The sequence below is a fragment of the Streptomyces yongxingensis genome (assembly GCF_055597465.1).
In genome coordinates this window covers 8,557,647-8,672,989 of the sequence record NZ_CM145717.1, presented here as the reverse complement: position 1 = coordinate 8,672,989, position 115,343 = coordinate 8,557,647, and the positions used below count along the sequence as shown (strand labels likewise).

Annotated in this window: 82 protein-coding genes, 1 tRNA gene and 5 pseudogenes (2 of these 88 cut by a window edge); 35 read left to right on the top strand and 53 right to left on the bottom strand. The window is 68.9% G+C overall.

Going from position 1 to position 115,343, the window contains the following annotated elements; genetic code table 11:
- Positions 1-433 (bottom strand): IS5 family transposase gene (locus ACZ6TD_RS37185; protein ID WP_471345141.1). Its coding sequence is split into 2 segments (ribosomal slippage): positions 1-94 and positions 94-433, totalling 810 coding nucleotides (it extends 376 nt beyond the left edge of the window); the frame shifts between segments, so codons are not numbered across the junction.
- Positions 434-600: 167 nt separating this feature from the next.
- Complete coding sequence (locus ACZ6TD_RS37180) at positions 601-1,452, bottom strand: enoyl-CoA hydratase/isomerase family protein (RefSeq protein ID WP_471345139.1); 852 nt, start codon at positions 1,450-1,452, stop codon at positions 601-603.
- 42 nt (positions 1,453-1,494) lie between these two features.
- Here ACZ6TD_RS37180 and ACZ6TD_RS37175 point away from each other — a divergent pair, with 42 nt between their 5' ends.
- The 4 genes and pseudogenes from ACZ6TD_RS37175 (at position 1,495) to ACZ6TD_RS37160 (ending at position 9,372) form a co-directional block, all read left to right on the top strand.
- The gene (locus tag ACZ6TD_RS37175; RefSeq protein ID WP_471345137.1) at positions 1,495-1,899 is read left to right on the top strand and encodes a winged helix-turn-helix transcriptional regulator; all 405 of its coding nucleotides are present in this window, start codon (positions 1,495-1,497) and stop codon (positions 1,897-1,899) included.
- A gap of 198 nt (positions 1,900-2,097) precedes the next feature.
- On the top strand, positions 2,098-3,186 hold the full coding sequence (locus tag ACZ6TD_RS37170; RefSeq protein ID WP_471345135.1) for an integrase core domain-containing protein: 1,089 nt from the start codon (positions 2,098-2,100) through the stop codon (positions 3,184-3,186).
- Between the two features lie 1,116 nt (positions 3,187-4,302).
- Positions 4,303-8,603 (top strand): annotated as a pseudogene (locus tag ACZ6TD_RS37165) (DUF6531 domain-containing protein); the annotation flags it as partial.
- Between the two features lie 10 nt (positions 8,604-8,613).
- Positions 8,614-9,372: a hypothetical protein gene (locus ACZ6TD_RS37160; RefSeq protein ID WP_471345133.1), complete on the top strand. Its 759-nt coding sequence runs from the start codon at positions 8,614-8,616 to the stop codon at positions 9,370-9,372.
- Positions 9,373-9,693: 321 nt separating this feature from the next.
- On the opposite strand, the gene ACZ6TD_RS37155 is transcribed toward ACZ6TD_RS37160, so the two are convergent.
- Positions 9,694-10,806, bottom strand: coding sequence for an integrase core domain-containing protein (locus ACZ6TD_RS37155; RefSeq protein WP_471345131.1), 1,113 nt, complete (start codon positions 10,804-10,806; stop codon positions 9,694-9,696).
- Positions 10,807-10,883: 77 nt separating this feature from the next.
- Here ACZ6TD_RS37155 and ACZ6TD_RS37150 point away from each other — a divergent pair.
- Positions 10,884-11,309, top strand: a pseudogene (locus ACZ6TD_RS37150) (tyrosine-type recombinase/integrase); the annotation flags it as partial.
- 141 nt (positions 11,310-11,450) lie between these two features.
- Here the strand turns inward: ACZ6TD_RS37150 and ACZ6TD_RS37145 are convergent.
- The 3 genes from ACZ6TD_RS37145 to ACZ6TD_RS37135 all read right to left on the bottom strand — a co-directional run bounded on the left by ACZ6TD_RS37145 (position 11,451) and on the right by ACZ6TD_RS37135 (position 22,469).
- Positions 11,451-11,774 carry a hypothetical protein gene (locus ACZ6TD_RS37145; protein WP_471345129.1) on the bottom strand — a complete coding sequence of 108 codons (324 nt, stop codon included), beginning with the start codon at positions 11,772-11,774 and terminating at the stop codon, positions 11,451-11,453.
- Between the two features lie 16 nt (positions 11,775-11,790).
- The gene (locus ACZ6TD_RS37140) at positions 11,791-18,246 is read right to left on the bottom strand and encodes a polymorphic toxin-type HINT domain-containing protein (protein WP_471358391.1); all 6,456 of its coding nucleotides are present in this window, start codon (positions 18,244-18,246) and stop codon (positions 11,791-11,793) included.
- A gap of 533 nt (positions 18,247-18,779) precedes the next feature.
- Entirely contained in the window at positions 18,780-22,469 is a 3,690-nt protein-coding gene (locus ACZ6TD_RS37135) for a laminin G domain-containing protein (protein ID WP_471345127.1), read from the bottom strand.
- Between the two features lie 426 nt (positions 22,470-22,895).
- On the opposite strand from ACZ6TD_RS37135, the gene ACZ6TD_RS37130 reads away from it, so the two are divergent.
- Positions 22,896-24,095, top strand: a complete 1,200-nt coding sequence (locus tag ACZ6TD_RS37130) for a tyrosine-type recombinase/integrase (RefSeq protein WP_471345125.1) — start codon at positions 22,896-22,898, stop codon at positions 24,093-24,095.
- A 102-nt stretch (positions 24,096-24,197) separates the two neighbouring features.
- Here ACZ6TD_RS37130 and ACZ6TD_RS37125 read toward each other — a convergent pair whose 3' ends face one another.
- Positions 24,198-24,662, bottom strand: coding sequence for a hypothetical protein (locus ACZ6TD_RS37125; RefSeq protein ID WP_471345124.1), 465 nt, complete (start codon positions 24,660-24,662; stop codon positions 24,198-24,200).
- 408 nt (positions 24,663-25,070) lie between these two features.
- On the opposite strand from ACZ6TD_RS37125, the gene ACZ6TD_RS37120 reads away from it, so the two are divergent.
- Complete coding sequence (locus ACZ6TD_RS37120; RefSeq protein WP_471345122.1) at positions 25,071-26,321, top strand: site-specific integrase; 1,251 nt, start codon at positions 25,071-25,073, stop codon at positions 26,319-26,321.
- 681 nt (positions 26,322-27,002) lie between these two features.
- On the opposite strand, the gene ACZ6TD_RS37115 is transcribed toward ACZ6TD_RS37120, so the two are convergent.
- On the bottom strand, positions 27,003-27,629 hold the full coding sequence (locus ACZ6TD_RS37115; RefSeq protein WP_471345120.1) for an SMI1/KNR4 family protein: 627 nt from the start codon (positions 27,627-27,629) through the stop codon (positions 27,003-27,005).
- Between the two features lie 129 nt (positions 27,630-27,758).
- Positions 27,759-31,466 carry a DNRLRE domain-containing protein gene (locus tag ACZ6TD_RS37110; RefSeq protein ID WP_471345118.1) on the bottom strand — a complete coding sequence of 1,236 codons (3,708 nt, stop codon included), beginning with the start codon at positions 31,464-31,466 and terminating at the stop codon, positions 27,759-27,761.
- Positions 31,467-32,320: 854 nt separating this feature from the next.
- Between ACZ6TD_RS37110 and ACZ6TD_RS37105 the strand changes: the two genes are divergently transcribed.
- From ACZ6TD_RS37105 to ACZ6TD_RS37085, 5 genes are all read left to right on the top strand, one after another.
- The gene (locus ACZ6TD_RS37105; RefSeq protein ID WP_471358389.1) at positions 32,321-33,604 is read left to right on the top strand and encodes a helix-turn-helix domain-containing protein; all 1,284 of its coding nucleotides are present in this window, start codon (positions 32,321-32,323) and stop codon (positions 33,602-33,604) included.
- A gap of 13 nt (positions 33,605-33,617) precedes the next feature.
- Positions 33,618-34,367: a toll/interleukin-1 receptor domain-containing protein gene (locus ACZ6TD_RS37100; protein WP_471345116.1), complete on the top strand. Its 750-nt coding sequence runs from the start codon at positions 33,618-33,620 to the stop codon at positions 34,365-34,367.
- Entirely contained in the window at positions 34,364-36,352 is a 1,989-nt protein-coding gene (locus ACZ6TD_RS37095) for a hypothetical protein (protein WP_471345114.1), read from the top strand. Before ACZ6TD_RS37100 ends, ACZ6TD_RS37095 begins: the two co-directional genes overlap by 4 nt.
- Positions 36,349-37,428 carry a hypothetical protein gene (locus tag ACZ6TD_RS37090; RefSeq protein WP_471345112.1) on the top strand — a complete coding sequence of 360 codons (1,080 nt, stop codon included), beginning with the start codon at positions 36,349-36,351 and terminating at the stop codon, positions 37,426-37,428. The genes ACZ6TD_RS37095 and ACZ6TD_RS37090 overlap by 4 nt, the downstream gene beginning before the upstream one ends.
- A gap of 66 nt (positions 37,429-37,494) precedes the next feature.
- On the top strand, positions 37,495-37,953 hold the full coding sequence (locus tag ACZ6TD_RS37085) for a hypothetical protein (RefSeq protein ID WP_471345110.1): 459 nt from the start codon (positions 37,495-37,497) through the stop codon (positions 37,951-37,953).
- A 57-nt stretch (positions 37,954-38,010) separates the two neighbouring features.
- On the opposite strand, the pseudogene ACZ6TD_RS37080 reads toward ACZ6TD_RS37085, so the two are convergent.
- Both ACZ6TD_RS37080 and ACZ6TD_RS37075 read right to left on the bottom strand, forming a co-directional pair.
- Positions 38,011-39,183 (bottom strand): annotated as a pseudogene (locus ACZ6TD_RS37080) (IS30 family transposase).
- A gap of 125 nt (positions 39,184-39,308) precedes the next feature.
- Positions 39,309-39,490, bottom strand: a pseudogene (locus tag ACZ6TD_RS37075) (ISL3 family transposase); the annotation flags it as partial.
- Between the two features lie 154 nt (positions 39,491-39,644).
- On the opposite strand from ACZ6TD_RS37075, the gene ACZ6TD_RS37070 reads away from it, so the two are divergent.
- From ACZ6TD_RS37070 to ACZ6TD_RS37060, 3 genes are all read left to right on the top strand, one after another.
- A complete protein-coding gene (locus ACZ6TD_RS37070) occupies positions 39,645-39,950 on the top strand; it encodes a dihydrofolate reductase family protein (RefSeq protein ID WP_471345107.1) in 306 nt (101 codons plus the stop codon).
- 148 nt (positions 39,951-40,098) lie between these two features.
- Complete coding sequence (locus ACZ6TD_RS37065) at positions 40,099-41,259, top strand: hypothetical protein (protein ID WP_471345105.1); 1,161 nt, start codon at positions 40,099-40,101, stop codon at positions 41,257-41,259.
- Between the two features lie 352 nt (positions 41,260-41,611).
- A complete protein-coding gene (locus ACZ6TD_RS37060) occupies positions 41,612-43,024 on the top strand; it encodes a tyrosine-type recombinase/integrase (RefSeq protein ID WP_471345103.1) in 1,413 nt (470 codons plus the stop codon).
- Between the two features lie 28 nt (positions 43,025-43,052).
- On the opposite strand, the gene ACZ6TD_RS37055 is transcribed toward ACZ6TD_RS37060, so the two are convergent.
- Positions 43,053-43,129: transfer RNA gene (locus ACZ6TD_RS37055), tRNA-Pro, on the bottom strand.
- Positions 43,130-43,356: 227 nt separating this feature from the next.
- On the opposite strand from ACZ6TD_RS37055, the gene ACZ6TD_RS37050 reads away from it, so the two are divergent.
- Positions 43,357-44,058, top strand: a complete 702-nt coding sequence (locus ACZ6TD_RS37050; RefSeq protein ID WP_471345101.1) for a transketolase — start codon at positions 43,357-43,359, stop codon at positions 44,056-44,058.
- Between the two features lie 30 nt (positions 44,059-44,088).
- Positions 44,089-44,982: a transketolase family protein gene (locus tag ACZ6TD_RS37045; RefSeq protein ID WP_471345099.1), complete on the top strand. Its 894-nt coding sequence runs from the start codon at positions 44,089-44,091 to the stop codon at positions 44,980-44,982.
- A 21-nt stretch (positions 44,983-45,003) separates the two neighbouring features.
- On the opposite strand, the gene ACZ6TD_RS37040 is transcribed toward ACZ6TD_RS37045, so the two are convergent.
- Positions 45,004-45,954, bottom strand: coding sequence for an alpha/beta fold hydrolase (locus tag ACZ6TD_RS37040; protein ID WP_471345097.1), 951 nt, complete (start codon positions 45,952-45,954; stop codon positions 45,004-45,006).
- Between the two features lie 384 nt (positions 45,955-46,338).
- On the opposite strand from ACZ6TD_RS37040, the gene ACZ6TD_RS37035 reads away from it, so the two are divergent.
- The gene (locus ACZ6TD_RS37035) at positions 46,339-49,590 is read left to right on the top strand and encodes an amidohydrolase family protein (RefSeq protein WP_471358387.1); all 3,252 of its coding nucleotides are present in this window, start codon (positions 46,339-46,341) and stop codon (positions 49,588-49,590) included.
- Positions 49,591-49,792: 202 nt separating this feature from the next.
- On the opposite strand, the gene ACZ6TD_RS37030 is transcribed toward ACZ6TD_RS37035, so the two are convergent.
- Positions 49,793-50,689: a Vgb family protein gene (locus ACZ6TD_RS37030; RefSeq protein ID WP_471358384.1), complete on the bottom strand. Its 897-nt coding sequence runs from the start codon at positions 50,687-50,689 to the stop codon at positions 49,793-49,795.
- 81 nt (positions 50,690-50,770) lie between these two features.
- A pseudogene (locus ACZ6TD_RS37025) lies at positions 50,771-51,256 on the bottom strand (alpha/beta hydrolase fold domain-containing protein); the annotation flags it as partial.
- Positions 51,257-51,650: 394 nt separating this feature from the next.
- Between ACZ6TD_RS37025 and ACZ6TD_RS37020 the strand changes: the two are divergent.
- Entirely contained in the window at positions 51,651-52,325 is a 675-nt protein-coding gene (locus ACZ6TD_RS37020) for a TetR/AcrR family transcriptional regulator (RefSeq protein WP_471345096.1), read from the top strand.
- 25 nt (positions 52,326-52,350) lie between these two features.
- Here the strand turns inward: ACZ6TD_RS37020 and ACZ6TD_RS37015 are convergent, their stop codons facing one another.
- From ACZ6TD_RS37015 to ACZ6TD_RS37005, 3 genes are all read right to left on the bottom strand, one after another.
- Positions 52,351-53,088, bottom strand: a complete 738-nt coding sequence (locus ACZ6TD_RS37015; protein ID WP_471345094.1) for a helical backbone metal receptor — start codon at positions 53,086-53,088, stop codon at positions 52,351-52,353.
- A gap of 273 nt (positions 53,089-53,361) precedes the next feature.
- Complete coding sequence (locus ACZ6TD_RS37010; protein ID WP_471345092.1) at positions 53,362-55,983, bottom strand: ABC transporter permease/substrate binding protein; 2,622 nt, start codon at positions 55,981-55,983, stop codon at positions 53,362-53,364.
- Positions 55,976-57,124 carry a quaternary amine ABC transporter ATP-binding protein gene (locus ACZ6TD_RS37005; protein ID WP_471345090.1) on the bottom strand — a complete coding sequence of 383 codons (1,149 nt, stop codon included), beginning with the start codon at positions 57,122-57,124 and terminating at the stop codon, positions 55,976-55,978. The genes ACZ6TD_RS37010 and ACZ6TD_RS37005 overlap by 8 nt, the downstream gene beginning before the upstream one ends.
- Positions 57,125-57,358: 234 nt before the next feature.
- Here ACZ6TD_RS37005 and ACZ6TD_RS37000 point away from each other — a divergent pair, with 234 nt between their 5' ends.
- The 4 genes from ACZ6TD_RS37000 to ACZ6TD_RS36985 all read left to right on the top strand — a co-directional run bounded on the left by ACZ6TD_RS37000 (position 57,359) and on the right by ACZ6TD_RS36985 (position 61,820).
- Complete coding sequence (locus ACZ6TD_RS37000) at positions 57,359-58,270, top strand: 5'-3' exonuclease (RefSeq protein WP_471358382.1); 912 nt, start codon at positions 57,359-57,361, stop codon at positions 58,268-58,270.
- 47 nt (positions 58,271-58,317) lie between these two features.
- Positions 58,318-59,199, top strand: a complete 882-nt coding sequence (locus ACZ6TD_RS36995) for a siderophore-interacting protein (protein ID WP_471345088.1) — start codon at positions 58,318-58,320, stop codon at positions 59,197-59,199.
- A gap of 408 nt (positions 59,200-59,607) precedes the next feature.
- The gene (locus tag ACZ6TD_RS36990) at positions 59,608-60,399 is read left to right on the top strand and encodes an IPT/TIG domain-containing protein (RefSeq protein ID WP_471345085.1); all 792 of its coding nucleotides are present in this window, start codon (positions 59,608-59,610) and stop codon (positions 60,397-60,399) included.
- 158 nt (positions 60,400-60,557) lie between these two features.
- Positions 60,558-61,820: an IPT/TIG domain-containing protein gene (locus tag ACZ6TD_RS36985; protein ID WP_471345083.1), complete on the top strand. Its 1,263-nt coding sequence runs from the start codon at positions 60,558-60,560 to the stop codon at positions 61,818-61,820.
- A gap of 34 nt (positions 61,821-61,854) precedes the next feature.
- Here ACZ6TD_RS36985 and ACZ6TD_RS36980 read toward each other — a convergent pair whose 3' ends face one another.
- The 11 genes from ACZ6TD_RS36980 to ACZ6TD_RS36930 all read right to left on the bottom strand — a co-directional run bounded on the left by ACZ6TD_RS36980 (position 61,855) and on the right by ACZ6TD_RS36930 (position 73,140).
- The gene (locus ACZ6TD_RS36980) at positions 61,855-64,677 is read right to left on the bottom strand and encodes a DEAD/DEAH box helicase (RefSeq protein WP_471345082.1); all 2,823 of its coding nucleotides are present in this window, start codon (positions 64,675-64,677) and stop codon (positions 61,855-61,857) included.
- Positions 64,678-64,862: 185 nt separating this feature from the next.
- A complete protein-coding gene (gene tatC / locus ACZ6TD_RS36975) occupies positions 64,863-65,834 on the bottom strand; it encodes a twin-arginine translocase subunit TatC (protein WP_470006668.1) in 972 nt (323 codons plus the stop codon).
- A gap of 62 nt (positions 65,835-65,896) precedes the next feature.
- A complete protein-coding gene (tatA, locus tag ACZ6TD_RS36970; protein ID WP_037956547.1) occupies positions 65,897-66,184 on the bottom strand; it encodes a Sec-independent protein translocase subunit TatA in 288 nt (95 codons plus the stop codon).
- A gap of 249 nt (positions 66,185-66,433) precedes the next feature.
- On the bottom strand, positions 66,434-66,637 hold the full coding sequence (locus ACZ6TD_RS36965) for a hypothetical protein (protein ID WP_471345080.1): 204 nt from the start codon (positions 66,635-66,637) through the stop codon (positions 66,434-66,436).
- Between the two features lie 10 nt (positions 66,638-66,647).
- Positions 66,648-66,911: a hypothetical protein gene (locus ACZ6TD_RS36960; RefSeq protein WP_471345079.1), complete on the bottom strand. Its 264-nt coding sequence runs from the start codon at positions 66,909-66,911 to the stop codon at positions 66,648-66,650.
- Positions 66,904-67,863, bottom strand: a complete 960-nt coding sequence (locus tag ACZ6TD_RS36955; protein ID WP_471345077.1) for a helix-turn-helix transcriptional regulator — start codon at positions 67,861-67,863, stop codon at positions 66,904-66,906. Before ACZ6TD_RS36955 ends, ACZ6TD_RS36960 begins: the two co-directional genes overlap by 8 nt.
- A 20-nt stretch (positions 67,864-67,883) precedes the next feature.
- Positions 67,884-68,849, bottom strand: a complete 966-nt coding sequence (locus ACZ6TD_RS36950; protein ID WP_470006660.1) for a helix-turn-helix transcriptional regulator — start codon at positions 68,847-68,849, stop codon at positions 67,884-67,886.
- Positions 68,850-68,963: 114 nt separating this feature from the next.
- Positions 68,964-69,338 carry an FKBP-type peptidyl-prolyl cis-trans isomerase gene (locus tag ACZ6TD_RS36945; protein ID WP_198271711.1) on the bottom strand — a complete coding sequence of 125 codons (375 nt, stop codon included), beginning with the start codon at positions 69,336-69,338 and terminating at the stop codon, positions 68,964-68,966.
- Positions 69,339-69,377: 39 nt separating this feature from the next.
- Positions 69,378-70,373, bottom strand: coding sequence for an FKBP-type peptidyl-prolyl cis-trans isomerase (locus ACZ6TD_RS36940; RefSeq protein WP_471345075.1), 996 nt, complete (start codon positions 70,371-70,373; stop codon positions 69,378-69,380).
- Positions 70,374-70,485: 112 nt separating this feature from the next.
- Positions 70,486-71,847, bottom strand: coding sequence for a Pup--protein ligase (gene pafA / locus ACZ6TD_RS36935; protein ID WP_037956452.1), 1,362 nt, complete (start codon positions 71,845-71,847; stop codon positions 70,486-70,488).
- A gap of 9 nt (positions 71,848-71,856) precedes the next feature.
- Positions 71,857-73,140: an MFS transporter gene (locus ACZ6TD_RS36930; protein WP_471345073.1), complete on the bottom strand. Its 1,284-nt coding sequence runs from the start codon at positions 73,138-73,140 to the stop codon at positions 71,857-71,859.
- A 419-nt stretch (positions 73,141-73,559) separates the two neighbouring features.
- Between ACZ6TD_RS36930 and ACZ6TD_RS36925 the strand changes: the two genes are divergently transcribed.
- Positions 73,560-74,540 carry a LacI family DNA-binding transcriptional regulator gene (locus ACZ6TD_RS36925; RefSeq protein ID WP_471358380.1) on the top strand — a complete coding sequence of 327 codons (981 nt, stop codon included), beginning with the start codon at positions 73,560-73,562 and terminating at the stop codon, positions 74,538-74,540.
- 181 nt (positions 74,541-74,721) lie between these two features.
- On the opposite strand, the gene prcA is transcribed toward ACZ6TD_RS36925, so the two are convergent.
- The 5 genes from prcA to arc all read right to left on the bottom strand — a co-directional run bounded on the left by prcA (position 74,722) and on the right by arc (position 80,390).
- Entirely contained in the window at positions 74,722-75,489 is a 768-nt protein-coding gene (gene prcA / locus ACZ6TD_RS36920; protein ID WP_471345071.1) for a proteasome subunit alpha, read from the bottom strand.
- A 54-nt stretch (positions 75,490-75,543) separates the two neighbouring features.
- On the bottom strand, positions 75,544-76,389 hold the full coding sequence (gene prcB / locus ACZ6TD_RS36915; RefSeq protein WP_471345069.1) for a proteasome subunit beta: 846 nt from the start codon (positions 76,387-76,389) through the stop codon (positions 75,544-75,546).
- A gap of 109 nt (positions 76,390-76,498) precedes the next feature.
- A complete protein-coding gene (locus tag ACZ6TD_RS36910; protein ID WP_020872584.1) occupies positions 76,499-76,717 on the bottom strand; it encodes a ubiquitin-like protein Pup in 219 nt (72 codons plus the stop codon).
- A 135-nt stretch (positions 76,718-76,852) separates the two neighbouring features.
- Positions 76,853-78,364 (bottom strand): depupylase/deamidase Dop, encoded by a 1,512-nt coding sequence (gene dop / locus ACZ6TD_RS36905; RefSeq protein ID WP_471345067.1) that lies wholly within the window; start codon positions 78,362-78,364, stop codon positions 76,853-76,855.
- A 259-nt stretch (positions 78,365-78,623) separates the two neighbouring features.
- Positions 78,624-80,390, bottom strand: coding sequence for a proteasome ATPase (gene arc, locus ACZ6TD_RS36900; RefSeq protein WP_137977258.1), 1,767 nt, complete (start codon positions 80,388-80,390; stop codon positions 78,624-78,626).
- Positions 80,391-80,647: 257 nt separating this feature from the next.
- On the opposite strand from arc, the gene ACZ6TD_RS36895 reads away from it, so the two are divergent.
- On the top strand, positions 80,648-80,938 hold the full coding sequence (locus tag ACZ6TD_RS36895) for a ferredoxin (protein WP_471345065.1): 291 nt from the start codon (positions 80,648-80,650) through the stop codon (positions 80,936-80,938).
- An 18-nt stretch (positions 80,939-80,956) separates the two neighbouring features.
- Here ACZ6TD_RS36895 and ACZ6TD_RS36890 read toward each other — a convergent pair whose 3' ends face one another.
- From ACZ6TD_RS36890 to ACZ6TD_RS36880, 3 genes are all read right to left on the bottom strand, one after another.
- Positions 80,957-81,544 carry a hypothetical protein gene (locus ACZ6TD_RS36890; RefSeq protein WP_471345063.1) on the bottom strand — a complete coding sequence of 196 codons (588 nt, stop codon included), beginning with the start codon at positions 81,542-81,544 and terminating at the stop codon, positions 80,957-80,959.
- Between the two features lie 175 nt (positions 81,545-81,719).
- Positions 81,720-82,739 (bottom strand): tRNA (adenine-N1)-methyltransferase, encoded by a 1,020-nt coding sequence (locus ACZ6TD_RS36885; protein ID WP_471345062.1) that lies wholly within the window; start codon positions 82,737-82,739, stop codon positions 81,720-81,722.
- A gap of 49 nt (positions 82,740-82,788) precedes the next feature.
- Positions 82,789-84,039, bottom strand: coding sequence for a site-2 protease family protein (locus ACZ6TD_RS36880; protein WP_471345060.1), 1,251 nt, complete (start codon positions 84,037-84,039; stop codon positions 82,789-82,791).
- Positions 84,040-84,168: 129 nt separating this feature from the next.
- On the opposite strand from ACZ6TD_RS36880, the gene ACZ6TD_RS36875 reads away from it, so the two are divergent.
- Together ACZ6TD_RS36875 and ACZ6TD_RS36870 are read left to right on the top strand one after the other, a co-directional pair.
- Positions 84,169-85,044: a RecB family exonuclease gene (locus tag ACZ6TD_RS36875; RefSeq protein ID WP_471345058.1), complete on the top strand. Its 876-nt coding sequence runs from the start codon at positions 84,169-84,171 to the stop codon at positions 85,042-85,044.
- 80 nt (positions 85,045-85,124) lie between these two features.
- A complete protein-coding gene (locus ACZ6TD_RS36870) occupies positions 85,125-85,796 on the top strand; it encodes a response regulator (RefSeq protein ID WP_009719179.1) in 672 nt (223 codons plus the stop codon).
- Between the two features lie 65 nt (positions 85,797-85,861).
- Here the strand turns inward: ACZ6TD_RS36870 and ACZ6TD_RS36865 are convergent, their stop codons facing one another.
- The 4 genes from ACZ6TD_RS36865 to metH form a co-directional block, all read right to left on the bottom strand.
- The gene (locus ACZ6TD_RS36865) at positions 85,862-87,457 is read right to left on the bottom strand and encodes an ABC transporter substrate-binding protein (RefSeq protein WP_471345057.1); all 1,596 of its coding nucleotides are present in this window, start codon (positions 87,455-87,457) and stop codon (positions 85,862-85,864) included.
- A gap of 52 nt (positions 87,458-87,509) precedes the next feature.
- Entirely contained in the window at positions 87,510-89,108 is a 1,599-nt protein-coding gene (locus tag ACZ6TD_RS36860; protein ID WP_471345056.1) for an ABC transporter substrate-binding protein, read from the bottom strand.
- Between the two features lie 338 nt (positions 89,109-89,446).
- On the bottom strand, positions 89,447-90,148 hold the full coding sequence (locus ACZ6TD_RS36855) for an HAD family hydrolase (protein ID WP_471345054.1): 702 nt from the start codon (positions 90,146-90,148) through the stop codon (positions 89,447-89,449).
- A gap of 159 nt (positions 90,149-90,307) precedes the next feature.
- Entirely contained in the window at positions 90,308-93,814 is a 3,507-nt protein-coding gene (metH, locus tag ACZ6TD_RS36850; RefSeq protein ID WP_471345053.1) for a methionine synthase, read from the bottom strand.
- Between the two features lie 238 nt (positions 93,815-94,052).
- On the opposite strand from metH, the gene ACZ6TD_RS36845 reads away from it, so the two are divergent.
- From ACZ6TD_RS36845 to ACZ6TD_RS36820, 6 genes are all read left to right on the top strand, one after another.
- Entirely contained in the window at positions 94,053-94,817 is a 765-nt protein-coding gene (locus ACZ6TD_RS36845) for an IclR family transcriptional regulator (RefSeq protein ID WP_471345051.1), read from the top strand.
- Positions 94,818-95,092: 275 nt separating this feature from the next.
- Positions 95,093-95,887, top strand: coding sequence for an MIP/aquaporin family protein (locus ACZ6TD_RS36840; protein ID WP_471345049.1), 795 nt, complete (start codon positions 95,093-95,095; stop codon positions 95,885-95,887).
- A gap of 33 nt (positions 95,888-95,920) precedes the next feature.
- The gene (gene glpK, locus ACZ6TD_RS36835) at positions 95,921-97,468 is read left to right on the top strand and encodes a glycerol kinase GlpK (protein WP_471345047.1); all 1,548 of its coding nucleotides are present in this window, start codon (positions 95,921-95,923) and stop codon (positions 97,466-97,468) included.
- Positions 97,469-97,471: 3 nt separating this feature from the next.
- The gene (locus tag ACZ6TD_RS36830; RefSeq protein ID WP_471345045.1) at positions 97,472-99,085 is read left to right on the top strand and encodes a glycerol-3-phosphate dehydrogenase/oxidase; all 1,614 of its coding nucleotides are present in this window, start codon (positions 97,472-97,474) and stop codon (positions 99,083-99,085) included.
- Positions 99,086-99,406: 321 nt separating this feature from the next.
- The gene (locus ACZ6TD_RS36825; RefSeq protein ID WP_471345044.1) at positions 99,407-99,877 is read left to right on the top strand and encodes a hypothetical protein; all 471 of its coding nucleotides are present in this window, start codon (positions 99,407-99,409) and stop codon (positions 99,875-99,877) included.
- Between the two features lie 147 nt (positions 99,878-100,024).
- Positions 100,025-100,696 (top strand): FadR/GntR family transcriptional regulator, encoded by a 672-nt coding sequence (locus ACZ6TD_RS36820; protein ID WP_471345041.1) that lies wholly within the window; start codon positions 100,025-100,027, stop codon positions 100,694-100,696.
- 78 nt (positions 100,697-100,774) lie between these two features.
- On the opposite strand, the gene ACZ6TD_RS36815 is transcribed toward ACZ6TD_RS36820, so the two are convergent.
- The 7 genes from ACZ6TD_RS36815 to ACZ6TD_RS36785 form a co-directional block, all read right to left on the bottom strand.
- Positions 100,775-101,626, bottom strand: a complete 852-nt coding sequence (locus ACZ6TD_RS36815; RefSeq protein WP_471358377.1) for an amidohydrolase family protein — start codon at positions 101,624-101,626, stop codon at positions 100,775-100,777.
- Between the two features lie 25 nt (positions 101,627-101,651).
- Entirely contained in the window at positions 101,652-102,659 is a 1,008-nt protein-coding gene (locus tag ACZ6TD_RS36810; RefSeq protein ID WP_471345039.1) for an aldo/keto reductase, read from the bottom strand.
- A 16-nt stretch (positions 102,660-102,675) separates the two neighbouring features.
- Entirely contained in the window at positions 102,676-103,710 is a 1,035-nt protein-coding gene (locus tag ACZ6TD_RS36805; RefSeq protein WP_470006621.1) for an ABC transporter permease, read from the bottom strand.
- Positions 103,707-105,293 (bottom strand): sugar ABC transporter ATP-binding protein, encoded by a 1,587-nt coding sequence (locus tag ACZ6TD_RS36800; RefSeq protein WP_471345037.1) that lies wholly within the window; start codon positions 105,291-105,293, stop codon positions 103,707-103,709. Before ACZ6TD_RS36800 ends, ACZ6TD_RS36805 begins: the two co-directional genes overlap by 4 nt.
- 2 nt (positions 105,294-105,295) lie before the next feature.
- The gene (locus ACZ6TD_RS36795) at positions 105,296-106,330 is read right to left on the bottom strand and encodes a sugar ABC transporter substrate-binding protein (protein WP_471345036.1); all 1,035 of its coding nucleotides are present in this window, start codon (positions 106,328-106,330) and stop codon (positions 105,296-105,298) included.
- Between the two features lie 79 nt (positions 106,331-106,409).
- Positions 106,410-107,186 (bottom strand): SDR family NAD(P)-dependent oxidoreductase, encoded by a 777-nt coding sequence (locus tag ACZ6TD_RS36790; protein WP_471345034.1) that lies wholly within the window; start codon positions 107,184-107,186, stop codon positions 106,410-106,412.
- On the bottom strand, positions 107,183-108,607 hold the full coding sequence (locus tag ACZ6TD_RS36785) for an enolase C-terminal domain-like protein (protein WP_471345033.1): 1,425 nt from the start codon (positions 108,605-108,607) through the stop codon (positions 107,183-107,185). The genes ACZ6TD_RS36790 and ACZ6TD_RS36785 overlap by 4 nt, the downstream gene beginning before the upstream one ends.
- Before the next feature lie 218 nt (positions 108,608-108,825).
- Between ACZ6TD_RS36785 and ACZ6TD_RS36780 the strand changes: the two genes are divergently transcribed.
- Entirely contained in the window at positions 108,826-109,995 is a 1,170-nt protein-coding gene (locus ACZ6TD_RS36780) for a PAC2 family protein (protein WP_471345031.1), read from the top strand.
- A gap of 155 nt (positions 109,996-110,150) precedes the next feature.
- On the opposite strand, the gene mshC is transcribed toward ACZ6TD_RS36780, so the two are convergent.
- From mshC to ACZ6TD_RS36760, 4 genes are all read right to left on the bottom strand, one after another.
- Positions 110,151-111,380: a cysteine--1-D-myo-inosityl 2-amino-2-deoxy-alpha-D-glucopyranoside ligase gene (mshC, locus tag ACZ6TD_RS36775; protein ID WP_471345029.1), complete on the bottom strand. Its 1,230-nt coding sequence runs from the start codon at positions 111,378-111,380 to the stop codon at positions 110,151-110,153.
- A 222-nt stretch (positions 111,381-111,602) separates the two neighbouring features.
- Complete coding sequence (locus ACZ6TD_RS36770) at positions 111,603-112,535, bottom strand: SCO1664 family protein (RefSeq protein ID WP_471345027.1); 933 nt, start codon at positions 112,533-112,535, stop codon at positions 111,603-111,605.
- Positions 112,499-113,089 (bottom strand): DUF3090 domain-containing protein, encoded by a 591-nt coding sequence (locus tag ACZ6TD_RS36765; RefSeq protein WP_470006608.1) that lies wholly within the window; start codon positions 113,087-113,089, stop codon positions 112,499-112,501. The genes ACZ6TD_RS36770 and ACZ6TD_RS36765 overlap by 37 nt, the downstream gene beginning before the upstream one ends.
- A 123-nt stretch (positions 113,090-113,212) precedes the next feature.
- Positions 113,213-113,908 carry a histidine phosphatase family protein gene (locus ACZ6TD_RS36760; RefSeq protein ID WP_471345025.1) on the bottom strand — a complete coding sequence of 232 codons (696 nt, stop codon included), beginning with the start codon at positions 113,906-113,908 and terminating at the stop codon, positions 113,213-113,215.
- A 98-nt stretch (positions 113,909-114,006) separates the two neighbouring features.
- On the opposite strand from ACZ6TD_RS36760, the gene corA reads away from it, so the two are divergent.
- A complete protein-coding gene (corA, locus tag ACZ6TD_RS36755; RefSeq protein ID WP_471358374.1) occupies positions 114,007-114,999 on the top strand; it encodes a magnesium/cobalt transporter CorA in 993 nt (330 codons plus the stop codon).
- A 54-nt stretch (positions 115,000-115,053) separates the two neighbouring features.
- On the opposite strand, the gene ACZ6TD_RS36750 is transcribed toward corA, so the two are convergent.
- Positions 115,054-115,343 carry the final stretch of a ferritin-like domain-containing protein gene (locus ACZ6TD_RS36750; protein ID WP_471345024.1) on the bottom strand. The gene runs 526 nt beyond the window's last position, so 290 of the gene's 816 nt are visible here — the last part of the coding sequence; its start codon lies off the right edge, out of view; the stop codon is at positions 115,054-115,056.

Sequence of the window (115,343 nt, the reverse complement as noted above, 5' to 3'; positions counted from 1 at the left end):
GCGAGAGGGGTGCCGTGTCGGTCGACGATCAGGTGGTGTTTGCTGCCCGGCCGTGCGCGGTCGACCGGCGAAGGACCGGTGTGAGACCCCCTTTGAGGGCTCGAACGTGTGAGCCGTCGATCGCAGCGTCGTCCATGTCCAACAGTCCTGCCTTGCGCAGCTCGGCCAGGAGCACTTCGTGCAGGCGGGACCACACCCCGGCCTCGGTCCAGTCCCGCAACCGCCGCCACGCTGTCACGCCGCTGCACCCGGTCTGCTCGGCGGGTACATCTCTCCAGCTCACGTTCTTACGCAGCACGTAAACGATGCCTCGCAGGGCCGCGCGGTCGTCCGTCGGCAGGCGTCCGGGATACCGATGACGACGCGGCGGCCGGGGCGGCAGCAGCGGAGCGATACGTTCCCACAGATCACCAGGCACAAGATCATCCGGCACCTGGACCACTCTGCCGCCACCAGACCCGATCGCCAAGCCCTCACACCGAACTCATCCTGAAACGATCAGCTCCACAGAGTTGGAAGCGGCCCATACGGTCATTCGACCCGAATTACCAAACGGACCGAATGGACAACTTCTGCACTCCACCCGTGCAGGGCGACTCGTTACGAATGTCGGACGAGGTTCGCGCGCAGTACCTCTTCGATGTCCAACTCCACCTCGCGCGTGTGAACCCCGGCCGAGAGTGCTGCCCGGGCAAGCTCTCCAGACGCGGGGGTGAACGTTTCGCCGAGCAGGCGGTTTTCCGCGCGCAGTGCGTCCTCAAGCGTGCCGTCGGCCGCGTCGATTGCTTCGGTAGCCGCGGCGCGGACACCGTCGGGCAGAGCCGCGATGGTCAGTGCGACCCACTCAACATATTCGTCCAGTTCTGCGGCGGGCAGAGCTCGGTTCACCCATCCCCACCGCTCGGCAGTCGCCGCGTCGACAAGCCCGCCTGTCAGCACGATCTCGAGAGCGCGAGCGCGACCCACGAGGCGGGGTAGGTGGGCAGTTGCACCGGCTCCAGGGACGATGCCGATCAGTGTCTCGAACTGGCCGAACGCCGCAGTCTCGAGGGCCGCGAATCGCAGATCCAGGCTGGAGACCAGCTCGGATCCACCGCCACGGGCGAGTCCCGCGACTTTGGCGATGGTGGTCTGAGGCAGACGCCGCCAGCGTTCATGAAGCCGCATCATCGGGCCCGTCCCGACAAGCGTCTCCTCCGCGATCGGGAGGGCGGCGTAGGTCGCGGGGTCCTCCACGAATGACAGGTCGCCGTGTGCCAAGAAGAACTCCGGATTGGCGCTCTGGACCACGATGACGTGCAGATCGGGATCATTCTCGGCCGATGCAGCGACGGCGTCCAGGTCGAGCATGAGCTGAGCCGTCATCAGGTTGACGGGCGGAACATCAATTGAGACCCATAGCACTCCGTCCTGGCGCTTGAGATTGAGGCTGGGCAGGGACTGTTCGGCCATGAGATTCCTTTGGGTTGGCGGTATCTCTGGTATACCTGGCACATGAAAGGCACTTCAACGCAACCTGGTATCCGCGAAGATCGGGCCGGTCACGAGACCATCGTCGGCCCGCAGCGCGAGCTCCTGGATCAGCTGCTGGACAAGTGGGGTCACCTGCTGCTGGCCGCGTTGTGCCAGCAGCCGCGACGCTTCAACGAGCTCAAGAGAGAGCTCGATGGGATCACTCAAAAATCGCTGACGCAGGCACTGCGACGGTTGGAACGCAACGGCCTCGTCGAGCGCCGGGTACTGACGCAACGCCCCGTTGCTGTGGAGTACCGGATCACGCCGCTGGGTCGCACGCTTGAGGAGCCCTTCTCGATCCTGCGCGCCTGGACCGCCGACCACCTCCCCGAAGTCGAACGACACAGGGATGCATTTGACAAAGGCGCGGACACCCTTCACTGATCGTTTCAGGATGAGTTCGGTGTGAGGGCTTGGCGATCGGGTCTGGTGGCGGCAGAGTGGTCCAGGTGCCGGATGATCTTGTGCCTGATGATCTGTGGGAACGTATCGTTCCGCTGCTGTCTGTGCCGTTCAGGAATGCGTCGCTGCAGGTCGTAGGCGGTCTGGCGGAGTCTGCGGGCGCGCTGGGACCATGTCCTGGTGATCGTCTCACTGGTGTATCAGGTCACACGGAAGCTGCTCTCGGTTCCAGCGGTGTTGCTGCGTCGGCAGACGGCCAGAGAGGCTGAACTGCTCGTGCTCCGGCACGAGAACACGGTGCTGCGCAGGCAACTTGCGAGTCCGGTGCGGTACCAGTGGGCGGACCGGTTGTGGTTCGCGGCACTATCCTCGCTGATACCCCGGCGTCGCTGGGCGCAGGTGTTCCCTGTTACGCCAGGAACGTTGCTCCACTGGCATCGGCGTCTCGTTGCACGCAGGTGGGACTACAGCGCGTGCCGGACCAGGCCGGGCCGGCCGGCGACAGCGGAAGCCATGAAGGAGTTGGTGCTGCGGCTGGCGCGGGAGAACCCGCGCTGGGGCTGCCGCAGGATCCAAGGGGAACTCGCCCGGCTGGGCCACAAGATCGGCGCCTCCACAGTCTGGAAGATCTTGACGGCAGCCGGCGTCGACCCAGCTCCCCGCCGCGGCGGGCCGACATGGCGCGAGTTCCTGACATCCCAGGCCGAGGCCATCGTCGCATGCGACTTCCTGCACATCGACCTGGCAAGCCTTCGCCGGGTCTACGCGCTGGTCTTCCTCGAGCATGGCACGCGCCGCCTCCACGTCGCCGGCGTCACCGCTCATCCGACTGCGCAGTGGACCGCCCAGCAGGCCCGCAACCTTGCTCTTGAGGTGGACGCGCGCCTCGAGTCGTTGCGCTTTGTGATCCGCGACCGGGATAGCAAGTACACCGAATCCTTCGACGCGGTCTTCGAAGCTGAGGGCATCGAAACCGTCAGGACCGCCCCGCGAGCCCCGCGGATGAACGCGCACTGCGAGAGAGCCATCGGGACACTGCGGGGTGAACTCATCGATCACGTGCTGATCTGGAACGAGACCCACGCTCGCCACGTCCTCGACGTCTACGCCCGGCACTACAACGGCCATCGCCCCCATCAGGCCCGAGGGCAACGTCCGCCCCTTACCGACAGCCGGACCGCACCATTGACCGACTCGAGTACTCCGCGACGACTGCTCCAGACTCGCGTCCTCGGCGGCCTGATCAATGAGTACAGACACGCGGCCTGACCTGCCGCGACAGATTTCTGAACGGCACAACGTAGGTAAGCAGTGCTCGTCGACCACCATGTCAAGCGCACACACCGGTGTCACATCCTCGCCCGCTTGGCACACTTTTTCTTCTGACAAGTCCCCGCAAACAGGCTCACTACAGCGCTCCAGAACCGGCTACGGCGCTCACGCCCTGGGAGTGCCCTATCTACCGGCAGACACCAAGGGGCTTTACTCCCCCTTGACGCTGGCCGTCCGCTGCGACCAGGACGCCCGCACACGGCCTGCCTGCGGAGACCGACCCGGAAAGATCACCCGCAGTCCCCCGTTCCCCTGTCGCATGGGGAGCGCGACTCCGCGCTCCCACCCCGGGAAGGGGGCCGGGAGCCGACAAGGGTCCTTATGCCTCTTGATGCAGAGAGCATCCGAATCGATGGGGTGATCGCAGGAGCCTACGGTTGACGACGGCGCACGAGTTCTCCGTACGGCGTTGTAGGTCTACCAGATCGGGTGACGGACGAATCGGGCGGCGTTGACACGTCTGCGAGTTGGGAGCACGAGGGCTCCCAGAGGGCTCCCATTTGCTCCCAGCCCAGACACGACAAAGGCCGCCTCCGCTACCCGCAGAAACGGCCTCCGACCTGCGAAAACGCTGGTCGGGACGACAGGATTTGAACCTGCGACCCCTTGACCCCCAGCGGCGCGCCAATCCGCCCTTTATGCTCTACTTTAAGACTCTCGCAGACCTGTAGCGCCGTCAAGCTCCGTACCAGGTCATACGCTGCAGTCGTCAAGGGGCAACCCCGTGCACCCGCCGCAGGCGTGGACTCACGGGCAACGTGGGAGGTGTATGCGAGGATTCACGGCGGGTGTTCATTCAATGACGACCCGAGTGGGACCGGGGAGGGAAGAGTTGTCGTTGCGTGATCTGATCCGTGACGAAATGGCCGCGCCGAGGGTTCGTTCGGAGCGGCTGGCGGCGCTGCGTTCGGCGCGGCTGTATTTTCAGCGGCCGGATGAGCCGGGCTTCCTGGCCTCGGAAACAGAACACGGGCCGGTGGTACCGGTTTTCACCTCCTTGGAACGGCTCGCGCTGTTCGCCGGGCCGTGCGGATGGGCGTCGACGACCGTGGCTGGACCGGGGCCGGCGCGGAGGGTTTTCAGGACGCGACCCGGAAGCTCCCCAGGGAACTGGAATCCGCCCAGACCTACTTCAAAGCGGCCGCGAACGCCCTGGACGACTACGCCGAAAAGCTGCGCTCGGTCCACAACCGCGTCAAGCCGATCATCGAGGACGCGGACGAGGCGCGGGCCGCAACCAAGCGCTACTGGAACAAGGGCACGGACTACAACGCCGCCGTCGACCGGAAGGACGATCCGCTGCCGGAACGTCCACCGGAGGACGACCCGGGCCTGGCAGCGCTGGAGGACTGCTACAGCCGGCTGGACAAGCTGGAGAGCGAGCTCCAACTCGTCATCCACGCGGCCAAACGCAAACTCGACAAGGCCGCCGAGAAGGCCCCGGACAAACCCCCGGCCCCCAAGGGCTGGGACAAGTTCAAACAGACCCTCGGGGACTACGCCGGCGGTACCGCCGACACCTTGGGCAGCTGGTACGAAGATTTCGATGACCTCGTCCACGACGGGCCCGATGGTGCCGGCCTGCGGCTGGCAAGCACCGTGGACGGCGTCGCCTACGCCGCCGAGCACCCCAAGGAGTTCGCCAAGGCCGTCACCAACTGGGACGAATCGCAGCGCAACCCCGCCCGCGCGGCCGGTCAGCTCACCCCTGGCCTGCTCCTCGCCCTGGCCACCGGCCCGAGCGCGGCTCGGCTCGGTGGCTCGGTCGCGAAAAACGCCGCCCAGCGCCTGCTGAGCCGCGAACGGGGGCTACGCCGCGACGGCAGCGCCCGCAAGCGTACTGACGCCGATCCGAACAAGAACAACACGCCCAACCATGAACGGCCCAAAACCGGTGAGCCGATCGACGTGGCCACCGGCGAGATGGTCATGTCCGCCACCGACGTCACCCTCCCCGGTGCCCTACCGCTGGTCCTGGAACGGCACTACGTCTCCGGCCACCCCTGCGGGGGCTGGTTCGGCCGCACCTGGGCCGGCACGCTCGATCAACGCCTGGAGATCGATGACCCCGGCGTCGTCTACATCACCGACGACGGCATGCTCCTCACCTACCCGATACCGGAACCCGACGTACCGACCCTGCCAAACTCTGGGCCTCGCTGGCCACTGTGCTGGGACGGCAAACCCGACGGCACCTTCACCATCACCGTGCCCGAACACAACCGCACCCTCCACTTCGCCCCGCTGCCGGTGAGCGGCCGAGAGCTGGCCCTGACGGCGATCACCGACCGGACCGGCGAAGGCGACCGCATCGACGTCACCTACGACCGACAAGGCACCCCCACGGACATCGTCCACTCCGGTGGCTATCACATCGCGGTCGACACCGATCCAAAACTGCTGCGGATCACGGCCCTGCGCCTGCTGCACGGCGAAAACCATGAGCACAGCACCACTCTGATCTCCTTCGGCTACACCAAAGCCGGGGACCTGGCGGAGGTCATCAACTCCACCGGCAAGGCGCTGCGGTACCAACACGACGACGAACACCGCGTCACATCATGGACGGACCGCAACGGCACTACCTATGCCTATGTCTACGACCACCGAGGCCGCGTGCTGCGCGGCATCGGCCCGGACGGCACCCTCTCCGGCCGCCTGCACTACGACACGCAATCCCGAACCACCCGCTACACCGACTCACAGGGCAACACCACCACCTACGTCTGCAACGAGGCGTACAAGGTCATCGCCGAGACCGACCCGCTGGGCAACACCACCCGCACCGAATGGGACGAATCCAACGACCACCCCATCTCCGTGACCGACCCCCTGGGCCACACCACCCGCTACCGCTACGACGACCAGGGTGACTGATCGCCGTCGAGCGCCCCGATGGCACCGTGACCGAAGCCGCTTACGACGGCCAAGGGCTACCTGTCGAGATTCGTGAGCCCGGCGGCTCAGTATGGCGTCACGTTTACGACGACTGCGGGGCTCGCACGGCCACCACCGATCCAACAGGTGCCACGACTCATTACGCATACGACGGGAATGGCCACCTCTCAGCGATCACCGACGCCCTGGGCCACACCACCCACGTCGCCACCAACGCTGCCGGCCTCCCAGTCGCCATCACCGACCCCCTAGGTCACACCACCCGCCACGGCTGGACCATCGAAGGCAAACCTGCCTGGCGCGAGAGTCCCGACGGCTACCGCGAAATATGGCAATGGGACACCGAAGGCAACCTCGCCCAGCACACCGACCAAGCTGGACACACCACCACCTACACCCACACCCACTTCGATCAGCCCGCCACCCGCACCGACCCCGACGGCGCCCACTACGCCTTCACCTACGACACCGAACTACGCCTCACCACCGTCACCAACTCCCAGGGCAAGCAGTGGCAGTACACATACGACGCCGCAGGGCATCTGGTTACGGAGACCGACTTCAACGGCGCGACACACACCTACGAGCGCGATGCCGCGGGGCGCCTCACCGCCCGATCCAATGCTCTCGGCGAAACCCTGCGGTACACCCTCGATGCCGCCGGACGCATCATCGCGCAGAACGATGAGACCACCGGCGAGCAGACGACCTACACCTATGACGCAAACGGCGCCCTGGTCCATGCGGCAACACCCACCACGGAACTAACCCGGAAACACGATCAACTCGGGCGCGTCATCTCGGAGACAATCAACGGCCACACCACGGCCCACCGATACGACGCCCTGGGCCGACGCACTCTTCGCACCACCCCCACGGGGCTGACCTCCATCTGGTCCTGGGACGCAGCAAGCCACCCGTCCACCCTCACCACCGCCGGCCACACCCTCACCTTCACGCACGACGCCGCTGGCCGTGAAACTCAACGCACCACAGGAGAAGTCACCCTCACCCAAGGCTGGGACATAGCGAATCGCCTTACGACCCAAAGCCTCGCTGTCTCGCCTCATGACCTGCTCCAGCACCGCACCTACACCTACCGTCCTGACGGATACGTCACCCAAGTCCGCGAACTCACCGCCGGGACACGCAACTTCACGCTCGACCCCATGGGACGAGTGACGGGAGTCCAGGCACACGGCTGGACGGAGAAGTACGCTTTCGACATAGCAGGCAACCAAACCCACGCCACCGCACCCGACCACGCCGCCGCGGGCGACCGAGTCTACGAAGGCACCATCATCCGCCGTGCGGGGCGCACCATCTACGAACACGACGCCGTCGGCCGCCTGGTCCGCCGCACCCGTAAGCTGCTCAACGGCCAGACCCCTACTTGGACGTACGTCTGGAACGCCGAAAACCGCCTCACCAAGGTCACCACCCCGCAGGGCGACCGCTGGCACTACACCTACGACCCTCTCGGCCGCCGCACCTCAAAACAGCTCCTCCAAGACGATGGCACGGTCACCGAGGACATTCACTTCGCCTGGGACACTACTCGCCTGGTTGAACAAACTACCTCGGATGGAACAGCGACGACCTGGGACTACGCGCCCGGAACCGACCGCCCGATATCCCAATCCACCCACCAGGGACCTGAAGCCGTTCCGCATAACACCCACTCACCCCTTGCGTTCTCCGACACCACCCCCCAGTCCGAATACGACACCCGGTTCCACGCGATCATCACGGACCTGGTCGGCACGCCCACCGAACTAGTCGCGCCCGACGGCACGCTTGTTTGGCAACTCCGCACCACCGTCTGGGGCACGCCTCTGCCCGCACCACAAAACGACATGGAGTGCCTGCTCCGTTTCCCCGGCCAATACGCAGACCCGGAAACCGGCCTAAGCTACAACCACTTCCGCTACTACGACCCGGAAATCGCCCGCTACATCACGCAGGATCCCCTCGGTCTCAAACCGGCATCCAACCCCGGCGCCTACGTGCACAACCCGTACACATGGAGCGACCCTCTCGGCCTCGCGCCCAAGTGCCCTGTAGCGAAGGCCAAGGCTGCCGTGGACAAGATCATCGAGCGCGCCCAAGAGGGCAAGCCGAGAAAGTCCACCAACTACCATCCACATTTCGACAACGACGAACGAGTCTTGGAGATCCTGAAGAACCCGGACGCGGTATACCTATCCGAAGGAAACCGCGGAAATCTCATTTTCAGGCAAGGCGATGACATCGTGGTCACAAAGGGGGCAGGTGCTGGCGCAGGCGATGTCATCACCGGCTACGGCCCATCCGGAGTCAAGGGCGAATCCGGAGCCGAAGCGCTGGGCGGATCACCTACCGATCCCGGACACCCGGTAACCCATGACGACATCGTGAACGGTAAAATCCCAGACACCAGGGGCGGCCACATGGCACCCGCCAAGCAGATCCGATGAGGCGACATTCATGGTGAGGTTCTCCGTCGGCGACACCGTGAACGCTGAAACCACGCGAAACCCGCTGACATTTACTCCACGATTCGACTTCATCGATCTTCAGGTAATCGTCGCGGGGTATACGAGCCCGAACGAGCGCGAGCAGCAGCTGGCCCACACCTTCGGCAGCATGCAGTGGCTGTGGTCGGAGAATGACGAGTTCCGGTTCGACCAGGGCAGCCGGGAGCTGTCCCACGCAACGTTCTACGTGCCCCGGGAATCCGCTCCCTCCCCCCTCTGCCACCATGCGCCCCACATGCCACAGAGACTGCCCGGCGGGCTGCGTACGGACACCACGCAGAACTTCGCCCTCCCCCAGGCAAGGATCTTCTGCTGCGACCCTGAAGCGTCCGAGTTGCGGTGCTACCGGGACCTCAGTGCTCTCGACGGAGGGCCGGACGCCCTGATCGGCATCGCCCCCGACGTGAGCCTCCTCATCAAGGAAGGCGAGGTAGCCGGCTGGAGCCTCACCGATCCCGCGCGGTATCTGACAGATGGTTTTGCAGACCCTGAGGCCACGCCGCCCTCTCACACCACCCGGCTCCGGCTGGCCGAGTGTCTCAACCTGGTCACCGCGCCGCTCATCGACGAGGCCATGGACCAGGACGCAGACACCTGGCGCAGGCTCCGGGCAATCGAGCACGCCCTACACGACCAACAGGACGACCGGAACCGCGCGACCATCATGCACCGGGTCATCAGTCGTCTGATCGAGGACTACGATTCCTAATAGGACTCCGTTATTCTCGGGCTCCTTCACGCGCCCTGTGCCATTCAGAAATGCGTCGCTGCAGATCGCAGGGGGACTAGCGGGGCCTGTGGGTGCCGGGAATTATGTCACCCGGCTGACCTGCTGCTTCGAATCTGCCCAGATCTCGGGAGCGGCGAGCCGTTTTGAGGCAGCGTGCTGGTCGTGGTGATACGGCTGATCTACCTGCTCGCCTGCCAAGCCTTCCGATGGCTTGCCCTGCTCGCCCGCTCGAATACCTGGAAGGACGCAGAGTTCTTGATGCTCCGGCATCAACTCGCCTGAAGGGTGTCAATATTCCATTTAGGCCGCTGAGCTGGGCCTTTCGTGTGGATAGTGAGGCAGCCGGGGTGACATGGCGTGGTACTCGTTGAGCAGTCCGCCAAGTATCTGGCGGCGCCTGACCGCGACAGCGGGCAGGGGGATGACGTTCAGGGCATCGTCGGGTGCTCGTAGGCCAAGGCTTCGGCGGGCCCGCCCCGTGTAGTAGTGCTCGGCGTACTGGTCGAGGACCGTACGCAGGTGTCGTTCACCGGTGATCAGGAGTCGGTCGGTGCATTCGGCGCGAGCTGTACGTATCCATCGTTCGGCGAACGCGTTTAACCGGGGACTTTGCGGCGGAGTCGGTATGACGGCTGTGCCGTTGCCGGCGAAGACGTCGTCGAACGCGGCTGTGAACTTGCTGTCCCGGTCCCGTATGAGGAACCGGAAGCACTCGGCCCTGTCGCCGAGTTCCATGAGCAGATTGCGGGCGAGTTGAGTGACCCATGTGCCGGTCGGGTGGGCGGTGACGCCCAGGACGTGAACGCGCCGGGTGGCGATCTCCATGATGAAGAAGACGTAGAGGCGTTTGAGGAAGACGGTGTCCACGTGCATGAAATCGCAGGCGAGCAGCGTGTGGGCCTGTGAGCGCAGGAACGAGCGCCAGGTCTGCTGCGAGGCACGCTGCAGTGCGGGCGGTAGACCGGAGCGGCGCAGGACGCGCCGGATCGTGGCGGCGGCCACCCGATGGCCAAGCCGCCGCAGCTGACCTTGAATCCTGACGTACCCCCAGGTCGGGTTATCTCGCGCCAAGCGCTGGATGAGCACGACCGTCTCTTCCGGCAACGGTGGCCGACCGGGGCCGACCGCCGTCTGGCGCCACTTCCAGCGCACCAGACGCCGGTGCCAGGCCAGCAGCGTCCCCGGGGTGACCAGCCGATCGCGGCGCAAGGCGGATGGCAGGTGCCGCGCGAGAGCGGAGAGCACGGCACGATCAGCCCACGAAAACCGCGGCCGCTCGACCTGCCGGCGAAGCACAGCGACCTCATGACGAAACACGAGGATCTCAGCATTGTTCGCGGCGGTCGAACGGCCCAGCAAGAGCAAGCAGCCCAGCAGTCGAGAGAAGATCAGGTAGAGCAGTCGCAGACCCACAATCATCGATCATGCCCACCCGTAGACGACCGCAAAGCCACAGGTCAACCACCGTACGGAAATAAAGACACCCTTCAGGGCTCACCACGCTACCCACCAAGACGCGGGCCTCCGAACGCCGCATCGCGCTACCCGCCCGCTGCGTCCACTCGCTGAAACTCCTCCCCGAACAGCAGCAGCGCGAGCGCGAGGCAGCAGGCACCGCGTGGCAACCCAACGGGCACGTCTTCAGCACCGCGCAGGGCGGATCGATCGACCCGACCAACCTCACCCGCGCCTTCACCACGCTCCTCCGCAAGGCCGGCCTCCGCCGCATCCGCTTCCACGACCTCAGGCACTCGACCGCGAGCCTCCTTCTGGAGCAGGGCGTCGAACTCGTCGTCACCAAGGAACTCCTCGGCCACGCCCACATCGGCGTCACCGCCACCGTCTACGCCCACGTCCGACTCCGCCTCCAGCGCGACGCCATCGACCTCCTCGGCCGCGCCCTCGACCACCCCTGATACACGCACGGCAACGGCGGCGGACACCAGGTGTCCGCCGCCGTTGCCGTCATCTACTGCCGTCAAGCCGCAGAACGGCCCCTATAGGCGACACCGACAGGGGCCGCATCTTTGCGCTTGGATGCGTAGTGAATCGGAAGCCTAAATCGGCTCGCCCGCCACTCCGCTGAATCCGACGAGGCCGTTCCTCTTCGCCATGTCAAGAATCTCAGGGAGATAATCCAGTTGGCGAACCGAGAGGGTCAGGAGGACGTACTTTCCGGCGTCATCCGGTTCCTCTTCCAGGTCGAATCGGGATGGCTCCAGAACGTCGTCAACATCTGGCCACCTAGTCAGCAACTCCTCCCGGAACCGCAATACATCAGGGCTCACGACAAGGTCACTGGTGTCGCCCTCGGCAAGGTTGTCGAAGACTTCCTCAGGGTCCCCGGCAGAGCGCTTCCAGAAGGCGAAGTCGCTACTCACAGGCCATCCTCTCAGGTTAGGGGTTGCAGATTGGACACTCTGTACCGCGCCGGACGACCGAGGTTTCAAACCCGTACGTCTTCGCTAGCCATTCATCCTTCCTTCGCTGACCCCTGGTGTAATTCGATTTATTCACCTTCACCTCATAAAGGTGAATGTTTCCGTCTGAGTTCCTGACTGCGATATCCACTTGGCGCCTACCGTAAGGGGTCCACAAATCAAGTCCATTTCCGTAGCTTTCGCTGTAGATATCAGACTTGTTGTAGAATTTCTCAAACGTCTCCGTCATTTCATCGACACCGGCAGCGCCACGGGCTTTGTCATGCGGGCGAATGCCGCAGTTGCTGTTGTGAACCAGGACCGGCGTAGCCCCCGCCAGCACATAGTACGTGTGGATTCCGCTGACTGTGAGGTCGTAGGTGCGTTGCGGCTTCGTGAAGTGGCGCACGGAGGTGACCGTCACGGCCTTGCCCTTGTCCGTGCGGAGCCGCATGCCGGTGATGACGTCGCCGGCGTCCACCCAGCGGGCCTCGCTCGTTACCCAGAACGGGTGGGTGTCGGTGGCGATGATCGACGCGGGTCGGTCACCGGTCTTCACTGTGAGGTCGGTGAAGTCCTTGTCATCGTTGGTGACGATCGTCGCAACGACCGGGCGAGCCTCGCTCTTCCCGGTTTCGGGATCGGTGGCGAGGACCTTATCGCCGACCTTGATGTCCTTGATGTCACTGTGGCCGCCGTCTGCGAGCTCGACCTGCGTTTCTTCGGTGAAGCTGTGGCACTTCTCGACCGCCTTCTCGGCTGCGTCGACCGCGTCGTCGGCCTTCTTCTCGGCCTTCCGTGCCTTCTTCCAGATCTTGACGCCCTTGAGGGCCTTCCCCGGGCCCGGCAGATCAGCGGCAGCCCATAGACACCCGGAGAGTTTGAAGTCTCCGCACTTCTTCCATTCCGATGTGTCCGGGCCGAAGAAGTCCACCGCCAGTTTTAAGACACTGAACAGTCCCGTGCCGGCTTTCTCATCGTGATAGGGGCCGGGCACAGGTGGAGGTCCCGGACTCGGCGCGGGCGTCGGGTAGGAAGCTGAAGTGGACGCCGTGCCCCCACCTCCACCTCTGCTGCCTCCGCCACCGCCGCCACCATGGTGCCAACCACCACCGCTGGGGTAGTGGTTCTCCGGTGGGGCGTCTTTACCTGCGTCTCCGCCGTTGGTCGGCATGCAGTGCCCGTTGCCGGGGTCTACGCAGAGGCCCGTGGGGTCCGAGTCAGTGACCGGATTCTGGTTGGCATAGCTGTAGCCGTTGAGGGACTGCCCCTGGTCGGGAGTGAGGAGCGGGTCGAGGCTGATGAATTGGCCCGTGACGGGGTCGTATTCGCGGGCGCCGATGTGGGTGAGGCCGGTGACGCTGTCGGCCGGCTTGCCGAGGAACGCCTTGTCGTCCGGCCATGTGGTGGGCTTGGTACCGCGCGGAGCGCCGAAGGGGGTGGTGTAGCGCTTGGTGACCGCGCGGGTGCTGACGTCGACGGCCAGGGTGCCGGTGCCGTGGTGGTCGGCGGCGAGGAAGGTCAGCTTCGTGGCGGACTGGCCCTTTGTGCCGGTGCGCTCCGCGATGGTCTGCCCGGCGCCGGTGTAATAGCGGGTGCCGGTCAAGGTCTTCGCCGAGCCCCGGGCAGTGAGACGGACCTCGGTGGCGCCCAGGTAGAGGACCGTGTCCCCGTCAGCCGTCGTGGCACGGCGGATGAGGAGCTCGCCGTCGGCGTCGTAGAGGTATCCGGTCTCCGTGGCCGCCTTCCCGCCCTTCGCCGGTTCTGAGGAGGCCGCGAGTCTGCCTTCGGTGTTCCAGGCCAGGGTCTGTTCGGCCTGGGTGCCCGGCCGTGTGGTCGTGTTGCCTGCGGCGTCGTACGTGTACGCGGCAGTGGCGGGTGGTGTGCTTCCCGGCTTGGTCGTGCGGGTCCCGGCCAAGGGGTGCGGCTGCCCCTTGGCCGTGCCGTATGCGTAGGTGGTCGTCGTATCGCCCGCCACCGCGTGCTGGGTCTCGGATTCCCGCTGGCCCGCCACGTTGTAGGTGTAGGACGTCCAGTACGGGGCAGCGCCGCCGAGATTCGCAGTGGTCCGGCCAGAATCCGCGCAGTCCGCCGCCTTCGGTGTCCACGCCTCGGCCAGGCGCCGATAGCCGTCGTAGCCGAAGCACTGGTAGTCGGCCTTGCCGGTGCCGCCGAGGTTGGTGCTGTCGAAGATCGACGTCACGTTCCCGGCGTCGTCCTGCGTGTACTTCAGGTCCTGCAGCAGGTATCCGTAGGTCTCATCACGTGTGAAGCCGCGTGTCAGGCGTCGAGTCCCGTCCTCGTACTCATAGCTCGTGTACAGCTTCTTGCTGTCCGAGGCGGGGGATGTTCCCAGCTCCAACTGGCGCAGGTCCCCGACGGGGGAATAGACGGTGTCCAGCAGATAGCTGGAAGCGCCCGTAGCGGTGAGCTGCTGGCCGGTCGCGTTGTATGTGTAGGAGACCGACTCGCCCGACAGCCCGCCCACGGCCGGCTCTCCGGTCTTCTTGACCGTGCCATCGAGTCCGTAGTCGGTGGAGAAGGCCAGCGTGGAAGGTACGCCGGCCTGTACGAGCGGATCGTTCCCTGGCAGGAGGAGCTGGGACCCGGTCGGCTGGTACAGACTGTTGTATTTCGTGATTTTGCGGGTGTACGCCTTGCCGTCGACACCGCCTTCATAGCGGGTCGCCGAGTCCTGCTGCCCCTTCGCGAGGGTGTCGAAGGTCCAGGACGCCAGCTTGTTGGCGGCCGTCTTGGAGGACTGCCACATGCCGGTTTTGCGGCCGAGTTCGTCGTACTCGTACAGCAGGGTGTTCTTGTTCGCGTCGTCCGTGGAGGTGATGTGGTCGAGCTCGTCGTAGTGCGTGGACGTCTTGCCCCTGTCGGGGTCGTCAGCCGTGCTCAGCCGGCCGAACAGGTCGTAGGTGTACGTCCATGTGGCGTTGTCCGGGCCGACGATGGTCTTCTGGTCGCCGTCCGGTGTGTAGGTGAACTTCGTGCTCGTGTACTTGGTGCCGGTCGGGCTGGTGCCCGAGTACTCACGGCGCTCGGTGACCCGGCCCAGGGCGTTGGTGACCTCGGCGACGGCTGACCCGCCCGCCGGGGCGGTGGTCGCGGCGGTATCGCCGGTGTAGGTGGTCGTCGTGGTCCAGCGGTCGGCGCCGCGGACCTTGGTGACCGCCTGGACCGGGCGGCCGGCGCCGTCATACGTCGTGTCGGTCTGTGTGGGCGCCTGACCGCCGTCGGTTTCCACCGCCTCGCCCGACGGCCCGTTCTTCTCGTCCCAGATGTCGGCTTGAGAAGAGACGGGCAGACCACGGTCGTCGTACAACGTCTGCGAGATGACCCGCCCGCCGACCGGCGAGGGCTCCTGGATCTGACGGGGGCGCAGCAGGCTGTCGAAGATTTCGTAGGTGGTGTTGTATCCGGAGCCGTCGCCCTTGAGTGTGCCCGTGGAAATCCACGGGAGGGATGCGTTGGTGACCTTGTAGCCGTATACGTAGTTGGGCTTCTCCTCGAGGTCACTGGACCGGTTGGGCAGCCACACCTTGGTCACCCGGCCGAGGCTGTCGTACTCGGTCTTGGTGATCTTCTTGTTGGGGTCGGTGACCTTGAGCGGCGAACCCCGCGCCGGATCGACCGTGGTGAGGGTCGTGAAGCCCTTGGCATCGGCGGTCACGGTGGAGGTCAGCGGACCGGCCGTCTCGGGCGTGTAGGCGGTGGTGGTGTTGGTGCGGTCGAGAGCGTCCTTGACAGTCTTCGGTCGCCCCAGCGTGTCGTAGGTGGTGGTCTCGACCTTCTGCCAGCTGGGGTCGTTGGTGTCGGCGTAGCCCTTGGCACGGCCGGTCCAGCGGATTTCTCCCCGGGTGGGGGTCTGGTCCTCCGACCAGGTGGTGCTGTCGTACGCGGTGGCGACATCAGAGACGACGTCACCGCGGCGGGAGGAGTCAGCGGGAAGATCGAGGTCAGCGGCCGTGACCGAGCACTTCCGCGACACGGTCTGGGCGCGCGCGATCAGTGAGCTGATGCCCGCCTTGTCGTTGCGTGCGTACCAGTTGCGGGTGCATGTCTCGTCACCGCTGACCGCGTCGTCACCGCTGTCCTCGACGGTGGCGGGCATGCCGAAGTCGTCGTAGGTGGTGGTCTGGGTGCGGACCCGGTCCACCGGGCTGATGCCGCTGGTGATTCTGGTGCGATCGTGGGTGGCCCTGGTCCGAACGTAGTATGCCTCGGTGTCCGCGTAGGACTTGTGCTGGGTGGCGGTGCGCTTGGACCACGGGTCGCTGATGCTGCCGGACACCTCGGCGTCGCCGTTGTAGGTCACCGACTCACGTGTGAACCCGGCGTACGGGTCGGAGTCGGTGATCTCGGCGGCCGTGATTCCCGTGACCGTGACCGTCTTCCGCTTGTCCGGGTCGACGCCCTTGCCGTCGGGTCTCAGTACGCGGTCGCCGTCCATGCCGCGCAGGTAGACGGTGACGGTCCTGGACTGCGTGCTGTCGCCGGCGCCGGTTCGGTGGATGACCTTGCCGTAGCCCCGCCACTCGGACCAGGTACGTTGCTTCGCCGGCGTCATCGGGTCGTCGTTGTAGTGCCAGGCCGCGCCTCCCTCGTACGTGTAGGAGTGGGCAACGGCTTCGGAGCCGCCCTTGGGGTCGGTGGTCCGCACACCGGCCACCGGATACTTCTGGAACCAGTCGAGCTGCGGGTCGGCCGCACCGTTGGGTGACCAGTAGACCGGGAAGCAGCGCTTGGTGTTCTCATCCGCCTTCGGCATCGTCCGGCCCGCGACGCAGTCGGCTTCCGCGTAGTCGACGACGGTCTGGGCGCCGGCCTCGGAGGTGATGGTCTTCACCCGCGGCTTTTCCAGCGACAGAATGTCGTCCGTCGCACCGTCCACACGGTTCGTGAGCCAGGTGTGAGTGAACTTCACCGGGTCCAGGGAGATGTCACTGCCGCGCTTTCCGGTGCGCTTGATCTCGTCCAGCCACAAGGACTGATCGGACGAGTCGCCCGTGTCACCCGGGTCGAGATAGGTCTGCTCGAGCGCCCAGGAGTCGGCGGGTTCGTAACCGGGTGTGGGAGCGTCCGCGTTCCAGAAGTAGGTGGTGATGTCCCTCAGGCGCTTGCGCGTGAAGAAGGAAGGGCCGACGTTGCCGGTGCACTTGTCACCGTCGTTGCACACCGCGTCGAAGGGCACGTCCGGCCAGTTGTCACGGTGATCCTCGTTCAGCGAGTCGCAGCCGGTGCCGGAGGCCACACAGCGTTCCGCGACGGTGAACGTGACCTTGTTCGAGGCAGAAGGGGTCGCGGAGAACAGAGCATCGGCGCGCTGCCCGTAGCGGATCTCCTTGAGATAGCCGCCGCGTACGTAGTCGGTGCCGGGGTCGTCCTTGCCGTTCTTGGCGTAGTTGTTGTGCTCGGCGTTGTACCAGTACGTCATGGCGTTGTTGTGGGTGTCCTCGACGTAGTCGAGGTTCCAGCGCCACGCCTGCTTCTTGTCGCGCTCGCCGAAGGACGAGCCCGAGGAGTAGCCGGGCTCTCCCTCGTCGTCGCCGAAGACCGGCACGGTCCAGACCGACTCCGTGCGGTCGTCCGCGGCCGCGCCGTCCAGCTTGTTGAGTCCGAAGACGTACTTGGTGCCGTCGCCCGTGGTGACGGTCCAGTACTCGCCGTTGTCGTCGCCGTTGTCGGCACCGGTGGAGTGCTGGACGGTGGAGGCGTCGTCGTTCTTCAGCCGCCACGTGCCGCTGGTGTCGTCCTTCACCAGTTCCGTCGCCTTGCCGTTGAGCACGAGCGAGGCGTTGTCGTACTTCCAGCACAGATCGAACTTGTCGTCCTGTCCGTCGTCGTTGCAACTGCCGTACTTGCGCTCGATGTACGACGAGGTGAGGTCGAATCCCTCACCGATCCAGGAGCCCTGGTTGTTGGTGTTCGCCGTTCGTCCGTCGACGCTGCCGGAGTCGTACGAGATCGACAGATCCGGTGCGGGCCCGGCCGCTGCGGGAGGCATGCCCAGCGGATACGTCCAGGTGAAGGAGCCCGAGGACCCACCCGCCTCCCACGTGGACGAGGCGGAAAGCGGCGTCGCCTTGTAGTCGCCACCGCCGGACTTGGCGGCGGCGGCCACTGCGAGGACCTTCACCTCGCCGCCCGGCTTCGCGGCGAAGGTGAGCGGTGTGGAGAGCTGCTCCTTGTGCCGCTTGTTGACCGCCCGAAGAGGGCTCTGCGTACGGCAGCCGGCCTTCTGTGGCGTCGTCAGCGCGCACGCCGGGAGCTGCAGAAGGGTCAGGCGTCCTGCCCAGTCACCGCCGTATGCCGCGGCGAAGTCCGCGTAGCTGATACCGAGCTTCGTATTTCCGCCCTTGGCCGAGGCGACGGCCTTGAGGAGGACGCCTTTGACCCCGGCCTTCCGGGCTCGGCCTTGATCCATCACCTGGATGCTCAGGCTGGGAGTGGCGTGGGCCGTGCTGCCCTGAGCTTTCCTGCCCGCCGTACCGAGGGTGATGGGCAGGCCGCCCGGCCGGGCCGTGGCCGAGCCGCTGCCGGATACCGCCAGGCGCGCGGTACCGGCCTTCGGCCAGGTCACCTTCCTGGCCTGGTCGCGGCGCGCCGCCTCGGCGGCCGAGCGGTCTGCCGCCTCGCTCTCCTTCACCAGAGCGGCAGTCCTGCGGTCCGTCTTCGGGGAGAGGGGTATGACCTCGTCCGTCCGCGGGGCCTCCAGCTTGGGCCTGCCGAGCCCTTTGGCTTCTGACTCGAACGTGACCGGTGACAGCAGTCCCGGCACCAGCGACAAGCCGGCCACCGCGGCGACGCGCCCCAGCCAGCGGCCTCTCCACGCTCTACCTCTGACTGATAAGACACCACGGGCCCACACGATCCGTTTCACTCCCCGTCCCCATCGCGTGCGGTCCGCACCGCGCTCGTTGTCCCACCTCGTCGGCCGTCCGTCACGGCGGCCGGGTATCACGAGTTCTCCAGTGGTCCGGCATCCAGGACCTGCGAGCGAATCTGCTCGGCGCTCATGGCTCCCGCCCAGATCCTCAGCTCCTCCACGGCCCCGGGCAGATAGTGGGCCGTGCTGCCGCTCCCAGTCCCCCGGCCCAGGGCCAGCTCACCGGTGCCTTGCTGTTCGGCCGTGAAACCGGCCCGGTCCAAAGACGCCTGGTCGGAATCCCCGACATACAGGTGCACTTTCCCGTACCGGGTCTCGGTCTTCTCCGGGTCGGCCGGGTCGGTCCATTCCCATGCCTCCTGGGCGTCGAAGGTCCCCGTCACCTGCACCCAGGTGTCCAACTCGGCGTTTTCCTCTCCGGGTACGGAAGCGCTCTGGGTCGCCTTGCCGGTGCCATCGACGCTTGTCCGGGTGAAGCGCCATCGATAGGTGTCTTCCGCGGGCTTGGTCACCCACAGCGCCCAGGACGATTCGGTGCCCGTCCGCTGCCCGGTCACCTGGGCTTCATAGCCGATGGGCTTGCCGGAGAGCTTGGCGCTGTCGAGGCGTACGCGAGCCGAGGCCGTGAAGGAACCGTTCTCGTCGAGCACCGGCCCGGTCGTGGAGGCGTAGCCGGAGGTACCGTCCAGGAGAAGCGCGTTGTCGTCTTCGTTCAGTGTGGCCCCGGTGGAGGACAGCTTCATCGCGGCTGCCGGGTAGGGAGTGCCTTCGGTGATCTCCATTCCCTTTGCCGTGGAGGCATCCCACATGGCCACCAGTTCGTTGGGCGGCGCCTCGCTTCCCATCAGCCGGGCCTCTGTGCGGATCTCGTCCGCGGTCAGCACGCGCTGCCAGAGGGCCGTCTCGTCGATGCGGCCGTGGAAATACTCACCGTACGTACCACCCACCTTGGACCGGCCGAACTGCAGGCCACGGTTCGCGGTCCACGGCTCGTAACCGGCCGCCGCTTTCGACAGCACCACAGGGTCGCCTTGTGGCCGCCCGTTGACGAACAACTGGATGGTGTCGTTCGACTTGTCGGTATCGCCCTTGGTGTCGAAGACTCCGGCCAGATGTGTCCAGACCTTGAGCGGAGGGTTCTGCGCGTTGGCGAAGGAGCGGATGTATGTGGGGTCGTTGCGGTCCTTGTCCGTACGGTTGAAGATCCACTTCTTGTACGTGGAGGAGTAGTACAGGGTGAAGCCGGAGCCGTCCTCTCCCGGCTCGGTCAGCACCACCCTGTTCTCGGTGGCGTCGGTGAGGTACGCCCAGGTCGAGACGGTGAATGAGTCCTGGGTGTTCACTGCCGCCGTGGAGGTGGCGGCATACCCGCTGGTGGCCGAGGAGTCGTTCAGCCACAGCGAATAGTCGGCGTCGCCCCGCCGCCCGAAGGTCGACCAGCCCGTTCCCGCCTCGTCGTAGAGGGTGGCGTCATGACGGGTCCCCTCCGTGGCACTGTCGACGGCCTTGGTTACACCGGAACCCGGTGCCCCGTCCGCGAAGTGCCATCGGCCTACGGGGCCTGCGGCCGGCGCCACGGCGAAGGTGAACTCCGCGGGAGTACCCCAGCGATTGCGTACGTCCTTGGCCTCCACGGACAGCACCTGGGTCCCGGACAGTGGCGGAGTGACATTCAAGGTGACCCGCGCTCCGGCGCTCTGTTTGGTGTTCGCGGCCGTCGTGGTCAGTAACCGCCAGCGATAGCCCGTGATGTCCGTATCGGCGGCGTTCGGCTTGACGGAGAACGTGCCGGACACACCAGGGCCACCCATCCCCACACACTGGTTCGGCAGGCACTCGGTGTAGGGCTTGCCCGCCGTGATCTGCGGTGCCTTCGGCGCGGTGGAGTCGATCTTCAGGTAGCACCAGGAGGAGTAGGACGAGAACAGATCACCCGACTTGCCGCTGTAAGCCCAGTGCGACTGCGTCCGCGCCTTGTAGCGGTACAACCCACCGTCGGCCCGGTCCGTTGTGCGCATCTTCTCCAAAGTGCCGTCCGGGTCCCAGCCGCTGTCCGGCCGGTAGCCGCTCCACACCTTGTCCCATGCCCCGTCGTCCTGTTTCCGCTCCATCCAGAACTCGGCCTGGAGCGAGCCCTTGTCCTCGCCGCTCTTCGGTTGCGTTCTCGTCTGGACGCGTGCCTGGACCATCGGATCCTTGCGGGTGACGACCAGCGGATCCGAGGAGGACGTCTTGCAGTAGCCGGAGGTCCCGTCCCCTGGAATCACTCCCACCGAGGTGGGCACACCGGGTCTGGGAACGTAGGTGACCTTCAGGGTCGCGTTGTCCTCGAATCGCTTCCATGCGGTGGCGTCGCTTTCGTCCTTCGCACGCAGCATCAGCGTGAGCCGAGAGATCTTGCCGTCAGCGAAGGACCTGACCGTGCTCGCGAGGTTCTCGTCCGACTCGTCCGGGTTGTCGTTGAACTCGATCCACGCGTCGGGCTGTTCCGGACTGCAATTCTTGCCCCGCCCGGCGGAGACATAGCGGTCGCCCATCTGATCGAGTTGCCTGGGTCCCGGCCAGCGTGTGCCCTCGGAGATGTTGTCGGTGCGCTCCAAGTCCACCCAGTGCGGATCGCAATCGAATGACCATGTCTCGTGAGCGCGGAAGGTCGCATCCAGCACGTACTTCCCGACGAGCTTCGATGGCGCGAACTCGAAGTACATCCGGTCCACGTAGCCGGCCCCGCAGTAGTAGCCGTTGGCGCTGCCGCACTTGCCGACCCCGAGGCTGCCGTCGAACTGCCAGAATCTGTCACCGTCGGACGAGAGCTTGGTGCGCTCCGAGGCGCCGAGGCCGACTGGCGGATCGATATAGACCGGGTAGACAGTCTTGTCGCCGCGCAGCAACCCGAGATCCGGCTTCACGATCACCGCACCGTCCCGCACTGTTACGGGCAGTACTGCGCTGGCATCACCATCGCCGGGCCGCGTTTGCGGACCTCCCTCCTCCGGCGCCGTCGTCACCAGGGCTTTCGGGGCTTTCGGACCGTCCGCGGCGAGGCCCTCGGCGTCTCCGGCCGAGTCCCACATCTGACCGGCCGGGCCCTTGAACACCGCGTTGCCGTCATCGTCCATCGCACGCAGCCCGCCACCCGCGCCGGGAGCGGCCTCAAGCCCGACCCCGGAAACCGACAGCTTGATCTGCTCAAGGTCGGGATTGGTGGCCGCCTGAGCCGTCCGCACGACGAGAACCTGTCGATAGCCCTCTGCCGTCGCTGTCAGCTGAAGGTCCACTCCGTCCAGCACATCCGGATACGTGGCAGTGGACCCGTCCAGCCTCGGCGCAGGAAGCTGCCGCCCAGGCCATGAAAGCCGAATCGTCTTACCCGCCGTTCCCAGACGCAGGAGGTCCTTGGCGTCACCGCCCCCGGAGAACGCCAGGTCGACCACCACACTCCTGGGCCCGACACTGCCGTCGGAGCGGCGCTCCAGCGTGGCGTCCACATCACGCCATGATCCGTCGTCCGCTCTCACTCGCTGCGGGACCGAGGACTGCTCCAGCGTGAACGTCCCATCCGGGTTTGCGAACGTCTGCGAGTACTCGGCTCGCTGGGCAGTCACCTCCACGGGCTCGCCCGACGCAGCTGCTCGCTCCGACGCACTCATCGCCTGCGCCCCGGGTAACGCACCCGCAGGTGCAACCGGTAACAAGACCAGTGATACGGCGACGATCGCCGCGGCAGACGCCCCCGCGACGGCGCGACGCGCCGCACTCATCCCACCGCCGCGCACGCGACGACTCCACCTCAACCCCACAGTCCCCACCCCGGAGTCACAGAATCTTCATATGTGCGGCGAAGTAGATCCAACATAAAGGCACAGCGTCAAGAGTGATCCGTGTGCCTCATGGTGCCTGGAGCGATTTCAAGCTACCCAGCGCCCATACGAGAAGCCTTCGGCTGACCACCACACCTCTTCGCACGAGCGACATGTTTGATCGTGTAGGAGCACGCGCGGAACTGATGGACACTGGGGCGTGACGGTCCGCCGCGCGATTGGTCTACGTGTGCGTGGCCTGCATGTTCATGGCGCTGCGCCTGAGGACCGCCCTGCCATCTCGATCGGCCCGAGCCGCTTGGCACTCTATTCCCTGACCGTCGCATTCAACCTGTCCACACAAACGCCGACTGGCCCACGCCGCACTTGTCGCCACGCTGGGAAGCCGCCAGATACGTCCTCGCCCCCGGCAACACTCGCAAGCGCGTCCGCGTCTACGGCACAAGCCGGAAGGAAGCCCTGGGCAAGCTCACCGAGAAGATCGCCGCGAGCAACCTCGGACTGCCCGTCGCAGTATCCGACTGCACCGTGAGCGACTACCTGACGTACTGGCTGAACAGCATCACCGTCCACCAGGTCCGGGAGAACACCCACACCCGCTACGCCGCCTGCATCCGTCTCCACCTCATCCCCGGCCTCGGCGCGAAGAAGCTCGCCCGGCTCCCCGCCCGCGACGTCCGCACCTTCCTCGACCACCTCCGCGTCGCCTGCCAGTGCTGCGTACATGGACGGGACACCGCCCGGCACTCCTGCTGCGCCATCGGCCAATGCTGCAACAAGCGGCTCTCGCCACTGACCGTGACCTACGTCCACTCGGTCCTCAAGTCCGCACTTGAGCACGCCGTCCGCGAAGACGACCTACCCCGCAACGTCGCCCGAAACGTCAAGACCCCCGCGCCCCGCCCCCGGCGCTTCAAGCCCTTCACCGCGAGCGAGGCCCGGCAGTTCCTCCAGGCCGCCAGCGGCGACCGGCTTCACGCGCTGTACGAACTCGCCCTGCGCACCGGCCTCCGCAAGGGCGAACTCCTCGGCCTGCACTGGGAAGACCTCGACCTCGGCGCGGGAACCGCCGCCATCCACCGCTCCCTCCAGCGCACTCACACCGGCGGCCTGACCATCCTGCACACCAAGACCCGCGCCTCTGAACGCCGTATCGCGCTGCCCACCGAATGCATCAACTCTCTCAAAATCCACCAGGAGCGGCAGCAGGAAGATCGTCAGGCTGCGGGATCACGATGGGCGGACAACGGTCTGGTCTTCACCACCCCGGTCGGCAGGCCCTTCGATCCCACCAACCTCTCACGCCGTTTCCGCCACCTCCTCGAACGCGCCGGACTTCGAGTGATCCGCTTCCATGACCTCCGGCACTCGACCGCCACCCTCCTCCTGGAGCAGGGCATCGACCTCGTCGTGATCAAGGAGCTGCTCGGCCACGCCCACATCGGCGTGACGGCCGGCGTCTACTCCCACGTCCGACTCCGCCTCCAGCGCCAAGCCATCGACAGCCTCGGCGACGCTCTCAGCCCTGGCAGCGACGACCCCGGCTTCCCACCCGTCGTCCGCTGACGTTGCCGTCACCGTTGCCGTCAAACGCCCGTAGAGGCCCCGCTGGAAAACTCCAGCGGGGCCTCTACATTTCAATCTCTATCGCCTTCGAAGGCACGTTACCTACTCCGACGAGATTCGCTGGATAACTGGGTTTGCCGACAATCCAGGAATCTCTGTAACCAACCGCGAATACGCTTGCCGAAGGAATCGAAGAACTTCACCCACGAGCTCTTCACGTCCCACGGCTCCGTGCATTGGATGCTTCGATGAACTCACCGCAACCAGATCGCCATCTTGACGCAGATGAATCACCTCTTCACTTTCAGTGAAACCGAATGCGGCATCTTCACCTGACGAGATGCGCTTGACTGCACCAGAGAGAGACAAGGCCAGATCGACGAGAGTCACAAATCTCTTCTTTGAGACGATCTCAAGGTCGCCAACCATCAGTTCGAAATTCACCCCGAAGTACTTGTAGCGGAGGTCCATTTCGCTGATCGCGGCCGGATCGCCCTGCTTGGCAGCGTCCCAGGTCTTGGTCCAGGCTGAACCCGGCTCCGGGAGGTAGAAGGAGAGTTGAATCACGCTTTTCCTCACTTGCTACTCACTTAGTACGGAAACGCCGTCACGACTTTTCCGTCGTTAACGATTACGCGGACACCGGTTAGCTCGCCTCCACCATTCGCCGGGCCCGCCCTCCCGACGGGGGTTCCGAAATCCCACTCGTAGATTTGACCAGGCCGCGCCTCGCCTGTGACAGGGTCCGGCGTATTGGGCTTCGGCGTTCCCCGGTTGATAGTGTCGGCTATTCGCTGGCGAACGTGCTTTGCCTTACCGGTGAAGATCCCAGCGGCATCGTCCACCAGTGCACCTCCAGGCCGGTGATGGCAGGGTGATGACATCGCCTCGGTGACGCCATGATCAGCCACCTAAGACGCCAGGCGTCGGCACCTCCACGGTGGAGTTAACTCTCCCCCCACGGAGGTGAGCACAATGACTTCTCAGTCTCCTGAACGCGGCCGGGTGTACCGGCGTTGTGGCTGCCGTCGCCCCGGCGGCCGACAGTATGGTGCCCGCTGCCCCAAGCTCCACGATGGTTCAAGGCACGGCTCTTGGGCTTTCGCTGTCGACCTGCCCTCGGCCGACGGCAAGCGCCATCCGCTCTGCCGTAGCGGATTCGCCACTCAGAAGGCCGCCGAGACAGCGCTCGAGCGAGCCCTGGAGTCCGAGCACACTGGCCTGGACCGGAGTGAGGATCTCACCCTCGCCACGTATCTGGCCGAGTGGCTGCGCCTCAAGGAGAAGGCGCTCAAGCCCACCACGTTCGCCCGCTACCGCGATCACGTGCACGCGGACCTCATCCCGGCCTTCGGCCGACTGCCCCTGACTCATCTGCGGGCCCGGCACATCACCGCCTGGAGTGAGGCCGAACTCGCCCACGGACGCGGGCGAACGGCCGTCTACCGGATCGGCGCCACCTTCTCCAGCGCGCTCAGTCATGCCGTGCGCACGCGTGTGATCGTGGCCAACCCGTGCCGGTACGTACTGCTGCCCCGTCCGGTCGCGCCGGAGCGGATCTGCTGGAATCCCGCGCAGGCCGCAGCGTTTCTGCGGCACAACCACGCTCACTACGGCGATCAGATGGCCGATCTGTTCGAGCTGCTGCTGGGCACCGGTATGCGGCGAGGTGAGTCGCTGGGGCTGCACTGGACCGACGTCCACCTGGCCGAGCGGATGCTGCTGGTGCGCTGGAGCCTGACGGCCGTGAACAATAACCACCTCCACCTCGGCCATCCCAAGACCAAGGCCAGCCGGAACTGGGTGAGCCTGGCCCCGCGCGTGGTTGCCGCCCTCGAGCGCCAGGCCGCGCTCGCCCGGGCCGGCCAGCCCAAGGGGACGCCGCTGGAGGGGCTGGTCTTCTGCCGCCCGGACGGATCCCCGCTGCGTCCGCAGGGAGTGCTGGTCGAGCTGCGGCGGCGCGCCTCCGAGCTCGACCTGCCACGGATCGGCGTGCACGACCTGCGACACACCGCCGCCACCATCATGATCAGCTCACGGGTGCCGCTGGCCGTGGTCTCCAAGATCCTGCGCCGCTCGACACTGGCCACCACCGTCAACCTCTACGGCCACCTCCCCCACGCCGCCCGCGACGCCGTCACCGCCATCGACACAGCCCTGGAACGCGCCGACCGAAAACACGCCACCACCCACCCTGATAGTGCATCAGAAAAGCAGGCGGCCTGAGACCTCAGCCCTCTCCGGGCCTGCCTCAGCTTCTCCCTGCTGCGGCGCCCCTGACCAGGGGCACCGTCGCGGCGCACTCCCAGCGTTCACCGATTGTCATCACGTCGCCATCACGTGTCACACGAACGCAATCAGCGGGTCTGCCATCACTGGCAAACCCGCTGGTCACACCGTCGGGACGACAGGATTTGAACCTGCGACCCCTTGACCCCCAGTTGCGTCGAGGCTGAGCGGCATGCTCCGGTCCGTTCTCCCAGGTCGCGCTGACGCGCAATCAGCCGAGTAAAGGAGTGCACCCTTTTCGGCCTCTGCGCCCCGAGGTGCCTGGGGTCTGGCATCGTGACCGGGCGTCGCACATGTACAGTGTACGCCCGAAGTCACACCTAGGCACAGGCCCAAACTCTCCACCACACACGCCGCAGGCACGCAACTACCTCATAGACTTGGGTGAGATGCCAAGTCGATCAGGTCATCATCCGCAACCGCGGCGGCTACTTCGTTATCAGCTTCGATGCCATCTTCCAATCAATCGGCGTGTGAACCAACCGCACATCGGCCCTGCCCCGAATAATCGGCGCCAGGGGCCAACTGCACGTGCTGCGCGTCATCGCTGGACACGGATGGCTGGCAATCGCTCGCTATTTGCTCCCCGGTCTGCCTCATGACCGTCTCGCGCTGCCCTCAGGCTGTGGAGCCGTCCTCCGGGTGCGCCGAGGTCCATGGAGCGCCCTTGCCCGGCAACGGCCCCCATACCAGTGCGCCCCGGTGAAACCCGGGTCTGGCCTCGGCCATCAACGGGCCGGTGCCTTGAGTGAGGGCTTCAGCAACAGTGTCCAGGAACTCGCTGAGGGATCCGTACCCAGGGGAGGTGAGCGGCGTTGACGGCGGCTCACCGCCGTCCTGGTTGAAGGTGGCGAGGCGGCCTTCGACGTCGATTGCCAGGCCGCCCCACGGGGGCAGGGAGTAGTCGGTGACGGCGAACGGAACCCATGAGCCCCAGAACGGGTCGGTGTTCCCTCCCCGGCCCCGGACATGCACAATCTCCTCAAGCGGCAGCAGATGGTGCTGGGCGAGGAACAGGCCCGGGTCGTACTCGTCGGGGTCTCGGTCAAGGGCTGAAGCATCGACCGTTCCGTCGCACATCATCAGCAGCGTCACCAGGTCGACGGGCAGGCCCATTCCCAACGCTTCCTCGGCGGATCGAACGTCTGCGACGGCAGCGCCCGGCCGCAAGGTGGCGTGCGAGGCGGGCGCGTGCACCGCCAGCCAGTCGGTGATGGCGGTCCAGGCGGGCAGAACGTCGCTCATCGTGTCCTCCATTGACGCAGGCGAGGGGAAAGAGGAGCACGCCTACCTGATGTCCACCAGGTGGGCGTGCCCCTGCGTAGCCGGACCGCGCAGGTCAGGCCATCCGAACCTGCGCGGCGCAGCGGCCGGTCACTTCATCGTGCACTTGATCTCGTCCTTGGACGGGTCGCAGTCCGCGAAACGGCCATTGGCCGGGTCGACCCAGTACTCATCTTTGTCCAGCAGCCGGAACTGCTTGGCGAAGATTATGCCGAATGGCTGCATCGACTGGGTGTTGATGTAGGTCGACATCGACGATCGGCCGCACAGCGCGGGCCACTTGGGGTCGTCGTAGGTGGTGTCGTTGTACAGGTGCTCACGGGTTCCGTCGCCCTTCGTCACCACGGTCTGCACGCACTCCAGGCCAGCGTACTCGGTGTTCTTGGCGGGGTTCAGGCCGCCGTTGGCAGCGGGGAATCCGGGAGACTCGTACGTCGCTGCGAACGGGAACTCGTCACACGAGATCGTGTCGGGATTACCGTTGGGGGTCATAATCGTGGCGGTGTCGTTGTGCTTGCGGAACGCGCGCCCGCACACCGCCTTACGGTTCCCCGGCTTGCCGTTGTCCAGCTTGTTCTCCGGCTCTTGGCTGGGTGCGTTGCGCGCCTTGGACGGCAGATAGTGCAGCGGAGTCTGCGGGGATTTGCCCAGCTTCTTCGCGTGCTTGTTCTGAATCAGCCAGATGTGCGCCGCCGCGCCCGGGAACGCCTCGGAGTTGATGGTGTACCCCGGCCTGTACGACGGGAGCACACACCCCGGGTCCTTGCCAGATATCACCTTGTCGCAGCGGGCCATCGTTGGCGGCGACACTATCTCGTCCTCGCCGGTGGGATCAGGGACACCCGGAATAGTCGTACCCCAGTCCATCCACCACCGCAGCGGGAGTTCCCTGGAGAGGTCCTTGTCCTTGCTCCCAGCGGGGTTGTTGACGCTGCCGTTCCACTCGAAGTCGGCGACTCCGGTGATGATGTGCTGGTCCTGGTTGCCGCTCCACCTGGACCGACCTCCATAGAAGTCCCAATCCTGGGCCTGCTTGTCGCAGCCGTCGGACTGGCACCACGACTGGACATCAAGCAAAATCATCCCGTTCGCTCCGCCGGGGAACGGCAGCTTGGGTGCGGGGATCGACCAATCCCTCGGATCGATCTGCATCCACGTCTTGATCTTGTTACTCTCCGGATCGGTTTTCAGCATGTACAGCACGTCGAACATCTGCTGATACACCTTCGGCGGCTGGGACGCCAGATCCGTAACCTCAAAGGTCACCTGTGTCGGCAGACACGCCTCAGTCCGCGTCATCTGCGCCTTGATGTTCACCAGCGTCGGGTCACACCAACCACCCTTGATGATCGGGTCCGGGTATTCGGGCAGCCGCAGCTGCCGCCGTGCCCTCGCCGCCTCTTCCGGGCTGCGCTTCAACTCCGCCAGCGGCGTTAATGTCACCGCTGAACGGCTCTTCGGACCGGTGCTGCGGTACACCTGCGGCTTGCCGTCCCTGATCCTGCCGTTTTGCTGCACGGTGGCCCAATCCCACGCGGGCTGTGGCTCATCGTGATACCCGGGAGCGGTCGCGCCGATGTTCGGCTTGGGAAGGTTGATATCGATCTTCTTGGCGCGGCCCGTGTCGGTGCGTCTCGGCGACGCGAAGCCGTAGACGCGGGTCGCGCCCGTGTTGTCGGCCCGGTCTACTGACCGCACCTCCGCCTGATGGTTGCCGTCGTCGGCAGGGGCGGCGTAGAACGAGGCCTTGGCGGCGAATCCGTTGTTGGTCGTCGGGGTGCGCTGCCATCCATCAGTGCTAGTGTTACCGCTGTTACCATCGTCGTCGGTGTCGGCCGGCCCGATCCGGTACTCCACGTCGCGGGCGTCATCGACGCCGGTATCGACGTCGAACCGGCCCTGTTCCCCCACGGCACCGCCCGGCAGGTTCTCCGGGTACGTTTCCGACACGACGCTCTTCGGCACACCGGGGGCGGTAGTGTCCACGACGAACTCCCGCCACGGCGAGAAGTTCAGGTTGTAGTGGGTGCCGTCGTAGGCGTTCGTGCGGAATTTGTACGTCTTGCCGTTGACCAGTTGCCCGGCCGGCACCTTCACGCTCGCCCACTCGCCGGGCTTGACGAACTCGGAGACGATCAACCCCTCTCCGGCCGGAGTGGTGATGGGCTTGTTCGTCGCCGCGTCGTAGACCTGGAAGGTGCCATTGACGGTGTCGCCGTCCGCATCCGAGAACTTGTCCCGCAGGGTGGGGGTGGTGGTGTTCACGGCCCACAACCCGGCGTAGGACTTGAACGGCGGCCCGGCCTGCTGCGCGGTGCCGTCCCCGGGGCGGTAGTTCCAGGTGACGTTCAGCTTCGGCGGGTTGGACGTGGCGTTAGCGGAGTTGACACGCTTCCATGCCTTGACGTCGTCCGTGGCCGCGCGCAGCCCCATGTGGCCCTTGCCATCCAGAGCAGAGGACCAACTCTGCACCAGAGTGGTGACGTCCGCGCTGATCCAGCCATCCGGGGCGGCGGTGCAGGCAGGGTTGCCCTTGGTCTGGGTGGACGAGTGGTACTGCTGTTGCCATGTCGGCTGTTTCGTCCACCGCGAGGCGGTCGAGGAGGCGGTGGTGTCCCAGATGGTCCACTCGTACGCCTTGCAGTCGTCGTTGCCGGAGTGGAAGTTCCACAGGCTGACGTCCGCGTTCGTGACCAGGGCATCCTTGAACGCCGCGGTGTTCCAGGTGATGAACGACCTGGCAGTACGCGGCGTGCCATCGCTGTTGGTGGTGCCCGGGTTGCCGAAGTCCAGCTCGACGTCGGTGGACAGGTCCCCGGTCTCGCCCTGCTGAACGTAGGTATCGAAGACGTTTGTCAGGTTCGCCGTCGAGGGGTCGACGGTGACCGGATACTGGGTGGCCGGGTCGGCCAGCCACGCCCGGTCGGGGGTGACGACGAGGTCGACGTCGCCGTTGCCCTTGTCGACCACCTTCATGTCCACCGGGTGCCGGTTCTCATGCTTGCCCGATACCTTGTCCACGGACGCGTCCCACATCACCGGAGCGGGCATCACGGCCCGCTCGGCGCCCGTCGTCATGTCGGTGAAGAGAACGGAGCCGTCCGTCCGCGCAGCGGCTTTCAAGCCCTTGGCTTTCAACGGCATCGTGTAGCTGTAGGCGCCGGTGGGACGCTGGTCCAGCTTCACGTACTGCTCGAAGCCGGTGCGGGTGGCCTCGACGATCACATCGGCGCCGGGCAGCGCATTTCTGTAAGTGGCGCGGGTGCCATCCAGGTCGGGTTTGGGCAGGCCGCCCTTCCACTGCAGGGTGACCCGCTCCTTGCCCTCGCCCAGAGTGACCAGGTCGCGGGCCGTGGCCTCATCTGCGGCCTTCAACGACTTCGCGGGTGTGCCGCCCCCGCCACTGAGCTCCAGCCCGTTCGGGTGCGCTTTCGCCTTCACTCTGCCGTCCGCGGCCGTCGTCAGCCTGGCATCCACGTCCACCCACCGACCGTCTTGCTGGATTCGGGCCGGGCCGGCGGTGAGCTCGGAGGTGAGCGTGCCGTCGGGGTTCGCGTAGGTGATGGATGTCGCCGTGGTCTCGTCGGGGACGAGCGTCTTCTTCCCCGTGTTCTTCGCCTGAGTCAGGGCCCAGGGGATGCCGCCCTTGCTGTGCTTGACCGCCCACTCGAAATCGGCTGCGCGGACCTCGGCCTCACTCGGGTCCGCGGCGCGGTCAGACGCCTTGCCGGTTACCGACGGGGTGGCGTCCGCCGTCGGGACGATCGCTATGGCTGCGCCGCTAGTGGTCAGCAGCACAGTTCCTAAAACTATGGATAGTCTGCGTCTTGTTCTGGATAACCCAGACAACGTTACATGTCCCCCTCCGCCCGCCTCAGGTCGCGGGGCGGGCTGATAGGTCGAATTCATCGAACTATTACATCGGGAACATTTCTACGATGGCCGCTGACTAGCAAGGGCCGCGAACTGGGGCGATCTACCCTTAGGTCACAGGCCAGACGTGACTCTTGTGACGTTTATCCGGGGTTGCGGCGCAGATTCGCCATGATCTGGCCCGATTGCGACTGTTCCTCTACGCACCGACAAAGCTGCGGCTGAGCGGCGAACATGGCGGGTCGATACCCAGGGCAATGGGTGGTATCGGCTGAATACCGCCGCACAAGCCCTGCCCCCTGTGGGTGCCGGAAAATAGGCATTGCAAGCTTTTCTGAGTCTGTCGCTGATCTGGGAGCGGTGGATCGGCAACCGAGGACCACCTGGTGTGGACGAAACGGTACGTGTGGCTGATCTCCTCTTTGAGCGGTGCCTGGCCGACCGTCCCGTCGCCAGCCGACGTGTGCCGAAAAGGTTGTCTATCTCGCACCGCGAGGACACGCTACGTCGGCTGATCCGCCCACTATCCGACCCGGAGCCGGTCCCCGTCCCGGTCCTCGGTGTCGACAGGTTCGTTATGCGACGCCGCAGAACCTACGCGACGATCCGAGCAATTCAAGCCACCGGCGCCATCTCGACAGGCCGAACCGCATCCGTTTGCCTCCAGAAGAGGAAACGGGAAACACCCGTGTTCGCCTTGTCCGTCCGACGAGCGCTGCCGCAGTCTGTGGTGCGGCACCCACGCTCGCCGGACGGACGGTACGGAGGTGCGTGTGAATATGCCGTCCATTCCGTTCGCGCAAGAACTCCGGCAGCGACGCCTCGATGCCGGCCTGACCCTCACGGAACTGGCCGTGCGGGTCCACTACAGCAAAGGGCAGCTGAGCAAGGTCGAGCGTGGGGTCAAGGCTCCCAGTCGTGACCTTGCTCGTCTGTGCGATGCCGCCCTCGAGGCCGGGGGCGCGCTTGTGGCACTGCTGCCGGACCCGTCCACCGACGCCCGGACTGAGGAGCCAGATGGTTTCGACGAGGAGGTATGGCTGATGCAGTTGTCCACTGACGGCGAGAGCTGGTTCAAGCCCGTGCCCCGCAGGCAGGTGGTGAGTGCGGGCGCCGCCTCGCTGATGGGTCTGGGCGCGGGCGGTTCGGAAGCCTTGTCCACGCCCGGTGGCGCGCGAGTGCTGGAGGTGTCCCGTTCGCTGTTCGACCACTATCGGCGCCTCGGCCAGACGGTCAGTCCGGAGTTCCTCCTCCCCGGCCTCATCGCGCAGACGCACACGCTGCGGGAGACGTCCACCCACGCCGACCCGCGGACCCGCCGTCAGTTGCTCGCGCTCGGCTCCCGGTATGCCGAGTACGTCGGTTGGCTGGTACAGGAGTCCGGCAACGAACGGGCCGCGTTGTGGTGGACACAGCGTGCCGTCGACCTGGCGGCCGCCGGCGGTGACCGGCATCTGGCCGGATACGCTCTGGTGCGCCGGGCCTTGGTCACGCTGTACCACGAGGACGCGAAGGAGACCATCGCGCTGGCCCGGCAGGCCCAGGACAGCACCCTTCCCCCACGCATTCGAGGGCTTGCCGCCCAGCGTGAAGCCCAGGGACATGCGATCGCCGGCGACCGGGACACATGTCTGCGTACCCTGGACATAGCCCGCGAGCTACTCGACCGCCACACCCCGGACTCCGGCACACCCGTCATCGGAACCATGCATCTACCCGATCCGGTAGGCATGATCACAGGCTGGTGTCTTTACGACCTGGGGCGTCCACGCGAGGCAGCCGAGACCCTCGACCAACAGCTGGCGCGAGTTCCCCCACACGCTCTGCGCACTCAGGTCCGCTACGGGGTACGCCGCGCTCTCGCGCATGCGGCGGCTGGTGACATCGAGCATGCCTGTGACCTGACAGCTCAATTGCTCGGTGGTGCCGCTGCGGTGAGTTCAGCGACCATCTCAGCCGACCTGCGCCGTCTCGCACACACTCTGGGCCGCCACCCACGCAATCCATCCGTCCGCGCACTGGCACCGCAGCTCGGCACTTCCTTACGTCTCATCACTCCATGAGAAAGGGGCCACCATGGCCGAGGTATTCATCAACTACCGTACGGGCGACGGGGAGAAGACGGCTGCCCTGATCAAGAGGGAACTGTCATACCGCTTCGGGGAGAACAGTGCATTCCGCGCCTCGGAATCCATCCCACCCGGCGCGCGCTACCCCGAGGAGTTACTCCGAAGCGTTCGACGCAGCGCTCTTTTGCTGGCTGTGATCGGGTCCGCGTGGACACGTTTCGCCGAGCTGCGTCGGCCGGACGACTGGGTCCGCAGGGAAATCCTCGAGGCGTTCGACTGCGGAGTGCCGGTCGTCCCCGTACTCGAGGGACGGAAGACGGAACGGCTGAATGGAGCCGATCTTCCACCCGAGCTGGAGCGGCTCGCTGAGGTGCAATCCGTCCGGCTGGACATGCAGAACGCGGTGGCGGATCTCAGGCGCCTCGGCGACGTGGTCGCCGACATGGTGCCATCGCTCAAGGCACACGAGCGCCACGACCGGCCCTCCCCCGGTGCCAGCGCGGTGAGTAATTCGACGGGGGAGGTCAACGGCCCGGTGGTACAGAGCCGGGACATCACCGGGGATGTGGGCACCGTGATCAAAGACAGCTCGGGCCCGGTTCACACGGGGAAAGGCGACATCTACAACAACTCACGCCACGTCTCCGGCGGGCGGCACTTCTCCGGCGACGGTATGACGTATTTCGAAGGGGACAATCAGGGAGGCATTCACCAGCGCTTCGGTGATGGCCCCCGCCGCGAGGACGACGACCGGTGAGCGATTCCGCCGAATCACGGATCCACGACCCACGCGGCCCGGTGCACAGTGGCCTCGGAGACCAGATCAATCTCATCTTCGAAGAGTTCGCGAAGGACCGTCAAGGCCGCGGCCCCCGGCTCCTCGCCGAAGACCAACTTCTGTGGCTCTGGCAGCGGTTCGTCTATCCGCGCGGATTCGGCGAGGCACGCCGAATGCTGGCCGAGACCAGCACCGTGCTGCTGGATGGCGCCCCCGGTAGCGGGAGAACGTCAGCGGCCCGCGTCCTTCTCCACGAGCTACGCCGCGATGTCGGCTCATTCCACGAACTGCTGCCCGATGAGGAAGGCGAATCCCTCCTCGATCCCGACCTGGTCGGGGACGAGGACCGACTGCTGCTGGACCTGGCAGCCGCGGACGCACCGCGCTGGACGGAAGTGCTGGAGGAGCTCCCGTCCTTCCGCAAGACGGTGCTCGACCACCGCGCTCACCTCGTGGTCGTCCTGCCCTCGCGTCGCACGGACCGCTTACCGGTGGAGCTCGATCGGCACCGCGTGGAGATTTTTCACCCGCGAGGCATGGAGGTGCTGCTGCGCCACCTACGCCAAGACGGCCTTCCGCAGGCCGACCGGGTCCGTTCGGTTCCGGCCGTGTCCGACTTCCTGGACACACAAAGACCGATGAGGGAAATCGCCGAATTCGCCGGCTTGATCGTGCGGGCACAGGCAGCCGCTCGAGCCGAGGACAGCTTCATCGACTGGTGTGAAATCGCCCGCGCGGCCATGGCCGACCGAGGTCCGCAGGTCGCGAAGCAGGTCGCCGCCATGACCGGAGGACCGCAGCGGGCACTGCTGCTGACCACGGCCATGCTGCACGGAACCCACGCCGATGCCGTACACAGCGCCACCGCCCTCCTGCTACATGCCGTCGACCATCCCAAGGACGACCACCCGCTGCTGGAACACGCGGACCTGGCCATGCGGCTGGAAGAAGTGTCCGCCGGACTCACCCAGCACGGAGCGGTACGCTTCAAGGAACTCGAGTACGACGCCGCGGTCCGAACCCATTTCTGGGACCACAGACCCGACCTCCGCGAGCACCTGGGTACCTGGGTAGGGCGGGCCGTAGAGCTCACCGACCCGGTGCTCTCCCCGGACGACCGCCACCACGTGGTACGGCGCCTGTCGGACCAGTACTTGCGCACCGGCCGGTGTGAGGAGTTGGCATCACTCGCGGAGCAGTGGACCGCGGTGCCCACCACCGCGCGGCGGTTGCGGGCAGCCGCACAGGCACTGGAGCGCGGTCTTCTCGACGAACGGCACAGCCGCTCCTTCCGGGACAAGATCTATGACTGGTCCAGAAACAGCCGGCTGGGCGAACCACTCGCGCAGGTCCTCGTAGAGGTATGCGCCGAAGTGATCGCGGTACAACACCCAGACCAGGCGCTGGTCCGCCTCCATCACCTGGCCAGGCGGGAGCGCCGCACCACTCGCGCGCATGATGCTCTGGGCCGACTGATGCAAGAGGACCACCGCTTGCGCCGACGCATGCTGCACCGGCTCGTCAGCAGGCCCACCTCCTGGCCAGCAGACATTGACCTCTTCCTGGAGACTTCTGATCCCGCAGCCCTGACGGACGTGGGCGGACGTGCCCGCTCCCTCCTCGATGAAACCGTCGTCCGTGATCAGCTGATCGCGGGATGGGGCATGGTGTTCGGCAGGCTCCCGTTATCCGCATGGGACAAGCATGTGCGGCACTGGCTGCACACGGCATGCGCCGACGAGCACCACACAGACCCACTCCTCGACGTCCTGGTCAGCGGAGCAGCCGGTCGAGGAGAAGTGTTCGGAGCCCTGTACGCGACCGCACGGAGGGCAGAACTCACGGCTCCCGGTGGCAGAAAACACGGCTCTGCCCTCACCGATCTTCTCCTCCGGAAGATCTCCACAGCTCAGGGCATACGGCAGCAGCCACCACGACACACTTCCGAGGAAACAACATCATGACATCCGGCGCCAAGACAGTGACCGTCTTCCTCACCGTCCTCTGCGGCCTGCTGCTCACCATCGTCGCCATATGCGGCAACTGGCCATGGTGGGCCTGGTCCGCACTGGTTGCCCTGCTCCTCGGCGTTCCTCTGCTGATCACGAAGATCGCAGGCATCCGCCGTCGGTCCTTACCTCCCGAGCTGACGCCCTACCTCCCTCCGGTAGCCGTAGAACGCAGGGAGGAGCAGATCTCGCATGTCTCACTACCGAGCGCTTGGAAGGACTACGACTTCCTGTTCTCTGCAACCGTCCGCTGGTGCCCTACGGGCAAACCAGCGGAAGAACCGATCGTCAATCCTGCCGGGCTGGCCGTCGAAGCAGTCCTCAAGCGCGCCCGCGCGATAAGCAAGGATCGCGAACCCGGTTGGGCCTCGTTCGTCCAGCACGAACTCAGCGGTGCACTGAGCAGGATGCAACCGGAGCCCACGGGACACATCCAAGCCATGGCCGAGGCCATCACCCTCACTCTCTCCGAACACGATCAGGAACGGCTGGACAGTCTTGCCTCTGTACGCAAGGACAAGGCCGTCTGGGAGCACCAGAGGAAGTACGAGCAGAGCAAACGCGAATACCTGGGCGACGATGTACTAAAGGACACCGGCAGCGCCGTCGTCTGGTGGCTGGCCAAGAACGACGATCAGGTGCACAAGGCAGTGGAGGACCTTGGCCTCCTCGCCCAGCTGACCTCAGCGGCCAATGACACCGACGTTCCTGAGCGCCTCCTGCATCTCCTCTCACCGCCGAATACCGAAGACGCGGAACCTGAAGAAGCAGACAGCCTTGGAACAGCCGACCAGCCGCTGGGACAGACAGGCTCCACGGCAGACCACTTCGACGCGTTTCTCCAGGGAATGGGGCTGGATGCTGGCGATGTCCGGCGCGGAATCCTCACCCGGCAGATCGCCGAAATCCTCGTCACCCAAGGTCGCAACGAAACGGCGGAAGAACTGTTACGTCGCTTCGACGCGCCCGCGACCCCCTTTGACGACGACTTCGACCGGAATAGCACAGGGGGTCACGGTTCCGGGCCCTGAGTGTTGCTTTGCCCACATGCCCCTCTCATGGGCATGACGATGCAGGCCATACCTGGAGGACAGCCAATGGAAGAGCTGGCCGCCCTAGCGGCTTCCGGAGCCACATCCCTGGTCGGACTCATGGTCTCGGACTCCTGGAACCATGCGCGGGAAAGAGTCGGCCGTTTCTTCGCCCGCGACCGAAAGTCCGAAGACGCGGCGGCAGAGCTGGACAGGGCACGCCACAGGCTCATCGCAGCGCAGGGGAGGGGAGACGAAAGCGCCATGCGGAACATCTCGGCCGAGTGGCAGTCCTACCTGCACCTCCTGCTCTGTACGAGCCCCACCGCCGCCGAGGAGTTCCGTTCCATGCTCAAATCCCTGGGCGATACGCCCGCGGCCCAGAAGTCGCCCGACGTCAGCAATGTGATCAACGGCGGAGTACAGCATGGGCCGGTCATTCAAACCGGTCAGATCACCGGAACAGCCCTCCGTGCCATCCACCGTGCCGTCTCCCTGACAGACGAACAGCGCGACGAAAGCTGACCCCGACGTCGCACTCCTCGGCTGGTGGATTCGCGTGATCGTCGCAATGATGCAGGTTCATGGTGCCAGAGCGGCGGCGAACGCCTGGGCAGGGGTCTGCCAATTCAGGGTCTTGCGGGGTCGGTTGTTCAGCCGGTGCTCGATGGTGCGGAGATCATCCATGGTGTGGAGGGACAGGTTCGTGCGCTTGGGCAGGTACTGGCGGACCAGGCCGTTGGTGTTCTCGTTCGTGCCCCGCTGCCAGGGGCTGCCCGGGCGGGCGAAGAAGATGCCATCGGCGAAGTAAGGCGCGAGCTCGTGATGGCGGGCCATCTCGGAGCCTTGGTCTCAGGTGAGACTCCGGCGGGCCTGCTCCGGAAGGTGGCTGAGGACAGTTATCAGGGCATCGCGCAGGTGGCCTGCCGAGTGTCCTTCTGGCAGTGCGACCAGCCGGAGATAGCGGGTGCGTCGGTCGACGAGGGTGGCGACGGCGGACTGGCTGCGGACGCCGAAGACGAGGTCTCCTTCCCAGTCGCCGAGACGCTCGCGCAGTTCGATGACGGGTGGCCTGCTGTCGATGAGGACGGCCGGCGCGACAAATCTCGGCATGCGCTGGTCAGGGCGGCGGCGCTTCTTCCTCAGCGGGCGGCCGGTGCGGAGCTTCCGCGTCAGAGTTCTGCTCAAGCCGTCTTTCGCGCCCTGGTAGAGGGCTCGGTAGATGGTCTCGTGGCAAAGGTGCCGCTCTGGGCGGTCGGGCCAGCGGGTCCGCAGGTGCGAAGCGATCTGTTCCGGGCTCCACTCCAGATCCAGCTTGGACTGCACTTCGGCCTTCAGCTCGGGATCTGTGGCCAGCTTGGCGCGTCTGGGGCGTCCGGCTCGCTCACGGCAGCGGTGATGAGCCAGGTCGGCGTCGTATCGGCCGTAGTCGTGCGGACGGCTGTTGCGTTGCAACTCCCGGCTGACCGTCGATGGAGCCCGCCCGAGCAGGCCGGCTATCTCCCGGATCGTCAGGCCGCGTTCGCGCAACGCAGCAATCCTGCGGCGTTCCAACAGTGACAGATACCGGCCTGACCGGGAGGTCTCCGGCAAGTAGTCCGGCCTTAGGCCGCCGTTCTCCACTCGCCACCGGTAGCCCGTCTTACGCCCGATCCCGAGTTGCCTGCACGCTTCGACGCTGCCTACCCCGGCCGCCAGAAGGCGCCAGTACTCGGCCTCGAGCTCCAGCCTGCGCTTGCGTCCCCGCCTCGCCATCAACACTCCACAATGATCAAGGAACGTTGCGACAAGCGTTAGAACCCAAGCGTCGGAAGCGGGTCACGATTCGGGTTCTGGATCACTTTCAGCGCCGGAGCCACGGAGGGTCACCACAAGCGCGATCATGAACGGCCTCGCGCCGCGAGGAGGACCTGCTTGCGGAGCAAGTCGAAGTTGACGCGGCCGAACATCTGCCGCTTGAGCACCTTGATCTCGTTTTGTGGCCTTCGACGGCGCCGGAGCTGTAGCGCAGGCTGAGCCCTGCTACCACGGCGTCAAGGTCCTGGCCGAGGCCGCTGACGAAGCAAGTCCGAATACCCGCTGAAGGTTACACGGTCACCGCGTCCGGTGGCCTCTCGGCAGACCTCAAATCCTGGCACTACGGCGGCGACAAGCTGGTCTTTACCGTGGACTCCGCGGCCGACAAGGTATGCATCACGCTCGGGGATCTAGCCGACGTGGTCAGCACCGGTCAGGATCTCGACTGGTGCCTGGTTCTCGATGAGCTCGGCCGCCGCGGCACCGGCCGACTCATGGTGGAGGGCGGCGGCACGATCCACACCCAGCTCATGGCCCAGAACCCCGCCGACGCCCCGCTGCTCATCGGCCAAGCCAATGCGCCCAAGTTCCTGGGGCCAGCCGACTTCCCGAACGGCTCCACCGCACGGATACGTCTCCTGGAGGCCCGCCCGATCGGCGACGTGGTCCTGATGAACGCCCCCGCCCCGTCATCACCGCTCTGCGCCACGATAACGAGGCCATAGCGCGACCGCATCGCCTCACGCGGCGGCAGGGTCTTCTCCCTCGATTCCCGGCGCGGCAGCGACTGATCCGTCGTCGATTCATCGCGTTCTGGGCGTTGCTGTCGGTAGGGTACGTGAGACTGTCGATGTGTTAATCGGTTATCTCGTCGTGGGTATCGAGCTGGTGCTCGGGGTCGCGATCGCTCTGTTCCTCACCACTGGCCCGGTTAGGCGCTGGTCGTTGCGGTCTTTGGAGAACTTCGAGCGACTGCGCGTCGCCTCGGGGGCGCGTCGAGCTGCCCCGCTTCTGACTCAGATGCTGCTGCCGCCGCCTCGAATACGAGACCGGGTCGACGGCCACGGATTGGCCCCTCTGTATGTCATGCGATGGTGGCGCGCTCTACCCGTGGCCATGCCGATCAAGACACTCCGCTTTCTCTTGCTGCTGTTTGTCTTGGTGAACGTCGAGGACATGGCCGACTGGGAGCATCTGCGGTTGAGCGCAGATCCGGGACCGCAGCCTGGCGTGGTGCAGACACTGCTCAGCAGCATTGTCGCTGTGCCGATGTCGGTGCGGACCTGGGGCTTTGGCGCGATCGGCAAAGTGGCGAAACTCCTGGCCGTCGCCCTGTTCTTCGTCGCCGAAGTGCTGCTCGTGAAGCGCACGAACCTGACCAGATCCGGCAGCGTCGCGACGCATGCCGCCTATGACCTGGAGGTCCTCGCTGGGTACCCGGACAAGGAGAGTGCACGAATGGAGTACCGGCGTTGCTGGCCTGTCGTTGCACTGCTGACGGTCGCAGCTCAGTGCACCACAGTTCTCCGACGCTGGGAGGAAACCCAGCCGGACTGCCGCATCCCGCGAGTTTCCGTGGAACCGGTTGAGCAAGTCATCTGGAGGGCTCATCGCACCCGCCGCGCCAGAGCTAGACGGCACAGCGAGCGGCAGTTCAAGGCCCGTGCCGCACTGGTGGTAGGCGCGCTACGAAGGGTCGAAGCGCGGCAGGACTCCGAGCCGGGCCGCGCCCTTGAAGACCTCATCGTGATGCTGCTGACAATCGCCGAACGCTACGCCGAGGGCCGCATTGACGACCTTCTCGACGCAGATCAACTCGTCGGTGTGGATCCGGCCGCGCCGAGGGAACGATTGCGGATGGTCGTGGTGGGGCTCGTCGTCGTGCTGGTCATGGCTTGTGCGGCCGTCCTCGGGTTGCCCGAGGCTGCACTCGTGCCTTTGCTGCCGGTGGTGGTGCTGTTTGTCGCGGTCGTCTTCAACCGCGGTCGGATGCCATCTGCGGGGCAGTTCACCGATTTGATCATCCCTCGGTGAGGCTAACCAGCCCATGTTGAAGCCCCACCCGCCTCACCACATAGAACACAGTCTCAGGGCCCGGGAACAGCGGGAGGCCCGTGACCAGGTGGTTCCCGGTCCGAGCCTGCCGCGAGGCGTGGGCCTGAGAGGCGGCCGAGGGCACGGTGGGTCCAGTCGGCTTTGCGCTCCGCTTGGCACACTTTTTCAAAGCATCGGCCTTGCACATGCACGGTGCACACTTGTCACCATGCCAAGGGATCACCCGCAGGTCAGACGATGTTCTGCAGGGCCAGGTGGTCGCATATGTGAGCTCACCAGGTCCAAACTGGATGTGTCGGCACTTTTGCTCCACATACGGGAGGCGATCACCATGCGCTCCTCTGCCGACCGAGGCCGTGTCTACCGGCGCTGCGGCTGCCGGGATGCCCAGCATCGCCAGCTCGGTATGCGCTGCCCCAAGCTCGCCGACGATCATGATCACGGCACCTGGACCTTCGCCTTGGACCTGCCCGCACCCGCCGGCAAACGCACCACCATCCGCCGCGGCGGCTTCCCAACCGAGGACGCCACCCGATCCGCGCTGCGGCGAATGCTCGAGGGCGAAGCGGGCGGCTTCAACCCCGATCCGAACCAGACCGTGGCCGACTACCTCACCACCTGGCTCGAAGCCAAAGCCCTCACCCTCAAGCCGACCACCCTGGTCCGCTACCGCGACTACGTCACCCACGACCTCATCCCAGCACTCGGCACACTCAGACTCGACGATCTCGGCTATCGCCATATCGCCGGTTTCGCCCGCGCTCAGCTCGCCACCGGCCGCGGCCGCGTCACCGTCCACCGCTGCCTCGCCACACTCTCCAGCGCACTCGGCGACGCCGTCCGCCAGCGCCGCCTCGCCCACAACCCCGCAAAGCCCTCCGTCCTCCCCCGCCCACCAGCTGCCGAGCGCACCATCTGGACACCCGAGGAAGCCGCCCGATTCCTGCGCCACTGCCACCACGCCGACCCCCTGATGGCCGATTTCGTCGAAGTCCTCATCGGCACCGGCATGCGCAAAGGCGAAGCCCTCGGCCTCCACTGGACCGACGTCCACCTCGACGAACAAGTCCTCTACGTCCGCTACACCCTCTCCACCATCAACAACAGCCGCCTCGTCATCACCACCCCCAAAACCCGCAGCAGCAAAAACTGGGTCGCCATCTCCCCACGCGTCGCAACCGCCCTCCAACACCAAACCCCACCCGGCCCTGCCACACCCCACCCCGACGATCCGTTCTCCGGCCTGGTGTTCAGCCGACCCGACGGTCAACCACTGCGACCGCAGACACTCCTGGACCACTTCAAACGACTCGCGGCCCAGGCCAAAGTCCCCATCATCACCCTGCACGACCTGCGCCACGTAGCCGCGACCGTCCCCATCACCGCAGGCATCCCCCTCCTCACCGTCTCCAAGACCCTGCGGCACTCCACCCTCTCCACCACCGCCAACATCTACTCCCACCTCACCCGGAAAGCCGCCCGCGACGCCGTAGAAGCCATCGACACAGCACTCACCAAAGCCGACACCGGCCACACCGGCGGCACCCGCCACCACTGGCCACACCGGCCGCGACCGCGACCACACCGCGACCACCGAAACCGACCCCACCGCCCCGCGAAACGGACCTACTCCCCCACAACCACCGCTACTTCACCCACCGCATCCCGACCCCAACGAGCGACCGCGACCACACTGCGACCACCGGCCTCAGCAACACGAAAAAGGCCGCCTTCCCATCTCTGAGAAAACGGCCTCCGACCTGCGAAAACGCTGGTCGGGACGACAGGATTTGAACCTGCGACCCCTTGACCCCCAGTCAAGTGCGCTACCAAGCTGCGCCACGTCCCGGTGCTCGTTCGGCTTGGACTTTCCCTCGCCGACCGCGCATGAAGAACAATACCGCACTTCAGGGGGTGGTCGCTGCCACCCCCGGGTTGGATCGGGAGTCCGGCGGGACCAGCTGGGGTGTTCACGTGGCGGGGCCGGGTCATTGCGCACCGTCACGAGGGGTGGTGAGCGGTGCCGGGCGAGCGGGGGCTTGACTTGAAGTTTGGTTTAAGTTGCACGCTCGCGGTATGACCTTCACCGACGTTCACACCGCTTATGGGTACGACGATCTTCCTCGGCTGATGAGCCTGATGACCGGGGACGAGAAGCACGGGCCGGCTGCTACCTCGACGCTGGACGTGGTCTGGGTGCTTTACGACCGTGTGCTGCGGGTTTCGGCGGGGGCTGTGGATGCGCCGGAGCGGGATCGGTTTTTGCTGTCCAAGGGGCACGGGCCGATGGCGTACTACGCCGTGCTTGCCGCCAAGGGGTTCTTTCCCGAGTCGTTGCTGGCGGGGTTCGGGGCGTATGACTCGCCGCTGGGGCACCATCCGGATCGGATGCTGGTGCCGGGGGCCGAGATCAGCAGTGGGTCGCTCGGGCATGGGCTGCCGTTGGCCGTGGGGAGTGCGCTCGGGTTGCGGGCGCAGGGGCTCTCGGAGGCGGCGGTGTGGGTGCTCATTGGTGATGCCGAGCTGGACGAGGGCAGTAACCACGAGGCGATCGCGTACGCCGGGGCCGTGGGGCTGGAGCGGTTGCATGCGGTCGTCGTCGACAACGCCTCCGCCAGCCATGGGCGGCCGGGGGGCATCGCCGCGCGCTTCGAGGCCGCGGGGTGGTCCACGGCGACCGTGGACGGGCGTGATCACCAGGCGCTGTACGAGGCGTACACCGCGCCGCACCCGGGGCGGCCGTATGCCGTGGTGGCCCGGGTCGAGGCCAAGGTCTGACGCGATTCCAGTGTGAGAGGGACTGTTCTCATGGACACCATGCGTGAGCGTTTCGCCTCCGTCGCCTCCCGTCTTCTGGAGGACGATCCCCGGCTGGCCGTCGTGCTGGCGGAGATCGGTAAGGACGGCTTCACGGACGCGGCCCGGGCGCATCCCGACCGGGTGATCAATGTCGGCATCCGCGAGCAGCTGCTGATCGGCGTCGGCGGCGGACTGGCCCTGACCGGGATGCGGCCGATTCTGCACACCTTCGCCAGCTTTCTGGTCGAGCGGCCCTTTGAGCAGGTCAAGCTGGACTTCGGGCATCAGGGCGTGGGCGGGGTGCTGGTGAGCGCGGCCGGTTCGTACGACTGGCCGGCGGGCGGCTACACCCATATGGCGCCCGGCGATGTGGCCCTGCTGGACACGCTCGACGGCTGGACCGTCCATGTGCCCGGCCATCCGGACGAGGCCGAGACCCTGCTGCGGGACGCGGCCGCGGCCGGTGACGACCCGGTGTACGTACGGCTGTCGGCGCACTCCAACTCCGTCCCGCGGGACATCGTCCCCGGCCGCTTCCTGACCGTAAGGGAGGGGCGCCGCGGTGTGGTGATCGCGGTCGGACCGATGCTCGATGGCGTCCTTACGGCCGTCGAGGGGCTGGACGTCACCGTGCTCTACGCCACGACGGTGCGGCCCTTCGATGAGCCGGCGGTGCGTGCGGCGATCGGCGGGGTGGGCGATGTCGTGCTTGTCGAGCCCTATCTCGCGGGCACCTCGACCGCCGCCGTGAACGACGCGCTCGCCGATCGCCCGCATCGGGTGCTCGGCCTGGGCATTCCCCGGCGCGAGCTGCGCCGCTACGGCACGATCGACGAGCATCTCGCGGGGCGGGGGCTGGACCCGGTGGCGTTGCGCGAGCGGATCTCCGCCTTCCTGCGGTGAGGGGGTGGTTCGGCCCGTGGATCAGAGGTGTTTTCCGAGCCAGGCCAGCAGGTCCTGCTGGACCTCGTCCCGGTTGGTCTCGTTGAGGATCTCGTGCCGGGCCCCCTGGTATCCCTTCCAGGTCAGCTCCCGCGTACCGCCGTAGCGGAAGTCCTCCAGGAGTTCGTAGACGAGCGTCATCCCCTGGTTGCAGGGGTCCTCGGTGCCCACCGCCACATGCACCGGCAGCGCGGCCGGGATACGGGCCTGGTGGCGCGGGTCGTTGATCTTACGGACGCCACGGACCCAGTCCTGGGACAGCCCGGCGCTGAACGCGAAGCCGCAGCGCTCGTCCCGCGCGTACGCGGCCACCTCCGCCGCGTCGCGCGAGAGCCACTCGAAGCCCGTCCGGTCCTGAAGGTGCTCGTACGGGTCGTTGAACGAGGCGAAGAGGGTCGGGGTGAAGGTGGACCGTGCGTTCCGGCCCCCTTCCGCGACCTCCTGGGCGATGCCCGCCAGCGCCTCCTCGGTCTCGGTCCCCGGCAGTGAGCGGAAGGTGCCGGAGAGGATCAGCCCGGCCAGCTCCCCGCCGTACTCCTGGGCGCAGTCCCGGGCCAGCATCGAGCCCATGCTGTGGCCGAGCAGGACCAGGGGCGCACGGGGGTGCGCGGCCCGCGCGCGGTCGCCGATGGCGCGCAGGTCCGAGACGATCGCCCGCCAGCCGTCGCCCTCCTCGCCCACGACGCCGAAGCCGCCCGTCGACTCGGCGGTGGCTCCGTGGCCACGGTGGTCCGAGGCGACCACCGCATAGCCGTGGGCGGCGAGGAAGCGGGCGAACCGGTCGTAGCGCCGGGCGTGTTCCGCGGCGCCGTGGGCGATCTGGACGATCGCGCGCACGGCGCCGTTCTCCGGCAGCCAGCTGTAGGTCACGACCCGCACACCGTCGGGCATGGGCAGATGGTCGGTGCGGTGAGTGATGCCGCCGTCGGGCATGCCGTCTCATCTCCTGACTCGAATCGATCTGGTGCGAATCGATCTGGATGCGAATCGATCTAGTGCGAATCGCAGCCCACTCTCCCTGCGCCGGGCCCGCAAGCCAAGGGCATCGACGGGGTCCTGTCCTCCGGGGCGCGGGGTGTGTAACGATCAAGGGCTTGGTACCGCGTATCGACTGCCGATCCATGCAACTCCCCTGCTCCAGGAGGACCGTTGGACTCGCACGACGCTTCGCTCTCCACCAGCTCCCCCAACCGCACTGACTCGACCGGCATTTCGGGTTCCGTCAGCTCTCACGGCTCGGACCGCTCTTCCGGTTCGCCCAACTCCCCTGATTCGGCGGACGCTTCCGCCTCCCCCGCCTCGGCAGATGTTTTCGCCCTGTCGCGGCGGCGCTTCCTGCAGGCCGCCGCCGTGGGCACCGCCGCCGCCACCGCGGCCACCCTGCCCCTCGATTCGGCCGCCGCCGCACCGGCCCGGGCCGGCTCGCTCTCCTTCACCGCCGCCACCAACGGCGCCGCGACCCTCTCCCCGTCCGGCGACCGCCTGATCGCCGAGGTCCAGAACGTCCTGTGGTCGGTCGCCCGTAAGGGCGGCGAGGCCGTCGCGCTCACACCGGCCGATCTGGAGCCCACCCGGCCGGTGTACTCCCCCGACGGGAAGCTGCTGGCCGTCTGCGCCTACCGGGGTGGCGGATTCCATATCTGGACGCTGCGCCCCGACGGCTCCGGTTTGCGGCAGCGAACGGACGGTCCGTGGGACGACCGCGGACCGGCCTGGTCGCCCGACGGCACCCGGATCGCCTTCGCCTCCGAGCGCGGCGGCGATCCCGTGGCGGGCAGCCCGTACCGGATCTGGGTGCTGGAGGTGGCCAGCGGTGAGCTCACCCGGCTCACGGGGGTGGACGGCCAGGACGGGCCGCTCCAGGGCGGGGCCTGGGAGGACTTCGACCCCACCTGGTCAGCGGACGGCGAGCGGGTGCTGTTCGTGCGCGGAGCGCTCGCCGGGACGACGCTGAGCGCCCGTACGGTGGCCTCCGTACGGGCCGACGGCACCGGACCGGTCACGGTCGAGCACACCGATCCCACCGCCGACGCCCAGGTGATGGCGCCGTCCGTGTCGGCGGGCGGCCACCTCGCCTATCTGCGCACCACGGCCGCTCCCGCCGCCTCCTGCACGCTGGTCGTGGACGGGGAGCCGGTGGCGGTCGCGGGCGATGTGCAGCCCGTGCCGCCCCGTTGGGTGTCGCGGGATGAGCTGCTGCTCACCGTGGACGGGCGGTTCCGGGTGTTCCGGGTGTCCTCGGCGACGCGGTCCGGCGCCGACGGAGAGGCTGCCGATGAGAGCACCGCCCGCGACCGTAAGGCGCTTGCGTACGAGGAGATCCCCTTCTCCGCCACCCTCCCCGTCGACCGGCCCCGGTATCGCGTCAAGCGGTACGACTTCGACGGTGGCGGGGTGCGGCCGGTGCGTGGGCTGCACCTGCCCGCGCTCTCTCCCGACGGCCGTAAGGTGGCCTTCGCCGCCCTCAACTCCCTCTGGGTCGCCGATGTCTCCGGCGGCCGGGCCCCGCGCCGGGTCGTACGGGCGGCCCCCACCCGGTATCTGCTGGCTCCCACCTGGACGCCCGACGGGCGCGCCCTGGTGTACGCCGACGACCGCGACGGGCTGCTGGCCGTGCGCCGCCGGGACCTGGCCTCGGGCGAGGAGACCGTGCTGGCATCCGGCGGCCGGGTGCATCCGGCGCTCTCCCCCGACGGCAAGCGGCTCGCCAGTGTCGACATGTCGGGAAACCTGGTCCTGCGCGATCTCGAGGCCGGTACGGAACGGGTGCTCGCCGCGCCGATGGGCGCCGGAGGGCTGCCCGGCCGGCCGAGCTGGTCGCCCGACGGGCGCTATGTGGCCCTGTGCGATCGCAATCGGCTGAACCAGCGGTTCCGCGAGGGCTACAACCTGATCCGGGTGATCGACATCAGCACGGGTGCGGCCAGGCAGCACGCCGTCGCCCCGCACACCTCCCTCTCCGACCGCTATGACTCCGGACCGGTCTGGTCCCCCGATGGCCGCCATATGGCGCTCATCGTCGAGTCCGCCCTGTGGCTGCTGCCCGTAAGGGCGGATGGCACCCCCGACGGCGCGCCGCGCCGGCTGACCGACGAGGCCGCCGACCACCCCTCCTGGTCCGGGGACTCCCTCAGCGTCCTGTATCTGTCGGCGGGCCGGCTGCGGCTGCTGGACGTCAAGCGCGGCACCGCCCGGACGGTCCGTATCCCGCTGGACCACCGGCGGCCGCGCCCCGCGGACACCGTCGTCCACGCCGGGCGGTTCTGGGACGGCACCGGCGGCGAGGGCGGCGCCGGCCGTGACGGCCGTAAGGGCGGCACGGTCCGCGAGGACGTGGACATCGTGGTGCGCGGCGGACGCATCGCGGCCGTGGAGGCGCACCGGGCCGGGCGGCCCGCGAAGCGGCGCGTCGATGCCTCCGGCCGCACCGTGATCCCCGGGCTGTGGGACGCCCATACCCACCCCTGGCAGTACACCTATGGCGGCCGTCAGACCACCCTGCAGCTCGCCTACGGCATCACCACCGCGGTCTCCCTCGGCGGGTTCGCCTATGAGCAGGCGCGCCTCAGGGAGGCCGTCGCGGCGGGCGCCCTGGCCGGGCCGCGGCTGCTGGCCACCGGCGAGCTGCTGGACGGGCCGCGCGTCGCGTACAGCATGGGCCGGGCGCACCGCACCCGCGATGGTCTGCGGCGTTCCCTGGCGCGCGGTGCCGCGCTCGACTGGGACTTCGTCAAGACGTACGTCCGCGCACCGGGTTGGATCATGGAGGAGGCGGCGCGGTTCGCGCATGAGCGGCTCGGCGTGCGCACCGGCAGCCACCTGTGCTCACCCGGCATACAGCTCGGACAGGACCTGACGACGCATCTGCAGGCCACTCAGCGGCTTGAGTACGGCCACGCCACGACGGCGACCGGACACTCCCAGCAGGACGTGGCGGAGATCTACACCGCGACCTCCGACTTCCGGCTCATCGCCACGCCGTTCACGGCCTCGCCCCTGGTCGGCGCGGATCCCTCACTGGCGGAGGACGAGCGGGTCACCCGGCTGATGCCGCCGTGGGACACCGCGCTCGTACGGCAGCTCGCCGGGACGCCCCCGACCTCGGACCAACTGGCCACGCTGCGCACAGAGATCGGGGTCTACCGGCGGATCCTCGCCGGGGGCGGGGTGGTGGCCCTGGGGACGGACCAGCCGCTGGTGCCGGTGGGCCTCCATCTGCACATGGCGCTGCGCGCCCTCCACCGGTTCGGGCTGTCGCCGGAGGAGGCGCTGCGCACGGCGACCGTCCTCCCGGCGCGGGCCTTCGGCGCCGACCGCGACCTGGGGACCCTGGAGGCCGGGAAGCTGGCGGACCTGACGGTCGTGGACGGCGATCCCTTCACGGACTTCGACACGCTGGTACGGACGGTGTCGGTGCTGCGGGGCGGGGTGCCGTACGAGCAGCGCGAGCTGGTCGAGTCCTTCCCCAGGGCCGGTGCCGCGGCGGCACCGCACGGGAAGTCGGCGGATGAGTGGCTGGAGGTGGGGCGGCTGCTGCGGCGCGACTCCTGCTGCGCGGTGGACGGCTGAGGGTGATGGGGGATGGGGCGGGGGTTTCGGACTCCTGCCCCACCCGGTCCCCGGACCACCCGGTCCCCGGCCTGCCCGGTCCCCGGCCCGACTCGCCTCGATCGGGTCCCGCCCCAATCTCCCGGTCCGCTCGGCCTCGTGCTCACACCGGGTCCGCGGCCCGCGTGCCCGCCGAGGGCGTGCCGAGCCAGGGGAGCAAAGGTCAACGGGGGACGTCGATCCTGGCCAGGGCTCCCGTCTCCAGGGCGCACCACAGCGCGCCGGCGTGCGCGGCGATGCCGTGTGGTTCGCAGTCGGCTCGGGGCAGGTCGTACGCCGTGATCCGGCCGTCGGTGGTGATGCGTCCGACCCCGCCGCGGCCCCATTCGGTGAACCACAGCGCCCCGTCCGGGCCGCCGGTGATGGCGTGCGGCCGGGCCTGACGGTCGGGCAGCGGGTACTCGGTGACGGTGCCGTCGACCGTGATGCGGCCGATCTGCCCCGCGCCGATCTCGGTGAACCACAGGGCGCCGTCCGGCCCTTGGGCGAGGCCCACCGGCGCGGCGGCCTCGGTCGGCAGGGGGTGGGCGGTCGTCCGGCCGTCCATGGTGATCCGGCCGATGGCGTTGCCCTGGTTGAGGGTGAACCACATGGCGCCGTCGGGCCCCGCCGCGATGGCGGACGGGAAGGCGCCGGGCGCGGCGTATTCGGTGATGTCGCCGTCCATGGTGATCCGCCCGATGCGGTCGGCGGCCGACAGCGTGAACCATACGGCCCCGTCCGGGCCCGCGGCGATGCCGTACGGCCCGCCGTCGGCGGTCTGCGGGGCGAAGGAGGAGGCCGTGCCGTCCACCGCGATCCGGCCGATGCGGTGGGTGCCGTACTCGCTGAACCACAGGGCGCCATCGGGCCCTTGCGCGATCATCGTCGGCTTGGCTCCGACGGAGTGGACGGTGATCCGGCCGTCGGCGTCCCTGCGGCCGATCGCACCCTGGTGGACCAATGTGAACCACAGGGCGCCGTCGGGGCCGCCGGTGAGCGCATAGGGGCCCGCGTCCGGGTCGCTGACGGTGAAGGCGCGGACCGGGTCGGCGAGCCACCGGCCGATCCGGTCCAGCAGCACCTCGCCCGGCTCGGACAGATGGAAGGCGTGCGGCATGCCCTGGTACTCCTCCAGGCGCACGCTCACCCCGGCGGCGGCCGCCGCCTCGGCGAAGCGACGGGCGTCGTCCAGGAGCGCCTCGTCCGCGCCCACGGCGATCAGCAGCGGCGGCAGTCCGCGCGGATCCCCGTACAGCGGCGACTGCGGGGCCCGGTCGGCGGGCGCCCCGGCCAGGTACTGGGCGCTTATGGAGCCGAGCGCGGCCCGGCTCAGTACGTCCTTACCGTCGTTGGCGGCGATCGACGCACCCGTAAGGGCGAAGTCGGTGACGGGTGAGACCGCGATCGCGGCACCGGGCCGCGGACCGCCGGTCCGCTGGATCTCCAGCAGGGCGGAGAGCACCAGCGTGGCGCCGGCCGACTCCCCGGCGAGAACGACCTCGGCGGCGGGCACGCCCTCGTCCAGCACACGTCGCCAGGCGGACAGCACGTCCTCGAGCGCCGCGGGATAGGGGTGTTCGGGCGCCAGCCGGTAGTCCACCCGCAGGGCGGGGCATCCGGTCGCCCTCGACAGCCGATAGGCCATCACCCGCTCGGCCTCGGGCATGGAGTGGGCGAACCCGCCGCCGTGCACGTAGATCACCGCGCCGCCGCGGGCACCGGGCGCGCGGACCCAGTCGCCCCGCACCTCGGCGTCCTCCGGCAGCGGGGCGGCGATCAGCGCGTCGGGGCGGTCGTGGACCGCTCGGGCCGCCTCGGGCGCCATGGGAACGGCGATGACGTTCAGCAACGGTCCTCCGTCGAAGGTGTTCCGGTGAGCGTGTTCCGGTAAAGGTGTTCGGTGGGGTGATCCGGCCTCGCGAGGGTGGGCGGGATCAACTCCTCCGGCTCCTCGTCGAGAAATTTACGACGGGCGTAAAGTTAGGGTCGTCCGCCAGCGAGTGTCAACGTAAATTTACTACGAGGGTAAGATTGCGCTCATGGGTATCGAGCCGAGCACCACATCGGACCCCGCCCCGTCAGGCGGGTCGGCCACCGGTCTGCGCGAGGTCAAGAAGCGTGAGACGCGGCAGCTGATCTCGGACCGGGCGACCGAGCTCTTCATGGCACAGGGCTTCGAGCGCACCACCATCGCCGAGATCGCCGATGCCGCGCGCGTGGCCAAGAAGACGGTGACCAACTACTTCCCGCGCAAGGAGGATCTGGCCCTCGACCACCAGGACGAGTTCGTCACCGGCCTGGCCCGCACCGTCGCCGCCCGGGAGCCCGGCGAATCCGCCCTCGCGGCGCTGCGGCGCGCCGCGCTCTCCGCCGTCGCCGCGCAGGATCCGGTCGCCGGTTTCGCCGGGCCGGACTTCATCCGCATGATCGCGGAGAGCCCCACCCTCTCGGCCTGTCTGCGCGGACTGCACGACCGGCGCGAGGAGGCCCTGGCCGCCGCCCTCGCCGAGGCGACCGGCGCCTCCCCCGGCGACATCACCCCGCGCACGGCCGCGTCCCTGCTCGCCGGGGTGCATCGCGTCCTGTTCCGCCGGGTCCAGGACCTCACGCTCGCGGGGCGGACCGACCCGGAGATCGCCGCGGTCCTCGAACCGGAGGCCACCCGGGCGTTCGCCCTGCTCGAACCGGCCCTCTCCGACTACGCACGGGCCTGAGGGTCCTCCCTCGGCCCTCATACGGTCAGCGCGCCGCCGAGAGCGCGGCCGTAAGGACGGCGGGCGCCTCCGCCAGCGAGGGGCCGTACCAGGTGAGGTGACGGCCGCTGACCAGGGCCGCCGGGAGGCCGGGGAACGCCTCGGGGCCGTCATCCGCCGTGAAGCGGTACGGCTCGTCGGGCAGCACCACCAGATCCGCCTCCCGCGCCGTCAGCTCCTGGATCGGGATCCGGGGATAGCGCTCGGGATGCGCGCTGTAGAGGTGCCGTACGCCCAGCCGGGCCAGGACGTCACCGGCGAAGGTGTCCCGGCCCAGCACCATCCACGGACGCCGCCACACCGGTACGACGGCGTGCCGCACCGGGCCACCGGCCCGTACCTCCGCCCAGGCGGCCTCGGCCTCGTCCAGCCAGCCGGGCCGGGCCAGCCCGCAGCCGCGCACCAGGACCCGCTCCAGCTCGGTGAACGCCTGCTCCAGGGTGCGCACTTCGGTCACCAGGACGTCGAGCCCGGCGGCGCGCAGCGCGGCGAGGTCGGAGGGGCGGTTCTCCTCCTCGTTGGCGATCACCAGATCGGGGGCGAGGGCGGCGATCCGGGCGGTGTCGGGGTTCTTGGTGCCGCCGATCCGCTCCGCGGTGAGGCCGGGCGGATGGGTGCACCAGTCGGTCGCCCCGGCGAGCAGCTCCGGCGCGGTGGCGGCGACGGCCTCGGTGAGCGAGGGCACGAGGGACACCACGCGCCGTACGGGGGTGGGAGGGCTCATCGCTCCACCGTACGGCGCGACGAGGCGTATCGGGCCCCACGACAGCGGCCCGACCATCGTGAACAGCTTGTCGCTGAAGCCGCCGATCCCGTACCGGCCTCTCCCCCGAGTGGGCGCGGGGAGGAGGCGACGCGCCGGTGCGTCGGCATCGCCTGAGGTCAGGAGTGGGCGGCGGACCGTTCTGGAAAGGAAGTAACCGCGGCCCGGAGCGGGTGCTCCGGGCCGCGGTGTGCGTGGTGCGTGCGGTGGGTCAACGGACCACCTGGCGGTGGGTCAGGAAGCCACCGGCGCCATCTTGTCGACGATGCCGGGGTGGGCGTCAATCCACTTCTGGACGCCCTTCTCCTCGTTGCCCTTACCGGCGTCCTGGACGGCCTGCTCCAGGGTCGCCAGCTCCTTCTCGGTCATGTGCCACTTCTTCAGCCACCCGTTGAACTCGGGGAACTTCTTCGGGAAGGACTTGTTGGCCAGGGTGTGGAGCTGGTTGCTGGCCCCGAACGCCTTCTTCGGGTCGGCGAGCTTGGTCAGCTTGTACTTGCTGTAGGCCCAGTGCGGGGTCCACAGGACCACGGCCACCGGCTCCTTCTTGGCGTACGACCGCTCCAGCTGGGCCAGCATCGCCGGCGAGGAGCCGTCACTGACCTTGTACTCCTTGTCCAGGCCGTACTCCTTGAGCACCTTGCCCTTCAGGAGCTTCATCTCGCCGGTTCCGGGCTCGATACCGACGATCTTGCCGTCGAAGGTGTCACCCTTCCCCTTGAGGTCGGCGAGCGATTTCACGTCCTTGACGTAGGACGGCACCGCGAGCTCCAGGGAGGTCTTGTCGTACCACGACCCGACGTCGACCAGGTTCTTCTTGTATTTGTCCCAGTACTGTTTCTGGGCGACCGGTAGCCAGCCGTCGAACTCGACGTCGACCTGTCCGGTGCTCATCCCGGTGAACATCGAGCCGACGTCGTACTGCTTGATCTCCGGCTTGTAGCCGCGCCGCTCGAGGACGTTCTTCCACAGGTAAGTGGTGGCGATGTCCTCGTCCCACGGGAAGTAGCCGATCATCGGCGCGGCGCCCGCGTCCTTGCCCTTCTGGTCGGCGCCGCCCGGCACCGGGGCGAGCTTGTTGGCCACGCCCGGGTTCTGCTTCAGCCAGGCGCGCACGCCCTGCTGCTCCTTGCCCTTACCGGCGTCCTGGATGGCCGACTCCAGGCTGGTGAGCTGCTTCTCGTCCAGCTTGAAGTTCTTGAGCCACTTGGCGACCTGCGGGTTCTCCTTGGAGAAGCCCTTGCGCGCGAGGGAGTCGATGTGGTCGCCCTTACCGAAGGCGCCCTTGGGGTCCTTCAGCTTGGTGAGCTTGTACTTGTCGTACGCCCAGTGCGGGGACCACAGGGTGACCGCGATCGGCTCCTTCTTGGAGTAGGAGCGGTCCAGCTGGGAGAGCATGGCCGCGGTGGAGCCCTTGACCAGGCTGAAGTTCTTGTTCAGCCCATAGCCCGGCATGACCTTGTCCTGCATCAGCTTCATCTCACCGGCACCGGGCTCGATGCCGACGATCTTCTTGTTGAAGGTGCTGGACTTCTTCTCGAGGTCCTCCAGGGTCTTGACCCCCTTGACGTACGAGGGGACCGCGACCTCCAGGGAGGTGGGGCCGTACCAGGAGCCGAGGTTCTCCAGCTTGCTCTTGTACTTCGACCAGTACGCGGCGTGGGTGGTGGGCAGCCAGGAGTCCGTCTCGAAGTCGATGTTGCCCGCGGCCATACCGGTGTACAGCGCGCCGACGTCGTACGACTGGACCTTGGGTTTGAAGCCGCGCTGCTCCAGGAGTTCCTTCCACAGGAAGGTGGAGGCGACGCCCTCGTCCCAGTTGATGTAGCCGATGTTGACCTTCTGGCCCTTGCCGACGTCGGCGGAGACCTTGGGGCCCTCGCCGCCGCCGCCGAACATGCTCATACCGCCGGCGACCAGCGCCAGGATGACGACGCCGACCATGGCGACGGAGGTCGCGGGGCGCCAGTGCAGCACCTTGAAGCCGCTGAGCGCCTTGGCGTTCTGCTTGGCCAGCGCACGGCGGGCCAGCGGGGAAACGCGCTGATTGAGCGCGCTGGTCATCCGGTCCAGGTACATGGCCAGGATGACCACCGCGATACCGCCCTCGAAGCCCATGGCCACGTCGACGGAGCTGATCGCCTGGAAGACGGTGGAGCCCAGGCCCTCGGCGCCGACCATACCGGCGATGACGACCATGGACAGCGCCAGCATGATCACCTGGTTGACGCCCGCCATGATGGTGGGCAGGGCCAGCGGGAGCTGGACGCGCAGCAGGGTGCGGCGCGGATGGGTGCCGAAGGCGTCGGCCGCCTCGACCAGCTCCGCGTCCACCTGCCGGATGCCCAGTTCCGTCATGCGGACGCCCGGAGGCATCGAGAAGATGACGGTGGCGACGACACCGGGGACCACCCCGAGGCCGAAGAAGAAGATGCCCGGGATCAGATAGACGAAGGCGGGCATCGTCTGCATGAAGTCCAGCACCGGACGGATCACGGCGCTCACCGCGCGGTTGCGCGAGGCCCAGATGCCGAGCGGCACCGCGAACACGATGGTGATCACACCGGCGACCAGCACCAGTGCGAGGGTGTTCATCGCCTCGCCCCACAACTCGATCGAGTCGATGAGGGCGAATCCCAGGAAGGCGAGCACGGCGGGCAGCAGCCCGCGCAGCCACCAGGCGAGCAGCGCCAGGATGCCCGCGAGCAGCAGCGGCTCGGGGCCGCTGAGCACGGTGTTCAGCCCGTCGTACATGCCCTGGACGACGCTGGAGATGAAGTCGAAGAGCCAGCTCAGATTGTCTCGGAGCCAGTTGACGCCGGAGTTGATCCAGCTGCCGAGCTCAAGCCTAGGCACCGGTGATCACCTTCTTGGTGGTCTCGGGCGCGTCCGGTGCCTCACCGGCCGCCGGTTCGGCCCCGTCGGGCCCGGGGTCCGGCTCGCCGAGGACGGCGAGCAGCCGGGCTCGGGTGACGACGCCGGTGAGCGCACCGTCGTCGTCGGTGACGGCGACCGCGACCCCGCTGCGCGAACACGGCTGGAACAGCTCGATGATCGGGGTGCTCTCGGTGACGGTGGCGGGGGCGGCCGCGAGCACGTCCTGCTCGGTACGGAGCGTGGTGCCGTCGTCGGTCGTGGTGCCCAGCGCCTCGCTCGGCTCGGCCATGATCGCGCCGGCAGTGAGCACGCGGCTGCGGTCGACGTCCTGAGTGAAGGAGGCGACGTAGTCGTTGGCGGGGGTCACCAGGATGTCCTCGGCGGTGCCGATCTGGACGATCCGGCCGTCGCGCATCACGGCGATGCGGTCGCCGAGCCGCATGGCCTCGTTCAGGTCGTGGGTGATGAAGACGATGGTCTTCTTGAGCCGCTTCTGGAGCTGGAGCAGCTGGTCCTGCATATCGCGGCGGATCAGCGGGTCCAGCGCGCTGAAGGACTCGTCCATCAGCAGCATGTCGGCGTCGGTGGCCAGGGCCCGGGCGAGGCCGACGCGCTGCTGCATACCGCCGGAGAGCTCATCGGGCCAGGACTTCTCCCAGCCGGCCAGGCCCACCAGCTCCAGCGCCTCGGTGGCGCGCCGGACGCGCTCCTCGCGCGGCACGCCCTGCACCTCGAGGCCGTAGGCGGCGTTCTCCAGCACGCTGCGGTGCGGGAAGAGGGCGAAGTGCTGGAAGACCATGCTGATCTTGCGGGACCGGACCTCGCGCAAACCCTTGGGGGTGAGCGCGGTCAGGTCGTCGTCGTCGAAGAGCACGCGCCCGGCGGTCGGCTCCAGCAGCCCGTTCAGCATCCGCAGCAGGGTGGACTTGCCGGATCCGGACAGACCCATGACGACGAAGATCTGGCCCGCCTCGACGGCGAAGGAGGCATCGACGACCGCCGCGGTCGTACCGTTCGCCCGGAGCTCCTCGCGGTCCACGCCGCCTTCCAGCTGCGCCACCGCCTCATCGGGTCGTCTGCCGAACACCTTGTACAGGTGTTCGGCTCGCAATTTGGCCACATGTACCTCTCAGATCGCACCAAAAAGCGACCCGCCACCCCCGCCGGCGGGTCGTGGAGCGGTACGGCATCGGACCGCTGACCGCCGCAAAAGTTGAATCACTGAACGGGTTCGCTCCGGGGGCGCGCCTGCCCCGATCGATTTGGCGTAAACCAAACGGTGATCCACTTCACATTATCCTCGGGACCGGTGTCAGTGGGGTAGTGCATAGTCGGGATCGTGACGCGACGCCTGATGCTCCTCGACACCGCCTCTCTCTACTTCCGAGCCTATTTCGGGGTCCCGGACTCGGTCCGGGCCCCCGACGGCACGCCGGTGAACGCCGTGCGCGGGCTCCTGGACTTCATCGCCCGGCTCGTCCAGGACCACCGCCCGGACGACCTGGTGGCCTGCATGGACTTCGACTGGCGCCCGGCCTGGCGGGTCGCCCTGATCCCCACGTACAAGGCCCACCGGGTGGCCGAGGAGGCCCCGGAGGGGGCCGGGGTGGACCAGGAGGAGGTGCCGGACACCCTCTCCCCGCAGGTCCCGGTGATCGACGAGGTGCTGGACGCGATCGGCATCGCCCGGGTCGGCGCCGCGGGCTACGAGGCCGACGATGTGATCGGCACGCTCACGGGCCGGGCGGCCGGCCCGGTCGACATCGTCACCGGCGACCGCGATCTGTTCCAGCTGGTGGACGACGAGCGCGAGGTTCGGGTGCTCTACCCCGTCAAGGGCGTGGGCACCCTCCAGCTCGTCGACGAGTCCTATGTGCGCGAGAAGTACGGGGTGACCGGCCGGGGGTACGCGGAGCTGGCGCTGCTGCGCGGCGACCCCAGCGACGGGCTGCCGGGGGTGCCCGGCGTCGGCGAGAAGACCGCCGCCAAGCTGCTGGCCGCCCATGGCGACCTGGCCGGGATCATGGCCGCCGTCGACGACCCCGCCGCCAAGCTGACCCCCACCCAGCGCAAGCGGCTGGCCGAGGCGCGGGCGTATGTCGAGGTCGCCCCGAAGGTGGTGCGGGTCGCCTCGGACGTGGCGCTCCCCGCCTTCGACCCGGCGCTGCCGCGGTCGCCGCGCGACCCTGGAGCGGTGGCGGCGCTGGCGGAGCGCTGGGGATTGGGCGGATCTTTGCGCAGACTGCTGTCCACTCTTGAGGAATGAGCTGTTAGGTTAGGTAAACCTAACTCTTGTTGATCAGGGAGGTCGCCATGGCGGACCGTCCGGCCCGTAAGACGCGCACGCCGCATCGCGCACAGGTGGTGCGCACCGACCGGCTGACCCCGCACATGGTGCGGGTCGTCCTGGGCGGCGACGGCCTCGCGGACTTCCATGCGGGCGAGTGGACCGATCACTACATCAAGCTGCTCTTCCCGACCGGGGGCGCCGTCTACCCCGAGCCGTTCGACCTGGAGCGGATCCGTGCCGAGTTCCCGCGTGAGCAGTGGCCGGTCACGCGGACGTACACGGTGCGCGCGTGGGATCCGGCCGCCCGCGAGCTGACGGTGGACTTCGTGACCCATGGTGACGAAGGGCTGGCCGGGCCGTGGGCCGCCCGGGTCCGGCCCGGCGAGGAGATCCACTTCATGGGGCCGGGCGGCGCCTACGCCCCGAGCGCCGAGGCCGACTGGCATCTGCTCGCGGGGGACGAGAGCGCGCTGCCCGCGATCGCCACGGCGCTGGAGCGGCTCACCGACAGCCGGGCGGGTGGCGCGCCCGAGGTGCCGGTGCACGTGTTCATCGAGGTGGCGGACGAGACGGAGGAGCTCAAGGTCACCGCCCCCGAAGGGGTCCAGGTGAGCTGGCTGCACCGGGGCGCCGCGCCGGTCGGCGAGGCGCTGGTGGCGGCCGTGCGGGGGCTGGAGTTCCCGCCCGGGCAGGTGCACGCCTTCGTCCACGGCGAGGCGGGCTTCGTGAAGGAGATCCGTCGCCATCTGCGCCTCGAGCGCCAGATCCCGCGCGAGTGGCTGTCCATCTCCGGCTACTGGCGGCGCGGCCATGACGAGGACGGCTGGCAGGCGTCGAAGCGGGAGTGGAACCAGCAGGTCGAGGCGGAGCAGGAGGGCGCGGGGCCCGAGGAGGCCGCCGCGTAGGACCGTCGCGCAGGGCACCGCACCGGCGCCGCGCGTACGGCGGGCGGGTGGACGGCTGACGCCGTCCGCCCGCCCTTTTTCCGTCCGGGGAGCGCGCAACGGCAGATACCGCCACGCAAGGGGCTTTTAACCGTACTTACATATGAATACCGTAATGCACCAATTGCACCTGTCGCGTCCTTCGCCCAATCGCTTTAATCAATGACAGCGAGATTGACGGCGCCCCGTGCTATAGCGCCGAGTCGCTTCCCATCGGACGACCCGCACCAGGTGCCGGCCCCGAGGCAACGGGTCTTCACGCGTCCTCCCGCCCACCGGACCGTGCCATACGGTCGCGGGCTTCGTCAGCCATCGGCTCGCTCTCCGCGCGCACCCCCGGCAGAGCGGCACGACCGAAGGAGAACGATCATGGCAACCATCACGTCACTGGTGGATACGACGACCACCACCAACCAAGGCAAGCCCGGGGACACCGTCCAGGTCAACGGCACCGCCTTGGGCGCCACCACCAGGGTGAACTTCGGTACCTCGGCGGTCACTCCGGCCTCCGTCACGGCCACCCAGGTCACCTTCGTCGTGCCCAGTTCGGCGCCGTGCTCCGGACAGGTCTCCGTCAGCGTCACCAGCAACACCGGCGCCACCAGCAACGCCCTGCCGTTCTTCGTCATCCCCTCGCCGACGACCACGGCGCTGAGCGTCACCTGCGTTCCGGCCGCCACCGGTGGCGCGGTGACGCTGTTCGGCACCAACTTCCTGACCGGGTCACAGGTCGGGGTGGGCAGCGTCGGCAACGTCGCGGTCACCCCCACCCAGCCCGGCCAGGTCACCTTCACCGCACCGGCCAACCCGGGCCAGGTCGGCACCGTGTCGACCCAACCGGTGACCATCACCACCGCCGGCGGCACCAGCCCTTCGGGCACCACCCTGGTCGACTACTACCTCGCGCCGGCCATCACCACGGTGGCTCCCGCGACCGGCACGGCGGGCGACCTCGTCACCATCACCGGAACCGGCTTCGTCAACGTCGACACCGTCACCTTCACCGACAGCGCCGCCGCCACCGCCACGGCGGTCTTCACGCCCATCAGTGGCACCCAGCTCGTCGCCACCGTGCCCGGTGGACTCGCGGTCGGCGCCGGGACCATCACGGTCCACACCTGCGGCGGTACCTCCAACGCTCAACCCTTCACCATCACCTGACCGTCCCGGACGACCGGGCATCGACGGCACGCACGACCACCAAGTCGCCGCCGTCCGCGTCGCGTGGCGCGGGCGGGCGGCGGCGCCCCCGCGCCCTGGCCGACGATCGCCGGCCAGGGCGCGGCCGTCCCAGACGGTACGAGAAGGAGTAGAGCATCATGGCCCCCGTAGTGACCAGCGTCAGCCCCGCACAAGGCAATCCGGCCGGGGGCACCCCTGTCACGATCAATGGTTCCGGCTTCACCGGTGCCACCGTGGTCAGGTTCGGCCCGAATCTCGCCACCAATGTGGTCGTCGTGAGCAACACGCAGATCACGGCGACAACTCCGCCGGGGAGCGGCACGGTGAAGGTCACGATCACGGGGCCGACGGGGACCAGCACCCAGAACGTGTTCTTCACGTATACGACGGTCGCGGCTCCGGTGCTCACCGGGCTCAGTCCGGCTTCGGGCTCCACCGGCGGCGGCAATACGGTCACCATCACCGGCACCAACCTCACCGGCGCCACCCAAGTCCTCTTCGGCGCCGCCCCCGCCACCATCCTCACCAACACCCCCACCCAAATCACCGCCACCGCACCCCCAGGCACCGGCACCACCAACGTCACCGTCACCACCCCAGGCGGCACCAGCAACCCACTCCCCTACACCTACACCACCACCCCCGCACCCACCCTCACCACCCTCAACCCCACCTCAGGACCCACCACCGGCGGAAACACCGTCACCATCACCGGCAGCAACCTCACCGGGGCCACATCCGTGAAGTTCGGGCTCAACTCGGCGACGATCCTCACCAATTCGGCCACCCAGATCACCGTCAGCGCGCCCGCCGGGCCGCCGTCGTCGGTCAATGTCACGGTCACCACGGCCGGCGGGACCAGCAATCCGCTGCCGTACCTCTATCTCGCCGCTCCCACCGTCAGTGAGCTGTCGCCGCACTTCGGTCCGGACACCGGGGCCAACACCGTGACCGTCTTCGGCAGCAATCTGACCCTCGCCAACGCCGTGAGCTTCGGGGGGAATCCGGCCACCGCCTTCACCGTGGTCTCCGACACCCAGCTGACCGCGACCGCCCCGGCCGGGTCCGGCACGGTCGTCGTCACGGTCACCACACCGGGCGGCACCAGCACGGCGGGCACCGGGAATCCGTACTACACCTATCTCGGCGCGCCCGTCCTGACGAGCCTCAACCCGTCCCATGGCCCGGACACCGGGGGCGACGCCGTCGTGCTGAACGGCAGCAATCTCACCTACACCGACGCGGTGACCTTCGGCGGGGTCCCGGCCTCGTTCGCGGCGTTCTCCGACACCCAGGTGGTCGCGACCTCCCCGGGCGGGGCGCCCGGCACGGTGAACGTGGTGGCCCACACCCCGGCCGGGAACAGCAACGCCCTGCCCTACGTCTACGACCCCGTCTGACGGGCACCCCGGCCCCCATGGAGAGGGCCGCCGGTCAGCCGACCGAGGAGTACGCCACGACCCCGCGCAGCAGCCCGTCGACCGCACGGCGGGCGCTGCGCGCCACCGTGCCCTCGGGGGCCGCCGCGGCGATCTGGCCGAGCACATCGATCAGTTGCTTGGTCCAGCGCACGAAGTCACCGGCGGGCATGTCGATTTCGCGCAGCACCTCGTCGAGCCCGTGGCCGGAGGCCCAGCGGTAGGCGGCCCAGGCGAAGCCCAGGTCCGGCTCGCGCTGGCCGACGCCCTCGGCCTGGTTGATCTTGTGCTCCTCCTCCAGGGCGTCCAGCCGCCCCCATATGCGCACCATCTCGCCGAGCGCGTCCTTGGCGCGGCCCGTGGGCAGCTTGGGCGGCAGCGCGTCATCGGCCGTCCGCGCCTCGTAGACGAGCGCGGAGGCGCAGGCCGCGAGCTCGGCGGGGGGCAGCCCCTCCCAGACGCCCTCGCGCAGGCATTCGCTGGCCAGCAGGTCCAGCTCGCCGTACAGCCGCGCCAGCCGTCTGCCCTCGTCCGTGACCTCGTCGCCGCGCAGATAGCCGAGCTCGCTCAGCAGGGAACAGATCCGGTCGAAGGTGCGGGCGATGGTGTTCGTACGGCCCTCGATGCGCCGCTCCAGCTGCCGGGTGTCGCGCAGCAGCCGGTGGTAGCGCTCGCCCCACCGGGCGTGGTCCTCGCGGTCGCTGCAGCCGTGGCAGGGGTGGGCGCGGATGGCCGCGCGCAGCCGGCTGATCTCGGTGTCGTCGGCGGCGGGCGAGCGCTCCTTGCGGTGGCGCCGCACATCGTGGTGGCCGGCCTTGGTGCGCAGCGCGGAGGCCAGATCGCGGCGCGACTGGGGGCTGCGCGGATTGAACGACTTGGGGATCCGCATCCTGTCCAGCGGCTCGACCGGGACCGGGAAGTCGATCGACGCCAGCCGCTTGACCTGCCGCTCGGCGGTGAGCACCAGGGGCCGCGGCCCGTCGTGGTACTCCATGCCGCGGTGGCCGCCCACCCGCCCGGCGGGCAGCCCGGGGTCCAGCACCAGGGCGAGCCCGGCGAACTTGCCGGTGGGCACGTGGATGACATCGCCGGGGCGGAGCTTCTCCAGGGCGACCGCGGCGGCCGCGCGCCGCTGGGCCGCGCCCTGCCGGGCCAGCTCGGTCTCGCGGTCCTTGAGCTCGCGGCGCAGCCGCGCGTACTCGTCGAAGTCGCCGAGGTGGCAGGTCATGGAGGCGCGGTAGCCCTCGAGGCCCTCCTCGTTGCGCTGCACCTGGCGGGAGATCCCGACGACCGCCTTGTCGGCCTGGAACTGCGCGAAGGAGGTCTCCAGCAGCTCGCGCGAGCGGTGCCGCCCGAACTGGGAGACCAGGTTGACCGCCATGTTGTACGACGGCTTGAAGGAGGAGCGCAGCGGATACGTGCGGGTGCCGGCCAGCCCGGCGAGCGCCGCGGGGTCCATGGTGCGCTGCCACAGCACCACCGCATGGCCCTCGACGTCGATGCCGCGCCGCCCGGCGCGGCCGGTCAACTGGGTGTACTCACCGGGGGTGATGTCGACGTGCTGCTCGCCGTTCCACTTGACGAGCTTCTCCAACACCACCGAACGGGCGGGCATGTTGATGCCGAGGGCGAGGGTCTCGGTGGCGAAGACCGCCTTGACCAGGCCGCGGACGAAGAGCTCCTCGACAACTTCCTTGAAGGTGGGGAGCATTCCGGCGTGGTGGGCCGCGATGCCCCGCTCCAGGCCCTCCAGCCATTCGAAGTACCCCAGCACATGGAGGTCTTCGTCGGGGATCCCGGCGGTGCGCTCCTCGACGATGGCCCGCACCTGGGAGCGCGCCGACTCGTCGTTGAGCCGCAGCCCCGCGTGGAGGCACTGCTGGACGGCGGTCTCGCAGCCGGCCCGGCTGAAGATGAAGGTGATGGCCGGAAGCAGCCCCTCGGCATCGAGCCGGTCGATCACCTCGGGGCGGCCCGGGGTCCAGATCCGGCTGCGCTGACGGCGCTCGCGCTCCCGGTCGGCCTCGCGCATATTGCGGCCGCGGCGCTTGTCGCGGCCGAAGCTGGGGCGGCTGTTCTCCATCCGGGCCAGCCGGACCAGATCGGGGTTGACCTCGCGGCGTCCGCCCTGGTCGCCGTCCCGGCCGCTCTTCTCCTCGAACAGGTCGTACATCCGGCGCCCGGCCAGCACGTGCTGCCACAGCGGCACCGGACGGTGCTCGGAGACGATGACCTCGGTGTCGCCGCGGACGGTGTCCAGCCAGTCGCCGAACTCCTCGGCATTGGAGACGGTCGCGGAGAGTGACACCAGCGTCACCGACTCGGGGAGGTGGATGATGACCTCCTCCCAGACGGCGCCCCGGAACCGGTCGGAGAGGTAGTGGACCTCGTCCATCACCACATAGCCGAGGCCGAGCAGCGACTGGGAGCCGGCGTAGAGCATGTTCCGCAGCACCTCGGTGGTCATCACGACCACCGGGGCCTCGGAATTGACGCTGTTGTCCCCGGTGAGCAGGCCGACCTGGTCGGCGCCGTAGCGCTTCACCAGGTCGGTGTACTTCTGGTTGGACAGCGCCTTGATGGGCGTGGTGTAGAAGCACTTGCGGCCCTGGGTCAGCGCCAGGTGGACGGCGAACTCGCCCACGATGGTCTTGCCCGAGCCGGTGGGAGCGGCGACCAGCACGCCCTTGCCGCTCTCCAGGGCCTTGCACGCCTCGATCTGGAACGGGTCCAGCTCGAAGTCGTACATCTCGCGGAAGGGGGCCAGCGCGGTGGCCTGCTCGGCGGCCCGGGCGCGGGACGCCGCATAGCGCTCGGCGGGAGATAGCTCGTCGGTCATCGTATCTACGAGCCTACCGGCCACCTCCGACAGCGCACGCGATCTTTATCGGGGCTTTGTTCGGCCCGCCGGACCGTGCCGCTCGCCGAGCCGCCCACCGGGCCGCCCGATGGGCGGCCGCAGGCGGGCGGGTATGACCGGGTACTCGGATATGACCGGATACGGCAGCGTACGGTCGGGTACGGCTACGTGACGTCGTCGTAGCCGTTGCGCCGTGCGGGGCCGGAGTCGTCCCCGTCGGTGAGCTCCGGCACGGCGCTGGGCGCGGCCACGGCCTCGGGGGTCAGGTCCAGCTGGGACGCCTCGTCGTCGCTCAGGCCGAAGTCCGGGTCGGCGGCCCTGCGGCGCGCCTTGCGCCGGTCGTTGACCAGGGCGACGCCGACGGCGCCGAAATAGAGCACGACGACCGGCCCGGCCAGGGCGAACATGCCGATCGGGTCGGTGCTGGGAGTGGCGATGGCGCCGAAGACCGTGATGCCCATGATCATGGCGCGCCACCAGCCGAGCATCCGGCGTCCGCTGAGGATGCCGGTGAAGTTCAGCAGGATCAGCAGCAGCGGAAGCTCGAAGGCGAGCCCGAAGACGACGACCATCCGGGCGAGCAGATCGAGGAAGTCGTCCAGTGGGAGGAGGTTGTTGGCCCCCTCCGGGGTGAAGCCGATGAGGACCTTGGCGCTGGTCGGAAGGATCAGGTACGCGAAGTACGCGCCGCCGACGAAGAGCGGTACGCCGAGCCCGACGAAGAACAGGCCGTACTTCTTCTCGTTGCGGTGCAGTCCGGGCGCGAGGAAGGCCCACAGCTGGTAGAGCCAGACCGGAGTGGCCACCACCAGACCGGTCGTGAAGGAGACCTTCAGCATGATCGTGAACGGCGACAGCAGACCGTTCACGGTGAAGTAGGCGCAGTCGTGGCCCTTGCCCCCCTCGCCTCCCTTGCCCGTGAGGTCGGAGAACGAGACCCCGCCACAGCCGACGGCGTCCAGGACCGGCCGCATCAGGAACTTCGCGATGTCCATGTAGTAGAACATCGCGATGATCGTGACCACACAGATCGCCAGGACCGATTTGAGCAGCCGGTTGCGCAGCTCACGCAGGTGCTCGGAGAGGGGCATCCGCCCCTCGGGGTCCTTCTCCTTTTTGCGGGCAGACTTGAGCAACCCACGTCCTCATCTCGTGCGTCCGGTGGCGGCCCTTCGCGCCGCCTTCAAGTGGCCCTGGGTCAGCGCTTGGTGGTGTCGCTCGGCTCCGACACCGGGCGCGAGCTGGTCACGTCTCCGGGCGCGGCCTGGATGGTGCGGTGAGTGGCGTCGTCCTGACCGGGGTGGGGCGGGTCGGCCGGCGCGCTCTGCTGCTGACCGTCCGACTTCATGGCCTTCGCCTCGCTCTTGAGGATCCGGGCCGACTTGCCCAGCGAGCGCGCCATGTCCGGAAGCTTCTTGGCGCCGAACAGCAGCAGCACGACGACAAGGATGAGGAGAATCTCGGGAACGCCGATCTTTCCGAACAGCATAAGCGTCTACCTTCTCACCGAGGCGGCTGGGGGTGGGGCTGCCCGACCGGTCGGACAGGTGTCCGGCAGCCGTGCTGTCAGCGATCGTAGCGCGCGGGGGTAAACCGTAAGCAATCCCCGTGCGGACTCCGGGTTGCGGCCCTCCGCCTCGTTTCCAGGGCCACGAAATGTCAGCGTACCCCGCTTGGCTGTGGGGCAGCAGGGTGCCCATCAGCGGCGACCCTCACCGCCGACGCGGCGCGGCCCTCACTGCCGACGCAGCGCGTCGACGGTCGACCCCAGCGGAGCCGAGGCCCGCTCCAGGTCCTCCGCGGCCCGGGTGATCCGCTGCGAGCTGTCCGACACCTGCCGGGCCAGCCTGCGGACCTCCGCGTAGACCCGCGCCGAGAGCACGGCGAGGACGGCGATTCCGCAGAAGGCGAGGGCGAGGGCGAGCATCGGCCAGAGCATGCGGCAGAGCCTAGACGGTGGAGTGCAGCCGCAGCGTACGCACCCCGCCACCGGTGAGCAGTTCCACGATCCGCTCCCCTGCCGGTTTGCGCACCGCGGTCCCGCAGTCGGGGCAGGTGAAGGAGTAGAAGGTGGTGCGGTCGCTGGCCCCGATGGCCAGCCGCAGGGCGCCCGCGGCCAGCTCGAACCGGCCGCGGCACTCCGGACAGGCTGCCTTGAAGACCACCGACGTGGCACTCCCCCGTGCGGTCACTGTGCGCGTCCCTTCACTCACCGTACGCCGCGAGCGCCTGCCGCGCCGCGTCCCGAGCGCTGTCCGCCAGCTCCTGCGGCGAGACGATCCTGCCGTCCCGGCCCAGCCGCAGCGCCAGGCGCCGCAGCGAGCCGGGGTCGGGCGCGCGCAGCGTGATCCGGAGGCCGCCGTCGGGCAGCTCGTCCGCGCTGTCGTGCGGGTAGTACTCGGCGACCCAGCGCCCGCCGGGGCCGACCTCGACGACCACCTCGGGGTCCTCGGCACCGGTCTGCACCAGCGCGGAGGACAGCTCCGACAGGTCGCGCAGCTCGATCGGGGGCGGATCGGACGCGTCGTCCAGCAGCTTGATCTCGACGACCCGGTCCAGCCGGAAGGTCCGCCGCGCCTCGGAGAGGCGGCACCACGCCTCCATGTAGGTGCGGCCGACGGCGAAGAGCCGGATCGGGTCGACCTCGCGCTCGGTGATCTCGTCACGCGCGGGTGAGTAGTAGCGCAGCCACAGCCTGCGGCGCTCGGAGATGGCGCGGTCGACGTCGGCGAAGACCCCGCCCTCCGATTCGAAGATCACCGAGAGCCGGGAGCTGGCGCCCGCCGCCTCGCCCGCCGCGGCCTCCAGCTTGGCGGTGGCCCGCAGCAGCGCGTCCCGGTCGCCCTCGCGCAGCCCGGAGAGGGTGGCGACGGCGCGGGCGGCGACCAGCAGCGCGGTGGCCTCGTCGGCGGCCAGCCGCAGCGGCTCGGCCACGTCATCGGGGTTGTGCCACCAGATCCGCTCTCCGTCGGTGTCGATGTCCATCAGATCGCCGCCGCGGAAGCTGGTGCCGCACAGCGGCAGCACATCCAGGTCGGCGATCAGCTCGTCCTCGCTGATGCCGAAGGCCCGGGCGACGTCGGCGACGCGGGCGCCGGGGCGCTCGCGCAGATACGTCACCAGGGAAAGCATCCGCCGGGTCTGGTCAATGGCGTTTCCGGCCATGGTGAAGTCGATCCGTCCCCTCAGCCCTTGGCGACCGCGCGCAGCCGGTCCACGACATCCGCCCGCAGTTCCTCGGGCGCCAGTACGACCACGTCCGGGCCGAACTCCACGAGCCAGGCGTCCAGGCCGTGCCCGTAGGGAATCTCCAGCTCGTCCCAGCCGTCGTCGGCCGCCCGGGTGGACAGCGCCTTCGCCCGCAGCGGATAGCCGTGGCCCGAGCGCAGCCGGATCCGCGCGGTGCCGTTGGCGGTCTCGCCCGCCCAGCTCTCCACGGTCTCCCGGACGGTGACGTGGTCGGGCACCTCGGCGGTGAACGCGCCGGACCGCAGCCGGACCCGGCCGGTGATCCGGGAGAGCCGGAAGACCCGCTCGGCGGCGCGCTCACGGTCCCATCCGGCGAGATACCAGTGGCCGCGCCAGCACTCCAGGGTCCAGGGCTCGACCTGCCGCTGCTCGGGGCGCGCGGCGTTCGCCTTGCGGTAGTCGAAGACGACGGGGCGGCGGTCGCGGCAGGCGAGCATCAGCGGCTCGAAGGCGCTCTCATGGACCGGGATGCGCGGCTCCAGCGCGCTGTGCCCGGGCGTGTCGTACGGGTCCTCGGCGACCGGCATGCCGGCGGCGCGCAGCTTCTGCAGGGCACCGCTGGCGGCGCCCGCGAGCCGGGCCTGCTGCCAGACCTTGGCGGCGAGGCCGAGGGCGGCGGCTTCCTCGGCGTCGAGGGTGATCGGCGGAAGGCGATTGCTGTCCCGGCGGGCGAGATAGCCGATCTCGCCGTCGAGGCCCTCCACCGTCTCGATGATCAGGCCGAGTTCCCGCAGATCGTCCTTGTCGCGTTCGAACATGCGGTTGAACGCTTCGTCGTTGGCCGTGTCGGTCTGGAGGTACGCCTCTATGGAGCCCCGCAACTCCCGTTTGGTCAGCGGACGCCGCGTTCCCAGCAGGCACAGGGCCAGGTTCATCAGCCGCTCGGCCTTGGCAATCGCCATCGACGCCCTTTCCTCGTGACCTTAACGACGTGACGGTACCGCTACGGGGGCGCACGGTAAAAGCCGAGGGCCCCTGCTCACCGGCAGGAGCCCTCGGCGCGACGGACGGCCGTCTCAGACGGAGACCAGGTCGCAGACGAAGATCAGCGTCTCGCCCGGCTTGATCCGGCCACCACCGGCGCCCCGGTCGCCGTAGCCGAGGTGCGGCGGGATGATGAGCTGGCGGCGGCCGCCGACCTTCATCCCCTGCAGACCCTGGTCCCAGCCGGAGATGACCTGGCCCACGCCGAGCTGGATCCGCAGCGGGGTGCCGCGGTTGTAGCTCGCGTCGAACTCCTCACCCGTGCTGAAGGAGACGCCCACATAGTGCACGGCGATGTTGTCGCCGGCCTTGGCCGCGGGCCCGTCGCCCTCCCAGATGTCCTTGATCTCCAGCTCGGCCGGCGGCTCGCCGCCCGGGAAGTCGACCTCGGGCTTCTCGATGCTCACGAAATTGCTCCTTGTGACGTGGTGGGCAACCCGCACAGGCTACAGAACCGCCAGGATGTCCACGGAGAACACCAGCGTGGAGTTGGCGGGGATGCCCTTCTGGGCCGCCTTGCCGTAGCCCAGGTCCGGGGGCACGACGATCAGCACCCGGCTGCCCACCTTCTTCCCGGTCAGCCCCTGCGACCAGCCCTTGACGACCTGCTGGAGCGAGAACTGGGCGAGTTCGCCGCGCTTGTAGGTGGAGTCGAACTCCTTGCCGCCGTCCCACAGCACGCCCTTGTACTGGACGAGCAGCGCGTCGGTCTTCTTGACCTCCTTGCCGTCACCCTCGATGACGTAACTGGAGACCAGCTTCTTCGGCGCGGACTTCTTGGGGACGGTGATGCTGGGCGCCTTGCCGTCGGTGTTGGCGGACACCTTGGGCAGGTCGGCGTCGGTCTGCTCCACCTTTTTGCCCTTGGCCGAGCTCTTGGCGTTGTAGGCGCCGACCAGGTCGATGACGAAGACCAGCGTGTCGGTGCCCTTGATACCGGCCTGCGGCTGGCCCTGCTTGCCGTAGGCGTACGCGGGCGGGACGGCCAGCTCCAGCCGGCTGCCGAGGTTGCGGCCGAGCAGTCCCTGGTCCCAGCCCGGGAGGACCTGGCCCTTGCCGATGGGGAAGGCGGCGGTCTTCTTCTTGTCGAAGGTGTTGTCGATGACCTTCCCGGTGTCCCAGATCTGCGCCAGGTAGTTGATCTGGAGCCAGTCGCCCTTGACCGTCTTCCTGCCGTCGCCCTGGCTGATCGTCTTGACCGCGAGATCCTTCGGCGGCTTCCCCGTGCCCTTGGCGACCTTCGGTTTCTCACCGAACTTCTTACCCGCGGTAATGGGCGGCACCGGTCCGGAGACGATCTTGCCACTGGGGGCCGGTGAGGGACTCTGGTTCGTCGGCTCCTGGGACGGCTTGGTCTTGTCTGACCCTGACTTTTCGTCACCGCAGCCCGCGAGTGTCAGCAGGCCCGCGGGCACGGCAAGGAGTACGGAGCGTCGACGCACGGAGTCCTCGTTAGGTAGATCTTCAATGGCCAATGCGCGCCACTCTACGACGTGACTCGGGCCCCGTACGCAGAACGCACGGGGCCCGAGGAGAAGGTAAGCCGTACGCCGGTCACATACCGGCGATCAGCTTCTCCACCCGGTCGTCGACCGAGCGGAACGGGTCCTTGCACAGCACGGTGCGCTGCGCCTGGTCATTGAGCTTCAGATGCACCCAGTCGACGGTGAAATCGCGGCGCTGCTCCTGGGCCCGGCGGATGAAGTCGCCGCGCAGCCGGGCGCGGGTGGTCTGCGGTGGCACCGACTTGCCCTCGAAGATTTTCAAGTCGTTGCAGACCCGGGCCGCCTGGCCGCGCCTCTCCAGCAGGTAGTAGAGGCCGCGGCGGCGGTGGATGTCGTGGTAGGCGAGGTCTATCTGGGCGATGCGGGGATGCGACATGGTGATGTTGTTCTTCGCCCGGTACTGCTCGATGAGCTGGTACTTCATCACCCAGTCGATTTCGGTGCCGATCCGGTCGAGCTCCTCGGTGCGGATCGCGTCCAGCGTGCGCCCCCACAGCTCGAGGACGCGCTCGACCATGCCGGTGCGGATGCCCCGGCGCTCGCAGAAGTCGACGGCCTTCTCGTAGTACTCCTGCTGCACCTCCAGGGCGGACGCCTCGCGCCCGCTGGCGAGCCGCACCTTGCGCTGCCCGGTGATGTCGTGGCTGACCTCGCGGATCGCCCGGATGGGGTTCTCCAGGGTCAGGTCGCGCATGACCGTGCCCGCCTCGATCATGCGGAGCACCAGGTCGGTGGCGCCGACCTTGAGCAGCATGGTGGTCTCGGACATGTTGGAGTCGCCCACGATGACGTGCAGCCGACGGTAGCGCTCGGCGTCGGCGTGGGGTTCGTCGCGGGTGTTGATGATCGGCCGGGAGCGGGTCGTGGCGGAGCTGACGCCCTCCCAGATGTGCTCGGCGCGCTGGCTGACGCAGTAGACCGCGCCGCGGGGGGTCTGGAGGACCTTGCCCGCGCCGCACAACAGCTGCCGCGTCACCAGGAACGGGATGAGAATGTCGGCGAGCCGGGAGAACTCCCCGTGCCGTGCCACCAGATAGTTCTCGTGGCAGCCGTAGGAGTTGCCCGCGGAGTCGGTGTTGTTCTTGAAGAGATAGACGTCGCCCGCGATTCCCTCCTCGTGCAGGCGGCGCTCCGCGTCCACGAGCAGACCCTCGAGAATGCGCTCGCCCGCTTTGTCGTGCGTGACCAGCTCGGTCACGTTGTCACACTCGGGTGTCGCGTATTCCGGGTGTGAGCCCACGTCGAGATAGAGGCGGGCGCCGTTGCGCAGGAAGACATTGCTGCTGCGGCCCCAGGAGACGACACGGCGGAAGAGGTACCGCGCCACTTCGTCAGGAGACAACCGGCGCTGTCCCCTGAATGTGCACGTGACGCCGTACTCGTTCTCCAGCCCGAAAATGCGGCGGTCCATGCCTGAACATTACGCCTGATGGCGTGCTCTGAAACCGGGTTCGGCGGCATGGTTGCGATCATTTTCCGCACGAGGTTCATCCGGTGTTCGGTGCGCGGTCGGCTGGACGACGGGGCGTGGCCCGTCCAGGAGGGGCCGCTGGGCCGCCAGCAGCACCGCCAGCGCGGCCGCGCCACCGGCCGCCGGCACCGCGAATCCGGGGACCACCCCGCCGAGCTGGACCGCGGGCCCGGCCACGGCGGTGCCGGCCGCGTTGCCCACCACGAAGGTGGTCACCAGCCAGGAGAACGCCTCGGTGACCGTGCCGGACGGCGCATGGCGGTCCACCACGACGAAGGCGCAGGCCAGCGCCGGGGCGAGGAACACGCCCGCCACCCCGGCGAGGACGGTCATCGGGACGACGCCCGGCACCAGTATCAGCGGCAGATAGCCCAGCGCCAGCGCGGCCACGAGCAGCCGCAGCCGCCGTTCGGGCGCGCCGGGCCAGGTGCGGCCGCCGTAGACGATGCCGCCGACCAGCGCGCCCACGCCGAGGGCGGAGAGCAGCGCGCTGGAGACCACGCCGCCGCCGTGCTCGTCGGCGTACGCCACCGCGGCCACCGCGATGGCGCCGAGGGCGAGCCCGATGAAGAAGAACGAGCCGAGCAGCACCAGCAGCCCGGGTGAGCGCAGCGCGCCCAGCCAGTGCGCCTCGCGCGGCGCGGAGCGCCACTGCCGCGAGGGCCGCGAGACCACGACGGAGAGCGCGCCCGCGACCCCGACGGCGTTGATGCCCAGCAGCGCGGCCGCCTCGGACCACACGGCCACGGACAGGGTGACCAGCAGCGGGCCGACGGCGAACATCACCTCCTGGGCCACGGCGTCCAGCGCGTACGCGGCGTGCACCTGGTCCTCGCGCCGCAGCACCGTGGGCCACAGCGCCCGCAGCCCGCCCTCCAGCGGCGGGGTGAACAGCCCGGCGATCAGCATCGCCGCGTACGCCACGGGCAGCGGCTCGAGCCCGACGACGGCGAACAGGACCATCCCGAGCGCGGAGGCCACGGCGGCGGGGAGCATCACCCGGGGCTGGCCGAGGCGGTCCACGGCCCGGCCCAGCAGCGGCTGGCCCACCGCGTTGGCCGCGCCGTAGACGGCCGACAGCGCCCCGGCGAGGGCGTAGCTGCCGCCCTCGGCACGGGCGAAGAGCAGCACGGCGAGGGCGGCGGTGGCGTTCGGAAGCCGTCCCAGCAGCGTGCCGGTGAGCAGCCGTGCCGCGTGCGGAGTGCGCAGCAGTTCCCCGTAGCCAGCCGCCATTGCCTGCCCCTTCCCGCGGGTTTGGTGGGTTACCGCGAGCGCGTCGCGGGTCGTGAAGGACGTTGTACGTATAACGTCCAGCGTCATACGTACCATGGCCGCCACCGCGGGTCCACTCGCGGGCCGGAATGAGCAGCCGTCGGTGAGCCGTACGGCGACCGAGGGGAGCGGAGGCGATGGTGGCGAGCGCGGACCGCGCCCACGCGGCGGGCGGGGCCGCCGGGGAAGATTCCCGGGGAACCGGCCGGACGCGTGAGTCCGCGCGGCGCGGGGGCCCGGGCGGCGGCGGGGCGGCTCCGGGCGGTGGCGGGGCGGCTCCGGGCGGTGGCGGGGCGGCTCCGGGCGGTGGCGGGGCGGCTCCGGGCGGTGGCGGGGCGGCCGCGGGACGCCCGGCGGCGGGGCGGGCGACGAGCCGGGACGTGGCGCGCGCGGCGGGCGTGTCCCAGGCGACCGTGTCCCTGGTGCTCGGGGAGAAGTGGCCCGGACGGGTCTCCGAGCGCACCGTGGAGACCGTGCGCGCCGCCGCGCGGGATCTGGGCTACCGCCCCAATCTCGCGGCCCGCAGCCTCCGCCTGGGGCGCACCAGGACCGTGCTGCTGGTGGTGCCCGCCCTCACGAACGAGTTCTTCGCCCGCGTCTACACCGGCGCCGAGCGGGTCGCCGCCGACCACGGCTTCGGTGTGGTGCTCTATCCGTCCCCCGAGGGCGTGGGCCCGGCCCGGGACCCGTTCGACTCGGCGCGCGCCTCGCTGGACGGGGTGATCGCCTCCTCCATGGCGGCCGACGCGCTGGTCGCGGTGCGCGGCGGCGGACTGCCGCTGGTGATGCTCGACAGCGACCCGGACGACGCGGCCGCGGCGGCCACGGTCAACCTGGACATCGCGGACGGGGCGCGGCAGGTGGCCGGGCATCTGCTGGGGCTCGGGCACCGCCGGGTGGCCCATCTCGCGGCGGCGGTGGACTCCTGGACCTTCCGGGTCCGCGCCCGGGCCCTGGCGGAGGCGGTGGGCGGGGTCCCGGGCACCGCGCTGAGCGCCGAACCGGCGAGGCTGACCGTCGAGGAGGGCCGCCGGGCCGCCGAGCGCGTCCTGGCCCGCCCAGGGCCCCGGCCGACCGCGCTCGTCTGCGACGACGACATCCTGGCCGCGGGCGCCTGCAAGGCGGCCCGGCGACTGGGGCTGCGGATCCCGGACGACATCTCGGTGACCGGCTTCGACGATCTGGCCCTGGCCACGGCGGTGGAGCCGGAGCTCACCACGGTCCGGCTCCCGGCGGAGGCGGTGGGCGCGGCCGGTATGCGGGCCCTGATGACGCTCCTGGACGGCGAGAGGCCCCAGGACACCGTGCTGCCGGTCGAGCTGGTCCCCAGGGGCTCCACGGCTCCTCCCCCGCGCTGCTGACCGGGCTCGGAGCCACCGCGCGGCTCCGAGCCGGCTCGCAGGCGGGCCGTCGCCACGGTCGGCGCGGGGGACGGGCCGTCGCCACGGTCGCCCGCGGGCCCCGACAGCCCCATGAACGCCCACCGCCGCCCCGGTGGGCCGGGGCGGCGGTGGGCGTTGAGACGAAACGGCGGCGGGTGGGTCAGTCCTCGGACTCCGAGGAGGACTCCTCCGAGGACTCGGCCGGCGCCTCCGCGTCGGCCCCGCCCTCTCCGGGCTCCAGGAGCCGGGAGAGCTGGCGGCCCAGGACGCGCTTGAACTTGCGCTTCTGGGGGCGGGTGCGGTCCAGGACCGCGACCTCGAGCTGCTCGGCGGTGAGGCTGCGCTCCCCGCCGTTGTTGTCGCGGGAGAGCGAGTCGACGGCCAGCTTGAGGGCCTCGGCCAGGGTCATGCCGTCCCGGTGGCGCTGGTCGAGATAGCTGCTGATCTGGTCGGCGTTGCCACCGACGGCGACCGAGCCGTGCTCGTCCACGATGGAGCCGTCGTGCGGCAGCCGGTAGATCTGGTCGTCCTCGGGGCCCTCCCCGACCTCGGCGACGATCAGCTCGACCTCGTACGGCTTCTCGGCGGCGCTGGAGAAGATCGTGCCCAGCGTCTGGGCGTAGACATTCGCCAGCCCGCGGGCCGTGACATCCTCGCGGTCATAGGTGTAGCCACGCAGATCGGCGTAACGGACACCGCCGATGCGCAGATTCTCGAATTCGTTGTACTTACCGACCGCCGCGAAGGCGATCCGGTCATAGATCTCGCTGACCTTGTGCAGCGCGCGGGACGGGTTCTCCGCAACGAAGACGATGCCGTCGGCGTACTGCAGCACGACCACGCTGCGGCCGCGTGCGATGCCCTTACGGGCGTATTCCGCGCGGTCGGCCATGGCCTGCTGAGGAGAAACATAGAACGGCGTCGTCACCGGCTGTCCGTCCCTTCTGTCATCGGCGAATGCATTCCGGTTGGACCGTCCTGATCAGAGCAGGGCGGCGCGGGGGCCGTCCGGCTCTTCGAGGCGCCGCTCATGGATGGCGCGGGCCAGTTCGGACACCTCGTCCTCGCTGAACCGCTTGAAACCGTCCTCGGTGAGGGAGGTGATGATCGGATAAATGCGGCGGGCGAGATCCGGCCCTCCGGTGGCCGAATCGTCGTCGGCTGCGTCATAGAGCGCCTGGAGCACGGTCGTGGCGGCCTGCTCCTCGGTCGCATCCTCGCGATAGAGCTTCTTGAGCGCGCCCCGGGCGAACATCGAGCCCGAGCCGGTGGCGGCGAAGCCGCGCTCCTCCGAACGCCCCCCGGTCACGTCGTAGGAGAAGATGCGGCCCTTCTCCCGGTCGACGTCCCACCCCGCGAAGAGCGGGACCACGGCAAGGCCCTGCATCGCCATGCCGAGGTTGCCGCGGATCATGGTCGACAGCCTGTTCGCCTTGCCCTCGAGCGAGAGCACGGTGCCCTCGACCTTCTCGAAGTGCTCCAGCTCGAGCTGGAAGAGCTTCACCATCTCCACCGCGATACCGGCGGTCCCCGCGATCCCGACCGCCGAGAACTCATCGGCGGGGAAGACCTTCTCGATGTCCCGCTGCGCGATGACATTGCCCATGGTGGCGCGGCGGTCACCGGCGAGCACCACGCCGCCGGAGAAGGTCACCGCCACGATGGTGGTGCCGTGGGGGGCCTCGATGGCGCCCTGCACCGCGGGCAGCGGACGGTTCCCCGGAAGCAGCTCGGGCGAGTGCTCGCCCAGGAAGTCCATGAACGACGAGGAGCCGGGCGTCAGGAAGGCAGCCGGCAGACGCCCTGTGCTACGAGTGTTGGCTTCCACACGTTTCCTTCCACCAGATCTTGAAATGATGCACGGACCATACCCCTGGCCATGGAAGTCATCCGTCCTGCGTCCCCTTCGCGGGGACGCAGGACGGAGAAGACGCGCTTTACTGCCCGCCCTTCTGGACGAAAGACCTCACGAAGTCCTCCGCGTTCTCCTCGAGCACGTCGTCGATCTCGTCCAGCACGGAGTCGACGTCGTCCGAGAGCTTCTCCTGCCGCTCCTTGAGGTCGTCCGCGGCCTGTGCGTCCTGCGTCTGCTCCTCGACCTCTTCGGTCGAGCGCGACGCCTTCTGCTGACCGCCGCCGGTGTCCTTGGTCGCCATTTCCCTCACCCCGCTCGGTTCGCCCGCTGATTCGATCGGTCTCAAGATCAGACCCTACAAGCAGGGTCCGACATCGGCCTCCCACTCGCTACAACGCACGGAGGCCACCTCGATGATTCCCGGCCCAAGGGCATTTCAGCCTCCGGACAGCACCCGGACCAGGTCCTCGGCCGTGCGGCAGCGGTCCAGCAACTCCTTGACGTGGTTGCGGGTGCCGCGCAGGGGCTCCAGGGTGGGGACCCGTTGCAGAGAGTCACGACCCGGCAGGTCGAAGATCACCGAGTCCCAGGAGGCCGCGGCCACGTCGTCCGCGTACTGCTCCAGGCAGCGGCCGCGGAAATAGGCGCGGGTGTCCTCCGGGGGCTTGTTCTGGGCGCGTGCGATGTCCTGGTCGTCCAGCAGCCGCTTCATCTTGCCGCGGGCCACCAGCCGGTTGTACAGGCCCTTGTCGGGGCGCACGTCGGCGTACTGGAGGTCCACCAGGTGGAGCCGGGCCGCGTCCCACTCCAGGGCGTCGCGGCGGCGGTAGCCCTCGAGCAGCTCCCGCTTGGCGATCCAGTCCAGCTCGCCGGACAGGCTCATGGGGTCGCGCTCCAGCCGGTTCAGCACGTCCTCCCAGCGGGTCAGGACGTCCCGGGTCTGCTCGTCGGCGTCCGCGCCGTAGCGGTCCTCGACGTATTTGCGGGCGAGCTCGAAGTACTCCATCTGGAGCTGCACCGCGGTGAGCGTACGGCCGCTGCGCAGCGTGACGAGACGGCGCAGGGTCGGGTCGTGCGAGACCTGGTGCAGGGTGCGCACCGGCTGGTCCACCGCGAGGTCCACGGCGATGAAGCCGTCCTCGATCATCGACAGCACCAGGGCGGTGGTGCCCAGCTTGAGGTACGTCGACAGCTCGGAGAGGTTGGCGTCGCCGATGATCACGTGGAGCCGGCGGTACTTCTCGGCGTCGGCGTGCGGCTCGTCCCGGGTGTTGATGATCGGGCGCTTGAGCGTGGTCTCCAGGCCGACCTCGACCTCGAAGTAGTCCGCCCGCTGGCTGATCTGGAAGCCGTGTTCATGGCCGTCCTGGCCGATGCCGACGCGGCCCGCGCCCGTGACGACCTGGCGGGAGACGAAGAAGGGCGTCAGGTGGCGCACGATGTCCGAGAAGGCGGTCTCCCGCTTCATCAGGTAGTTCTCGTGCGTGCCGTAGGAGGCGCCCTTGTTGTCGGTGTTGTTCTTGTAGAGGTGGATGGGCTGGCCGCCGGGCAGCTCGGCGGCGCGCAGCGCGGCCTCGGCCATGACGCGCTCACCCGCCTTGTCCCAGAGCACCGCGTCCCGGGGGTTGGTGACCTCGGGGGCGGAGTACTCGGGGTGGGCGTGGTCCACATAGAGCCGCGCGCCATTGGTGAGGATCACATTGGCCAGGCCGATGTCCTCGTCCGTGAGCTGGCTGGCGTCGGCGGACTCGCGTGCGAGGTCGAATCCGCGGGCGTCCCGCAGCGGGTTCTCCTCCTCGAAGTCCCAGCGGGCGCGGCGCGCCCGGTGCATCGCCGCCGCGTAGGCGTTGACGACCTGGGATGAGGTGAGCATGGCATTGGCGTTCGGGTGCCCCGGGACGGAGATCCCGTACTCCGTCTCGATTCCCATCACGCGCCGTACGGTCATGCGGCCCTCCTTGCCCGGCGCCGCCCCCGGCTGGGATCGGCGCTCAAGTACCGCTGCGCTCCCGGTCCATCCGCGGGCCCCGATCCCCCGTGCCGCGATACTGCGGTACCGAAGAGCCTAGAACGGCCAAGCGGTGCTGCGGAGATCATTTCAGTCATTGCTCCGGTCGGGCTCGTAGGACTCATACGAAGAATGCGGTCCGAAAAGCGCATCCGGCTGCGGATGCCCCGTCCAGGACATCCGCAGCCGGACCGCGGTGTTACAGGTACTGACCGGTGTTCGCCACCGTGTCGATGGAGCGTCCGGTGTCCGCGCCCTGCTTACCGGTGACCAGGGTGCGGATGTAGACGATCCGCTCGCCCTTCTTACCGGAGATCCGGGCCCAGTCGTCCGGGTTCGTGGTGTTGGGCAGGTCCTCGTTCTCCTTGAACTCGTCCACGCAGGCGGCGAGCAGATGGGAGACGCGAAGGCCCTTCTGGTTGTGGTCCAGGAAGTCCTTGATCGCCATCTTCTTAGCGCGGTCCACAATGTTCTGGATCATGGCGCCGGAGTTGAAGTCCTTGAAGTAGAGGACTTCCTTGTCGCCATTGGCGTAGGTGACCTCCAGGAAGCGGTTCTCCTCGGACTCGGTGTACATCTGCTCGACCACCGACTGGATCATCCCGCCGATCGCGGCCTTCGGCGACCCGCCGTGCTCGGAGAGGTCGTCCGTGTGGATGGGCAGGGACTCCGTCAGGTACTTCGAGAAGATGTCCTTGGCGGCCTCGGCGTCCGGACGCTCGATCTTGATCTTCACATCGAGGCGGCCGGGGCGCAGGATCGCCGGGTCGATCATGTCCTCGCGGTTGGAGGCACCGATGACGATCACGTTCTCCAGGCCCTCCACACCGTCGATCTCGGAGAGCAGCTGGGGGACGATGGTGTTCTCCACGTCCGAGCTGACCCCGGAGCCACGGGTGCGGAAGAGGGAGTCCATCTCGTCGAAGAAGACGATGACGGGCGTGCCCTCGCTGGCCTTCTCCCGAGCCCGCTGGAAGACCAGCCGGATGTGCCGCTCCGTCTCGCCGACGTACTTGTTGAGCAGCTCGGGGCCCTTGATGTTGAGGAAGAAGCTCTTCCCCGCGGGCTTGCCGGTCACCTCGGCGACCTTCTTGGCAAGGGAGTTGGCCACGGCCTTGGCGATCAGCGTCTTGCCGCAGCCGGGCGGGCCGTACAGGAGCACACCCTTGGGCGGCCGCAGTTCGTGCTCCTTGAAGAGGTCGGGGTAGAGATACGGGAGCTCGACCGCGTCGCGGATCAGCTCGATCTGGTTTCCCAGACCGCCGATCTTGTTGTAGTCGATGTCCGGCACCTCTTCGAGGACGAGCTCCTCGACCTCGCTCTTCGGTACCACCTCGTAGACATAGCCGGACCGGGGCTCGAGCAGCAGGGCGTCACCGGGCCGGATGGTGGTGCTCAGCAGCGGCTCCGCCAGCCGCACCACCCGCTCCTCGTCGGTGTGCCCGATCACCAGGGCGCGCTCGCCGTCCTCAAGGACCTCCTTGAGGGTGACGATGTCCCCGGCGCGCTCGAACTCCATGGCCTCGACCACATTGAGCGCCTCGTTGAGCATGACCTCCTGGCCGCGCTTGAGGTCGTCGAGCTCGACGCTTGGGCTGACATTCACCCGGAGTTTACGGCCCCCGGTAAAGATGTCGGCCGTACCGTCCTCGTTCGCCTGCAGAAAGGCTCCGAAACCGGCCGGCGGCTGTGCGAGCCGGTCGACCTCCTCCTTGAGGGCCACGATCTGGTCGCGGGCCTCACGGAGTGTGTTCGCGAGCCGCTCGTTCTGTGCGGAGACTCCCGCCAGATTGGTCTGCAGCTCGACGATCCGCTCTTCGAGAATCCTCGTATGACGCGGAGAGTCGGCGAGCTTGCGGCGCAGGACGGCGATTTCCTGCTCGAGATAGGCAACCTGGCCGGCAGGGTCGTCAGACCCCCGCCCCGGCCGGATGCCGCGGTTGATGTCGTCGTCGTGGGCTGCCACGGTCCTCACCTCCTCCAAGGGGAGCTGGACGCTTCCTGACCCTACCTGGGCCGGTGCGGGTTGAAACCCCTAGATCACAAACCCGGTCGGCGTGTGTCCGATCTTCACCCTTGCGCACTCCCTCACGCCAGGTGAATACCCACCCAACAACATCGGAAAGCGAGCGGTTGTATCGTCGACACGGTCAACACCCGTCAGGGTTGGCGATATTTAGACAATGTTGAATCGCGTATCGAAGGAACAGCAGGGGGCACACCGTGCGGAACGAGGAACTCGGCGATCTTGAGGTCTGGATCGACCAGGATCTGTGCACCGGGGACGGCATCTGCGCCCAGTACGCTCCCGAGGTCTTCGAACTCGACATCGACGGTCTAGCCTACGTCAAGAGCGCCGACGATGAGCTGCTGCAGGAGAAGGGCGCGACCACCCCGGTGCCCCTGGCCCTGCTGACCGAGGTCAGGGATTCCGCCAAGGAGTGCCCCGGCGACTGCATCCATGTACGCCGCGTCACGGACCGGGTCGAGCTCTACGGACCCGACGCGGAGTGACACACCGCGCGTAACCGCTCACACACTCCCCGGGACCGGCAGCGCCTTCAGTACGAACTTTCCGTCCCGCCACCGCCAGTTGACCTTGCGCTGCAGATCCGGACAGCACCGCGGGACCTTGGCCGACGAGTATCCCAGCAACGTGGCCGAAACCTTCTTTCCGCGCACCGCGAAATCGCTGATGCTCATCCCTTCCTTCGGATCCACGAAGGTGGCCACCACGCGGGGCGCGGCGCCCGCGTGGTCGGCCGGCTGGGAGAGCACATAGACGCCGCTGGGCGGGGTACCGAAAGCGGTCGGGCAGCGCACCACGGCGACGGTCTCCGGCCGCCCGTCCCCGTCCAGGTCCGCCGAGCCCCGGTCGATGACGTCGGGCCGGGCCCGTCCGCAGTCCATCGGATATTCCGCGGCGCGGGGGTCGGGGGCCTTGGCCGCCGGGAGCGCCCCGGTGCCCGGTGCGGAGGCGGCGGTGGACGTGGTGGCCTTGGCGTCCGAGGGCTGGAAGAACGACCCTCCGGCGATGACGGCGGCCACGGCGGCCGCGGTCGCCACCCAGTGCACCGGACGGGGGTGGGTGTGCGCGAGATCCTGGCCCAGAGGCTGCACGCGGGATGACTCCATGTGAGGGGCTGAGGCGGGAGATGACCCGCATCGTGCCACATCTCACAGGGGCGCGGCCACCGCCCTCACACGGGGAATTCGGTGGCCGCGCCGAGCCGTTGTGGCGCCGGTTTCCGTCGGACGGGCCTCAGGTGGCCATCGGACGGGTCCCGGACGGCCGTCAGGCGTCGCCGGAGGGGGCGTCCTGGCCGCCGGAGGGGCGCCTGTCGCCTCCTGAGGCGTCCGTGGCACCGGCGTCCTTGGCGGAGCCGGTGTCCTTGGCGGTGCCACCGTCCTTGGCCGTGCCGGTGTCCTTGGCCGTGCCCCAGCCCACGTAGTCCTCGCCGTAGGCACCCTTGGCGGGCCTGCGGCGGCGCATCGGGGGCTCCACACCGTCCGCGAGCCGGCGGGCGGTGAGCAGGAAGCCGGTGTGGCCGATCATGCGGTGGTCGGGCCGTACCGCCAGGCCCTCCACGTGCCAGGTGCGCACCATGGTCTCCCAGGCGGACGGCTCGTTGAAGGTGCCGTGCTCGCGGATGGCCTCCACGGTGCGGGCGAGCTGGGTGGTGGTGGCGACGTACGCGCACAGGATGCCGCCGGGGACGAGCGCCTTGGACACCGGCTCCAGGCACTCCCAGGGCGCGAGCATGTCCAGGATCACGCGGTCCACGTCGGTGTCGCTGAGGTTGTCCTGGAGGTCGCCGACGGTGAGCCGCCAGGCGGGGTGCGGGGCGCCGAAGTAGCGCTCGACGTTCTGGGCGGCGATCTCGGCGAAGTCGGCCCGGCGCTCGTAGGAGTGCAGCATGCCCTGGTCGCCGATGGCCCGCAGCAGGAAGGTGGAGAGCGAGCCGGAGCCGACGCCCGCCTCGACGACACGTGCGCCGGGGAAGATATCGGCCATCGCCAGGATCTGCCCCGCGTCCTTGGGGTAGACCACGGCGGCGCCGCGTGGCATGGACAGGACATAGTCGGGGAGCAGGGGGCGCAGCGCGAGATACGCGACGTTTCCCGTGGTGCGCACGACGGTTCCCTCGGGGGCACCGATCAGCTCGTCATGGGGGAAGGATCCCTTGTGGGTGTGGAAGTTCTTCCCGGACTCGAGCGTGAAGGTGTAGTGGCGTCCCTTGGGGTCGGTGAGCTGGACCTGGTCCCCGACCTGGAAGGGCCCGCGACGGCGGGCGGCACCGGTCGGTTCGGACATGTGAACAGCCTACCGGGCACTTCGCCGTGCCCGGACCACGCCCGGGGCCTCAGGAGGGGCCCGAGGGGGTCCTGGCCATGGCCGCCACGAAGGCGCGCTCGACGTCGGCCGTGGAGAGCACCCCGTAGATCTCGCCGGTCTCCTCGACCACCAGGTACTCGGTGGCGGGGGTGGCCCGCAGGGTGTCCAGCAGTTCCTCGCCGGTGAGCTCGGCGGAGACCCGCATGCCGTCCTTGAGGTCCTGGGCGAGACCGCTGACCGCGACCCAGGGGCGGCGGTGCTCGGGGATCCCCACGATGGCCGACTCGCGCACCACGGCGGTCGGGGAGCCGTGGCCGTCCACCACGACCAGGGCCCGGGCCCCCGCCTCGTTCGCCCGGCGCAGCGCCTCGGAGAGCGGGGTGTCGGCCGCCACGGGGACGGCGCGCCGGGTGAGCGTACGGGCGCGCAGGTCCGGCAGCCGCTCCCGCAGCCGGGCCATCCGCAGGCTGTTGCCCGCGCCGGTCCAGATGATCGCGGCGAGTATGGCGGCCAGCAGCGCGTCGGTGAGCGAGTCGACGCTGCCGAAGCTCTTGGGCTCCTCGCCGAGCCCGCCCGCCTGGGTGAGCAGCGGCAGTCCGACGAGCACCGCGACGGCGAGCGCGCGGCCGCTCCAGGCGGCGGCGACGGTTCCGGTCATGGGCCGGCCGCTGAGCTTCCAGACGACGGCGCGCAGCATCCGCCCGCCGTCCAGCGGCAGCCCGGGCAGCAGGTTGAACACGGCCACGATCAGGTTGGAGATCATCAGCCCGGCGAGCAGCACCCCGGGCACGGTGCCGGGCTCCACGACCATCATGCCGAGGTAGAACACGCCCGCCAGGACCAGGGAGAGCAGCGGGCCGACGAAGGCGAGCACGAACTCCCGGCCGGGGGTCTCGGTCTCCTTCTCGATCTCCGAGACCCCGCCGAAGAACTGGAGCTGGATCCGGCGCACCGGCAGCTTGAAGCGGAGCGCGGCCACGGTGTGGGCGAGCTCGTGCACCAGCACCGAGGCGTAGAAGGCCACCGCGAAGAAGAGCGAGACCAGATAGCGGGCGGCGCCGAGATCGGGCAGCACCCGGTCGAGCTGGCCGCCGAAGACCCAGGTGATGAGGGCGGCGACCAGGAACCAGCTCGGCGAGACGTACACGGGCACGCCGAAGGGCCGGCCCATGAGAAAGCCGCCGCCCACGTCGCGTGGGCGCGGCTGCTTGCCGCCCTCGGGCTCGGTCGCGCGGTCCGATTCCCCGTTGTCGGACTGCCGCTGCCCGCTGTTGTCCACGGTGTCCCCTCGTCGGATGCTCGGTCGCACCCTTCTTTTTGATACGGTCCCCACGATCATGCAGTGCCGGGGGCTCGAACGTCGATGGTATGCGTCCGGCTGTCGGTGGCGGGTCGTAGGGTCTTCGCCATGGGAACCACCACCGGGAAGGCCGAACCCTCCGACGGGCCACCGAAGTCCGGCCCCGCCGCCTCGTTGTCACCCTCACGGGCGGCCGACTTCATGCGGTGCCCGTTGCTGTACCGCTTCCGAGTGATCGACAAACTGCCGGAGAAGCCCAGCGCGGCGGCCACCCGCGGCACGGTGGTCCACGCGGTGCTGGAGCGGCTCTTCGACGCCCCGGCCGCCGACCGCACCGCGCCGCGGGCCCGGGCGATGGTGCCGGGCGAGTGGGAGCGGCTGCTGGCGGCCAAGCCGGAGCTGGCGGAGCTGTTCCAGGAGGAGGACGGCGCTCCGGCGCCGGACCGGCTGGCCGAGTGGCTGACGGGCGCCCAGACGCTGGTGGAGCAGTGGTTCTCGCTGGAGGATCCGACCCGTCTGGAGCCCGCGGAGCGCGAGCTGTTCGTGGAGACAGAGCTCGAGTCCGGGCTGACGCTCCGTGGAATCATCGACCGGATCGACATCGCTCCCACCGGTGATGTGCGGATCGTGGACTACAAGACCGGCAAGGCCCCCGCGCCGCAGTACGCGGGCGAGGCCCTGTTCCAGATGAAGTTCTACGCCCTGGTGCTGTGGCGGTTGCGCGGGGTGATCCCGCGGCGGCTCCAGCTCGTCTACCTGGGCAGCGGCGATGTGCTGACGTACGACCCGGAGGAGCGGGATCTGCGGGCCGTGGAGCGCAAGGTGCTGGCCCTGTGGGAGGCGATCCGGCTGGCCACGGAGACCGGTGCGTTCGTGCCCCGGCAGACGAGGCTCTGCGGCTGGTGCGATCACCAGGCACACTGTCCGGAATTCGGGGGTACGCCGCCGCCGTATCCGCTGGCGGTGGTGCCTGTGCAGAATTGAGGCAGCCGCGTAGCGCCCCCTGAGGGTGGTGGTGGGTGACGGGCGGGCAGAATGGACGCGGTCTAGGAGAAGGAGTTCCCGTGGCGATCCGCGTCCTACTGGTCGATGATCAACCGCTGCTGCGCACTGGCTTCCGGATGATCCTGGAGGCGGAGCAGGACCTGGCGGTCGTCGGTGAGGCCGGGGACGGTCTGCAGGCCCTCGATCAGGTGCGGGCACTCCAGCCCGATGTGGTCCTGATGGACATCCGGATGCCGCGGATGGATGGCGTGGAGGCGACCCGTCAGATCACCGGTCCGGGGCGGGACGGCCCGGCCAAGGTGCTGGTGCTGACCACCTTCGACCTGGACGAGTACGTGGTGGAGGCGCTGCGCGCCGGAGCCAGTGGCTTCCTGCTGAAGGACGCGCCCGCCACCGAGCTGGTGCAGGCCATCCGCGTGGTGGCGGCGGGCGAGGCGATGCTGGCGCCCAGCATCACCCGCAGGCTGCTGGACAAGTACGCCGGGCATCTGCCGTCGGGCGAGGAGCCGGTGCCGGACACCCTGCACACGCTGACCGAGCGCGAGGTCGAGGTGCTGAAGCTGGTGGCCCGGGGGCTGTCCAACGCGGAGATCGCCGCCGATCTGTTCGTCAGCGAGACCACGGTCAAGACACATGTGGGCCATGTGCTGACCAAGCTGGGGCTGCGCGACCGGGTGCAGGCCGCCGTCTACGCCTACGAGAGCGGGCTGGTCCGCCCCGGCGCGCAGTAGGCGTCGCCGGGGCGGCTCGGGCGGGACGACGACCGGCCGACCGGCCGGTCGTCCCCGTCGGTCCGTCAGCCGTCGGACGACTTGCCGATCTCCCAGAAGCGGAAGACCGTCGAGGCGTCGAGGGTCCACTGCAGCCCGGTGATGTCGTCCTGGGCCACCGCGTACTGCTTGCCCTGCCACAGCGGGAGCATCGGCAGCTCGTCGGCGATGATGTCCTGGATCCGCTGGAAGTCGCCGACCGTGGCCTCACGGCTGGGCTGCTCGGCGGTGGCGGGGATGAGCTGCGCGGTCAGCCGCGGCGAGGTGTAGTGGTTGGCCAGGACGTTGCCGGCGCCGAAGAACGGGGCGACGAAGTTGTCCGGGTCCGGGTAGTCGGGCACCCAGCCCTTCACATAGACGCCGTACTTCCCGCCGGCGACGCCCTTCTCGTACGTGGCGACGTCCGCGCTCTTCACATCGACGTCGAACAGCCCGCTGGCGTTGAGCTGCTCGGCGATCCGGCGCAGGCCCGGGACGGTGCCGGGGCCGTAGCGGATCGGGGTGCCCCACAGGGTCAGCTTGACCTTGCCGTTGATCCCCTCGTCCCGCAGCGCCTGCTTGGCCTTCTCGGGCTGCGGGCGGTCGCCGTACTTGTCGTAGAAGGCGGTGTTGTGGCCGGTGATACCGGCCGGGACCACCGAGTACAGCGGCTCGGCGGTGCGCTTGTAGACGTCCCGCACCAGGGTGGAGCGGTCGATGAGGTACGCCATGGCCTTGCGCACCCCGAGCTTGCCCGCCACCGGGTCCTTCATGTTGAAGACCAGGTGCTGGACCTCGGCGCCGGTGCCCTCGACCACGTTCAGGCTCTTGCCGCCGCCGAGGCTCTGCGCCTGGAGGTCGGCGAGGTCGCGCATGGCCAGCCCGCGGTAGGCGAGGTCCACATCGCCCTTCTGCACGGCGGACTTCAGCCGCGCCTGCTCGCCGTGGAAGAACTTCAGGGTCAGCCCGGAGTTCTTCGGCTTGGCGGGCCCCCGGTAGCCGCCGTTGACGGAGAAGTCCGCCTCCTTCTTGGTGAAGGAGTCCAGCTTGTAGACGCCGGAGCCGACCGCCTTGTGGTCCGTGCGCAGCTTGTCGGCGGGGTACTCCTGGTGGTCGACGATGGACCCGGCACCGGAGGCGATCTTCTGCGGGAAGGTCGCGTCGGAGTCCTTCAGATGGAAGACGACGGTCCGCTTGTCCGGGGTGTCGATGCTCCCGATGGAGGTGAGCATCAGCGCCGGGCCGTTCGGGTCATTGATCCGCTTGGTGCGCTCGAAGGAGTACTTGACGTCCTCGGAGGTGAGCGGATGGCCGTTGGTGAACGTCAGGTCGTTCCTCAGCGTGCACGAGTAGACCCGGCTGGTGTTGTCCTTGAAGGAGCACTTCTCCGCCGCCTCCGGCTGCGGGGTGGTGCTGCCCTTCGGGAAGCTCAGCAGCGACTGGAAGACGTTGTTGAACAGCAGCCAGGAGCCGGGGTCGTAGCCGGACGCCGGGTCGGTGGCGAGCACCTCGTCCGACATCCCCATGACCACGTGCTCGCCGGTGCCCGCCGCGTCCCCGTCCTCACTGCCGCAGCCGGTGAGCAGGGCGGCGGCCAGTCCCGCCCCGAGGGGAGCTGCCAGCCACTGATCACGTTTCCTCAACGGTATTCCTCACACACTCGTCATCTTCGTGTCCGACCCCCGTACGTCGTTCTCAGTCGCCCTTACCGAGCTCCCACAGCTGGAGCATGGTCGAGGAGTCGAAGGCGTACTCGGCGCCCGTCACGTTCCCGCGGGCGGCCACGTACGTGTTGCCCTGCCACAGCGGAAGGTAGGGCACATCGCTGGCGACGGTGTTCTGGATGGACTGGTAGTCCTTGTCGGCGAGGCTGCGCTGGGCCTCCTGCCGGGTCTTGGGGATCAGCTCGTCCTGGATGGTGCGGTTGCGGTAGGGCGAGTTGAGGAAGTTGTCCTTGGTGAGGAAGGGCGCGGTGTAGCTGTCGGGGTCCGGGAAGTCGGGGAGCCATCCCATCCCGGAGGCGGAGAACTCGCGCTTGACGAGCGCGGGGCGGAAGTCCCGCCACGGGTAACCCTTGATCGTGACGGAGAACAGTCCGCTGCCGTTGAGCTGCTTGCGCAGCTCCTTGAACTCCCCGGCCGTCTCCGGGCCGTAGTGGTCGGTGGTGTAGGTCAGCGTCAGCTTCACCGGGGTGCTGATGCCCGCGTCGCGCAGCACGCGCCGGGCCTCGTCGGGATCCGGGTCGCCGTACTCGTTGTGGAAGGAGTTGATGTGCGAGGAGATGCTGGTGGGGATCATCGAGTAGAGGGGCTCGGCGGTCCGCTTGTACACGTCGCGCACCAGCGCCTGGCGGTCCACGAGATGGGCGATGGCCTGCCGGACCGCCTTGTTCTTCACCACCGGGTCGGAGGTGTTGAAGACCAGGTAGCGGATGCCCTGGCCGGAGGACTCGAAGAGGCGGACGCCCTTGACCTCGCCCTTGTTGAGCTTGTCGATCTGCTCGGGCGAGAAGCCGCGGTGGACCACGTCGATGTCGCCCTTGACCAGCGCCTTCTCCATGGCCGACGCGGAGTCGTAGAACCGCATCTCCGCCTTGGCGGCCTTCGGCTCGACATCGCCCTTGTAGTGGGAGTTCTTGGTGAAGACGACCTTCGTCAGCCGGTTGTCGCGCACCTCGGTCTTGGCGCTGTACGGGCCCGAGCCCGTCATCTCGAAGCCGTTGCGCAGCGCGTCGGGCTTGTAGACCTCGCTGTCCAGGATCGCGGCGGCCGGGGTGGTGAGCTTCGACGGGAAGGTCGCGTCCGGCTGCGAGAGATGGATGACGATCTCGCGATCGCTGGGAGTTTCGATCTTGTCCACATTGGACAGCAAGGACTTGGTGCCGTTGGGGTCGTCGATGCGCAGCACCCGCTCGAGGGAGAACTTGACGTCCTTCGAGGTGAGGTCGTGGCCGTTGGAGAACTTCAGCCCGCTGCGCAGGGTGCAGCGGTACTGCTCGCTCTGTCTGTCCTGGAAGCCGCATTTCTCGGCCGCGTCGGGTATCGGCTCGGTTCCCGAGCGGGGCAGCCGCATCAGCGTCTGGAAGGTGTTGTGCAGCACGCTCCAGGACGCGAAGTCGTAGGCCAGGGCGGGGTCCAGCGGCGCGGGCGCCGCCTTCGACGCCTCTATGCGGTCCGTGCTGCCCAGGACGAGCGTCTTGCCGTCCGAGCCCGAGCCGTCGGTACCACCGCACGCGGCGAGCGCGGAGATCAGGAGGCCGGCCACGGCCGGCAGCACCAGCGACTTGCGCGTCATTGTCGGGAGTCTCCCTGCCATCGATCAACTACTCGCGACGAGATTAGTCCGCGGCGCCAGTGATACTCGGACACAACGAAGTTGAGGCGATATCACGCCCCGATAACGAGCGATCATCGACCGATATCCGGACGCGGCCGCGATTCGTACGCCATGCCATCAATCCGGACACAAGGGCTCACCCAAAACGCACCAGACGGGACGCGCGACAGCCAACCATCGCACTCGACCACGGCATATGCAGTGATAAACATCACGTTCCGCTGTCGCCAACGGAACGTGAAAAATCCGCCCGCGCTATTCAGTTTGCAATTTACAGGAATACGCTCGGTGCGCGATCAGTGCACCGCCGTGACCAGAGTGCGCAGAAAATCGAGATCGACTTCTTCGAGTGAGCCGATGACCGTACGCCCCGTCGCGGGCTCGATCGGCACCACGGACGGCACCGCGAGCACCCGGCACCCGGCCGCCTCCGCGGCCCGTACGCCCGTGTCGGTGTCCTCGATGACCACGCACCGCCCCGGCTCGGCGGCCAGCCCGGCCGCGGCGAACAGATAGGGGTCCGGATGCGGCTTGGTCCGCTCGATCTCGTCGCCCGCGACCGTCAGGGCGAAGTGCTCCGGGCCGAGCGAGCGCAGGACGCGGTCCATCACCCGCCGGTGGGAGGCGGAGACCAGGGCGGTGGGGATGGAGTGCGCGGCCAGCTCGGTGAGCAGCCGGCGGGCGCCGGGCAGCATCGGCACACTGCCGTCGATCAGCTCGGTGAAGCGGCTGTTGAGCAGGCCGGTGAGCTCGGCGAGGGCGATCTCGGCGCCGGTGGCCTCGATCAGGAACTGGGCGCTGCGCGACATCGGGCCGCCCACCACGACCTGGCGGTACTCCTCGGCGAGGGCGTGCCCGAGCTCGGCGAAGATGGAGACCTCCGCGTCCCACCAGATGCCCTCGGTGTCGACCAGGGTGCCGTCCATGTCGAGCAGAACGGCTTGCAGAGCCGAGCCTTCGGCCGTACGGGTGTCGACGGCGGGGATGCTGCTGGTCATCCAAACACCTCCGGATAAGGGGCACGAAGGCCGGCCCCCTTCCGCTGACGGGAAGGCGACCGGCCTCTACCGGATCGACCAGTCTACGTCGCGCCGTGCCGACGCGCCCGGTGAGCGCCCAAGGCGGTCACAGGAGGCCGCCCGAGGGCTACCCCGCGTCTACCGCGCGTTGAAGTACTTCGCCTCCGGGTGGTGGATCACGATGGCGTCCGTGGACTGCTCGGGGTGGAGCTGGAACTCCTCCGAGAGCTTCACCCCGATCCGCTCGGGCCCCAGCAGGTCGGCGATCTTCGCGCGGTCCTCCAGGTCGGGGCAGGCGCCGTAGCCCAGTGAGAAGCGCGCGCCGCGGTACCTCAGCGCGAACATGTCCTCCATCTCGCTCGAGTCCTCACCGGAGAAGCCCAGCTCGGCGCGGACCCGGGCGTGCCAGTACTCGGCCAGCGCCTCCGCGAGCTGGACGGACAGGCCGTGCAGCTCCAGGTAGTCGCGGTAGGAGTCGGCGGCGAACAGTTCGGCGGTGGCCTCGCCGATCTTCGAGCCGACGGTCACCACCTGGAGCCCGACGACATCGGTCTCGCCGGACTCCTCGGGCCGGAAGAAGTCGGCCAGGCACAGCCGGCGGCCGCGGCGCTGGCGCGGGAAGGTGAAGCGGGTCCGCTCGCTGCCGTCCTCGTTCAGCAGGACCAGGTCGTCGCCCTTGGAGACGCAGGGGAAGTAGCCGTAGACGACGGCCGCCTCCAGCAGGTTCTCGGTGTGCAGCCGGTCCAGCCAGCCGCGCAGCCGGGGCCGCCCCTCGCTCTCCACCAGTTCCTCGTAGCCGGGCCCCTCGCCGGTGCGGGCCTGCTTGAGCCCCCACTGGCCCTTGAACAGCGCCCCCTCGTCCAGCCAGGAGGCGTAGTCGGCCTGCTGGATGCCCTTGACCACGCGGGTGCCCCAGAAGGGCGGGGAGGGCACGGGGTTGTCGGTGGCCACGTCGGAGCGCGCCGGGCCCTCCTCCGGCTCCGGCTCGCGCACCTGGGCCGCGCGCTGGGGGACGCGGCGCTGCCGGAGCTCGGGGAGCGTGGCGCCGGGCACACCGCGCTTGACGGCGATCAGGGCGTCCATGAGCCGCAGCCCCTCGAAGGCGTCGCGGGCGTAGCGCACCTCGCCCTCGTAGATCTCGTGCAGATCCTGCTCGACATAGGCCCGGGTGAGCGCGGCGCCGCCGAGGATGACGGGGAACCGGGCGGCCAGTTTGCGCTGGTTGAGCTCCTCCAGGTTCTCCTTCATGATCACCGTGGACTTCACCAGCAGCCCGGACATGCCGATCACATCGGCGCCGTGCTCCTCGGCGGCCTCCAGGATCGCGGAGACCGGCTGCTTGATGCCCAGGTTGACCACGTTGTAGCCGTTGTTGGACAGGATGATGTCCACGAGGTTCTTACCGATGTCATGGACGTCGCCGCGGACGGTGGCGAGCACGATGGTGCCCTTGCCCTCGTCGTCCGACTTCTCCATGTGCGGCTCCAGGTGGGCGACCGCGGTCTTCATGACCTCGGCGGACTGGAGGACGAACGGCAGCTGCATCTGGCCGGAGCCGAACAGCTCGCCGACCACCTTCATGCCGTCCAGCAGCGTCTCGTTGACGATGTCGAGGGCGGGGCGCTCCTGGAGGGCCTCGTCGAGGTCGGCCTCCAGACCGTTGCGCTCGCCGTCGATGATGCGGCGCTTGAGACGCTCCTCCAGGGGCAGCGCGGCCAGTTCCTCGGCCTTGCCCGCCTTGAGGGACTTGGCGGTGGCGCCCTCGAAGAGGCCCATCAGCTTCTGGAGCGGGTCATAGCCCTCGGCGCGGCGGTCGTAGATCAGGTCCAGGGCGGTCTGGACCTGCTCCTCCTCGAACCGCGCGATCGGCAGGATCTTGGAGGCGTGCACGATCGCCGAGTCCAGGCCCGCCTTGACGCATTCGTCGAGGAAGACGGAGTTGAGCACGATACGGGCGGCCGGGTTGAGGCCGAAGGAGATGTTGGACAGGCCCAGCGTGGTCTGGACGTCCGGGTGGCGCCGCTTGAGCTCGCGGATCGCCTCGATGGTGGCGATGCCGTCCTTACGGGACTCCTCCTGACCGGTGCAGATGGTGAAGGTCAGGGTGTCGATGAGGATGTCCGACTCGTGGATGCCGTAGTTGCCGGTCAGGTCGGCGATCAGCCGCTCGGCGATCTCGACCTTCTTCTCCGGCGTACGGGCCTGGCCCTCCTCGTCGATGGTCAGCGCGATCAGGGCGGCGCCGTGCTCCTGAGCCAGTCGGGTGACCTTGGCGAACCGCGACTCGGGGCCGTCCCCGTCCTCGTAGTTGACGGAGTTGATGACCGCGCGTCCGCCGAGCTTCTCCAGCCCGGCCCGGATGACGTCGACCTCGGTGGAGTCCAGGACGATGGGGAGGGTGGAGGCGGTGGCGAACCGCCCGGCCAGCTCCTCCATGTCCGCGACGCCGTCCCGGCCGACGTAGTCCACGCACAGGTCGAGCAGATGGGCGCCCTCGCGGATCTGTTCGCGGGCCATCTCCACGCAGTCGTCCCAGCGGCCCTCCAGCATGGCCTCGCGGAACTTCTTGGAGCCGTTGGCGTTGGTGCGCTCACCGATCGCCAGGTACGAGGTGTCCTGGCGGAACGGCACGGTCTGGTAGAGCGAGGCGGCGCCGGGCTCGGGGCGCGGGGTGCGCTCGGTGGGGGTCAGCTCGCGGACCCGCTCCACGACCTGGCGCAGATGCTCGGGCGTGGTGCCGCAGCAGCCGCCGACCAGGGAGAGCCCGTACTCGCGGACGAAGGTCTCCTGAGCGTCGGCCAGCTCGCCGGGGGTGAGGGGGTAGTGGGCGCCGTCCTTGCCCAGCACCGGGAGGCCGGCGTTGGGCATGCAGGACAGCGGGATCCGGGAGTGGCGGGCGAGGTGGCGCAGGTGCTCGCTCATCTCGGCGGGGCCGGTGGCGCAGTTGAGGCCGATCATGTCGATGCCGAGCGGCTCGAGGGCGGTGAGCGCCGCGCCGATCTCCGAGCCGAGCAGCATGGTGCCGGTGGTCTCGACGGTGACCGAGCAGATCACCGGGAGGTCGGCACCGGTGGCGTCGAGGGCGCGGCGGGCGCCGATGATCGCGGCCTTGGTCTGCAGCAGGTCCTGGGTGGTCTCCACCAGGAGGGCGTCCGCGCCGCCGGCGATCATGCCTTCGGCGTTGGCCTGGTAGGCGTCGCGGAGGGTGGTGTAGGGGGCGTGGCCGAGGGTGGGCAGCTTGGTGCCGGGGCCCATGGAGCCGAGCACCCAGCGCTGGCGTCCGTCGGCGGCGAACTCGTCGGCGACCTCGCGGGCGATCCGGGCGCCGGCCTCGGAGAGCTCGTGGACGCGGTGGGGGATGTCGTACTCGCCGAGCGCCGCGTGGTTGGCGCCGAAGGTGTTGGTCTCGACGCAGTCCACGCCGACGGCGTAGTACGCCTCGTGGACCGCCCGGACGATGTCCGGGCGGGTGATGTTGAGGATCTCGTTGCAGCCCTCGAGCTGCTGGAAGTCGTCGAGACTGGGCTCCTGCGCCTGGAGCATCGTCCCCATCGCGCCGTCGGCGACCACCACGCGGGTGGCCAGCGCTTCGCGGAGCGCGGCGGCTCGGGCGGCGGATGTGGGCGATGGCGTATGAGAGGCCATGGATGTGCTCCCTGGAGTGCGACGGCTGTCGGCTTTGCGCCCTCCCCTGGGGACGGCGCACCTCGCCAGGGTAGCTGCCAGTGGTCATTTCACGATGGTCGTTCCATCAGCCGGGATGAATATGGCCGATCGGCCCCCGGCGGGTCCATTGATCGCCGACACACGGCCGCCAGGTACCACCCAGTCGACATGGACCGATAGTGTTCAGCATTGTCGAACCGCAGTCAGGAGGTTGGCGATGGCCCGGAACATCCAGTCGTTGGAGCGCGCCGCCGCGATGCTACGCCTGCTCGCCGGTGGTGAGCGACGTCTGGGACTGTCCGACATCGCCTCTACCCTGGGGCTGGCCAAGGGCACCGCGCACGGCATATTGCGCACCCTCCAGCAGGAGGGCTTCGTGGAGCAGGACGAGGCGTCCGGCCGCTATCAGCTCGGCGCGGAGCTGCTGCGCCTGGGCAACAGCTATCTGGACGTGCACGAGCTGCGCGCCCGCGCCCTGGTGTGGACCGACGACCTGGCCCGCTCCAGCGGCGAGAGCGTGTACCTGGGCGTGCTGCACCAACAGGGCGTGCTGATCGTCCACCATGTCTTCCGGCCGGACGACAGCCGCCAGGTTCTGGAGGTCGGCGCGATGCACCCACTGCACTCCACGGCCCTGGGCAAGGTGCTCTCCGCCTATGACCCGGTCGCGCACAGCGAGGTGGCCGAGGTCGACCGTAAGGCGTTCACGCCCCGCACGGTGACCGGGGAGCGCGAGTTCGAGGGCGTGCTGGACCTGACCCGGGCGCGCGGCTGGGGCTGCGACGTGGAGGAGACCTGGGAGGGCGTGGCGTCCGTCGCGGCGCCCATCCACGACCGGCGCCGGCTGCCCGTGGGCGCCGTGGGGATAACGGGCGCGGTCGAGCGGGTGTGCGAGAACGGGGAGCTGCGCTCGGAGCTCGTGGCCGCCGTACGGGACTGTGCGCGCGCCGTCTCCCGGGACCTGGGCGCCCTGCGTTTCTGAATCGTGCCACCGCGTGCCGATCTGCCCCCATATCCCCGCATGACCTGCTTCATCACGGTTTCACATACGAGCGATTTTTCCTTCACACGACCCTTGACGGGGTCTTCAGCGTGAAGAAAACTGCCGTTCATCGGTCGGCATTGTCGAACACCTGACGACAATATTCGCTATGGTGGACTCGCCGCGGGCCGACCAACGCCCTCCCACGAGGGCGCGGACCACCGGAGAGACCCGGGGGTTCGCCTTCCCCTGGACGAAGGACAAAGGAGTCGCGGGTGTCCAGCTCCGACATCTTCATCGGCGAGACCATCGGTACCGCCGTTCTCATTCTGCTCGGCTGCGGTGTCGTCGCCGGCGTTGTCTTGAAGCAATCCAAGGCGTTGGAAGCGGGGTGGGTCGCCATCACCCTCGGGTGGGGCTTCGCCGTGCTCACCGGCGCGTACATCTCCGCGCCGCTCTCGGGGGCCCATCTCAACCCGGCGGTGACGATCGGCCTCGCCATCAAGGGCGGCATCGAGTGGAGCGACGTGCCCATCTACTTCCTCGGGCAGATGCTCGGCGCGGTGATCGGCGCGTCGCTGGTGTGGCTCGCCTACCTCGGCCACTTCCACGCCCATCTCACCGACCGCGAGATCGTCGGCGGCCCGGGCGCCCAGGACACGGTGGCGGCGGACCGGAAGCAGGCCACCGGCGCCGGTCCGGTGCTGGGCATCTTCTCCACCGGCCCGGAGATCCGGAACGTCGGTCAGAACCTGGCCACCGAGATCATCGCCACGGCCGTGCTGGTGCTCGCCATCCTCACTCAGGGGCTCAACGGCGACGGCAAGGGCCTCGGCGTCATCGGCGTCATGATCACCGCCTTCGTGGTGGTCGGCATCGGCCTCTCGCTCGGCGGCCCGACCGGTTACGCCATCAACCCGGCGCGTGACCTCGGCCCCCGTATCGCCCACGCCCTCCTGCCGCTGCCCAACAAGGGCGGCTCGGACTGGAGCTATGCCTGGATCCCCGTCGTCGGCCCGCTCATCGGCGGCGCCATCGCCGGCGGGATCTACGAGATCGCCTTCGCCTAGTCCACCCCACCACTCGCAGGAGAGCAGCAGATCATGACCGACACCCACACCACCAGCGCCTCGTCCCACGGTCAGGGGCCGTTCATCGCGGCCATCGACCAGGGCACCACCTCCAGCCGCTGCATCGTCTTCGACCGCGACGGCCGCATCGTCTCGGTGGACCAGAAGGAGCACGAGCAGATCTTCCCCAAGCCCGGCTGGGTGGAGCACAACGCCACCGAGATCTGGGAGAACGTCAAGGAGGTCGTCGCCGGCGCCATCGCCAAGGCCGAGATCACCGCCGTCGACGTGAAGGCGATCGGCATCACCAACCAGCGCGAGACCACCCTGCTGTGGGACCGCAGGACCGGTGAGCCGGTGCACAACGCCATCGTCTGGCAGGACACCCGCACCGACGCCCTCTGCCGCGAACTCGGCCGCAACGTCGGCCAGGACCGCTTCCGCCGCGAGACCGGCCTCCCGCTGGCCTCCTACTTCGCCGGTCCCAAGATCCGCTGGCTGCTCGACAACGTCGAGGGGCTGCGCGAGCGGGCCGAGGCGGGCGACATCCTCTTCGGCACCATGGACTCCTGGGTCATCTGGAACCTGACCGGCGGTGTCAACGGCGGCGTGCACGTCACCGACGTCACCAACGCCTCCCGCACCCTCCTGATGAACCTGCACACCCTGGACTGGGACGAGAAGATCCTGGCCTCGATGGGCATCCCGGCCGCCGTGCTGCCGCGGATACGCTCCTCCGCCGAGGTCTACGGGCACACGGCCGAGGGCGTCCTGGCGGGCGTGCCGGTCGCGTCCGCGCTCGGCGACCAGCAGGCGGCCCTGTTCGGCCAGACCTGCTACTCCGAGGGTGAGGCCAAGTCCACCTACGGCACCGGCACCTTCCTGCTGATGAACACCGGCGAGAAGCCGGTCAACTCCTACAACGGGCTGCTGACCACCGTCGGCTACCGGATCGGCGACGAGAAGCCGGTCTACGCCCTGGAGGGCTCGATCGCGGTCACCGGTTCGCTGGTGCAGTGGATGCGGGACCAGATGGGCCTGATCAACAGCGCCGCCGAGATCGAGACCCTCGCGAGCTCGGTCGAGGACAACGGCGGCGCGTACTTCGTGCCCGCCTTCTCGGGCCTGTTCGCCCCGTACTGGCGGTCCGACGCGCGCGGTGTGATCGCGGGCCTGACCCGCTACGTCACCAAGGCGCACATCGCCCGCGCCGTCCTCGAGGCCACCGCCTGGCAGACCCGCGAGATCGTCGACGCGATGACCAAGGACTCCGGGGTCGAGCTCACCGCGCTCAAGGTCGACGGCGGTATGACCTCCAACAACCTCCTGATGCAGACCCTCTCGGACGCCCTGGACGCACCCGTGGTGCGCCCGATGGTCGCCGAGACCACCTGCCTCGGCGCCGCCTACGCCGCCGGTCTCGCCGTCGGCTTCTGGCCGGACACCGACGCCCTGCGTGCGAACTGGCGCCGGGCGGCCGAGTGGACCCCCCGAATGGACGCGGACGTCCGCGACCGCGAGTACAAGAGCTGGCTCAAGGCCGTGCAGCGGACCATGGGCTGGATCGAAGACGAGGAGTAATCAATGACCACCCTGCGATGCGTTCCGTCCTCCCTCGGAACGCACCCGGCTGCCGGTTCGAACCCGAGCCGAGCCGAAACCCGGGAACAGCTCTCCAAGGCGACGTACGACCTCCTGGTGATCGGCGGCGGCATCCTGGGCATCACCACTGCCTGGCACGCCGCCCAGTCCGGGCTGCGGGTGGCGATGGTGGACGCCGGTGACTTCGCCGGCGCCACCTCCTCGGCCTCCTCCAAGCTGCTCCACGGCGGCCTGCGCTACCTCCAGACGGGCGCGGTCAAGCTGGTCGCCGAGAACCACTTCGAGCGGCGCGCGGTCTCCCGTACCGTCGCCCCGCACCTGTCCAACCCCCTCACCTTCTACCTGCCGGTCTACAAGGGCGGTCCGCACGGTGCGGCCAAGCTGGGCGCGGGCGTCTTCGCCTACTCGGCGCTCTCCGCCTTCCGTGACGGCGTGGGCCACGTGATCGGCGCCGAGCGGGCCGCGCGCGACGTCCCGGAGCTGCGCACCGAGGGCCTCAAGGCGGTCGCGGTCTACGGCGACGGGCAGATGAACGACAGCCGCATGGCCCTGATGACGGTCCGCGCGGCCGTGGAGGCGGGCGCCACCGTCCTCAACCACGCCGAGGTCATGGCCTTGCGCAAGAACGACGGCCGGGTCACCGGCGCCGAGCTCAAGGACCGCACCGACGGCACCGAGTTCGGGGTCAGCGCCCGTCTGGTGCTCAACGCGACCGGCCCCTGGGTGGACCATCTGCGCCGGATGGAGGACCCGAGCGCGGCGCCGTCGATCCGGCTGTCCAAGGGCGCGCACCTGGTCCTCAAGCGCACCTCCCCCTGGCGGGCGGCGCTGGCCACCCCGATCGACAAGTACCGCATCACCTTCGCCCTCCCCTGGGAGGACATGCTGCTGCTGGGCACCACCGACGAGGAGTTCGAGGGCGACCCGGCCGATGTCGCGGTCAACGAGGCGGACATCTCCCAGATCCTGGACGAGGCGGCCTTCTCCATCCGCGACCAGCAGCTCTCGCGCGATCTGATCACCTACTCCTTCGCGGGTCTGCGGGTGCTGCCCGGTGGGCCGGGCGACACCGCCAAGGCCAAGCGGGAGACCGTGGTCACCGAGGGCAAGGGCGGGATGCTCTCCATAGCCGGCGGCAAGTGGACCACCTTCCGCCACATCGGCCGCACCGTGATGCGGAAGCTGGCCGAGCTGCCGGGCCGTCCGCTCGCCGACGACATGGAGCCGGTCAAGCAGCTGCCCCGGCACATGCCGCTGCCGGGCCTGGCCAATCCGCACGCCGTCGAGCACCGGCTGCTGGTGGACGGCGGCACTCCCGGTCCGCGTATGGCCGCCGACACCGCCCGCCATCTGGCGACCCACTACGGCTCGCTCTCCTTCGACATCGCCCGGCTGGCCGGCGGCGACCCGGCGCTCGCGGAGCGCATCCACCCGGACGCCCCGGAGATCTGGGCGCAGGTCGTCTACGCCCGGGACTACGAGTGGGCGCGCACGGCGGACGACGTCCTGCGCCGCCGCACCACCCTGACCATCCGCGGCCTGGACTCCGAGGACATCCGGAGCCGGGTCGAGGATCTGCTGGCCAAGCGACCCTGACCCCCGCGGGGCCGCCTCCCCAGGTCCGGGCGGCCGGGTGAGAGGAAACGTCCTCTCACCCGGCCGTCCGGGCTGCTCATTGCCCCAGGCCGCCTTCGGCGCGCGGCCGGGGCCTTTGCGAGATCCTGTGAACCCGCCGCGTGTCGAGGACAGTTGGCGACTGATCCCCCGCGAGCCGGTGAACTTACTCGTGCGTTAAAAATCAACTCAATCGCTCTTGCCTTCTTCGGCGGTGCGCGCATCAATGACATCGCCCGTGGATGACGGGCGGGAACCCCCCACACATCAGCCGCACTTTCCCCCACTCCGGAAGGCAATCCCATGAGACGGATCAAGCTCGGGATCAGCACGGCAATGGGAGCAGCAGCACTGGCCGCCGGCGCGCTGGCGCTGGCACCGACCGCGACCGCGGTCACCCCCACGACCGCCACCCTCACGGCCGACTGCGGGACGTACGGGTCGGGCCTGGCCAGCCTGACCGCCACGCAGAGCGGAACCTCCGCGACCATCACCCTGTCCTCGGGGGCGATCAAGGCCCCGATCGACGTTCCGGCGGGCTCGGTGAGCTCGACGCTGACGCTGTCGAAGAGCGGCGGCGGAACCAAGACCTTCACCGGGAACTCCAACCCGGCGATCCCGACCGGCTCCAATGTGACCACCGGCCCGCTCAAGGGCACGGTGGCCGCGGGCGACGTTCTGGAGGCAAAGTCGCTCAAGCTGGTCATCTTCGGCCTGATCACGGTGAACTGCACCGCCACCTCGCCCCAGTCCCCGGGGCCGTTCACCTTCTGAGCCATCCGATGAACCGGCTCTGAGCCCGCCTCGGGCCCTCCTGGTAAAAGGTCACAGCGGACCGGCGGCGTCCCCGGCAGACGCCGCCGGTCCCAGCACGTCATAATGGACCTGATACATCGGATGTTTGGCCCGGGGAGGTCCACCATGGCGGTCACCGACGAGGCGATCGAAAAAATCAAGGGCATGATCGTCTCGGGCGCGCTGCGCCCCGGTGACCGGCTCCCCAAGGAGAGCGAGCTGGCCGCCGATCTGGGGCTGTCGCGCAACTCGCTGCGCGAGGCCGTCCGGGCGCTGTCGCTGATCCGGATCCTCGACGTACGGCAGGGCGACGGCACCTACGTGACCAGCCTCGATCCCCAACTGCTGCTGGAGGCGCTGAGCTTCGTCGTGGACTTCCACCGCGACGACACGGTGCTGGAGTTCCTGGCGGTGCGGCGGATCCTCGAGCCCGCGGCCACGGCGCTGGCCTCCACCCGGATCAGCGACGCCGAGCTGGACCGGCTCCAGGAGCAGCTGGACGCGCTCGGGCAGGCGCCGTCGGTGGAGGAGCTGGTCGCCTGCGATCTGGAGTTCCACCGCGGCATCGTCCAGTCCTCGGGCAACTCGGTGCTCTGCTCCCTGCTCGACGGGCTCTCCGGGCCCACCACCCGGGCCCGGGTGTGGCGCGGTCTGACGCAGGAGGACGCGGTCAGCCGCACCCTCCATGAGCACCGGGCGATCCTGGCCGCCCTGCGGGACCGCGACCCGGAGGCGGCACGGTCCTGGGCGACGGTGCACATCGCCAGCGTGGAGCAGTGGCTGCGCTCCACGCTGTGAGACCACCGGGGCTCCGCCCCCGGCCCCCGCCCGCGGTCCGGGGCGGGCTCGCCCCCGGCCCCGGGCGGAGACCTTCCGCTAGGTTCCCAGACCGTAGGCGCGGGCCGCGTTGCCGCCGAAGACGGCGGCGCGCTCGTCCTCGCCGAGCCGGAGGGTGGCCCGGTCAGCGAGGGCCACCACCTCGTCGTAGGTCGCGGCCAGGACGCACACCGGCCAGTCGGAGCCGAACAGCACCCGGCCCGGCCCGAAGGCGTCCAGGACGTGCCAGGCGTACGGGAGCACCTGCTCGGGCTTCCAGCCGTCCCAGTCGGCCTCGGTGACCAGACCGGACAGCTTGCAGTCGACGTTCGGCAGGGCAGCGAGCGCGGCAAGCTGCCAGGCCCAGGGGTCGCGCTCCCCGCTCGCCACGGGCGGTTTGGCGGCGTGGTCGAGGACGAAGCGCAGCTGCGGCAGCTCGCGGACGGCGTCCACGGCCGCGGGCAGCTCGCGCGGGGTGACCAGCAGGTCGTAGACCAGACCCGCGTCGGCCACGGCGGCCAGCCCCCGGCGGGCGTCCTCGCGGTCCAGCCACCGCGGGTCCGGCTCGTCCTGCACCTGGTGGCGCACGCCCACCAGGTGGTCGCCACCGGGCCCGGCGGCCAGCTCCGCGAGCACCTCGCCCACTCCGGGGTCGGTGAGGTCGGCCCAGCCGACGACGCCCGCGATCCGGTCCGATCCGCCGGCCAGGGCGAGGAGTTCCCGGGTCTCCTCCACGGAGGAGCTGGACTGGACGACGACGGTGGCGTCGATCCCGTGCGCGTCCAAGTGCGGGGCGAGGTCGTCCGGGGTGAAGGTGCGGCGGATGGGCTCGGCCCACGCACCGTCCATCCAGGGCTGCTCGCGGCGGGTCAGGTCCCACAGGTGGTGATGGGCGTCGATACGGCGCGGCACGGGCACTCGGGCACTCCTCGGAGGTTCAGACCGGCAGCGGGATGTCGTCGTCCAGCAGACCGCGCCGGACCAGGGCCTGCCACAGCTCATCGGGGATCTCGTGGACGAACAGCTCGGCATTGTCCCGGACTTCGGCCGGGGAGGCGCAGCCGACCACCGCCCCGGCCACCGCGGGGTGGCCGAAGGGGAAGCGCAGCGCGGCGGCCCGCAGCGGCACCTGGAACTCGGCGCACACCTCGGCCAGCCGCCGGGCCCGGGCGAGGAGGTCCGGCGGCGCCTGCTGGTAGTCGTAGCGGGCCCCGGGGGCGGGGTCGGCGAGCAGCCCGGAGTTGTAGACCCCGCCGACCACCACGGAGGTGCCGCGCCGCTCGCACACCGGCAGCAGATCGTCGAAGGCGGTGCGCTCCAGCAGCGTCCAGCGCCCGGCGCACAGCACGACGTCCACGTCGAAGTCGGCGACGAACCGGGCGAGGAGATCGCTGTGGTTCATGCCGAAGCCGATGGCCCGGACGAGCTTCTCCCGCTTCAGCTCGGCCAGGGCGGCGAAGCCCGTCTCATAGACCTCACGGATGTGGTCCTCCGGGTCGTGGAGGTAGACGATGTCCACGGCGTCGACCCCGAGCCGCTCCAGGGAGGACTCGAGGCTCGCGCGGATGCCGTCCCGGGTGAAGTCCCACTCCCGGACCCGGTCGGGGGTGTCGGCGAACCCGTCCGCCTGGACGGGCTCCCCGGGGGCGCGCGGCCGCAGCCGCCGCCCCACCTTGGTGGAGAGCGTGTACCCGGCGCGGTCGCGCCCGGCCAGCACCCGCCCCAGCCGCTCCTCGGACAGCCCGACGCCGTAGTGCGGCGCGGTGTCCATATAGGTGAGACCGGTGTCGAACGCCGCCCTTACGGTGTCCAGCGCGCGCTCCTCCGGCACCGCCTCGTAGAGGTTGGCCAGCGGTGCGCAGCCCAGGCCCAGGGGCGGTACGCGCACCCCCGAGCGCCCCAGTTCGCGCGGGCCGCCCGGTGCCCGTCCGCCGTCGACCGCCATGGCTTCCTCCCGGCTCTCAGTCCTGCTTCTCGCCGCTGGCGTAGCGCGAGATGATCAGGGCGACGATGATGATCGAGCCGTTGATGAACTGGTTCCACAGGGGCGGTACCCCGCCGAGGGTCATCACATTGACGACCAGCTGCAGCGTCAGCACGCCGGTGAGCGCGCCGAAGAGGGTGCCGCGGCCGCCCTTGAGGCTGATCCCGCCGATGACCGCCGCGGCGAACACCTGGAAGATCCAGCCGTTGCCCTGGGTCGCGGCGACCGAGCCGTAGTGGCCCGTGTACAGGATGCCCGCGAAGGCGGCCAGCAGTCCGCCGACGCTCAGCACGATCCAGGTGATCCGGTCCACCCGGATGCCCGCCGCGCGCGCGGCCTCGGGGTTGCCGCCGATCGCGTACAGCGCGCGTCCGTGCCGCAGATAGCCCAGGGCCAGGCCGCCGAGGGCGTACAGCCCCAGGCAGATCCACACGGCGGCGGGCACGCCGAGCCACTCGGCCTTGCCGAGGTAGCGGAAGGACTCGGGGACGTTGACGATCGACTGGCCCTCGGCGATGCCGACCTGGAGTCCGCGCAGCATGGTGAGCATGCCCAGGGTCGCGATGAAGCCGTTGACGCGCAGTTTGAGCATCAGGAAGCCGTTGGCCGCGCCGATCAGCGCCCCGACCGCCAGGCACAGCGGTATCGCGGTCCACACCGGCAGCAGCCCCAGGCCCTCGAACCGCGCCCCGTGCTCGGGCAGCACGAACCACAGGGCGATCACCGGCGCCACGGCGATGGTCGACTCCAGGGAGAGGTCCATCCGCCCGCTGATCAGGATCAGCGCCTCGCCCAGCACCAGCAGCCCCAGCTCGGTGGACTGCTGGACGACGCCGATCAGGTTGTCCTCGGTGAGGAAGGCGGGCGAGACGATGAAGCCGATCACCCCGAGGACGAAGATCACGGGGACCAGCGACAGATCGCGCCAGCGCGCGAAGTCGATCCGCGGCCGGCCCCCCGCCGGGCCGTCAGCCACCGCCTCGGCGGTCCGCTGCCGTGCGGTATCGGTCATGTCTGCCTTCCTTCTGTGCGGTCTTCGGTGTCCCCCGCCGTGCCGTTGGTGCCCGGCTCCGTGATGCCCTCCATGGCGGCCACGAGCTGGCGGTCACTCCAGCCGCCGCCGAACTCCGCGACCACCCGCCCGTGGAAGAACGCCAGGATCCGGTCGCACACCCGCAGATCGTCCAGTTCGTCGGAGACGATGACGGCGCCGCTCCCGGCCGCCGCCACGTCCCGTACGACGCCGAGCAGCGCGTCCTTGGACTTCACGTCCACCCCGGCGGTCGGGCGGATCGCGACCAGGACGCTGGGCTCACGGGCCAGCGCCCGCGCGATGACGACCTTCTGCTGATTTCCGCCGGACAAACCCGAAACGGGCTGCGAAGGCCCGGAGGTCTTGATGTCCAGGGAGGTGATCATCCGCTGGGCGAAGGCGCGGGTCCGGGAGGGCAGCACCGTGCCGTAGGGCCCGAGCTGGTCGGTGACGGTCAGGGTGGCGTTCTCGGCGACGCTGCGGCCCAGGACCAGGCCCTGGTCGTGCCGGTCCTCCGGGACGTAGCCGATGCCCGCGTCGATGGCGTGCGGCACGCTGCCGGGGCGCACCGGCCGGCCGCGCACCGACAGCCGCCCGCCGGCCGGTTTGCGCAGCCCCACCAGGGTCTCGCCGACCGCCGTGTTGCCACTGGCCGTGGCCCCGGCCAGGCCGAGCACCTCGCCGGGGCGCACCACCAGGTCCAGCGGGTCGAACTCGCCGTCCAGGGCGAGCCCTTCGGTGCGCAGCACCGGCTCCCCGTCCGGGTCGGCCTCCTTACGGGCGACGGGAGCGTGGACGACGGCCCGGGAGTCGCCCTCGGGCGCCCCGCCGTCGTCCCCGGTCATCGCCGCCACCAGCTCCTCCTTGGGGAGGCCGGCGACCGGGGCGGTCAGCACGTGCCGGGCGTCGCGGAAGACGGTGACGGTGTCGCAGAGTTCGTAGACCTCTTGCAGGTGGTGCGAGATGAACAGGAAGGCGACCCCCTGCCGGCGCAACTGGAGCAGCTTGGCGAAGAGCCGGTCGATCCCGCCCGCGTCGAGCTGGGCGGTGGGCTCGTCGAGGATGATCAGCCGGGCGCCGAAGGAGAGCGCGCGGGCGATCTCCACGAACTGCCGCTGCTCGACGCTGAGATCCTTCGCCCGCGTCTGCGGATCCACCTCCACGCCGTACTCGGCCAGCAGCGCGCGGGCGTCCTCGCGCAGGGCGCGCCAGCGGATGCGCCCCGCGCCCGGGAAGCGGTTGAGGTAGAGGTTCTCGGCGACCGTCAGGTCCGGGACCACCATCGACTTCTGGTAGACGCAGGCCACCTTGCGCTGCCAGGCGGCGGTGTCGCCGTAGCCGGGGGCGGGCTCGCCCGCGAAGGTCACCTCGCCCTCGTCCGGGCGCTCCATCCCGGTCAGGACGGACACCAATGTGGACTTGCCCGCCCCGTTGCGCCCGACGAGCGCATGGGCCTCCCCGGGCCGCACCGCCAGCCGGGCGTGGTCCAGGGCGACGGTGGGCCCGAACCGTTTGACGATGCCCTGGGCCCGCACGACGGCGGGCTGCTCGGCCTCGGCCATGGTCACTTCTTCTCGAGCTGGTTGGCCCACAGCTTCTTGTCGTCGACGTTCTCCTTGGTGACCAGCGGCGCCGGGAGCTGGTCCTCCAGGCCGTTCTCGATCTTGACGATCTTGGAGCCGTGGTCGGTGGGGCCGGGTTTGAACGTCTTGCCGTCCAGAGCGGCCTTCGCGTAGTTCAGGGCCCACTGGGCGTAGAGGTCGGCGGGCTGGGAGAGCGTGGCGTCGATCTTCCCGGAGCGGATCGCGTCCAGCTCCTCGGGTATCCCGTCGTTGGAGATGATCGTGATGTGCTTGGCGGAACCGGCGGGCTTCAGCAGCCGCTTCTGCTCCAGCAGCGCGAGCGTGGGCTGCAGGAAGGCGCCGCCCGCCTGCATGTAGATGCCGTTCACGTCCTTGTGCTGGGCCAGCAGGCTCTGCAGCTTGGCGGAGGCCACATCGCCCTTCCAGTCGGTGGGCAGCTCATGCACCTTGATGCCGGGGTACTTCTTCTTCATGCAGGAGGCGAACGCCTGCGAGCGGTCCCGGCCGTTGATGGAGCTGAGGTCGCCCTGGAGCTCGGCGATCCGGCCCTTGCCGCCCAGCTTCTCGCCGAGGTACTCGCACGCCTTGGTGCCGTACGCCCGGTTGTCGGCGCGCACCACCATGTAGACCTTGCCGGAGTCGGGCCGGGTGTCCACGCTGACGACGGGGATCTTCTTCTCCTCCAGCTGCTCCAGGGTGGAGGAGATGGCCCCGGTGTCCTGGGGGGCCATGATGACCGCCTTGGCGCCCTGGTCGGTGAACGCCTGGACGTTGGCGACCAGCTTGCCGATGTCGTTCTGCGAGTTGGACAGCGGGAGCGCGGAGACCGTGCCCTTGTCGATGCCCTTCTCCAGGTACTGCTGGTAGGAGTTCCAGAAGTCGGTGTCCGTCCGCGGCATGTCGATGCCGACCTTGCCGCCGCCGGCGCCATTGCTCTCTCGGTTGCAGCCGGTGAGCGCTGCGACGGCCAGCAGCACGGCGCAGGCGGCGGTGCCGGTGGTGCGGAGTCTCGTCATCGAGTCCCGTCCTTGGTCGTTCCTGGGTCGAGTCGTGCGGGTGGTGCCGGCCTCGGGCGGAGGCGGTGGGGCGGTTGTCTCAGGAGGAGGCGGGGCGCAGCCGCAGCCCCTGCATCCCTCCGTCGACGGCCAGCGCGGTGCCGGTGACGGCCGCGGCGGCGGGGCTGGCGAGGTACGCGACGGCGGCGGCCACCTCGTCGGCGGAGACCAGCCGTCCGGTGGGCTGACGGGCCTCCAGGGCTGCGCGCTCGGCCCCCGGGTCGGGGGCCTGGTCGAGCAGCCGGCCGACCCACGGGGTGTCCACGGTGCCGGGGTTGACGCAGTTGACGCGGACCCCTTCGCGGATGTGGTCCGCCGCCATGGCGAGGGTCAGCGACAGCACCGCGCCCTTGCTGGCGCTGTAGGCGGCGCGCTGCGGCAGTCCGGCGGTGGCGGCGATCGAGCAGGTGTGGGTGATGGAGACGGCGCCGGGCCGGCCGGCCGCGGCGGCGCGCAGATGGGGCAGCGCGGCCCGCGCGGTGCGGACCAGGCCCAGCACATTGATGTCCAGCAGCCGGTGCCACTCCTCGTCGGAGTTGTCCTCGACGCTGCCGATCGCGCCGATGCCCGCGTTGCCGACGACGGTGTGCAGGGCGCCGAACTCGGCCACGGCAGCGTCCACCGCGGTCCTGACCCCCTCGTCGGAGGTGACATCGGCCTTGAGCGGCAGCGTGCCGTCCGGGGCGCCCGACGGATCGCGGTCGAGCACGGCGACCCGCGCGCCCCGGTCGCGCAGCGTGGCGGCGATGGCGGCGCCTATGCCGGAGGCGCCGCCGGTGACGAGCGCGGCCAGCCCTTCGAAGTCGCCGGTGGTCACTGGTGGTCCTCCTGAGCCTGTGCGGGTGCGGACGGTGCGGTTAGGGGCCCTGCCGGTTCGGGCCGTGCGAGGCGGGCCCGCCATTCGGGCCCGTCCGGATAGCGGTAGGCGGCGATCGACTCGGGGTACATACGGGCGGAGAAGCCCGGCGCGGTCGGAGCCCGGTAGCGGCCCGACTCGACGACCACGGGATCGGCGAAGTGCTCGTGGAGGTGGTCGACATACTCGATGACCCGGTCCTCCCAGCTGCCCGAGACGGCCACGAAGTCGAACATGGCCAGGTGCTGGACGAGTTCGCACAGCCCGACGCCGCCCGCGTGCGGGCACACCGGCAGTCCGTACTTGGCGGCGAGCAGCAGGATCGTGAGGTTCTCGTTGACCCCGGCGACCCGCGCCGCGTCGATCTGGACGAAGTCCACCGCCTCGGCCTGGAGCAACTGCTTGAAGACCACGCGGTTGGCGACGTGCTCACCGGTGGCGACCTTGACCGGCTGTCCGGCGCGGATGGCCGCGTGGGCGAGGACGTCGTCCGGGCTGGTGGGCTCCTCGATCCAGTGCGGGTCGTACGGCGCCAGGGCGCTCATCCAGCGCACCGCCTCCGCCACGTCCCAGCGCTGGTTGGCGTCCACGGCGATGCGCACATCGGGGCCGACGGCCTCGCGGGCGAGCCGCATCCGTCTGAGGTCCTCGTCCAGATCGGACCCGACCTTGAGCTTGATCTGGCCGAAGCCGTCGGCGACGGCCTCCTGCGCCAGCTTGATCATTTTCTCGTCGGAGTAGCCGAGCCAGCCGGGCGAGGTGGTGTAGGCGGGGTAGCCCCGCTCGCGCAGCCGCGCGGCGCGCTCGGCGCGGCCGGGCTCGGCGGCGCGCAGGATGGCGAGCGCCTCCTCCGGGGTGAGCGCGTCGCTGAGGTAGCGGAAGTCGACCAGCTCGACCAGTTCCTCGGGAGACATCTCGGCGAGGAACTGCCACAGGGGCTTTCCGGCCTGCCGGGCGGCGAGGTCCCAGGCGGCGTTGACCACCGCGCCCGCGGCCATGTGCATGACGCCCTTCTCGGGTCCGAGCCAGCGAAGCTGCGAGTCATGGGTCAGCTCACGGTGCAGGGCGGCGAGATCGGCGGCCGTCAGGGGCGCGGGGCGGCCCACCACATGGGGGCGCAGGGAGCGGATGGCGGCCGCGGTGACATCGTTGCCGCGGCCGATGGTGAAGACGAAGCCGTGTCCCTCGGAGGCCGCCCCCTCCTCCCCCGCGTCCGTGCGCAGCACGACGTAGGCGGCGGAGTAGTCGGGGTCCGGGTTCATGGCGTCCGAGCCGTCGAGCTGCTCCGAGGTGGGAAACCGGATGTCATGGACCTCGAGCTCGGTGACGGATGGACGCTGACTCAATGGGGGCTCCCTGAAACGATGCGCGAGAGAGAACATCGGACCTTTCGCGATGATCCGATGTATAGCGCTGCCCTAAGGGTTTCGTCCAGAGGTGCGGCCGAACTTTCGAAGGACAGATCGGATGAATCTCTTAGTAGTCCTGGACAGGGGCTGCGGCCGGGGCCCCGGAAAGCCGTAGGCTTGGGTGGCACGCAATGGGAAACTGCAGCTGGAGGCGGCACCATCCGTCCGCCCCGGTCGGAAGGAGGCGCTGGGTGATCGAGCTTGAGGGGGTTCCCGAGCTGATCGACCCGGTCATGATCTGTGCCTTCGAGGGCTGGAACGACGCCGGAGACGCCGCCTCGACCGCGGTCGGGCACCTGGACCGGGAGTGGAAGGGCGAGGTCTTCGCCTCGCTCGACGCGGAGGACTACTACGACTTCCAGGTGAACCGGCCCACCGTGGCCCTGGAGGGCGGGGTGCGCAAGATCACTTGGCCGACGACCCGGCTCTCGGTGGTCCGGGCGGACACCGGGGAGAAGTCCCGGGACCTGGTGCTGGTGCGCGGTATCGAGCCGAGCATGCGCTGGCGGTCGTTCTGCAACGAGATCCTCGGCTACGCCCATGAGTTGGGCGTGGAGATGGTCGTCATCCTCGGCGCGCTGCTCGGCGACACCCCGCACACCCGGCCGGTGCCGGTCAGCGGGGTCACCTCCGACCCGGACCTGGCCCGCAGCCTCGATCTGGAGGAGTCCCGCTACGAGGGCCCGACCGGGATCGTCGGGGTCCTCCAGGAGGCGTGCGCCCACGCCGGCGTCCCGGCGGTGAGCCTGTGGGCGGCCGTGCCGCACTACGTCTCGCAGCCGCCGAACCCGAAGGCCACCCTGGCGCTGCTGAACCGCCTCGAGGACCTCATCACGGTGCGCATCCCCCTCGGCGAGCTGACCGAGGACTCGCGGGCCTGGCAGCTGGGCGTGGACCAGCTGGCCGCCGAGGACAGCGAGGTCGCCGAGTACGTCCAGTCGCTGGAGGAGGCGCGGGACACCGCCGAGCTGCCCGAGGCGTCGGGCGAGGCCATCGCCCGCGAGTTCGAGCGCTATCTGCGGCGGCGCGACGGCCAGCCCGGCCCCGGCGGCCACGCGACCGAGAGCGGCGGCCTGGAGGGCGGCACGGGAGGCCCGGGCGCCCCCTATCTGCGCGACCCCTCCACCGGCCACGGGCGGCCGCGCAAGCCGTCCCCCAACGACGAGGTGGCCAAGGACGACGACGCCGAGGACACCGGCGGCGCCGAGGACGAGGCCAAGGACGCGGACGACGTCAAGGAGGCGGACGACGGCCAGGGTGCCGAGGGCCGGGGCGCCGAGGGCCAGGACGCCTCCCGCCGCGACGAGGGCGGCACGGACCGGGGTGGCGACGGGGACGAGGGGTCCGGCTCCGACCGGTAACCACGACCGCCGCACACGGCACACGACGTCACACCACGCACGCCACAGCACGCACGCCGCGCACGCCGCGCACGAGACAGCGAGAAGCCCGCGCCGGGAGGATCCCGGCGCGGGCTCATGCGTTCACCGTCGCGGCGCGGCGCCCGGACGGGGCATCAGAGGGCCACGCCCAGCAGCGCGTCCACGGCGCGCGAGACCACTCCGGGCGCCCCCTCGTCCGTACCGCCGGTGGCCGACTGAGCGGCGGCCCAGCGGTCGACGGCGGCCAGGGCGGCCGGGGAGTCCAGGTCGTCCGCGAGCGCCGCGCGGATCTCCTCCACCAGCGCGTCGGCCGAGGGTCCGTCGGGCCGCGAGACGGCGGCACGCCAGCGGCCGAGGCGCTCCTCGGCCTCCCGCAGCAGCCCGTCCGTCCACTCCCAGTCCGAGCGGTAGTGGTGGGCCAGCAGCGCGAGCCGTATGGCCGCCGGATCGACGCCGTCGCGGCGCAGCGCCGAGACGAAGACCAGGTTCCCCTTGGACTTGGACATCTTCTCGCCGTCCAGGGCCACCATCCCGGCGTGCACGTACGTCTTGGCGAACGGCCGCTCACCGGTGAGGACCTGGGCGTGCGAGGCGCCCATCTCATGGTGCGGGAAGGCGAGATCGGATCCGCCGCCCTGCACGTCGAAGCCCATGCCGAGGTGGTCCAGGGCGATGGCCACGCATTCGATGTGCCAGCCGGGGCGGCCGCGGCCGAGCGACCCGCCGTCCCAACTCGGCTCGCCGTCACGGGCGGCCATCCACAGCATCGGGTCGAGGGGGTTCTTCTTACCGGGGCGCTCCGGGTCGCCGCCGCGCTCGGCGGACAGCAGCCGCATGGCCTCGGCGTCGAGCCGGCTGACCGAGCCGAAGGAGGGGTCGGACTCCACGGAGAAGTAGATGTCGCCTTCGAGTTCATAGGCGGCGCCCAGGTCGCGCAGCCGCTCCACGAGCGGCACGATCCCCGGTATCGCCTCGACGGCGCCTATGTAGTGCCGCGGGGGCAGCATCCGCAGGGCCGTCATGTCCTCGCGGAAGAGGGTGGTCTCGCGCTCGGCGAGGGCGGTCCAGTCGTCGCCGTTCTCCTGCGCCCGCTCCAGCAGGGGATCGTCGACATCGGTGACGTTCTGGACGTAGTGCACCTGGCGCTTGGTGTCGAGCCATACGCGCTGAACGAGGTCGAACGCGTTGTAGGTCGCCGCATGACCCATGTGGGTCGCGTCGTACGGGGTGATCCCGCAGACGTAGATGCGCGCGACGGGACCGGGGGTCAGGGTGATCCGTTCCCCGGTCGCGGTGTCGTGAATGCTCAGGTCGCGGCCACTGCCGGGCAGGGCGGGAACCTCAGAAGCGGGCCAGGCATACATGCAATGAGCGTAACCGGATGCAGCGTCCGTATACGAACCGGACCAGTGGTGTTGGCCGGATGGGCGGTCTTGCGCGGACGCCCGCGAGCTGCTTGCCCCTGCCCGGTCCGCGTTCCATGGACTCCGTTCCGGGGCCCGGCGGGCCCCCGCCCGGCCCCGGAACGGACGGCCGTAAGGACCCCGTGCGGGCCGCCCCGCCCGGACCGGGGCGGGCCGGTCCGGTCAGACCGGCGGCCAGGGGATGGCGGGCCACTGGCCGCTGGGCTCGGGGTGCCTCCCGGTCCGCAACAGCGTGGCGACACGGGCCCGCAGGGCCTCGATCTCGGCCCCGGTGATCAGCTCCGCCAGCCGGGCGCTCAGCGGGCCGCCGTCGGCCAGCCGGCCCGCCAGCCCGCGCAGCACCTCCAGCACATCGTCCGGCAGCGGCTCCCCGGCCCAGCCCCACAGCAGCGTGCGCAGCTTGTCGTCGGCGTTGAAGGTCACTCCGTGATCAATCGCATAGAGCCGGCCACCGGCCGCGGGCAGCAGATGGCCACCCTTGCGGTCGCCGTTGTTGATCACCGCGTCGAGGACGGCCAGCCGGCGCAGCCGTACGTCGTCGGCGTGGACCAGCAGCGCCGTACGGCCCTCGCCCACCTCGGCGTAGCCCACCGCCTTCCAGCCGGGGCCCGGTTCATCGCCCTCGACGAGCGCGAGCAGCTCCGCTCCCCCGGTCTCCTGCGAGCCGTCGCCGTCCGGCCCGCCGTCGGCCCCGTGCGGCCCGCCGGTGGCCGTATCGACCTCTACCCAGAGCTGGCACATCCCCTGCCCGTACGGCCCGTCGCGCAGCACCGTGGGCGGCACCAGGCCCCAGCCGGTGGCCTCGGAGATCTCGTACGCCGCGACCTCGCGCTGGGCGAGCGTGCCGTCGGGGAAGTCCCACAGCGGCCGCTCCCCGGCCACCGGCTTGTAGACACAAGGGGCGCTGTGGCCCTCGTACTCGACCGTGCAGTACAGCACCGCGTTGGACGCCTCCCGGACCCGGCCGCGCACCGTCAGCTCACCGAGAGCCAGCAGCTCGGCCGGGGGCAGGAGGCGCGAAGCCTCCGTTGAGGGTGATGGCAGACGGGTGGGCGGCGTCAGGCTCCGCGGCGGTATCCGTTCTGGCGCGGACATACGTGTCCCTCCGGGTCGAGCGGCAGACTGCACAGCGGGCAGGGCGGCCGGCCGGCGTTGACGACCTCCAGGGCGCGCTTGGCGAACGCGCGCGCCTGCGTCCCGGTGAGCCGCACCCGCAGCATGGGCGGGCCGTTCACATCGTCCTGGAGCAGCCGCTCCTCGGCCTCGGCCAGGTCCTCCTCGGACTCGGCCTCCAGCTCGACCAGCGCCTGCGCCTCGACGATCATCCGCTGCTCCTCGCCGTCCCAGGCGAGTGCCATGGTACCGACCCGGAACTCCTCCTCCACGGGGACTTCCAGCGGTGCGGTGTCGCTGAGTTCCGTCGGTGCGACGGCGGGGACCGGGGCGTTTCCGCCGGTGCGCCGCACCACCTCGTCCAGCAGCTCGTCTATCCGCTCGGCCAACGCGGCGACCTGCGTCTTCTCCAACGCGACACTGGTGGTCCGGCCACCGGCGGACGCCTGCAGGAAAAAGGTACGGCGACCAGGCAGCCCGACCGTACCGGCGACGAAACGGTCCGGCGGGTCATAGAGGAACACCTGACGGGACAACGTCCTGCTCCATTTGGTTCGACTGCTCGGCTGACTGACTGCTGACCGCTGGGTGTCACGACCGCCCGGTCACGGCTGTCACGGTGCCCTCGCACCGCGGCACCACCCTACTGCGCACGGCGATCACGGTGCTCCCGCGTCGCCGCCCACCGCCGCGTCCCCGCCACGGTCGCCGGTGTTCTCCTCGCGCGGCACCAGACCGGCGAAGTCCCCGGTGTCCCCGAGCCGGACGAGGAAGGGCCGGGTCGGGGTGTAGCGGATCGCGGTCACCGAGCAGGGCTCGACCGAGATCCGCTGGAACAGATCGAGATGGAGGCCGAGGGCGTCCGCGACCAGCGCCTTGATGATGTCCCCGTGGGAGCACATCAGATAGACCGCGTCGGCGCCGTGCTCCCGCTCGATCCGGGCGTTCCAGTCGCGCACCGCCTCGACCGCGCGCGCGTGCATGGCGCGCATGGACTCGCCACCGGGGAAGGCGGCCGCGGACGGATGCTGCTGGACGATGTTCATCAATGGTTCATCGCCGAGCTCGGCCAGCTTCCGGCCGGACCAGTCGCCGTAGTGGCACTCCCCGATCCGGTCGTCGGGGTGCAGCGGCAGTTCGGGGCGGGCGGCGAGCAGCGGGGCCAGCGTCTCCCGGCAGCGCTGCAGGGGGCTGGTGACGGCGGCGGCGAGCGGCACCCCGGCCAGTCTGCCGGGCAGCGCCGCGGCCTGGGCCGTACCGCGCTCGTCGAGGGCGACACCGGGCGTCCAGCCCGCGAGAACGCCCGCGGTATTGGCGGTGGACCGGCCGTGCCGTACGAGGATCAGCATGGGCATGGCTGCCACCCTACGACCCCTCCGGCGCCGCTCAGCTTCGGATGCGCACCGGTCCGGCACAAGGGTCCCCTGTGCCGACCGGCATCACGCGAGGCACAATGCGCAGCGTGATCGTGGATTGTGCCATCTACCGGGACGGGGCCCGCACCGAGGGACCCGCCGACTTCTCCGACGCCCTGGACGAGGCGCGCGCGAGTGGGGACGCCTTCTTGTGGATCGGGCTGCATGAGCCGACCGAGAAGGAGTTCGAGCTGGTCACCAGCGAGTTCGGACTGCATCCGCTGGCCGTCGAGGACGCCTTGTGCGCCCACCAGAGGCCGAAGCTGGAGGTCTATGACGATTCGCTGTTCCTGGTGCTCAAGCCGGTGCAGTACGACGACAAGGCCGGCACCGTCACCGCGGGTGAGCTGATGGTCTTCGTCGGTGACTCCTTCGTGGTGACCGTAAGGCACGGCGAGGCCAATCCGCTCGGCTCGGTGCGCGACCGGCTGGAGAAGATGCCGGAGGTCCTCCAGCACGGCCCTACGGCGGTGATGTACGCGGTCTCCGACGCGGTCGTGGACCACTACCTGGACGTGGCCGACGCTCTGCACGAGGACCTGGAGGAGCTGGAGACGGAGGTCTTCGCCCCGAACGCGGGCGGCGGGCAGAACACCGCCGGGCGGATCTACGCCTTCAAGCGCGAGGTGATGGAATTCCGCCGCTCGGCCGGGCCGTTGGGGGAGCCGATGGAGCGGCTCACCGGCGCCGGGGTGCCGTTCGTGCACGAGGGCTCCCGGCCGTTCTTCCGCGATGTCAGCGACCATCTGACCCGGGTGAACGAGCATGTGGAGGGCCTGGACCGGCTGCTGTCGGACATCCTGTCCGCCCATCTCGCGCAGATGGGCGTGCGGCAGAACGACGACATGCGGAAGATCTCGGCGTGGGCGGCCATGGCAGCGGTCCCGACGATGATCGCCGGGATCTACGGCATGAACTTCACGCACATGCCGGAGCTGAAGCAGCCCTGGGGATATCCGGGGGTGATCGTGCTCATGGGCGGCGTGATCGCGGTGCTGTACCGCTGGTTCAAGCGGCGTGGGTGGCTCTGAGGTCTTCAGGCGGGGGTCTTCCGGCCGGGGGGCCGGTGTGGCGAGGCCGGCCTGTCAGACGAACTCGGGAGCTTCGGGCACCCCGGGCGCCCCGGAAGCGCTCGTCGCGGGTCCGCCCAGCGCGTTCCGCCGCTCGGGCATCCGCAGTGCCACCATGCGCCGCCAGCCGCCCAGCCGCTCGTACCCGTGCAGGGCGTGGATCCCGGCCGCGAGCAGCGCGGACTTCGGCTCGGGCCAGCGGAGGAGGCGTCCCATGTGGGCCATCACGGCCAGGCTGACGTCCCGGTAGACCTCCATCTCGACGAGCGCGCTCTCCCGCAGGGTCCGCTGGATGGTCCGGCCGT

Excerpts from the sequence above, each read along its gene's own strand:
- ACZ6TD_RS36990 (WP_471345085.1), top strand. The coding sequence starts at position 59,608 with ATGGCAACCATCACGTCACTGGTGGATACGACGACCACCACCAACCAA.
- glpK (WP_471345047.1), top strand. The coding sequence starts at position 95,921 with ATGACCGACACCCACACCACCAGCGCCTCGTCCCACGGTCAGGGGCCG.
- ACZ6TD_RS36875 (WP_471345058.1), top strand. The coding sequence starts at position 84,169 with ATGGGAACCACCACCGGGAAGGCCGAACCCTCCGACGGGCCACCGAAG.
- ACZ6TD_RS36860 (WP_471345056.1), bottom strand. The coding sequence starts at position 89,108 with ATGACGCGCAAGTCGCTGGTGCTGCCGGCCGTGGCCGGCCTCCTGATC.
- metH (WP_471345053.1), bottom strand. The coding sequence starts at position 93,814 with ATGGCCTCTCATACGCCATCGCCCACATCCGCCGCCCGAGCCGCCGCG.
- ACZ6TD_RS36825 (WP_471345044.1), top strand. The coding sequence starts at position 99,407 with ATGAGACGGATCAAGCTCGGGATCAGCACGGCAATGGGAGCAGCAGCA.
- ACZ6TD_RS37140 (WP_471358391.1), bottom strand. The coding sequence starts at position 18,246 with ATGGATCAAGGCCGAGCCCGGAAGGCCGGGGTCAAAGGCGTCCTCCTC.
- ACZ6TD_RS36845 (WP_471345051.1), top strand. The coding sequence starts at position 94,053 with ATGGCCCGGAACATCCAGTCGTTGGAGCGCGCCGCCGCGATGCTACGC.
- ACZ6TD_RS37135 (WP_471345127.1), bottom strand. The coding sequence starts at position 22,469 with ATGAGTGCGGCGCGTCGCGCCGTCGCGGGGGCGTCTGCCGCGGCGATC.
- ACZ6TD_RS36800 (WP_471345037.1), bottom strand. The coding sequence starts at position 105,293 with ATGGCCGAGGCCGAGCAGCCCGCCGTCGTGCGGGCCCAGGGCATCGTC.
- ACZ6TD_RS37180 (WP_471345139.1), bottom strand. The coding sequence starts at position 1,452 with ATGGCCGAACAGTCCCTGCCCAGCCTCAATCTCAAGCGCCAGGACGGA.
- ACZ6TD_RS36855 (WP_471345054.1), bottom strand. The coding sequence starts at position 90,148 with ATGACCAGCAGCATCCCCGCCGTCGACACCCGTACGGCCGAAGGCTCG.
- ACZ6TD_RS37045 (WP_471345099.1), top strand. The coding sequence starts at position 44,089 with ATGGACACCATGCGTGAGCGTTTCGCCTCCGTCGCCTCCCGTCTTCTG.
- corA (WP_471358374.1), top strand. The coding sequence starts at position 114,007 with ATGCGCAGCGTGATCGTGGATTGTGCCATCTACCGGGACGGGGCCCGC.
- mshC (WP_471345029.1), bottom strand. The coding sequence starts at position 111,380 with ATGTATGCCTGGCCCGCTTCTGAGGTTCCCGCCCTGCCCGGCAGTGGC.
- ACZ6TD_RS37085 (WP_471345110.1), top strand. The coding sequence starts at position 37,495 with ATGGAAGAGCTGGCCGCCCTAGCGGCTTCCGGAGCCACATCCCTGGTC.
- ACZ6TD_RS36950 (WP_470006660.1), bottom strand. The coding sequence starts at position 68,849 with ATGGCGATTGCCAAGGCCGAGCGGCTGATGAACCTGGCCCTGTGCCTG.
- ACZ6TD_RS37060 (WP_471345103.1), top strand. The coding sequence starts at position 41,612 with ATGCGCTCCTCTGCCGACCGAGGCCGTGTCTACCGGCGCTGCGGCTGC.
- pafA (WP_037956452.1), bottom strand. The coding sequence starts at position 71,847 with ATGGACCGCCGCATTTTCGGGCTGGAGAACGAGTACGGCGTCACGTGC.
- ACZ6TD_RS36930 (WP_471345073.1), bottom strand. The coding sequence starts at position 73,140 with ATGGCGGCTGGCTACGGGGAACTGCTGCGCACTCCGCACGCGGCACGG.
- ACZ6TD_RS36810 (WP_471345039.1), bottom strand. The coding sequence starts at position 102,659 with ATGGCGGTCGACGGCGGACGGGCACCGGGCGGCCCGCGCGAACTGGGG.
- ACZ6TD_RS37050 (WP_471345101.1), top strand. The coding sequence starts at position 43,357 with ATGACCTTCACCGACGTTCACACCGCTTATGGGTACGACGATCTTCCT.
- ACZ6TD_RS36760 (WP_471345025.1), bottom strand. The coding sequence starts at position 113,908 with ATGCCCATGCTGATCCTCGTACGGCACGGCCGGTCCACCGCCAATACC.
- ACZ6TD_RS36955 (WP_471345077.1), bottom strand. The coding sequence starts at position 67,863 with ATGGCCGGAAACGCCATTGACCAGACCCGGCGGATGCTTTCCCTGGTG.
- ACZ6TD_RS36785 (WP_471345033.1), bottom strand. The coding sequence starts at position 108,607 with ATGTTCTCTCTCGCGCATCGTTTCAGGGAGCCCCCATTGAGTCAGCGT.
- ACZ6TD_RS36885 (WP_471345062.1), bottom strand. The coding sequence starts at position 82,739 with ATGTCCGAACCGACCGGTGCCGCCCGCCGTCGCGGGCCCTTCCAGGTC.
- ACZ6TD_RS37160 (WP_471345133.1), top strand. The coding sequence starts at position 8,614 with ATGGTGAGGTTCTCCGTCGGCGACACCGTGAACGCTGAAACCACGCGA.
- ACZ6TD_RS37120 (WP_471345122.1), top strand. The coding sequence starts at position 25,071 with ATGACTTCTCAGTCTCCTGAACGCGGCCGGGTGTACCGGCGTTGTGGC.
- ACZ6TD_RS37090 (WP_471345112.1), top strand. The coding sequence starts at position 36,349 with ATGACATCCGGCGCCAAGACAGTGACCGTCTTCCTCACCGTCCTCTGC.
- ACZ6TD_RS36910 (WP_020872584.1), bottom strand. The coding sequence starts at position 76,717 with ATGGCGACCAAGGACACCGGCGGCGGTCAGCAGAAGGCGTCGCGCTCG.
- ACZ6TD_RS36795 (WP_471345036.1), bottom strand. The coding sequence starts at position 106,330 with ATGACGAGACTCCGCACCACCGGCACCGCCGCCTGCGCCGTGCTGCTG.
- ACZ6TD_RS37020 (WP_471345096.1), top strand. The coding sequence starts at position 51,651 with ATGGGTATCGAGCCGAGCACCACATCGGACCCCGCCCCGTCAGGCGGG.
- ACZ6TD_RS36980 (WP_471345082.1), bottom strand. The coding sequence starts at position 64,677 with ATGACCGACGAGCTATCTCCCGCCGAGCGCTATGCGGCGTCCCGCGCC.
- ACZ6TD_RS37100 (WP_471345116.1), top strand. The coding sequence starts at position 33,618 with ATGGCCGAGGTATTCATCAACTACCGTACGGGCGACGGGGAGAAGACG.
- ACZ6TD_RS37105 (WP_471358389.1), top strand. The coding sequence starts at position 32,321 with ATGCCGTCCATTCCGTTCGCGCAAGAACTCCGGCAGCGACGCCTCGAT.
- ACZ6TD_RS36830 (WP_471345045.1), top strand. The coding sequence starts at position 97,472 with ATGACCACCCTGCGATGCGTTCCGTCCTCCCTCGGAACGCACCCGGCT.
- ACZ6TD_RS36805 (WP_470006621.1), bottom strand. The coding sequence starts at position 103,710 with ATGACCGATACCGCACGGCAGCGGACCGCCGAGGCGGTGGCTGACGGC.
- ACZ6TD_RS36770 (WP_471345027.1), bottom strand. The coding sequence starts at position 112,535 with ATGTCCGCGCCAGAACGGATACCGCCGCGGAGCCTGACGCCGCCCACC.
- ACZ6TD_RS37000 (WP_471358382.1), top strand. The coding sequence starts at position 57,359 with ATGCTCCTCGACACCGCCTCTCTCTACTTCCGAGCCTATTTCGGGGTC.
- ACZ6TD_RS36965 (WP_471345080.1), bottom strand. The coding sequence starts at position 66,637 with ATGCTCTGGCCGATGCTCGCCCTCGCCCTCGCCTTCTGCGGAATCGCC.
- ACZ6TD_RS37015 (WP_471345094.1), bottom strand. The coding sequence starts at position 53,088 with ATGAGCCCTCCCACCCCCGTACGGCGCGTGGTGTCCCTCGTGCCCTCG.
- ACZ6TD_RS37040 (WP_471345097.1), bottom strand. The coding sequence starts at position 45,954 with ATGCCCGACGGCGGCATCACTCACCGCACCGACCATCTGCCCATGCCC.
- dop (WP_471345067.1), bottom strand. The coding sequence starts at position 78,364 with ATGACCGTACGGCGCGTGATGGGAATCGAGACGGAGTACGGGATCTCC.
- ACZ6TD_RS36985 (WP_471345083.1), top strand. The coding sequence starts at position 60,558 with ATGGCCCCCGTAGTGACCAGCGTCAGCCCCGCACAAGGCAATCCGGCC.
- ACZ6TD_RS36995 (WP_471345088.1), top strand. The coding sequence starts at position 58,318 with ATGGCGGACCGTCCGGCCCGTAAGACGCGCACGCCGCATCGCGCACAG.
- ACZ6TD_RS37175 (WP_471345137.1), top strand. The coding sequence starts at position 1,495 with ATGAAAGGCACTTCAACGCAACCTGGTATCCGCGAAGATCGGGCCGGT.
- ACZ6TD_RS36820 (WP_471345041.1), top strand. The coding sequence starts at position 100,025 with ATGGCGGTCACCGACGAGGCGATCGAAAAAATCAAGGGCATGATCGTC.
- ACZ6TD_RS37115 (WP_471345120.1), bottom strand. The coding sequence starts at position 27,629 with ATGAGCGACGTTCTGCCCGCCTGGACCGCCATCACCGACTGGCTGGCG.